Genomic DNA, 93,388 nt, shown 5'->3' with positions numbered 1-93,388 from the left:
CGCCCGGTTACATTCCGAACCCGGAAGCTAAGCCTTTCAGCGCCGATGGTACTGCAGGGGGGACCCTGTGGGAGAGTAGGACGCCGCCGAACAATTTTTAGCCTCGGTCCCGAGTATCGAAAGATACTCGGGACCGAGGCTTTTTTATTTGCCGTGACCGGGGATTTCGGCGGCGCTGGCGAGCTCCAGGTCGAGGGCCTCGCGGCGGATGCGCTGATCCACGTAAAGGAGCGCGGCGACACCCGCGCTGATCGGCAAGGTGATGGTCGAGGCGATGACCCCGCCGATTCCGATGACCACCAGAAACGTCCAGCTGACGGAGACGGACTCGCCGGACAGCCAGTCCATCGCATTGTCGCCGCCGACGGCCATGCCGAGGAGGCTGGTCGGGATCTCGACAACTGCGGAGACGACAAAGGCGATGAGAAGCGCGAGGAGCTGGATGCCGAACACGCGCCACCACGCGCCACGTACGAGCTTGGCGGAGCGGCGCATGGCCGCGCCGAGTCCCCGTTTCTCCAGCATCAGGGCGGGCGCGGCGAGGCTGTAGCGGATCCAGAGCCACAGGGCGGCTGCCGTCGCACTGAGTCCGCCCAGCAGGGCCAGTGCCGCGCCTTCGCTGTCGGCTCCGGCGGCGATGAGCAGAAGTCCCGGCGCCAGGCCGGCGGCGAAGGCCGCGGCCACGAGTGCGGGCAACAGGAGCAGCAGGCCACACAGCTGGAGGAGGCGCGGACGGGCGTCGCGCCACACCTCGCCGGGTGACACCGGCCGTCCCAGCACGGCCCGGCCGACCACGACCGTCAGCAAGGCTGTGGTGACGAGGGTGCCGAGGACTCCGGCCGCCAACGGGACCGCACTGCCCTGCAGGGCGTGGCCGAGGGTGTCCAGGGCCTCTCGCGCGGTCGGGTTCGGGTCGTTGTCGAGTGCGTCGAGCCCATTCGCGTCCCGGAACCACAGTCCGGTGGCGGCCGTGGTCACGGCCTGGGTGACGAGGGCGACGATGAAGGAGACGCCGAGCACCGGCCGCCAGTGGGCGCGCAGGGTGGAAACCGCCCCGTCGAGGATTTCGCCGACGCCCAGGGGCCGTAGCGGGATGACCCCGGGCCGGGGCGCGGGCGGCGGCTGTCTCCAGCCGGCCCCCCAATTTCCGTACGAGGCAGGCCCGGCTGGACCGCCCGGACCCGCTGGGCCCGTCGCAGGGCCTGTCGGCGGGGCGGGCGGCGACATGGGGGCGCCGCCGGAGTGGGCCGTCCAGTGCCCCGCGGGCGGTTGCCGCTCCGCCCACTTCGCGCCCCATAGGGATCGGTCCGTCGTGGGACCGTCCGCCGCAGGGCCTTCCGCCGCAGGGCCTTCCGCCACAGGGCCCTCCGCCGCAGGGCCTTCCGCCACAGGGCGGTCCGGCCCGGGCTGATCGGGCAGGACGGGGTCCGCGCTCGGTTTGTCCGGGCTCTGTGCGGCCTGGCCGGCCGGGGCGCCCGGCGGCTGGGGGTGTTGGTGCGGTTCGTCGGTAGGGGACGGCCCGGGCGGTGCCCAGCCCGGAGAGTCGTTCATCGTCGCTCCGTAAGGTCGGCCCCGTAAGGGCGGTCGTCGGGCTGTCGCGGGTGCGGCGGCGGCCGGTTGGCAGTCATCGTGCCATGGTGTGCCCGGCCGGACGGGGGCGTCGGGCGTGGCGGAACACTTCAATACTTGGGGCCACAGAGGGCAGACTGGACGAATGGCTGATCAGCGCTCAGTGGACCGGGACACCGCCGTATCGTCCGCCGCCCTCGCCCTGCGCTGGGAGGAACCGCCGGAAGGTCCCGTGCTGGTGCTCCTGGACCAGACGCGACTTCCCGCCGAAGAGGTCGAGTTGGTGTGCACCGATGTGCCGGTGCTGGTGGAGGCGATCCGCTCGCTCGCCGTCCGGGGCGCTCCGCTGCTCGGTATCGCCGGGGCCTACGGCGTGGCCCTCGCCGCGGTCCGCGGCTTCGATGTGGACGAGGCCGCAGAGTCGCTCGCGCACGCCCGGCCCACGGCCGTCAACCTCGCTTATGGAGTGCGCCGCGCCGCCGCCGCGTACCACGCGGCGGCCAAGGGCGGGGCGGACGCGGAGGGGGCCGCGGCCGCGGCCCTCGCCGAGGCCCGCGCGCTGCACCGGGAGGACGCCGAGGCCAGCGACCGGATGGCCGAGCACGGCCTGGCTCTCCTCGACGAGCTGCTGCCCGCAGGCGGCTACCGCATCCTGACCCACTGCAACACCGGCGCGCTGGTCTCCGGCGGCGGGGGCACCGCCCTGGCCGTGGCCGCGGCGGTGCACCGGGCCGGGCAGCTGCGGCGGCTGTGGGTGGACGAGACCCGCCCGCTGCTGCAGGGCGCGCGGCTGACCGCGTACGAGGCGGCCCGCGCGGGCATGGCGTACACGCTGCTCACCGACAACGCGGCGGGCTCGCTGTTCGCGGCGGGAGAGGTGGACGCGGTCCTGATCGGCGCGGACCGGATAGCCGCGGACGGTTCGGTGGCCAACAAGGTCGGCAGCTATCCGCTCGCGGTGCTGGCCAGCTACCACCATGTGCCGTTCGTCGTGGTGGCCCCGACCACCACGCTGGACCTGGCCACCGCGGACGGCGCGTCGATCGAGGTCGAGCAGCGTCCAGGACATGAAGTGACAGATATCACAGTCCCCTATGCTCCGGCCGCGGGGGCGCAAGCGGGCACTGGGATACCGGTCGCGCCGCTGGGTACACAGGCCTACAACCCGGCTTTCGACGTCACACCACCGGAGTTGGTGACGGCCATCGTCACCGAGGCCGGGGCCGTCTCGCCCGTCACCGCGGACGGGATCGCGGAGCTGTGCGCCAGGTCACGATCGGGTAATGGGATGATGTCGATATGAAGGGACGCGTCCTTGTCGTCGACGACGACACCGCACTGGCAGAGATGCTCGGCATCGTGCTGCGCGGCGAAGGCTTTGAACCGTCGTTCGTGTCGGACGGCGACAAGGCTCTCGCCGCTTTCCGCGAGACCAAGCCGGATCTGGTACTGCTCGACCTCATGCTCCCCGGGCGGGACGGCATCGAGGTGTGCCGGCTGATCCGGGCCGAGTCCGGGGTACCGATCGTCATGCTGACCGCCAAGAGCGACACGGTCGATGTGGTGGTCGGGCTGGAGTCCGGGGCGGATGACTACATCGTCAAGCCGTTCAAGCCGAAGGAGCTGGTGGCGCGGATCCGCGCGCGGCTGCGGCGGTCGGAGGAGCCGACGCCGGAGCAGCTGGCCATCGGCGATCTGGTGATCGACGTGGCCGGCCACTCGGTGAAGCGGGACGGCCAGTCGATAGCGCTGACGCCGCTGGAGTTCGATCTGCTGGTCGCGCTGGCGCGCAAGCCGTGGCAGGTCTTCACCCGTGAGGTGCTGCTCGAGCAGGTGTGGGGCTATCGGCATGCCGCCGACACCCGGCTGGTCAATGTGCATGTGCAGCGGCTGCGCTCGAAGGTCGAGAAGGACCCGGAGCGGCCGGAGATCGTGGTGACCGTGCGCGGCGTCGGCTACAAGGCCGGGCCCAGCTGAGATGCCGGAGGTCGGCTCGGCTCCGCCTGCCGGCAGGGAGGAGGGCGGAGCCCCGGAGGGTGCGCGTCCGGGGCGGCCCGTCGGCCCGACGGGTGACATTCCGCTGTTGCGGCGGTTGTGGAGCGGTGGGCATCTGCTGCCCGACGGGGCGTCGGGCGGGCCCGCGCATCCGTTGATCCGGTTGTTCGGGCGGTGGGTGCGCCGTCCGCTGCTGCCCGCTGCCCGGCTGTGGCGGCGTAATATCCAGCTGCGGGTGGTCGCGACCACCCTGCTGATGTCGCTCGGTGTGGTGCTGCTGCTCGGCCTGGTCGTCATCGGACAGGTGCGCAACGGGCTGCTGGACGCCAAGCGGCATGCGGCGCAGGGGCAGGCCACCGGTGGGTTCCAGGTCGCCGAGCAGATGGCGGACCGTACCAGCGGCAGCCGTAACGGGGACGGGTCCGGTGCCGGTGGCCGGGGCGGTCAGGACGCCGGCAGCTGGTTGAACGAGCTGGTGGCGCAGCTGGCCAGCGGCGGCAAGGGCGCGTACTCGGTGGTGGCACTCAGCTCCGCCTCGGGCGAGACGCCCCGCGTCGTCAGCCGTGGGGCGCGCGTCTCCGGCGACGTCAAGCAGGACAGCGTCCCGGCCGAGCTGCGTAAGAAGGTGGACGAGGGGCGCACCACGCCGTACGAGCAGTACGGCCGGATCCTGCACAACAGCTCCAAGGACTCCGAGGCCGCGCTGATCATCGGCAAGCGGCTCAACGACAACCGCGGCGATCCGTACCAGCTCTACTACCTCTTCCCGTTCACGCAGGAGGAGAAGTCGCTGAGCCTGGTGAAGGGGACGCTGGCGACGGCCGGGGTCTTCGTGGTGGTGCTGCTCGGCGCCATCGCCTGGGTGGTGGTCCGGCAGGTGGTCACGCCGGTGCGGATGGCCGCCGGGATCTCCGAGCGGCTGGCGGCCGGGCTGCTGCAGGAGCGGATGAAGGTCACCGGGGAGGACGACATCGCGCGCCTCGGCGAGTCGTTCAACAAGATGGCGCAGAACCTCCAGGTCAAGATTCAGCAGCTGGAGGAGCTGTCCCGGATGCAGCGCCGCTTTGTCTCGGACGTCTCCCACGAGTTGCGGACGCCGCTGACGACCGTACGGATGGCGGCGGACATCATCCATGACGCGCGCGAGGACTTCGACCCGGTCACGGCGCGCTCCGCCGAGCTGCTGTGGGGCCAGGTCGACCGGTTCGAGTCGCTGCTGTCGGACCTGCTGGAGATCAGCCGGTTCGACGCGGGCGCGGCCGCCCTGGAGGCCGAGCCGATCGATCTGCGCGATGTGGTGACCCGGGTGGTCGACGCGGCCGAGCCGCTCGCCGATGCCAAGGGCACCCGGATCGTGGTGCGGGGCGCCGAGCAGCCGGTGATGGCGGAGGCGGACGCCCGGCGGGTGGAGCGGGTTCTGCGCAATCTCGTGGTCAACGCCGTGGAGCACGGCGAGGGCCGGGATGTGATCGTGCGGCTGGCCGCGGCGGGCGGGGCGGTCGCGGTCGCGGTGCGCGACTACGGCGTCGGGCTCAAGCCGGGCGAGGCGACCCGCGTGTTCAACCGCTTCTGGCGGGCCGATCCGGCCCGTGCCCGTACGACGGGCGGCACGGGCCTCGGCCTGTCGATCGCGGTGGAGGACGCGCGGCTGCACGGCGGCTGGCTGCAGGCGTGGGGCGAGCCCGGGGGCGGTTCGCAGTTCCGGCTGACCCTGCCGCGTACGGCGGGTGACACGCTGCGCGGCTCGCCCATCCCGCTGGAGCCCGAGGACTCCCGGCGCAACCGGGCGTCGAGGCAGGGCGCGGAGGCTCAGGGCACTGGGACTCCAGGGGAGGCCTCGCGGGGCGTGGGCGCGGAGGCGGAAGGCGCGGGGGAGCGGCTGGCGGCCGTACCGGCGCAGCCGAAGTCCGCGCTGTCCGGCGCCGATCTGCCGCTGTGCCCCGGCGGCAAGGGCCTGCCCACGCCGACGGCCGACCCCACGGCGTTGCCGGGCAACGGCGCCCGCGTGGTGCCCCGGGCCGCCGCGCAGGGCGGCCCGCAGCGTTCGCCGGGCCCGCAGCGTCCGCGGCCGGGCGGGGCGGGATCGGCCGCGGGCACGGAGGCCGATACGGCACACACGACCTCGACCGAACGGGAGGGCCGCCCCCGTGGGCGCTGACCGCTACCGCCTCCGCCGTACGCGCCGGCTGCTGGGCGCGCCCGCGCTGCTCGCCTGCGGCGCGCTGCTGCTCTCCGGCTGCGCCTCGATGCCCGACAGCGGGGATGTGCGCCGGGTGGACTCCTCGCCGGGTACGGACGTCGATACGCAGGTGCAGGTGTACGGGGTGAGCCCGGGCAAGGGTGAGCAGCCCGCCGAGCTCGTCAACGGCTTCCTGGAGGCGACGACCAGCGGCGAGGAGGACCTGGCCACGGCCAAGGAGTACCTGGCCAAGGGCGCCTCCCGGCAGTGGGACCCCTTCGCCGCCACCACGGTGCTCGCACAGGCTCCGGAGGTGCGGGTGGAGGCCGATCCGGGGGACCGGGACAGCGACGGGAGGACCGTGGTGCTCTCCGGCAAGCGGATCGCCACGGTGGACGCCACACACGCGTACCGGCCCTCTGAGGGCGATTACGTGGAGCGCGTTCATCTGTCGAAGGTGGGGTCGGAGTGGCGGATCGACCGACTGCCGCGCGGCCTGGTGCTGGGCGAGCCCGACTTCCAGCGCATTTATCAGTCGGTCAACAAGTACTACTTCGCCGAGCTGGGTCCGGACGCCGGGAACTCGCGGGCCGGGCAGGGCGTCCTGGTCGCCGACCCGGTCTATCTGCGGCAGGGCGTCGACCCGGTCACCGCGGCCGTGAAGGCTCTCCTGGACGGGCCGACGAGCTGGCTGGACCCGGTGGTCAGCACCTCTTTCCCCTCCGGTACGAAACTGGGCGGCCGGGACGAGAAGCTGACGCCTGACGACTCGAACGCGCTGAAGGTGCGGCTGAGCGACCGCGCGGTGCACGTGGGTCAGGAGCGCTGCGCCCGTATGGCGGCCCAGCTGCTGTTCACGGTCCAGGGCCTGGAGCAGTCGGCATCGGAGGTGCGCAGCGTACGGCTGGAGCGGCAGGACGGCTCAGAGCTGTGCACGCTGTCGCGCGACGCCGCGCGCTCGTTCGCCCCGGAAGGGGTCAATGGCCGGGGGGACCATCAGTACTTCGTGGACGCCGACCACCGGGTGGTCAGGCTGTCCGACGACGCGCGGGATCCGCAGGCCGTGCCGGGGCCGTTCGGCGAGGACGGCATCGGTCTCGGGTCGGTGGCCGTGTCCCGGGACGAGCGGCTGGCCGCGGGGGTCACCAGGGACGGGCGCTCGCTGTACGTGACCGAGCTGAGGTCCGGCGTCGAGCTCGGCAAGGCGAGGCTGCGCAGCCAGGGCGGCAGCGCGGAGCACGGGCTGTCGGCGCCGAGCTGGGACGGCCTCGGCGGCCTGTGGGTGGCCGACCGCGATCCGCAGCGGCCCAAGCTGCTGCGGCTGCGCGAGGGCGAGGAGAAGGCGGATGAGGTCCAGCTGCCGGATCTGAGGGGCGGCGTGATCACGGCGCTGCGGATGTCCGCGGACGGCACCCGGATCGCGATGCTGGTCAAGCGCGCCGGGCATACGACACTGCAGCTCGGCCGCGTCGAGCGGTGGGGCGGTGAGGCCGCCCCCGAGCTGTCGGTACGGGGGCTGCACTCGGTCTCCCCGCGGCTGGAGGACGTGGACGCCGTCTCGTGGGCCGGGGGCAGCCGGCTGGTGGTCGCGGGCCGTGAGCCGGGCGGGGTGCAGCGGCTGCAGTACGTCGAGACGGACGGCTCGCCGGCGGATGTCCCGGCCGTGCCCGGGCCGAACGGGGTGGAGGCGGTCGCGGCTTTCGAGGGCCAGAACCGGGCGTTGATCGCCGAGACGACGAACGACGGGATCGTGCGGCTGCTGCCGAACACGGACTGGAAGACCGTGGCCAAGGAGGGGTCGCTTCCGGTGTATCCGGGATAGCGCTCCGCGCGAGCGATGGGGCGATCCGATGGGGCGATCCGATGGGCGCTCGTTCACCCGGATGGGCGTCGGCCACGCCGTGGTTGTCCCGTGGTTGTCCACAGGGTTGTCCACAGGGGTGGCGGGTCCGTGCGGGCGACGGGACATTGGGCCCATGCGGATGTGGTGTCGGGAGATCGCCGGGCTGGTGCTGCCGGCCGGCTGCGCGGGATGCGGCCGGGCGGGCGGCGCGCTGTGCGGGCGGTGCCGCGAGGTGCTGTGCGGGGCCGGGGCGCGGCCGGTGCGGCCCAGCCCGGCCCCGCCCGGGCTGCCGCCCGTCCATGCGGCGGCGGCCTACGAGGACGAGGCCAGGGCGGTGCTGCTCGCGCACAAGGAGCGGGGGGAGCTGCGGCTGGCGGCGGCGTTGGGCGAGGCGCTGGCGGGGGCGGTGGGCGCGGCTGGTGCCCGGTCCGGCGGCGAGCGGCCGCTGCTGCTGGTGCCGGTGCCCTCGGCGCGGCGGGCGGTCGCGGCGCGCGGCCATGATCCGGCCCGGCGCATCGCGCTGGCGGCGGCGGGGGTGCTGCGGCGCGGCGGGCGGCCCGCCCGGGTGCTGCCGGTCCTGCGGCAGCTGCGGGCGGTGACCGATCAGGCCGGGCTGGACGCGCGGCGTCGGCGGGAGAATCTCACCGGGGCGCTGGGCGCGGTGCCGCGCTGCGGGCGGCTGCTGGCCGAGGGCCCCGTGGTGCTGGTGGACGATCTGATGACCACGGGGGCGTCGCTCGCGGAGGCCGCGCGGGCGGTGCGGGCGGCGGGCGGCCTGGTCACCGGGGCGGCCGTCGTGGCTGCCGCGCCCCGCGCGTTCGCCATGGTGGCCGCGCGCTCGTTCACCAGGGTCGCTGCGCCGTCGCCAAGCGGAACTGAATACGAACGCGCATCGTTGCTGATGATAAGCGGACGTAAACACCTGATCGGAGGTACGTGCCAGTAGGGGGTGCCGACTTCGGGCCGAGCGAGCTATGTTCGGTTGTAAGGACGGGCGAGCGCTATGGCTCGCATTATCCGCTTGGTGTGCTTTGTGTGCCCTTTCGCTTTTATTGACAAGAAGGGGTGGCGATCCTGGCCATCGGGGAGGAGGGGGTGAAAGCCGCCAAGCAGCAAGCTCCGGAGAAATTCCGGAGCCCAGTGCACAACGGATGAGCTCCGACTTTGACGGAGCGACCCGGGAACGGAGTTCTGCGTGGACATCGTCGTCAAGGGCCGTAAAACAGAGGTGCCCGAGCGGTTCCGGAAGCACGTGGCCGAGAAGCTGAAGCTGGACAAGATCCAGAAGCTCGACGGCAAGGTGATCAGCCTCGACGTCGAGGTGTCCAAAGAGCACAACCCCCGGCAGGCCGACCGCTGTGACCGAGTGGAGATCACCCTCCGCTCCCGCGGTCCGGTGATCCGGGCGGAGGCCGCGGCTGCCGATCCGTACGCAGCGCTTGACCTGGCAGCCGGCAAGCTGGAGGCGCGCATGCGAAAGCAGCACGACAAGCGCCACACGCGCCGTGGCAATGGCCGCATCCCCGCCAGCGACGTGGCCGTGACGGTGCCGAACGCGGCCCGTATCAACGGCCATGGGGAAATCGCCGCCCAGCGCACGTCGGAAGCTGTCCCCACCACCAGGATGGGGCCGTTGGAGGTCCAGGGCGAAGGTCCCCTGGTGGTCCGGGAGAAGACCCACGCCGCCGCCCCCATGACGCTCGACCAGGCGCTCTACGAGATGGAGCTGGTCGGGCACGACTTCTATCTGTTCGTCGACTCCGACACCGGCCAGCCCAGCGTCGTCTACCGGCGCCATGGCTATGACTACGGCGTCATCCACCTCAAGCCCGAGGCGTTCGTCGGGGAGGAGCCCGGCGGCGCCGGTGGCGCCCTGGGAGGCTGATCGGGACGAGCGGGACCGTGCGGCAGGCTTACCGCACGGTCCCGCTGTGGTGCGTGGCGCACCTGGCGTATTGCCCCGGTGCATGGTCGCACCTGGCGTGATGCTCCTGAGCACCCATGCGCCCCCGGGGCACCACCGTGCGACCACGGCGGCACCACAGCGTCCTCCAGGCATGAAATCATGGCTCAGCGGCCAACCCTCGTATCGAGAAGACCGGTTGATGCCGCCGTATAGGACCATGCACAGCCAAGTGCGGACAGCAGGGGCCATGGCCTTCAGGGGGAGGAACGATGGCGGACAGCTTCGGGCCCGCGACCGACGGCGATGACCACAGCGTCGGACCGGACAGGGGCGAGCCGCGCGGTGAGCCGCGCAGGGAGCCGATCAGGGTCCTCGTGGTGGACGATCACGCGCTTTTCCGGCGCGGGCTGGAGATCGTCCTGGCCCAGGAGGAGGACATCCAGGTCGTCGGCGAGGCAGGGGACGGCGCCGAGGCGGTGGACAAGGCGGCCGATCTGTTGCCGGACATCGTGCTGATGGATGTGCGGATGCCCAAGCGGGGCGGGATCGAGGCGTGCACCTCCATCAAGGAGGTGGCGCCCAGCGCGAAGATCATCATGCTGACGATCAGCGACGAGGAGGCGGACCTCTACGACGCGATCAAGGCGGGCGCCACCGGCTATCTGCTCAAGGAGATCTCGACCGACGAGGTGTCCACCGCGATCCGGGCGGTCGCCGACGGGCAGTCGCAGATAAGCCCGTCGATGGCGTCCAAGCTCCTCACCGAGTTCAAGTCGATGATCCAGCGCACCGACGAGCGGCGGCTGGTGCCCGCGCCCCGGCTCACCGACCGGGAGCTGGAGGTGCTCAAGCTCGTGGCCACGGGCATGAACAACCGCGACATCGCCAAAGAGCTGTTCATCAGCGAGAACACCGTGAAGAACCACGTCCGCAACATTCTGGAGAAGCTGCAGCTGCACTCCCGGATGGAGGCCGTGGTCTACGCGATGCGGGAGAAGATCCTCGAGATCAGGTGAGCGGCCAGGACATGGCCCGGTGAGCGGTCGGGCGACGGTCAGCAGACGGCCGGCCGTCAGGCGACCGCCGCCGTGAGCGCGGCGGCGAGCTCCGGGTGGTCGGCGCGCTCGATCCGCACGGATTCGCACCCCACCCACCCGGCCGCCTCCAGCAGCGCCTGGGCCATCGGTGCCACGGCCTTGGGCCCCTCCAGCGATACCTGCCGGGCCACCAGGGTCTTCCCCTCGCGGGCCGGGTCGACGCGGCCGAGCAGCCGCCCGCCCGACAGCAGCGGCATGGCGAAATAGCCGTGGACCCGCTTGGGCTTGGGCACATACGCCTCCAGCCGGTGGGTGAAGCCGAAGATCCGCTCGGTGCGGGCGCGGTCCCATATGAGGGAGTCGAAGGGCGACAGCAGGGTCGTGCGATGGCGGCCGCGCACGGGGACGGCCAGTGCCTCCGGATCCGCCCAGGCCGCCTTGTCCCAGCCGGCCACCGTCACCGGCACCAGGCCCGAGTCCGCGATCACCGCGTCCACCTGCTCGGCCTTCAGCCGGTGGTAGTCGGCGAGGTCCGCGCGGGTGCCGACCCCCAGGGCCCGCCCGGCGAGCCCCACCAGCCGCCGCAGGCACTCCGCGTCGTCCAGGTCGTCATGGCGCAGGGCGTCCGGCACGGCGCGCTCCGCGAGGTCGTACACCCGCTTCCAGCCGCGCCGCTCGACACACACCACCTCGCCGTACATCAGCGCGCGCTCCACGGCGACCTTGGCCGCCGACCAGTCCCACCACGGGCCGCCGTTCTTCGCCCCGCCCAGCTCCGTCGCGGTCAGCGGGCCGTCCTCGCGCAGCCGCTTCACGACCGTCTCGTACACCCCGTCCGGCAGCTCGTGGTACCAGTGCGGGCGGGAGCGGTAGGCGCGGCGCCGGAAGGAGAAGTACGGCCACTCCTCGATCGGCAGCACACAGGCGGCGTGCGACCAGTACTCGAAGGCATGGGTCCCGGTCCAGTACGCCGACTCGACCGCAGCCCGGCCGACCGCGCCGAGCCGCGCGTACGGAATGAGCTCGTGGGAGCGGGCCAGCACCGAGATCGTGTCGAGCTGCACCGCCCCCAGATGCCGCAGCACCCCCCGCACCCCGGCCCGCCGGTCCGGTGCGCCGAGCAGCCCCTGGGCGCGCAGCGCGATCCGGCGCGCCTCGTCGGCGGACAGGGTGACCTCGGGCCGGGGGCCGGACGCGGACGCTGCAATCGTCATGCCGGACACCGTAGAGGGCGCCACTGACAGCGGGGGCGGGTGGCTGGGTCAGGCAAGGTCCGCCGCTGCCGTCCGACCGGAGGCGGGCGGGTTCTGCTCGGGCGCGGTCGGGTTCTGTTCGGACTCGGTCGGGTTCTTTTCGGGCGCGGGCAGGTACGGCGTCGTCGACGGCAGCCCCCAGTCCGAGGGCAGGACCGCGGCCCGCCAGGCGTCCCGCCGGGTCCCGTTGTGGATGATGCGCGCCCGGTCGATTCCCTCCATCCGGAACCCCGCTGCCAGGGCCACCGCCCGCGAGCCCTCGTTGCCGACCTGGGCGCACCACTCCAGCCGCTCCACCCCCAGCCCCGTGAAGGCCCACTCGACCACCGCCCGCGCCGCCTCGCCGGTGTACCCGCGCCGCCGGTGCTCCCGTACCGTCCAGTAGCCCAGCTCCGCCTGGCGCTCCTCGGTGCGCAGCCAGGCCAGGCGCACCAGGGCCATGGCGCCGACCAGGGCGTCGCCGTCCCGGGTCACCACGGCGAAGCGGTAGCCGATGTCGTCCCGCCATTCCTCCGGGCAGATCCGCCGGACGAATTCCTCGGCGTCCGCACGCCTGTACGGGGTGGGCATGGGCGTCCAGCGCTGGATGTCCGGATCCTGGCAGGCGGCGTGCACCGCGTCGGTGTCGGAGAGGGCGAAGGGGCGTAGCAGCAGGCGCTCGGTGGTGAGGGTGACAGGTTCCATGGCCCGAGTCTGAGCCGCCGCAGGGAGGGGCGCAGCTGTTTTGCCGGGTCAGGGGCACCTGGGGCGCGCCTCGTACGTTACTCGGAGAGGTGACACCGGTTCCTCGTAGTGACGGACCTCCCGGCGTGGTGGGGTCCTGTCTTACGATGGCCGTTGCGGCGGGGCCTGCGCCCCTTGATAATGCCGCGCCAGCGCACCCGACCGTGCCAGGCCCGACCGGCAAGGAGTCAGCCTACGTGTCCGTCCTCAACAAGCTCATGCGTGCAGGCGAAGGAAAGATCCTGCGCAAGCTGCACCGCATCGCGGACCAGGTCAATTCCATCGAAGAGGACTTCGTCAACCTCTCCGACGCCGAGCTCCGCGCCCTGACCGACGAGTACAAGGAGCGGTACGCCGACGGCGAGACCCTTGACGACCTGATGCCCGAGGCGTTCGCCACTGTGCGCGAGGCGGCCAAGCGGGTGCTCGGGCAGCGCCCCTACGACGTCCAGCTGATGGGCGGCGCGGCGCTGCACCTGGGATATGTGGCCGAGATGAAGACCGGTGAGGGCAAGACCCTCGTCGGCACGCTCCCCGCGTATCTGAACGCGCTGTCCGGCAAGGGCGTCCACCTGATCACGGTGAACGACTACCTGGCCGAGCGCGACTCGGAGTGGATGGGCCGGGTGCACAAGTTCCTCGGCCTCGAGGTCGGCTGCATCCTCGCCAATATGACGCCCACGCAGCGCCGTGAGCAGTACGCGTGCGACATCACCTACGGCACCAACAACGAGTTCGGCTTCGACTACCTGCGCGACAACATGGCGTGGTCGAAGGACGAGCTGGTGCAGCGCGGCCACAACTTCGCCATCGTCGACGAGGTCGACTCGATCCTCGTCGACGAGGCCCGCACACCGCTGATCATCTCCGGCCCGGCCGACCAGGCCACCAAGTGGTACGGCGACTTCGCCAAGCTGGTCACCCGCCTCACCAGGGGCGAGGCGGCCAACCCGCAGAAGGGCCTGGAGGAGACCGGGGACTACGAGGTCGACGAGAAGAAGCGCACCGTCGGCATCCACGAGTCCGGCGTCTCCAAGGTCGAGGACTGGCTGGGGATCGACAATCTGTACGAGTCGGTCAACACCCCGCTGGTCGGCTACCTGAACAACGCGATCAAGGCTAAGGAGCTCTTCAAGAACGACAAGGACTACGTCGTCATGGACGGCGAAGTCATGATCGTCGACGAGCACACCGGCCGTATCCTCGCCGGCCGCCGCTACAACGAGGGCATGCACCAGGCGATCGAGGCGAAGGAAGGGGTGGAGATCAAGGACGAGAATCAGACCCTCGCCACGATCACCCTGCAGAACTTCTTCCGCCTCTACAGCAACCTCTCCGGCATGACCGGTACGGCGATGACCGAGGCCGCCGAGTTCCACCAGATCTACAAGCTCGGCGTCGTCCCGATCCCGACCCACCGCCCCCTCGCCCGTCTCGACCAGTCCGACCTGATCTACCGCACCGAGGTGGCGAAGTTCGACGCGGTCGTCGAGGACATTGTCGAAAAGCACGAGAAGGGCCAGCCGGTCCTGGTCGGCACCACCTCCGTGGAGAAGTCCGAGTACCTCTCCCAGCAGCTCGCCAAGCGCGGCGTGCCGCACGAGGTGCTCAACGCCAAGCAGCACGACCGTGAGGCGTCGATCGTCGCCCAGGCCGGCCGCAAGGGCGCCGTCACCGTCGCCACGAACATGGCCGGCCGCGGCACCGACATCAAGCTCGGCGGCAACCCCGACGACCTCGCCGAGGCGGAGCTGCGCCAGCGCGGGCTGGACCCGGTGGAGCACGCCGAGGAGTGGGCCGCCGCGCTGCCCGCCGCGCTGGAGAAGGCCGAGGCCGCGGTCAAGGCCGAGTTCGAGGAGGTCAAGGAGCTCGGCGGGCTGTATGTGCTGGGCACCGAGCGCCACGAGTCCCGCCGTATCGACAACCAGCTGCGCGGCCGCTCCGGCCGCCAGGGCGACCCCGGCGAGTCCCGCTTCTACCTCTCGCTCGGCGACGACCTGATGCGGCTGTTCAAGGCGCAGATGGTCGAGCGCGTCATGGCCATGGCGAACGTTCCCGACGACGTCCCCATCGAGAACAAGATGGTCACCCGCGCGATCGCCTCCGCGCAGTCGCAGGTCGAGCAGCAGAACTTCGAGACCCGTAAGAACGTCCTGAAGTACGACGAGGTGCTCAACCGGCAGCGCGAGGTCATCTACGGCGAGCGCCGCCGCGTCCTGGAAGGCGAGGACCTGCACGAGCAGGTGCGCCACTTCATGGACGACACCATCGACGCCTACATCAACGCCGAGACCTCCGAAGGCTTCGCCGAGGAGTGGGACCTGGACCGGCTCTGGGGCGCCTTCAAACAGCTCTACCCGGTCAAGGTCACCATCGAGGAGCTGGAGGAGGCGGCCGGCGACCGCGCCGGGCTGACCGACGAGTTCATCGCCGAGGCGGTCAAGGACGACATCCACGAGCAGTACGACGCGCGCGAGGAGCAGCTGGGCTCCGACATCATGCGCGAGCTGGAGCGGCGCGTGGTGCTGTCCGTCCTGGACCGCAAGTGGCGCGAGCACCTCTACGAGATGGACTACCTCCAGGAGGGCATCGGCCTGCGCGCGATGGCCCAGAAGGACCCGCTGGTCGAGTACCAGCGCGAGGGCTTCGACATGTTCCAGGCGATGATGGACGGCATCAAGGAGGAGTCCGTCGGCTACCTGTTCAACCTGGAGGTCCAGGTCGAGCAGCAGGTCGAGGAGGTCCCGGTCGAGGAGGGCGAGAAGGAGGCCGTGGCGGCCGCCGAGGGCGCCCAGGACGCGGTCCCCGCGGCCGTGACGGCCGGGGGGGCGCCCCAAGGCAATGGCCGCCCCGAGATCCACGCCAAGGGCCTGGAGGCCCCGCAGCGCCCCGACCGGCTGCACTTCTCCGCCCCGACGGTGGACGGCGAGGGCGGCATCGTCGAAGGCGACTTCACCAACGGCGACACGCCCCCCGCGCCCCGCTCCGAGTCGGACGGCATGACGCGCGCGGAGCGGCGCAAGGCGAACAAGGGCGGTCGCCGCCGCAAGAAGTGACCCGATCGGCCCAGGGGCACGGCTTGGGCCGATACGGATCGCTGGGCTGATACGGCTGGGTTATACGGCTGAGGACGGGCCGGGACCCGCGCGGAGGCGCGGGTCCCGGCCCGTCGGCATGCGTGCGGGGCCGCCGCGCCGGCCCGCACGGCGGGCGGCGGGCTACGCGGGCGGGCTCCCGGCCGCGCCGCCGCTGCCTGCCGGTCCCCGATCGCGGGGGCCGGAAGGCGGCACGAGGCCGCTCCACGGCCTCAGAGCGGACCTGTGGGCCCCTGGGGTGCTGGGGTGCCCACAGGGGCCCTTACGGCGCGCGGGTGGCGCCCCACGGGCGGCCTGGGCCGGCTCCTGGGGCGGGTCTGCACGTCGCCGCTCCGTGGATCAGCCTGCGGCGGTCGGGCCGATGTCGACGGCGGCGCAGCGCCAGCGGGCGTCGAGGCCGAGCTCCAGGCGGAAGGCCAGCGCCCGCAGCCGGTCGCCGCAGGCGATCCGGGCGAACGCCTCGATGACCCCCTGCCGCGGCTGGTACTCGCCGCAGCGCTGTACGACGGGGGCGCTGTCGCGGGCTCCGGACGGCCGCAGCGGCGCCTGGGGCGCGAGCTCGACCAGCCGGTCGTACGCCGCCGGGAGGGTGTGGCCGAGCAGCGTGTGGACGGGGCGCTGGCCGCTCAGGGTGAGCAGCAGCTGGTTGGCGAACCAATAGCGCGGCAGCCGCTCGCGCTCCCTGCGCCGCGCGGCGACGGCCGCCGCGCGCGAGACGGACCCGGGCGCATGCGAGACGGGCCTGGAGCCTGTGGGCCGCCGCGAGTCACGACGCCGCGGCGGCCCGCTCAGCGCCGGCCCGCTCTGGGCCGGCGCGTTTCGCGTGGGCCCGTTCCACGCCGGCCGGTTCGTCGCCGGTCCGTTTCCGGCCGACCCGCTCCGCGCCAGTTCGTTCAGCGGCGGCCTGCTGCGCGTCGGCCCGTTCGGCAGCGATCCGCTCCGCGCCGGCCTGCTCTGCGCCGGCCCGCTCTGCGTTGGTCCGCTCTGCGTCGGCCCGTTCGGCGCAGGCCCGCTGCGTACCGGTCCGCTGCGCGTCTCGCTGCCGGGGTGGGCGTCCTGGGTGCTTGTGGTCGCCGGGGTGTGCGGCGTGTTGTTTTCCGTGGTGGCTCCGGTCGGGGCCGTTGTTCGGGGGGTCCTGTCCATGCGCCTCGCCGCTCTCCCGGGCCCGGTGAAGATACCGAGCAGTAGCTTGGGTCGGCAGTCTTCTATCGGCGCCCTTCCGGCTCCGGCAAGGAGTGACGGCCCACCCGTGGCCCGGTCTGCGGGGTTCACCTATCCGGGTGGCCCGCCATCCGAAGCCGGGCCCGGCTGCCGTCGCGTCCACCCTCCTTCGTGCCCTGGCGGGCAGCCCAGAACCCGCCCTGGCCAGGGCGGACCCGCTCCCGGCCCGGAGGGGGCGGCCGGGGCCCGTGGCCCGCCGGGCGGGGTGTCGTGGACCCGCGCGGGCGGGCGGGCCGTGGCAGGGATTACCCCCAATGGGGGACTGCGTGGGCCGAGTACCGTCCCCGGTCTGACGGGGGGCACCAGGGCCCCGAGTTGGGCCCGGGGGACGGGGTGGCGAACGTATGCTGGCTGGGAGCTACAGGAAACTTCAGGAACTCCAGGAAGCGGCAGCCATGCGTGTCTACGTCCCCCTGACCCTCCCCGGTCTCGCCGAGGCGAACAAGGCGGGGGAACTGGGCCCGGCCCCGCTGATCGCCTACGGGGTCACTCCGGCGCTGCGCGAGTGGTATGTCTCCGACGACATCGAGGAGCTGGAGTACGCCGCGCTGAGCCGCGCCGCGCAGGCGTCGCTGCGGCATCTGGCGGTGGACCGGCAGGCGCCCCGGCGGCGGGTCGTGGTGGCGGTGGACGTGCCCGACGCCGACGCGGTGGCGGACCCGGACCGCGGGCTCGATCACTCCTCGCTGGGGGAGGTGCGGATCGCGCTCCCCGTGCCGCTGGCCAAGGCGGCCGCGGTGCACGTCGACTCCGACGACGCCGAGCGGGACGTCGCCGCCGCGGCCGAGGCGCTGGGCGCGGCGGACGTCGGCGACGACGACGCGCAGTTCACGGTGGACGGCGCGGAGGATCACGAACTGCTCTGGTACGACGCCAAGGAGATTCCCGATCTCGTCGGGTGAGACAGGGCGAGGCAATCGGACGAGGTGGTCGGCGGCCCGGTCCCCGGCCCCCGCGCCGGGACCGTCCTCCCTGTCGGCCTCTTTGGGTACGGTCGTGAGATGGGGAAGAAGAACGTGACGCACATCGTCTGGGACTGGAACGGCACCCTTTTTCACGACAACGACGCCGTGATCTCGGCGACGAACGCCTCGTTCGCCGAGATCGGTCTCCCCCCGATCACCCTGGAGCGCTACCGCGAGCTTTACTGCGTCCCCGTGCCGCGCTTTTACGAGCGGCTGTTGGGGCGGCTGCCCACCGACGCCGAGTGGCAGGCCATGGACGAGGCGTTCCACCGTCACTACTGGCTCCTGGCCGAGGGCGCCGCGCTGGCGCTCGGGGCCAAGCAGCTGCTCGCCGACTGGCAGGCGGCGGGGCTCACCCAGTCGCTGTGCTCGCTGGCCGAGCACGAGCGGCTGATCCCCCTGGTGCGTACGCACGGCATCGAGCCGCACTTCATGCGTATGGACGGGCGCACCGGCCAGAGCGATACGGGCAAGGCGGAGCAGATGGTGCGCCATGTGGCCGCGTTGGAGGGCGTGCCGCCGGACCGCATCGTGGTGATCGGGGACGCGCTCGACGACGCCGTCGCGGCGCAGCACGCGGGTGCCCGTGCCGTGCTGTACACGGGGGGCTCGCACAGCCGGGCCAGCCTGCTCGCCGCGGGCGTGCCGGTCGTGGACACCCTGGAGGGGGCCGTCGCCGAGGCCGGCCAGCTGGTCGACTGACCAGCGTGACCGGCGCGCCCCAGTCGTACGGACCCCCAGCCGCCCGCTCGGATCAGCGCCTCACGCCACCGGCGCCTTCGCCCGTAGCACCGCCAGGAACTCCCGCATCCACGCCGGATGGTCCGGCCAGGCCCGCGAGGACACCAGCGTCCCGTCGACCACCACCTCCGCGTCCTGGAACGTTGCCCCCGCCGCCTGCATGTCCAGTTCCAGCGCCGGGTACGCGGTGACCCGCCGCCCGCCGAGTCCCCCGGCCGCCGCCGTCAGCAGCGGTCCGTGGCAGATCTGGGCCACCGGCTTGTCCGCGTCGAAGAAGGCCTTGAGGATCTTGCGCAGTTCGGGGTCGTTGCGCAGGTATTCGGGGGCTCGCCCGCCGGGGATCACCAGGGCGGCGTACTGCCCGGGGTCGACCTCGGAGAAGGCGAGGTCGGCGGGCCAGGTGTAGCCGGGTTTCTCGGTGTAGGTGTCGAAGCCCTCCTCGAAGTCGTGCACCACGAACCGCAGTGTCTTGCGGGTCGGGGCCGCCACATGGACCTCGTAGCCCTCCTCGCGCAGCCGCTGGAGTGGGTAGAGCACCTCCAGGGATTCGGGCGCGTCGCCGGTCACGAGCAGGATCTTCGCAGGCAAGCCGCCCACCTCCACGGGTCACGTCGACCGCCGGACGTCACGCCGGGCGCCAGATGTGACACATCAGACGCCGGATGCGCACGCCGGGCGCCACGCGCCGGGTGCGACACGCCGGCGACCGAACAAGCCTCTCCAAATCACCGTAAAGGCCACAGTGCATCGGTGGCCGAGCTTTGCCAAGAGGCCGCGCGGGACCTGCGTCGCTGTCCATTACGTCAAACTTCAGGGTCCGGTTTTGTACACGAACGGCTCATGACGCTCCCCTGGGGTGGGGCGATAGCCTTACTGCGTGATCAGCGCGATAGGCCGTGGGGGCGATGAGGCCCTCGCACCGATCCCGGACTTCCACCGGGCTCGGGCCGCCGCTGACCTGTGCCGCTTGGGGCGTCGGTCACTTCCGGCCGTGTTCGCCCCGGCCATCCCCCGCACGGGCATATCGTCGTTCCAGACCGGATATCCCGCGTCGCGACGTCATGCCACCGCTATCGATGTCACGCAACGGCGCGCGACAGGAGCCAGAGGACATGCAGACCAAGCTGGACGAAGCCAAGGCCGAGCTGCTCGCACGGGCCGCCCGGGTAGCTGAGAACAGTCCTGCCGGGGGACAGCAACCGGTACAGGGCCCAGGCCCCGAGACCCTGACCGCCTACCTTCAGCACTACTACCAGCACACGCCGCCGGAGGACCTCGCGGGCCGCGACCCGGTCGACGTCTTCGGCGCCGCGCTCTCCCACTACCGCCTGGCCGAGTCGCGCCCGCAGGGCACCGCGAACGTCCGGGTGCACACCCCGACCGTCGAGGAGCACGGCTGGACCTGCAGCCACTCCGTGGTCGAGGTGGTCACCGACGACATGCCGTTCCTGGTCGACTCCGTCACCAATGATCTGACGCGCCAGGGCCGCGGCATCCACGTGGTCATCCACCCGCAGGTCCTGGTCCGCCGCGACATCACCGGCAAGCTGATCGAGGTCCTGGACGTCTCCCCGGACGGCCGGCCCGAGAAGCTGCCGCATGACGCGATCATCGAGTCCTGGATCCATGTCGAGATCGACCGCGAGACCGACCGCGGCGACCTGAAGCAGATCACCGCCGATCTGCTGCGCGTGCTCTCCGATGTCCGTGAGGCCGTCGAGGACTGGGAGAAGATGCGTGAGACGGCGCTGCGCATCGCCGAGGGCCTGCCCGAGGAGCCCACGGCCGGCGAGGTGCGCCCCCATGAGATCGAGGAGGCCCGCGAGCTGCTGCGCTGGCTGGCCGACGATCACTTCACCTTCATCGGCTTCCGCGAGTACGAGCTGACGCAGGCGCCCACCGAGTCCGGTGGTGAGGAGGACGTGCTGAGCGCCGTGCCCGGCACCGGCCTCGGCGTTCTGCGCTCCGACCCGCACCACCGGGACACCGGTGAGAGCGCGCACGCCGGTCTGCCGGAGCCCGCCGACGGCACCGCGCGGCGCCCCGTCTCGCCGTCGTTCAACCGGCTGCCGGCCGACGCCCGCGCCAAGGCGCGCGAGCACACGCTGCTGGTCCTCACGAAGGCCAACAGCCGCGCCACCGTCCACCGCCCCTCGTACCTGGACTACATCGGCGTCAAGAAGTTCGACGCCAAGGGCAATGTGATCGGCGAGCGGCGCTTCCTCGGCCTGTTCTCCTCCGCCGCGTACACCGAGTCCGTGCGCCGGGTCCCGGTGATCCGCCGGAAGGTCGAAGAGGTCCTGGAGGGCGCCGGGTTCCAGCACAACAGCCACGACGGCCGGGATCTGCTGCAGATCCTGGAGACCTACCCGCGCGACGAGCTGTTCCAGACCCCGGTCGACCAGCTGCGGTCCATCGTGACCAGCGTGCTCTACCTGCAGGAGCGCCGCCGGCTGCGGCTGTTCCTGCGTCAGGACGAGTACGGGCGCTACTACTCCGCCCTGGTCTACCTGCCGCGTGACCGCTTCACCACCGAGGTGCGGCTGCGGCTGACCGACATCCTGCTGGAGGAGCTGAACGGCCGGGTGCCGGTCGACTTCACCGCCCTGCACACCGAATCGGTGCTCTCCCGGCTGCACTTCGTGGTCCGCGTCCAGTCCGGCACCGAGCTGCCGGATCTCACCGACGCCGATGTCGAGCGCATCGAGGCCCGGCTGGTGGAAGCCGCCCGCTCCTGGGCCGACGGCTTCGCCGAGGCGCTGACCTCCGAGGTCGGCGAGGAGCGCGCCGCCGAGCTGCTCCGTCGCTACCAGCACGCCTTCCCCGAGGGCTACAAGGCCGACCACTCGCCGCGCGGCGCGGTCGCCGACCTGCAGCACCTGGAGCGGCTGCAGGACAGCGAGCGGAACTTCGCGGTCAGCCTGTACGAGCCGGTGGGGGCGGCGCCCGCCGAGCGCCGCTTCAAGATCTACCGCGTCGGCGAGCAGGTCTCGCTCTCCGCGGTGCTCCCGGTGCTCACCCGGCTCGGCGTCGAGGTCGTCGACGAGCGCCCGTACGAGCTGCGCTGCTCGGACCGGACCAACGCCTGGATCTACGACTTCGGGCTGCGGCTGCCGCGCCACGACGGCGACGGCCTCGCCGACGACGCCCGCGAGCGCTTCCAGAACGCGTTCGCCGCGGTGTGGACCGGGCAGGCGGAGAACGACAACTTCAACGAGCTCGTGCTGGGCGCCGGGCTGACCTGGCGGCAGGCGATGGTGCTGCGCGCTTACGCGAAGTACCTGCGCCAGGCCGGGTCCACCTTCAGCCAGTCGTACATGGAGGACACCCTCCGGACGAATGTGCACACCACCCGGCTGCTGGTGAGCCTGTTCGAGGCGCGGATGTCGCCCGAGCGGCAGCGGGCGGGCACCGAGCTGACCGACGCCCTGCTGGAGGAGCTGGACGCGGCGCTGGACCAGGTGGCCTCACTGGACGAGGACCGCATCCTGCGCTCCTTCCTCACTCTCATCAAGGCCACCCTGCGCACCAACAACTTCCAGAAGGACCAGGACGGGCAGCCGCACGCGTACCTGTCCATGAAGCTGGACCCGCAGGCCATCCCGGATCTGCCCGCACCGCGCCCGGCGTACGAGATCTGGGTCTACTCCCCGCGGGTGGAGGGCGTGCACCTGCGCTTCGGCAAGGTCGCGCGTGGCGGTCTGCGCTGGTCCGACCGGCGTGAGGACTTCCGCACCGAGATCCTGGGCCTGGTCAAGGCGCAGATGGTGAAGAACACGGTCATCGTGCCGGTGGGTGCCAAGGGCGGCTTCGTCGGCAAGCGGCTGCCCGACCCGGCGGTCGACCGGGACGCCTGGCTGGCCGAGGGCATCGCCTCCTACAAGACCTTCATCTCCGGTCTGCTCGACATCACCGACAACAATGTCGGCGGCCAGGTCCAGCCGCCCAAGGACGTCGTCCGCCACGACGGCGACGACACCTACCTGGTCGTCGCCGCCGACAAGGGCACCGCGACCTTCTCCGACATCGCCAACGAGGTCGCCCAGTCGTACGGGTTCTGGCTCGGCGACGCCTTCGCCTCCGGCGGCTCGGCCGGCTACGACCACAAGGGCATGGGCATCACGGCCCGCGGCGCCTGGGAGTCCGTCAAGCGGCACTTCCGCGAGCTCGGCCACGACACCCAGACCGAGGACTTCACGGTGGTCGGCGTCGGCGACATGTCCGGCGATGTGTTCGGCAACGGCATGCTGCTCAGCGAGCACATCCGGCTGGTCGCCGCCTTCGACCACCGGCACATCTTCTTGGACCCCAACCCGGACAGCGCGGTCTCCTACGCCGAGCGCCGCCGCCTGTTCGAGCTGCCGCGCTCCTCGTGGGCCGACTACGACACCTCCCTGCTCTCGCAGGGCGGCGGCGTCCACCCGCGGACCGCCAAGGCCATCCCGATCACCCCGCAGGTGCGGAAGGCCCTCGGCATCGAGTCGCGGGTCGCCAAGATGACCCCGGCCGACCTGATGAAGGCGATCTTCAAGGCCCCGGTCGACCTGCTGTGGAACGGCGGCATCGGCACCTACGTCAAGGCCGCCACCGAGTCGCACGCCGACGTGGGCGACAAGGCGAACGACGCCATCCGGGTGGACGGCCAGGACCTGCGGGTCAAGGTCGTCGGCGAGGGCGGCAACCTGGGCCTGACCCAGCTGGGCCGGATCGAGTTCGCCCTGAACGGCGGGCGGATCAACACCGACGCGATCGACAACAGCGCCGGTGTGGACACCTCCGACCACGAGGTGAACATCAAGATCCTGCTCAATGAGCTGGTCCGCGAGGGCGATATGACGGTCAAGCAGCGCAACAAGCTGCTGGCCGCGATGACCGACGAGGTCGGCGCGCTGGTGCTGCGCAACAACTACGCCCAGAACGTCGCGCTCGCCAACTCCGTCGCCCAGGCCCCCAGCCTGCTCCACGCCCACCAGCGGGTGATGCGCCGGCTGGGGCGCGAGGGGCGGCTGGACCGCTCGCTGGAATTCCTGCCCAGCGACCGCCAGATCCGGGAGCGGCTGGCCGCCGGGCGCGGGCTGAGCCAGCCCGAACTGGCCGTGCTGCTCGCCTACATCAAGATCACGGTGGCCGAGGAGCTGATCGCCACCGACCTGCCGGACGACCCGTATCTGCAGCGGCTGCTGCACGCGTACTTCCCGCAAGCGCTGCGCCAGAAGTTCTCCGAGCACGTCGACGGCCACGCGCTGCGCCGGGAGATCGTCACCACGGTGCTGGTCAACGACACGGTCAACACCGCCGGTATGACCTTCCTGCACCGTATGCGCGAGGAGACCGGCGCCTCCACGGAAGAGGTGGTGCGCGCCCAGACCGCGGCCCGCACGATCTTCGAGCTGGGGGAGGTGTGGGACGAGGTCGAGGCCCTCGACAACGTCGTCGCGGCCGATGTCCAGACCCGGATGCGGCTGCACTCCCGGCGCCTGGTCGAGCGCGGCACCCGCTGGCTGCTCGGCAACCGCCCGCAGCCGCTGGAGCTGGCCGAGACCATCGAGTTCTTCGGCGAGCGCGTCGCGGCGGTCCGCTCCCAGCTGTCCAAGCTGCTGCGCGGCGCGGACGTGGAGTGGTACCAGAAGATCCATGACGAGCTGACCGCCGTCGGGGTGCCGGAGGACCTGGCCATGCGGGTGGCGGGCTTCTCCGCCGCCTTCCCGGTGCTGGACATCGTCGCCATCGCCGACCGGGTGGGCAAGGACTCGCTGGCCGTCGCCGAGGTGTACTACGACCTCGCCGACCGGCTGCGGATCAGCCAGCTGATGGACCGGATCATCGAACTGCCGCGCGCCGACCGGTGGCAGTCCATGGCCCGCGCCTCCATCCGCGAGGAGCTGTACGCGGCGCACGCCGCCCTCACCTCCGATGTGCTGTCGGTGGGCGACGGCGGTGCCACGCCGGAGCAGCGCTTCAAGGCCTGGGAGGAGAAGAACGCGTCGATCCTGCAGCGGGCGCGCACCACGCTGGACGAGATCCAGGGGTCGGAGACCTTCGACCTGGCGAATCTGTCCGTCGCCATGCGCACCATGCGCACGCTGCTGCGCACCCAGCGCTGACCGGTGCCGCCAGGCGCTGATCGGCACTGATACGCGTTGACCCATTTGCCGCGCCGCCCGGGGCCCGCCCCGGGCGGCGCGGCGCGTTCTGTGGCGCGCTCCCGTCAGCACTTGGCGATCTTTTCACCCCAACCATCCACCCATCGGGCCTATCCGGATACATCACCCTATAGTGGGCAGACGGTGAGCGCTGTTCTCTCCTGTCCGGAGGTGTTCCATGCCCCGATTCAGCATCGTCATCGCCGCTTATCGAGTGCAGGGTTTTCTGAGCAGCTGCCTGGACTCGGTGCTGACCCAGTCGTTCGATGACATCGAGGTGGTCGCGGTCGACGACTGCTCTCCGGACCACTGCGGCACGATCGTCGAGGAGTGCGCGGCGCGGGACAGCCGGGTCGTCCCCGTCCACCAGCCGGTGAACTCCGGGCCCGGCCACGCCCGCAACGCCGGAGTCGACCGGGCCACCGGCGACTATCTGCTCTTCCTGGACGGCGACGACACCCTCGCCCCCGGCACCCTGCGGGGCCTCGCCGACCGGCTGGCCCTCTGCGAGGACCCGGACATCCTCTACTTCAACCACGTCCGCACGTACTGGTGGGACCGCGCGGAACCCAGCCTCTTCGGCGGGCTGCTGGCCTCGGCCGGGACCGATGTCTTCTCCGTCCTGGAGCGCCCGGAATTCCTGCGGATATTCGCGATGTCGTCCAATCGCGTGTACAACCGCGCCTTCTACACCCGCCACGGCTTCGCGTTCAGCGAGGGCATCTACGAGGACGCCCTGCTCTCGTACAAGACGATGCTGCTGGCCGACCGCATAGCCTGCGTGGACCTGGTCGGCCTGGAGTACCGCCAGCGGCGCGTCGGCGCCAGCACCGGCAGCCCCGGCGAGAAACACTTCGCCATCTTCGAGCAGTACACGCGCCTCTTCGCGTTCCTCGACGGCCAGCCGCAGCTCGAACCGCTGCGCCCGATGCTCTTCGAACGGGCCGTCTCGCACTTCCTGTTCTGCCTGGGCCGCCGCTCCCGGGTAGCGGCGGAGGACCGGCCGCGCTTCTTCGAGCGGGCCGCCACGTGGTACAGCGGCCATGTACCCGACGGATTCACCCCGCCCGCCGACGCCCAGTGGCGCTTCGAGGCGCTGGCGCGCGGCTCCTTCGTCCGCTACCGGGAGCACGAGCTGTCGCAGCGGGCGGTGGCCGGGGCCCGCAAGCTCAAGCGGATGACCCGGCGGCCCCTGGCCGCACGGGCCAAGCGGAGCCTGTACCGGGTCCACCGGCGGCGGCCGGTCGACCCGAACCTGGCCGTGTACTCCGCGTACTGGGGCCGTGGAGTGCTGTGCAACCCGGGGGCGATCTACTACCAGGCCAAGGAGCTGGCCCCGCAGGTGCACGGCCTGTGGGTGGTGCGCAAGGGGGCGGTCGACTCGCTCCCGGAAGGCGTCGACTACGTCATCTCGGGCACCCGGGACTTCTATTGGGCGATGGCCCGCGCCAAGTACTTCATCAACAACGTCAATTTCCCCAATGACGTGGTCAAGCGGCCCGGAACCGTGCATCTGCAGACCTTCCACGGCACGCCGCTCAAGTGCATGGGTCTCGACCAGCAGCGCTATCCCGCCGCGGCGTCGGGGATGAGCTTCGGCAATCTCCTCAAGCGCGTCGACCGCTGGGACTACGCGCTCTCCTCCAACCGGCATTCGAGCGAGGTGTGGGAGCGCGTCTACCCCGCCTCGTACCGCCTGCTGGAGTACGGATATCCGCGCAACGACGTCTTCTTCTCGGCCACCGCCGAGGACGTCCGGCGCATCCGCGAAGAGCTGGAGATCCCCGACGGGGCCCTCGCGGTCCTCTACACCCCCACGATCCGCGACTACCAGAAGGGCTTCACGCCCCGTCTGGACCTCGAGCGCGTCAGCCGTGCCCTGGGCCCGGACGCGGTGCTGCTGGTGCGGGCCCACTACTCGTATCAGCCGCCGGCCGGGCTGCGGCAGCTCCAGAAGGCGGGGCTGGTCGTCGACGTCTCACGCCACCCGTCGGTGGAGCAGCTCTGCCTGGCCGCCGACGTGCTGATCACGGACTACTCGTCGATCATGTTCGACTACGCCAACCTGGACCGGCCCATCGTCGTCTACGCGGACGACTGGGACATCTACCAGGCCACCCGCGGCGTCTACTTCGACCTGCTCTCGGGGCGGCCGGGCGACACGCCGGGGCCCGTGGCCCGTACGGAGGACGAGCTGATCGCCGTCTTCCGCGAAGGCCGCTGGAGCGACGACGAGGCGACCGCGCTGCGCGCCGCCTTCCGGGCCCGCTTCTGCCGGTTCGACGACGGCCACGCGGCTGAGCGGGTGGTACGGACCCTCATGCTGGGCGAGGACGCAGCCGAGGCCACCGATGCCGCCGACGCCGCACAGCCGCCGCGACCGCCGGTGCCCCAGCGCGATGACTTCCCCGTCAAACGAGGCCTGATCACCGGCGTGCCGCCGCACGCGGCGCGGCCCACGCCGCTGGCTCCCGACCACAACGATCCCGCCGCTGACCCCACCGCTTGACCCCACCGCTTGATCCCGCCGCTTGATCCCGCCGCGTCAACGCCGGAACCAGCGAACCGACCGGCAGACCCCGGAGACCGGAGCCCCCATGCCCTCTGCGCCCCCTCCCCGCGTCAGCGTGATCGTCCCGGCCTACAACGCCATGCCGGAGCTGACCCGCGCCATCACCTCCGCGCTGGACCAGACGCTCGGCCTGGACCGGATGGAGATCATCGCGGTGAACGACGGCTCGACCGACGGCACCGGCGCGGAGCTGGAGCGCCTCGCCCAGGGGCGCTCCGCGCTCCGCGTCGTCCACCAGGAGAACTCCGGATGCGCGGGCGGCCCGCGCAACACCGGCCTGGACCTCGCGCGCGGCGACTTCGTCTTCTTCCTCGACTCCGACGACTACCTGGGGCCGGACGCGCTGCGCCGCATGGTCGCCATGGCCGACGAAAACGGCACCGACGTCGTCCTGGGCAAGATCGCCTCGGTCGGCGGGCGCGCCGTCCCCCGGGCCGTCTTCAGTCACAACCAGCCCCGCACCGACGTCTTCTCCTCGGTCGCCTATCTGACCCTGGGCCCGTGGAAGCTGTTCCGCCGCTCCCTCGTCGAACGGCTGCGGCTGCGCTTTCCGCTCTACCGCAACTGCGAGGACAAGCCGTTCACCGTGGCCGCCTACCTCAACGCCTCCGGTATCTCCGTGGTCGCCGACTACGACTGTTACTACGTCCGTTACCGCGAGGACCGCAGCAACCTCACCCTCACCGCCGGCGACCTCGTCCACCGCATGGACGGCATCGGGCTGTGCTTCGAGACCGTGGCCCGCTATCTCGAACCCGGCCCGCGCCGCGACCGCGTCATGCGCCGCCATGTCGCATGGGAGCTGTGCGGCCCGCTGCGCGGCCTGCTGCCCCGCGAGAGCGAGCGGGACGCGCGCGAGCGCTTCTATCCCCGGTTCCGGCACTGGGCGCGGACCTGGGCGAGCGACGCGATCTGCCGGCAGCTCGACGCGCCCGACCGGCTTCTGATCCATCTGCTGCGCGCCGACCGCTTCGAGGATGTGCTGACGGTCGCGCGGAACGCCAAGGAGGACGCGGGGCGTGGCCATGTCATCGACAAGGGCCGCGTCTACTGGGCGCACCCCTTCTTCCGTGACCCGGCCGCCGCCGTCCCCGACGACTGCTTCGACGTCACCGACCGACTGCCGGTCCACCACCGCCTCGACGCGGCGCGATGGCACGGCGGCGATGGCGGCGGGGTGCTCCGGCTGACCGGCCATGCCTATGTCGAGCATGTCGCCGCCCTCCAGCCGGGCACCGAAGTGGTCCTGCGCAAATACCAGTCCGACCGCCCGGAGGTCCGGGTGCCCACCACCCCCCGCACCGCCGCCGGCCTGCCCGGCGACGGTGCGTACGAGGACGCGGGCTTCACCGCCGACATCGACCCGGCCACCGCCGACGGCGGGGCACCGCTGGAGCGCGGCCTGTGGAACGTCTACCTGGACGTGCGGGCGCAGGACGTCAGCCGGACCGTACGGTTCGGCGGCACCCGCGAGGGCGACGAGGCCACCCACCCGAAGCCGCGGAGCGTCACGGTGGGTCCCGGCGGGCGGACCACCGTCGTCACGCCGTACTTCACCCCGTACGGCAACTTCTCCCTCGACGTCGGCCAGGTCGCTCACCACCTCGACCCCCCGTGCCAGGTCACCGAGGCGTCCTGGCACGGGAGCGGGAGTGGCGTCCTGGTCGTCAGCGGGCGGCTGACCCGCGAGGGGGCGGGGGAGAACGGCGGGAGGCTGCTGTTGCGCGCGGAGAACGGGAGCGGCGGGGTGCGCGAGACGCCGGTGCGGTACGGCGAGCCGTCAGGCGCCTTCACGGTCCGGCTGCCCATCAGAAGGCTGTCACGGGGCCTGTGGACGCTGAGCTTGGTGATGACGGGCGACGAGGACGGCCCCGAGCCGTGCCGCGCCACAGCCGTGCCCCGCTTCGGCCGGCTGGCCGGGACCCGTTGGTTCCGCTTCGGCCGCCCGTACTACGCCAAGCCGCTGTCCTGGGGGCCGGCCATGGCGCTCGCCTTCGAGGTGGCGCCGGTCAAGGTCGCCACGGGCGTGCGGCGGCGACTGCGCCGCCGCCCTCTTTTCTGACCCGGGACGGGCGGGACAGGTGAATCGCCAGGGCCAGGTAAGGGGCCAGCGCCAGCAGGGTGAGCAGGCAGGCCCCGGTGGCGGCCGTGAGCCCCGCCACCACCCACCGGGCGTCGCCGGTGGCCAGCGTTCCGGTGAGGCCGAGCAGGGCGGTCAGCTCGTACCCGAGCATCCGCTGTCCCGGCCATGCGATGAGCTCCCGCGGGGGTTGGGACGCGATTGGGAAGCGGCGCCGCCGACGGATCATCGTGCGCATCGCCGAGTGCACCGCCTGGCCGCCCAGCAGACACATGACCAGCGTGATCGCGGCGGTCAGGCCGGTGTGGCCCGCCAGGTCCAGCCGCGCGAGCAGCATCAGCAGCGCGACGCAGCGCAGTTCGAAGCGGAGGGTCTCGCCGACGTGCAGCCGGCTCAGCCGGTCCAACAGCCCGGGCTCGGTGCGGTGCAGAGACAGCTCGCACCCCGCGCCGAGCAGCCCGGCGGCGGCGAACGCCCAGCCGGCGCCGTACAGGGCGGCGAAGGGTATTGCCGCGAGGCAGCCGGTCATCACGAGGAAGGCCGCGAAGCCGAGGGTGCTGCGTATGCCGAGGCGCTCCATGATGCTGTGCCCTTCGCTGTGGATCAGTCGTACTGGCTGATCACTTTAGGCGAATGTCATGTTCTATACCTTTTATGTCCCTCTAGAGGGGTATGACGCTGCGGCATCGGGCTGCGGCATCGGTGCGACAGCACCGGCGTTACGGCCCCGACCCCCGGCGGGCCAGGGCCACCAGACTCGCCAGGCCCGCCCGGAGCCTGCGGGAGGCGTACCGCCGGTAGGCGGCCGGCCCGCGGGAGGGGCGGCGGCGCGGCGGCGGGTACGGGGCGTTCCAGCCGCCGGGGAAGGGTGAGCCGGCGGGCGTGAGGAGGTTCGTCGTCTCGTCGCACGCCAGGATCGCGATCAGCCACCGCCGTACGGCCCGGTGGAAGCCCGGGGTCAGTGGTTCCGGGGCGAGCAGCCAGTCGCGGGCCTGGCCGCTGACCGCGCGCAGGTAGCGGCGTTCGTCGTAGCGGAGCCAGGGCGCCTCGGGGGTGATGGGGTGCAGGCCGTACCCCCGCGCGACCAGCGGGGCCAGCGCCCGGCGCAGCGCGTCGTGGTCGGCGCTGGGCAGCAGCTCGCAGACGATCCAGGGGCGGTGGCGGTCGACGGTGCGCAGCGCGCCCTCCAGGACGGCCGCCTCGAAGGTCTCCACATCGATCTTGACGAGGTACGGGGCGGCGCCCCGCTCCGCCGTGAAGGCGTCGACCGTGGTGACCGGGACCCGCACCGAGCTGCTGTGCCTGCGGTGCGCGCTGTTCAGCGAGTTCGAGGACTCCGTCTTCTCGGACAGATACAGCTCGGCGGTCCCGGGCGCCGAGGAGACCGCGGACTCCACCACCTCGTACGACAGCCGGTTGCACTCGCGGATACGGCGGCACAGCCCGGCGGTGTCCGGCGTCGGCTCGAACGCGTACGTCCGCAGCCTGCCGCGCCCGTAGATCGCGCTGATCAGCGCCGAGTACAGCCCGATGTGCGCGCCGATGTCGTACACCGCGCTGCCCGCCGGCGCCCGCTGGGCCAGGGCCAGCAGCGTGGCCTGCGTGGTCGGCTCGTACCCGGCGAGCCCGGCCCGGCGCAACTGCCGCTGCACCGCCGTCTGTTTGCGGCTGAGCATGTTCAGCGCCCGCGGATAGGGGCCCTCGGCGGCGATGACGTCCGGATTCAGCGGGAGGGTGATGGCGAGGGGCATGGCTGACGGACCTCCTGACGGGCGATGGCCCGCTCCAGCGGGCTGGGGACCGGGAAGTAGGCGTCGAGGAAGGGGCGGAGCAGCGCCAGCTGGTCCGCGAGATCCCGCTCGCACGAGACCGTGTCGTTGAGGCAGAACGCCTGGCATTGCCGGGACCGCAGCAGCCGGGCCAGCCGGGCCGGGATACCGGGCCGGGCCAGGTCGAAGTAGTCGTAGCGCAGCGGCGCGGGGACGGCCCGGCCGGTCAGGAAGGCGTAGTAGTGGTGGAGCGCGGAGGGCAGGGAGATGTCCGAGGCGCTGCGCACCCGGCTGGCCATGGTGGCGCGGTACGGGCCGGGGAACTCGCGCTCGATCTCGGCGAGGACGCTTCTGCGCAGCGCGTGCGGCGTGTGCTTCAGCTTCTGGGTCACCGTCGCCCCGAACCGCCCCTCCAGCAGCGCCCGGTTGTTCTTCCCGGCCGCCGAGACCGGGACGTCGCCGGGGTGGGCCGGGCCGAGCGGGATCAGCGCGCGGGAGAGGAAGAACTTCGTCACGCCACTGGCCAGGAAGAAGTCCTGCGGGGTCACCGGCGAGCCGAGGAACACGTCGTCGTTGAAGTACAGGAAGTGCTCGGCCAGCCCGTCGATGTGGTGCAGCCGGGTCTCGATGGCCTGGGAGTTGAAGGTGGGCAGGACCCGTGGGTCGTCGAAGATGTCGCGGTGGTCGACGACGGTGATCCCGGGGTGCGAGCTCACCAGCCACGGCGGCACCTGGTCGTCGGTCACCAGGTAGATGTGGCGCACCCAGGGGGCGTACATGTGCAGGGAGCGCAGGGAGTAGCGCAGCTCGTCCCGGTTGGCGTAGCGGGCCTCGTTGGCCGCCTGCTCGTGGTAGGGCCCGGCCGCGTCGTCGGCGTCGGGCGTCCACTCGGCGCGGCGCCTGCGCCACGCGGGGTCGGCGCCGTCGACCCAGGTGTAGACGACGTCGATGGGGAAGCGGACCTCGTCGGGCAGGCGGGGGGTGAACTCGGGGCGGGTGCGCACCAGCGGCCCGGCCTGCCAGCCCTCGGCCGGGGCCAGCCGGGTGAACAGGTGGCCCGGGGCGTGCACGGCCGCGCAGGCGGCGGGCACGAAGGCGGTGGTGCGGTTGGGGCGCGGGGCGAGCAGCAGGTCCCCGCCCGCGCCCTCGTCCCCGACACCAACCGCGCCCTCGCCCCCGACCCCCTCATCGGCTGTGCCCCGCCGCCAGAACTCGATGTCGCAGCCGTGCGCCACGCCGAGCACCAGGCCGGCGCCGGCGCCCGCGCCGGGGCTCGCGCAGAAGCGGGTGAAGCGGACGACGGGGGCGGCGGACAGCCGCCGCCAGGCGCGGGCGGTCCGGCCGGGCCGCGGCACGGTCCCGGGGCGCTTGCCGCGCGTGGGCAGCGACACATAGCCCGCCTCCCGGGCGCACAGCTCGGTGAGCGCCGCGACCACCCGGGGCCGCTCCTCGGCGGGCACCCCGACGGCCGAGGAGACATTGCCGTACGCGCGGACCACGAAGTGGTCGATCCCCGCCTGCTCCAGCGCCTCGCACACCAGCCGCAGATTCTCGGCGCGCGCGTGCAGCGGGGTGGGCACGGTGGTGACCTGGGCGACCCGCGGGCCGTGCCGGTCGGCGACCACGATCCGGTCCGGCGCGGCCAGCAGCCCCGCCCGGCGCAGCCGTCGCCGCCCCCACCGCGCCCGCAGCGTGCCGGACGCCGCCGAGAGGCGGCCCAGGCCCCGCATGGCCGCCCGGCGCAGCCCGGCGCCGGTCACCGCGACGACGGCGCGGCGGATATGGAGCGGGACGCGGCGCCGGTAGCGGCGCACCACGGGCGGGACGTCGGCGTGCCAGGGCAGGTGAGGGGCGGGCGGTGCGGTACGGGGCATCCTTAAGTCCTGGTTCTCGCGTCGGCCCTGGTTCTTGCGTCAGGGAAGGCGGTGAGCGCGGTGAGGGCGGCGGGGGTGGTGAGGGCGCCGGGGGCGGCGGACACGGCCTGGGGCGGCCGGACGGGTCACGAGGGCACCTGGGCCGAGGCCTCGGCCGGTGCCGGTGCCGGTGCCGGGCGGCACGCGGCCGGGGCGGGGCGGCGGTCGGCGAGCGGGACGACGGGCGGCAGGGCCTCGGAGGCCGCGCCGAGGAAGATCCGCCGTACCACGCGCTCGGCGGCCCGCCCGTCGTCGTGCGGGCAAAAGCGCGCCCTGAAGGCGGCGCGCGGCGCGTCGTAGCGGGGGTCGCACCAGGCGGAGGTGGCGAAGACGTCGATCAGCTCGCCCTCGGAGCGGGAGACCGGGCCGGGCGGGGCGGCGGTGATGTCGAAGTAGGTGCCGCGGGCGGCGCGGTAGACGTCCCAGTCGTCGGCGTGGATGACGATCGGGCGGTCGAGGTTGGCGTAGTCGAACATGATCGACGAATAGTCGGTGAGCAGCGCGTCGGCGGCCAGGCACAGCTCCTCGACGCTGGCGTGCCCCGAGACGTCGATGACCCGCCCGCTGCCCGCCTCGTCCGGGCCGTGCGCCCCGTGAAAAGGTTCGCGCGCCCCGTAGAAGTAGTGCGGCCGCACCAGGAAGGTGAAGCCGGGGCCCAGCGCGCGGGCCACCCGCTCCAGGTCCAGGCGCGGCAGATAGCCGCGCTGGTAGTCGCGGTGCGTGGGCGCGTACAGCACGGCCGTGGTGCCCTCAGGGACGCCGAGCCGCTCCCGCAGCCGCGCCACGTCCTTGGGGGTGGCGCGGTGGAAGACGTCGTTGCGCGGGAAGCCGTACTCGAGCGTGGCGTAGCCGGAGGGGTAGACCCGCTCCCACACCAGGGTGGAGTGACGGTTGGCGGAGAGGCTGTAGTCCCAGCGGTCCACCCGCTCCAGCAGCTCGTTGAAGTCAATGGAGCGGGCCGCGGCCGGGCGGTCGAGCAGATCCAGGCCCATGTGCTTGAGCGGGGTGCCGTGGTGCGTCTGGAGGTGGATCTGCCCGGGCCGCTTGCGCAGCCGGGGCGTGAAGTTGACGTTGTTGACCAGATACGCGGCGCGCGCGAGCGCGGTCCAGTACGCGGGCGAGCCGGGGTGCAGGCGGCGCACGCCGGGCGGCAGGGTGTGCGCGTACTCGCGCGTGGTGACCCAGGCGGTGCGGATATGCGGCGCGATCTCGCGGACCTTCGCCTCGATCGCCGCCGGATTGCAGGCGTAGCCCTTGTGCCAGTACGCCGCGAACACCGCGAGCCTGCGGTCGAGCGGGCGCAGCCGCTGCAGCCGGTAGTGCGCCCGCAGCGCCACCGAGCGCAGCCGTACGTACGCGGCCGCCCCCAGCTCCCCCGCCCGCCGCCGCAACCGGTCGGCGCCGCGCAGGAACTGGAACACCCGGCGGGCCCCGATCCGCAGCAGCAGCCCCCGCCACCAGGCGCGCCCCGGCGGGCTGGTCGCGCCGCCGGGCCGGTACCGCCGGTGGTGCGCCCCGGCCCGGCGGAAGAACTCGGCACGCGCCCCGCGCGGCAGCCGCCCGGGCGCGGTGAACACCGCGGCGAGGTGGTCGAGCATCCGCTGGAACAGCGCGGGCCGCCAGTGCGCCAGGTCCGGACGGCTGTCCAGAAACCGGAAGACCCGGTCGTACTGGTCGAAGACGTCCAGGTGGCGGCGGCTCGGGGTGCGCAGGATGCCGCCGCGCCGCCGCTGCCGGTAGTGCACACACACCCGGTCCAGCACGGCGAGCGAACGGGCGGTCAGCAGCACGGGGTAGGTCCAGGGCGTGTCCTCGTAGTACCCCGGCGGGAAGGTGAACCCCTCCCGCTCCAGGAAGTCCCGCCGGTACGCCTTGTTCCACGCCACCATCAGCAGCCGCAGCAACTCGGGCCGGTCATCCAGCCGAAACGCCTCGGGCCCGCTCTGGCGCAGCAGCTCGGCCCGTACGTTCCGCACCGCCCGCCCCGTCCAGTACACCCGCGCGTAGTCGAACAGCAGCACCTCCGGCTCATCCGCCGCCGCCAACCGCTCGGCGACGGCCCGCAGCGCCCCGGGCGCGAGCGTGTCGTCCCCGTCGAGAAACAGCACGTAGTCCCCGGTGGCCTGCCCCATCCCGGCGTTACGGGCCGGCCCGAGCCCCACGTTGTCGCTCAGATGCACGGGCCGCACCCGCGGATCCCGCGCCGCGGCGTCGTCGATGATCGACCCGCAGGCGTCGGGCGAGCGGTCGTCGACCGCGATCAGCTCGAAGTCGGTGAAGTCCTGCGCGAGCACCGAGCGCAGGCAGTCATGGAGGTAGGGCTGGACCTGGTACGCGGGCACGATGACGCTGAACCGGGGCAAATCGCATCCCATCGGTTGAGGCGGTGCGGATGTGGTTTATCAGCATCATCGGAACGTACGCACAATGCGGGGCGACGCGTGCCGGGGAGGCGGGGAAAGCAACCCGTTCGGCGCAGGGCCGCGGCCCGGGGGGCCGGGGACCCCGCCACCCGGGCCGCGCGCCGCGACCCGCCGGCCGGCTCAGCCGGTGGTCAGGACCATGGCCCGGGGCGTGGGGCTTTCGGCGGTCGCGATGCTGCCCGCGACGGTGATCCCCTGCTTGGAGACGACGACCCCCGACGGCGTGCGTTCGGTGCCGGAGGCGGTCGGCAGCGCGAGGTTGCGCCAGCCGTAACCGGTCCACCGCATGCCGTAGGCGTCGCTCTCCGAAAGGACGTCGGCCGCGGCCGATCCCACGGCGACCGGGCCGCCGGGGGCCGCGGTCACCGAGCGCATCGTGCCCGCTTCGGCCGGGGTGGCGACCTGCTTCCACGCGTGGCCGTCCCAGTGCGCGAGCAGCGCGTGGCCCCGGTCGTCCTCGTCGAGCACCGCCCGGCCGGCCGCCCACACGTCGTTCGGGCCGTAGGCCGCGACGCTGTTGAACTCGCCGTTGATCCCCTTGTAGGAGGGGGTCGGCGTCTGTTTCCAGGACCGACCGTCGTAGTGCAGCAGGATCGGCTGGTCGTCGATCATGTCGGTGCCCACGGCCCACACGTCGTCGGGGGCGATCGCGGTCACCGCGTTCAGAACCCAGGACTGCGCGACGTCCGGCAGCGGCATGATGGTCCAGGACGTCCCGTCCCAGTGCTCGGCCAGGCCCTGGAAGGGGGAGTCGTTCGAACCCGGCTCCTGGAGCAGCTGGACCCAGCCGACCGCCCATACGTCGTCGGCCGACCGCCCCGACACGCCGAGCAGCCCGCCCCCGTCCAATTCGGTGTTCTCCGGCGCCGGTGCGGTGACGGCTTCCCAGGACGTGCCGTTCCAGTGTTCGGTGAGGATGCCGCCGAGGGCGGCACTGCCGTCGCCGACGATCCAGCCGTCCTGGGCTGACGTCGCGGTGATCGCGTTGGCCCGGCTGTTCACACGGGAGTCCAGCGGCGCCGTGGGGGTCTCGGTCCAGCCCCCGCTGCCGTCACGGGTCATCAGCAGTGGCGCCATCTTGCTCACCCTGCCCTCGTACGTGACGCGCACTCCGGCCGCCCAGGTGGTGTGGGAGTTCGGTCGGGCGACACCGAGCAGGCTGCTCTCGCCGTCCGCGAGCGTCTGCTGCCAGTCGGAGGCGGCCAGGGGCCGCTCGGCGGCGGACCCCGCGGCCGGGGCCGCGGCGGCGGGGACCGCCGCGCCCGCGGTGAGCAGCGCGGTGGTGAGTAGGGCGGTCAGCAATCGGGTGGGGGACACGACTGATCGGTCTCCTTGTGTGTGAGATGTGTTGTGGACGGGCCACGACTGCGGCCCGGGAGTGACGGCGCGGGTGGTGCCGGGGGAGGAGGGTCCGTCACCAGGCGTCGGTGGTCGCGGGGGCGATCGTGCGGAAGGTCGTCCGTTCGATGACGTCGCCCGGGTGGAGGGCGGGCCGGCCGGCGAGCCCGTCGAACCCCCAGGGGACCCCGCCGGTCACGGAATCCGGCCGCGGGGTGGAACTCGCCGGGACGGCGGGCAGCTCCCGCGCGGCGATGACCACGGTCTCCAGCAGCCGCCCGTCGGACGGATCGATGATGTAGCGGATGACGACTTTGCCCTCACCGCGCTCCACGGCCCTCCCCGTCCGTCCCGCGCTGTCGGCCGCCTTCTCGCGCAGCAGGCGGATGCCGGGCAGCCGCGCGGCCACCTGGTACAGCGCCGCGCGCAGCTTGGGCGAGGCCGGCGAGGTGAGGAGGTCGCCGACGATGGCGTACAGCTCATCGGCGGGCTCCTCGACGGGGTTGTGATAGGACCTCAGCAGCTTGTCCAGCGCCGCCGGGTCGGTGGGCAGCGCGTTGACCTCGTCCCAGGTGAGGCTGCGGGTGCCGACCGGGAAGAGCCCCGGGCCCGCCGACGGCCTGTCGCGCCGCTGGTCCGCCCTCTTCACCCGGAGGTGCGACAGGCGACCGGCGTGGTGCGCCAGCAGGGCCTGCTTCTCGGTGCGGGAACCGTCAGCGGTGGTGCGGTCGACGACGATCTTCCAGTAGGGGGCGTCGTTCCAGTCGGCCCGCTTCGCCGACTGAGCCTCGGCGACCTCACTCAGGAAGTCGTGCGCTGTACCGGCGGCGACCGTCGTAGTGGGGCGGCGCGCCGGATCGCGGCCGTCGACCGCGACGAGCGTCACCGCCGCGGCCACGGCGGCGGCCGCCACCGTGAGCAGCGTCCGCGAGGCCGTCCGGCGCCCGAACCATCCGGTCCCGGTGAACCGTGCGGATCGCGCGAAAGCGCGTACTCCGCCCTCTTCCGCGCGCTCGGCCTCGCGGATCGCCGCGCGCACCGCTTCGCGCGTGGCGTCCAGTACTTCCGGCCGCGGGGGCGGCACCCGGCCGGCGGTCACCAGCCGGTCCATGCCGGGCATGTCGTCGTGGGCATGGGGATCGTTCATGCGCATGCTCCGGGGCTGGTGACGGGGGTGGAGTCGGCGAGCGGATGTGACGGGTCGGCCGGGAGCGGGTGGGCCCGGCCATGGCCAGGCCCACCGGAGCGGCCGCCATCGAGCAGCTGCCGCATCCGGGCCCGCGCCCGGTGCAGCCGCGAGCGGGCGGTCCCCGCCGGGATCCCGGCGACCCGGGCGGCCTCGGCGGGGGTGAGCTGCTCCCAGGCGGTCAGCAGTAGCAGTTCCCGCTCCGGCTCGGGCAGCTCACGCAGGGCGGTGAGCATCGCGGGAAGCAGCGCGGCGGCGTCCAGGCGCGCGTCCGTCGCCTCCCACGCGCCGTCGCCCCGGTCCCCGCCGTCCACCGTGGCGTATTCGGCGGCGGCCGACGCCCTGGACGCCTCCCGCCGCCAGTGGGCCAGCACATGGTTGCGGGCGATGCCGAACAGCCAGCCCCGCACCGACCCGAGCCCCGGGTCGTACCCGGCCCGCTGCGCGAAGGCCGCCAGCCACACCTCTGCCAGCAGATCCTCGGCAGCCCGGCCGCACCGCCGCACCAGATAGGCGTGGAGGGCGACCGAGTGACGGTCCACCAACGGCTCGAACGCCGCGGGATTGCGTTTCGAGCGGGTCAGCAACGCCTCGTCGCAGTCCACGTACGCTCCTTGTCCGGGCCCTCTCGCGGGGCAGTCGGGGCTCTCAATGAACTCTTGTCGCGAGAGCCTCAACCGTTCGCACAAACGCCGCGGTGCCCGCCGGGCGGGGCGGCGATCGGCTGTTCGCTCGATCGCCGTCCGCCCGACGGGCACCGGTCGTCCGGGTACGGCCCTGTACGGGCCGGGGGTTACTTCACCGCGCCTGCCATCACCCCGGCGACGAACTGCCGCTGGAAGGCGAAGAAGACGGCCAGCGGGATCACCATCGAGATGAAGGCGCCCGGGCCCAGGATGTCGATGTTGTTGCCGAACTGCCGCACCTGCTGCTGCAGCGCCACCGTGATGGGTGGGTTGCCGCTGTCCGCGAAGATCAGCGCGACCAGCATGTCGTTCCACACCCACAGGAACTGGAAGATGCCGAGCGAGGCGATGGCCGGCCCGCCCAGCGGCATGACGACCCGTACGAACAGCCGCAGCTCGCCCGCCCCGTCCAGCCGCGCCGCCTCCAGCAGCTCGCGCGGGATCTCCGCGAAGAAGTTCCGCAGCAGGAAGATCGCGAAGGGCAGGCCGAAGGCGGTGTGGAAGAGCACCACGCCCGTCGTCGTCTGGAAGACGCCGATCTCGCCGAAGAGCTTGGCGACCGGGATCAGCGCGACCTGCACGGGGACGACGAGGAGGCCGACGACGACCAGGAACCACCAGTCGCGGCCGGGGAAGTCCATCCAGGCGAAGGCGTAGCCCGCCAGCGCGCCGAGCACCACCACCAGGACCGTGGCCGGGATGGTGATCGCGAGGGTGGTCCACAGCGAGTCGGTGATCTGCTGGTTGGACAGCAGATCGTCGTACGCGCTGAAGTTGAGCTGCCCCGGATCGGTGAAGACCTTCCACCAGCCCGAGACGGCCACCTCGGAGGGGTCGCGCAGCGAGGAGAGCAGCAGCCCGATCGTGGGCATCAGCCAGAACAGCCCGATCAGGACGAGGAAGACCTGCAGCGCCCCGCCGCCGGCCCGGGCCGCGATCCGCGCGGCAAGCGACTGCTTGGCTTGTACGACCGTGTCCGCGCTGGTCATCGGCGGCTCTCCCTTCGGATCCGGCGGATGTTGAAGTACATGACGGGCAACACGAACACCAGCAGGAACACGGCGATCGCGCTGCCGAGGCCCTGGTTGACATCGGTCCCGAAGGAGGACTGATACAGCTGGAGGGCGAGCACGTTGGCCTCGTCCTGGCTGGTCTGCGGCGCGATGATGTACACCAGGTCGAAGATCTTCAGGACGTTGATCATGAGGGTGACGAGGACCACCGAGAGCACCGGCGCCAGCAGCGGCACCGTCACCCGCCGGAAGACCTGCCACTCGCTGGCGCCGTCCATCCGCGCCGCTTCCAGCAGCTCGCGAGGAATGCCCGCGAGCCCCGCCGCGATCAGGACCATCGCGAAGCCGGCCCAGATCCATACGTACGAGCCAATGATCGCCGGGGTGACCAGCGACGGGCCGAGCCAGTCCACCCCGTTGTACGGCTGGCCGAAGTTCCAGGCGGGCAGCCGCAGCTCGGCGCCGTCCGCCTTGGCGGGCAGGGTGTACGTACCGTCGGCGCGGGACTTGGTCGTGGCGACGACCTTGCCGTCCTTGACCGCCTCGATCTTGACGTCGGCGAGCGCCTTCTCGCCCTTGTCGAGCACATTGTGTTTGCCGCGGTCGCCCCTGGTGAAGTCGAACCAGACCGTGCCGGTGACCTTCCCGGCCTCCGGCTCCGCGGCCTTCGCGTCCTGCGCGCCGCTCACGTCGTCGCGCTTGGCGGCGACCAGCGGCAGCGAGACGGGGGTCCCCGCCTTCGCCGTCGCGTCGGTGGTGAACGACCCGTTCGAGGACTCGGTCAGCCCGGCCTCGGGCCGTGGATGGGCGCCGGGGAAGGGCGGCGACTCCTCGAACGTGTCATGCACGCTCACCCAGATGGCGTTGGCGACGCCCCGGTCCGGGTCGGCCTCGTAGACCAGCCGGAAGATGATGCCCGCCGCCAGCATCGAGATCGCCATCGGCATGAAGACGACCAGTTTGAAGGCGGTGCCCCAGCGCACGCGCTCGGTGAGCACGGCGAAGATCAGGCCGAGGGCGGTGGCCACGGAGGGGGCGACGATGACCCAGACGATGTTGTTCTTGATCGCCGTCATCGTCGCGTCGTCGCTGAACATCTCGCGGTAGTTGTCCAGCCCGACGAAGCCGTCGCCCGACGCGTCGAAGAGACTGCGGTAGACGGAGAAGCCGATCGGGTAGACGACGAGCGCGCCGAGCAGCACCAGCGCGGGCAGCAGGAAGATCCCCGCCACCCACAGGCGGGTGCCCGTGATGCTTTTCTTCTTCTTGTTCTTTTCCTGGGCAGGCGCTACGCGGCCAGGTGCTGCCGCGCCGCCCGCTGTCGCGGTCGACATGATGTGGATCTCCCGGTCGCGTCGTCAGTTCCCGTACGCCTTGGCGGCATCGCGTTCCAGTTGGCGCTGAGTGCCCTCGACGTCCTTGGGGTTCTTCAGGAAGTCCTGGAGCGCTTTCCACTCACCCTGGGCCGGCTTGCCGCCGAACGAGGCCGGGGCCTGGTCGGACATGTCGAAGCGGAAGTTGTCGCCCGCGTCTGTCACCGCCTTGGCGATCTTGCGCAGCGGATCATTGGGGTAGACATTCAGGTCCAGCTTCTTGTTCGCCGAGATGAAGCCGCCCGCCTGGGCCCAGATGTGGGCGGCGTCGGGCGAGGCCAGGAAGGTCAGCAGCGCCTGTGAGGCCTCGCTGTTCTTCAGCGCCACGGCCACGTCGCCGCCGGTGACCACCGGGGGGGTGTCACCCACCGCCGGGAACGGGAAGACCTTCGCCTCCGAGCCCAGCTCCGCCCCCGCGTCGGAGACGTTGGCCGCGGCGAAGTCCCCTTCGAAGACCATCGCGGCGTCCGGCTGGGCGGCGTCGGCGAAGGCCTTGACGACCGAGTCCGGGAACGCCGTCTGCAGCGCGCCCGACCTGCCCCCCGCGAGCAGCCCCTTGGCGCCCCACAGCTCGGCCAGCGTGGTGAGCGCCCGCGTCACCGAGGGATCGGTCCACTTGATCTTGTGCTGGGCCAGCAGATCGTACTTCTCCGGCCCCGCCTGCGAGAGATAGACGTTCTCGAACCAGTCGGTGAGCGTCCAGCCGTCCGCGCCGCCGACCGAGACCGGGCCGGTGCCTGAGTCGGAGATCAGCTGCGCCTGGGCGAGGAAGTCCTTCCAGGTCTTCGCCTCCTTGGCACCCGCGTACTCGAAGGCGGAGGTGTTGTACCAGATCAGCGACTTGTTGCTGACCTTGAAGTAGACGCCGTACTGCTTGCCCTTGTACGCGCCGAGTTCCTGCCAGCCCTTCGAGAAGTTCTTGGCCAGCTGCGCCTTGGTGGCGGCGTTGACCGGCTTGGCCCAGCGCTTCTGCGCGAACTCGCGCAACACGCCGACCTGTCCGACCAGCGCCACGTCGGGCGGCTGGCCGCCCGCCATCTTCGAGCCGATGAAGCCCGCCATGTCGTCGCCGCTCGGCACGAACGACACCTTGGCGCCGGTGCGTTTCTCGAACTCCTTCAGCACCTTCGTGAAGTTCTTCTGTTCAGTGCCCGTCCACACGGCCGTGACCTGGAGCTGCTTGCCCTTGAGGTTGGGCAGCTTGACGGTCACGGGTGGTGGGCTGCCGCTGTCGGCCTCCCCGTCGTCGGTGCCGCAGCCTGCGGCGGTGAGCATCAGCGCCCCTGCGCAGCAGAGAGCCAGCGCGGCTCGCGCCGAACGCTTCGTGCGCTTCCTGCGCTTCATGCGAAGCGGTGTGAGCATCCCCGTTTTCCTCCCAAATCGGCCGTCCCCCGTTGCGGCCGTATCCCGTGCCGACAGTCCTACGCCCGGTCACCGTCCGTCGCAATACCGTTTTCTGTGGTAACTCTCCGATTGTGACCGTGCCGTGATGAACAGTCAGGAAGGAAAGGGGCAGGGCGGTCAGACCGGAGGATGGGACGATCGATTCCGAAAGTCGGACGGGTCGGATGGGGGAGGGCGTTCCGCGGTGGCGGCTTGGACGGTAGCGGGTCAGATGAGCGCGGGCGCGGTCGGCGCGCCCGCCGACTGCGCCGCGCGCTGCAGCGCGCTGGCGAGCAGGGCCAGGTCCGTGGGCCCGTTCCCCAGCTCCCGCACCGGGCGCCGGGCGGGCGGGTCACCCGTCCGCTCCCAGTCGACCGCCACGACCGTGGGCCGCTGCGTCGCCGTACGCGGTATGCGCCCGGTGACCCGGCCCGCCTGGAACGGCGTGGAGGGGCTGGACGCGCCGTCGCGCCGCTGGTGCAGCTGCCCGCGGCCGGGGGCGGGCGCGGGGCGCGCGGCCGCCTCCGCCGACCCGGAGCCGCCGCCTGATGCCGCGGGGCCGGTGGGCGCCGCGGGCGACTGGGGGTGGGCCTCCAGCGTGATCCACAGGCCGGCCCGCTCGGCCGCCGCCGTGTCCGCCGTACGGTCCGGGCGGCCGGACGCCGCGACCAGGTGCACCCCGAGGCGCGCGCCGTCGCGGGCGACCGCCTCCAGCGCCCGCACGACCGAACCGGCCGCCGGCCGGCCGGGGCTGCCCAGGGAGGGGGCGACCAGCGCGTCGAAGTCGTCGACGAGGACGACGAGCCGGGGCAGCGAGGCCGCTGGCGCCGCCTCCGCGTCCTCCCTGCCGGGCCTGCCGGGCCTGCCGGGCCTGCCGGGCTGAGTCCGCAGCCGCATGGTGCCGCCGGAGGCGGAGTCGAGGTCACCGGCCCGCCGCGGCGCGACCACCCGCGCGTCGCCGCTGTCGCCGCCGGCGCTCGTGTCCCCGGCCGAGCCGCCCGTCGGGCCGCCGCCCAGGCGCCGCGCGGGGGCGTCGCCGCCCGGGTACCCGCCCGCGCCGTGGCCCGGGGCGGCGCCCGAGCCGCCCGCCGCGTGCGCGCCTTCGCACGCGCCGCCGCCCGCGCTCCAGGCGGGCCCGGCGGGGTGGTGGGCGTGCCAGGTGACGAAGTCCTGGTCGCCCAGCAGCTCGGCGCGGTGCTTGAGCTCCGAGCTGAGCGCTTGGGCGAACTCCCGCATCCGTACCGGGTCCGAGGCCGCCAGATACGTCGAGACCTGCGGCAGATCCGTGCACACCCGCAGCCCCTCGCCGCGCTCCGCGCCGCCGCCGTCGACGAGCACGAGCCCGAGGCGGTCCGGGCGCTCGGCGGCCGCGAGGGAGGCGGCCAGCGACCGCAGCAGCTCCGTCTTGCCGGTGCCGGTCCCGCCGCCGATCAGCAGATGCGGGCCGTCGGCCACCAGGTCGACGGCGAGCGGGCCGCGCGGGCCCGCGCCCAGCACGGCCAGGGCCCGGCCGCCGGCCGGGACCTCGTCCGCGGCGGCCGCCCAGCGGGCCAGCAGCGAGGCGGGGGTGGCCCGCGCCAGTCCGAGCTCGTCCAGCAGCCGCGACGCCCGCGGCAGCGGAACGGCCGCCGGCCGGCCGGGGCCGCCGCCCTCCAGGGCGGAGTCGGCCGGGCGCAGGGGTGCCAGGGCCCGCGCGAACCGCTCGGCCCACGCCGCCGACACCGCGTCCACGGTCGCCGCCGCGCCCGCGGCCCCGTCGTGGCTGCCGCGGCGCACGATCTGCAGCCCCGTCGCCACGTCGCCGCTGAGCAGCGCCGCCATCCCGCACGCGGCGAACACCGGAGAGGCGGAACGGGCGGCCCCATAGCTCGCCGACAGCGGAGACATGGGGGACGCGGCGGGCGCCTCCACCAGGGACAGGAGATGGATCCCGGCGGCCGGGCCGCCCAGCGCCAGGGCCGCGAGCGTTTCGCGCAGCGCCGGGGGGCCGGGGTCGCCGTCCACGACCACCACGGTGTACGGGCCGGAGTGCCGGGCCGCTCCGGCGGCCACCGCCGCCGGGGACGCGGTCGCCCAGCCCGGGCCGGGCCGCCCGTCCTCCAGCCTGCGCACCAGCTCATTCGTCCGGGCCGTGGCCTGCTCCGGGTCGTAGGCCAGCAGCAGCCGGCAGTCCTGCCCGCGCAGCGGCTGCAGGTGCGGCAGCCAGCCGAACCATGACCACTGCGCGAGCCGCTCGGCGATGGCGCGCCGGTGGTCCGTGCTGATCAGGATGATCTCCAGGGCGGCGGGCGAGTGCAGCGCCGCCAGCTGTGCCACGACGGAGCGGGCGAGCCCGGCCAGGCGGGCGCGCGGGCCCGCCAGGCCCAGCGAACCGGCCTCCCGCAGATCGACGGTCACGGGTGCGGCGGGCAGCGGCCCGCCGCCCGCGGCGGGCCGGTCGGCCGACCCCAGCCGCACGCTCAGCATGTCCGGGTGCCCCGGGCCGCGCTCCCACAGGCGCGGGCCCGGCCCGAGCGCCGTCATCAGTACGGCGGCGGGATCCGGCCACCGCCGGTGCAGCGCGGCGGCCTCGGCGGCCGCCTGCCCCGCGGCGCCCCCGTCCGGCTCGTCTCCGCCCGCCTCGTCCCGCTCGCCCGCGCCGAGCCCCGAGGCGAGCCGCCGCGCCCAGGCCCCTATGCCGCCCCGCCGCCGCACCTGCGCCCCGGCGACGTCGTAGGCGCCCGGCTGCCCGTCACGCGCTCCGGCGCCCCAGTCGTCCTGGGCGGCGCCGCCCGGGTGGGCGTGGGGCACGCCCGTGTGCGAACGGCCCGCGCTGCCGCCCGTGGTCGGTCCGCCGCCCGTGGCTTGCCCGCCGGGCGCTCCCGCCCGCCGGGCGTCCTGGGCGCCGCCGACCGGCTGTGCGTACGGTGCCGCCGGGTGCGAGCGGTCCGGGGCGCCGCTCGCCGCTTGTCCGCCGGGCGCTCCCGCGCCCGGCCGCGCCGGATCGTCGGCCCGGTCGTGACCGGGAGCCGACTCCGCCCACGCCGCGCCTCCGCCGGTGGCGGCCCACGGCCCGTGGCTCATCCCGGCGGCGCCGAAGTGCGTCGGGCTCTCGTCGATCCCCGGCAGCGCGCGGTCGTCGGCACGCCATCCGCCCCCGGCGCCGCGGCCGGCCGGGCCGTGCCCTGCAGGGGTCCGGTCGCCCTCCGGCGCACGGTGGCCGGACCCGCCGCCGGGCGCGCCGCCTCCGCCCGCCGATGCCTGTCGGCCTCGGCCGTCGTGGCCGTGCCCAGGAGGACCCTGGCCGCGCGTCCGCCCGGCGGCCGAGCGGTCGCGGTCGTCGTCCGGCGTGGCGTACGGCTGGAAACCGTCCTGCGGCGTCGGTGGGTGGCCCGCGGCCTGGCTCGGCACGCCGCGACGCGGGCTGTCGCCGGAAGCCGATCGTGCGCCGGTGGCGGCCCACGGGTCACGTGTCGCCGCAGGGCCCTGCCCCGGCGCGTCGCGGTCTGCGCCCGCGCCCGTCGCGGGGTGGCCCGGCATGCCGCCGTGGGCGGCCGCCGCGCCCGGGGACGGCTGCCGGCCGGCGGGGAGCCAGTCGCCCTGGCCCCTCGTGGTGGTGGCCGGGCCGGGGCCGGGGGCGGCAGGTTGCGGGGTGACCTGCAGATGGCCCTCGCCGTCCGGGTGGGCCGGGAGGCGCTCGGGCGGGGCGGGGGAGGGGGACGGGGTGCGCAGGCGCAGGGCGGATTCGCCGATGCGCAGGAGGGCGCCCGGGGGCAGGGGGACGGCGCGGGGGCCGACGGGCGCGCCGTCGACCGCCGTGCCGTTCGTCGAGCCGAGGTCGGCGATGGTGACCCGGCCGTCGTCGGCGACCGTCACCGCGCAGTGCAGGCGGGAGACGTCGGGGTCGTCGAGGGGGACGTCCGCGTCGGCGGAGCGGCCGATGCGGACCTGGCCGCCGTGCAGCAGGTGGACGCCGCCCGCGTCGGGCCCGGCCACCACGTCGAGCCGGACGGTCGCGTCCGGCGCGGCGGCCTCCGGCAGCCCCGGGTAGCCGGGGTAGCGGTCGGGGTCGGCCGGAGCGTTCAGCGCGAGGACCGCGCCGTCCACCAGGGGCGGCTCGCCGAGCGCGCAGCGCTGCGCGTCGAGCCGCTCCGCCCCCGCGTACAGCACGGCGGCGCCGCTGCCGCCGCCCGTGTCGCAGCCGGCGGCGGCGAGGGCGGCGGCCAGGCCGCCGGTCACCGAAGCGAGGGCGGTGCCGACCGGGGCGGTGACCAGCACATCCACGGCGCAGGGTCCGGTATGAGCGTGGCCGGGCGCGGGACGGCTCGGGTGGGCGCTGCGCGGCCCGAGGACGGTCAGCCGAATCTGCATAGCCGTCAACGGTCCCTTCTGTCCGGGGGGCCGGGCAGGGGCGCCGTTTCCCCCCGCCGCCCCCAGGCGCGTCGGCACGTACAAGCTCCGTACGGGCGCACGGGCACGGGCGTACGGGCACGGCGCGCGCGGGTCCCCCCGGCTCCCCACCGCATCCGTGCTGCGTGCATCCTCGCACCTGCCACTGACATTCCGCCCGCCGACCGTCGCTTCATGATCTTGATTGGTCGACTGACTGGCCGAAACTGGCTGATTGTGACCGGGTCGGGTGTCCGTCGGGTGTCCTTTGCGGCGCCGGGTGGCGTGGATCCGTCCGACCCTTGGCAACCATCTGTCCGGATCGTGCGTCTTCCCCGCAAGCCACACCCTCCGCGGCTCGTACGGAGATCAGTACGGCATGTCGTACGGCCCCACTACAGTGGGGCCGACGCAGGCGATGCCGACGAGGTGAACCAGCCGTCGGCAGGACGCAGCCAACGCAGACAACAAGGACCACGACCAGGGAGCGCATGACGTGCGGCCGGTAGGCAGCAAGTACCTGCTCGAGGAGCCGCTCGGACGCGGAGCCACGGGCACCGTCTGGCGAGCCCGCCAGCGGGAGGCGGCGGGCTCCGAGGCCGCCGTGGCCGGGCAGCCCGGCGAGACCGTCGCGATCAAGGTCCTCAAGGAGGAGCTGGCGAACGACGCGGAGATCGTGATGCGCTTCCTGCGCGAGCGCTCCGTACTGCTCCGGCTCACCCACCCCAACATCGTCCGCACCCGCGACCTGGTCGTCGAGGGTGATCTGCTCGCCCTGGTCATGGACCTGGTCGACGGCCCGGACCTGCACGACTACGTGCGCCGTAACGGCCCGTTCACCCCCGTGGCCGCCGCCCTGCTGATGGCCCAGATCGCCGACGCGCTCGCCGCCAGCCACGCCGACGGCATCGTGCACCGCGACCTCAAACCCGCCAACGTGCTGCTGGCCGGCACGGGCGAGGGCGAGGAGATGCACCCGATGCTGACCGACTTCGGCATCGCGCGCCTCGCGGACTCGCCCGGCCTCACCCGCACCCATGAGTTCGTCGGCACGCCCGCCTATGTGGCGCCGGAGTCGGCCGAGGGCCGCCCGCAGACCTCGGCGGTGGACATCTACGGCGCCGGGATCATGCTGTACGAGCTGGTCACCGGCCGGCCGCCGTTCGCGGGCAACACCGCGCTCGAGGTGCTGCACCGGCACCTGAGCGAGGAGCCGCGCCGCCCCACCACCGTGCCCGAGCCGATGTGGACGGTCATAGAGCGCTGTCTGCGCAAGAGCCCGGAGGAGCGGCCCAGCGCCGAGAACCTGGCCCGCGGGCTGCGCGTGGTCGCCGCGGGCGTCGGGGTGCACGCCACGCCCGCGCAGGCCGAGGCCGCGCTCGGCGTCGGCGCGCTGCTCGCCCCGGACCCGGCGCCCGCCCCGGTGCCGGACGCCGACCCCGCGGGTTCCGCCGACCCGACCCAGGTGCTCCCCTCCAACGCGGCCGGCTCCTCCTCGTACGACCCCGCCGCGGCCACCAGCGTGCTGCCCCAGACCGGCGGCCCCGGCGGCGGTCCGGGCGCCGACCCCACCCAGGTGCTGCCCGCGGGCTCCGGCCCGGCCTCCGGCGCCGACCCGACCCGCGCGATGCCGCCCGTGCCGCCCGGCGGCCAGGGCCCGGGGCAGGACGACCCGCACCCCTGGCAGAATCAGATGCGCGCGGCGCGGGACCGCAACGAGCAGACGCAGGTCCAGTACCTCGACCCGAGTCAGGACCCGCTGCGCCGCCGCCCGCAGCGCCGGGCCGCCCCGCAGCAGCCCCAGCAGTACCAGCAGCCCCAGCAGTATCAGCCCCAGCAGCCCCAGCAGCCGCCGCGCCGGCAGCAGAGGCGCCAGCAGCAGCCGCCCCCGTACGCCCAGCAGCAGCCCCAGAACTACGCCCCGGCGCCGCACCACCCCCAGCAGCCGCAGCCCCAGCGCTACGCGCCGCCGCCGCCGCAGCCGCAGCAGCCCGAGCCGCGCCAGCCCCGGCAGCGCAGCTCCAGCCCGATGAAGATCCCCGGTATGGGGTGCCTCAAGGGCTGTCTGTTCGTGATCGTGATCCTGATCGTGGGCTCGTGGCTGATCTGGGAGCTGACCCCGCTCAAGGACTGGGTCGCCGAGGGCAAGAGCTACTGGGACGCGGTCACCGGCTGGATCACCGAGGTGAAGGACTGGATCTCCAAACTCGGCGGTCCCAGCTGACCCAGCCGCTTCACGACTCGGGGCCACGCGGCCAAGGGCCTCGCCAGTAAGGGGATTTGTCGACATCCGAAGGGTGTTTTCCGCGCAGAAGCGACAGTTGGCGCTGTCCGTGGCCCCCAACGCGCCGGTAGCCGCGTAGCTTTGTCGGCAACGTGCCCCTGTCGGAGGAGTCGGAGCAGTCTTGTCACGGAAGATCGGCAGCCGGTACACCGCCAACCAGGTCCTGGGCCGCGGCAGTGCGGGCACGGTGTGGCTCGGCGAGGGTCCCGAGGGCCCGGTCGCCATCAAGCTCTTGCACGAGGAGCTCTCCTCCGACCAGGAGCTCGTCGGCCGCTTCGTACAGGAGCGCACCGCGCTGCTGAGCCTGGACCACCCCCGGGTGGTCGGCGTACGCGACCTCGTCGTCGACGGAAACGACCTGGCCCTGGTCATGGACCTGGTGCGCGGCACGGACCTGCGCACCCGGCTCGACCGCGAGCGGCGGCTGGCCCCCGAGGCGGCGGTGGCCATCGCCGCGGACATCGCCGACGCCCTGGCCGCGGCCCACGCGGCCGGGATCGTGCACCGCGACGTCAAGCCGGAGAACGTCCTGCTGGACATGCAGGGCCCGCTGGGCCCGGGCGGTGCCCACCCGGCCCTGCTCACCGACTTCGGCGTGGCCCGCCTCGTGGACGCGCCGCGCCGGGTGCGCCCGCAGGGCACCGCCCAGGGGCGGGTCCAGAACCCGCGCAGCGTCATCGGCACCCCGGACTACCTCGCCCCCGAGATCGTCGAGGGGCTGCCGCCGCGGGCGAGCGTCGATGTATACGCCCTCGCCACAGTCCTCTACGAGCTCCTGGCGGGCTTCACCCCCTTCGGCGGCGGCCACCCCGGCGCGATCCTGCGCCGCCATGTGACGGAGACCGTCGCGCCCCTGCCCGGCATCCCCGACGAGCTGTGGCAGCTGCTGCTGCAGTGCCTCGCCAAGGCGCCCGCCTCCCGGCTGCGCGCCTCCGAGCTGGCGGCGCGGCTGCGCGAGCTGCTGCCGTCGCTGGCCGGCTACCCGCCACTGGACATCGACGAGCCCGACGAGCCCGGGGCCGAGCCGGAGGGCCGGTACGACGAGGCGCCGACCCCGCGCCGCGTCCCCGCCGCCGAGCAGCAGCCGCCGCGGCGCCGCGGCGCGGTGCCGCTGGTGCCCGGGGCGGTGCCCGACTCCAGCCGCGAGACGCACACCAGCATGCGGGTGCCCAGCGCGGACGAGCTCGCCGGGGGCCCGCACGGCACCGCGCGCGCCCCCCGGGTCAGCGGCCAGCGCCGCGCGGGCTCGGCCCGCAACCGGCCGGTCTCCGAGGCGGTGCGCCGCCGCCGGGTCAGGCTCGCGGTGGTCACGGGCGCGCTGCTGGCCGCGGTGGGGATCGGCGGCTGGCTCGCGTCGGGCGACGACGACGGCGGTGAGCCGCCGAAGGGCGGCGAGCACTCGTCCCCCGCGACCCCCGGCGCCCCCTGAGCCCCCTTTTAGCCGCATATCGGACGCAGCCTCGGCCCTTCGTACCTCAGGGCCTCCGCGCGCTCTCCCTTTCGCAGTGCACATCAGCGCCTCCGGCGCGGGCGGCCCCGCCCCTTCGGCTCACTCGCCGGTCGGCCTGCCAGCCGCCCGTGGGCCCGGTCGCCCGTCCGGCCGGTTACGCTGGTGCCGTGGCAGTCGTCGATGTATCCGAAGAGCTGAAGTCCCTCTCCTCGACCATGGGGTCGATCGAGGCCGTCCTGGACCTCGACAAGATGAGGGCCGACATCGCCGCGCTCGAGGAGCAGGCGGCGGCCCCCTCCCTCTGGGACGACCCGGAGAGCGCGCAGAAGATCACCAGCCGGCTCTCCTATCTGCAGGGGCAGCTGCGCAAGGCGGAGGAGCTCCGCGGCCGTATCGACGATCTCGAAGTGCTCTTCGAGCTCGCCGAAGCCGAGGACGACGCCGACACGCGCGCCGAGGCCGAGGCCGAGCTGGAGTCGGTGCGCAAGGCGGTTGACGAGATGGAGGTACGCACCCTCCTGTCCGGCGAGTACGACTCCCGCGAGGCGCTTGTCAACATCCGCGCCGAGGCCGGTGGCGTGGACGCCGCCGACTTCGCCGAGCAGCTGCAGCGGATGTATCTGCGCTGGGCCGAGCGCCATGGCTACAAGACCGAGGTGTACGACACCTCGTACGCGGAAGAGGCCGGCATCAAGTCGACCACCTTCGCCGTCCAGGTTCCGTACGCGTACGGCACCCTCTCCGTCGAGCAGGGCACCCACCGCCTGGTGCGCATCTCGCCGTTCGACAACCAGGGCCGCCGCCAGACGTCCTTCGCGGGCGTCGAGGTGCTGCCCGTCGTCGAGCAGACCGATCACATCGAGATCGACGAGTCCGAGCTGCGTGTCGACGTCTACCGCTCCTCGGGCCCCGGCGGCCAGGGCGTCAACACCACCGACTCCGCGGTGCGCTTGACCCACATCCCGACCGGCATCGTGGTCTCCTGCCAGAACGAGCGCTCGCAGATCCAGAACAAGGCGTCCGCGATGAACGTCCTCCAGGCCAAGCTGCTCGAGCGGCGCCGCCAGGAGGAGCAGGCCAAGATGGACGCGCTCAAGGGCGACGGCGGCAACTCGTGGGGCAACCAGATGCGTTCGTACGTCCTGCACCCGTACCAGATGGTCAAGGACCTGCGGACGGAGTTCGAGGTCGGCAACCCCCAGTCGGTGCTCGACGGCGAGCTGGACGGCTTCCTGGAGGCCGGGATCCGCTGGCGCAAGCAGCAGGAGCAGCAGAAGTAGGCATGCGGACGTGAGTGGCAGAAGCGAGGATCCCTTGCCTGCGGCTTGACGGCCCCGTGCCCTCCTCATGCCCACGGCTTGACGGCCGGTTGGTCACAGTCCTGTACCCATGCATCCGCCATCCACCTCCATAGCGGACATGTCGCGCGCAACGACCTTGACGGTCATATGAAAAATGGGAAAGCTGACGCGCGGCATGCGTATGACTGGGGCGCGTGTGAACGGGGGCTCGCGGACCGCCTTGTGTGGCCGGTCCCGCGGATCAGAACTCCCCGCAGACCGTTGCTCCGTGCATAGCTGCTCCATTGACGAGTACAGCTACTGGGGGTAGCAGGCAGATGACGAAGAAGACGCGGCTGCGCGTCGCGCGGATCGCGGCCAGCGCCGTGATCGCCGCGGGCGCGTCGCTGACGGCGGCGGGCGCCGCATCGGCCGTGGGTATCGATGTCGGTATCGGTGGCGTGGACGCTTCGGTCAAGGCGGACGACAAGGGCGTCGGCGTCGGCGTCGGCGTCGGCGCGACCGGGGACCCGACCGAGGACCCGACGTCGATCCCCGAGCCGACGGATGAACCGCCGACGACCAACCCGCCGACAACCAACCCGCCGACGACGAACCCGCCGACGGACGACCCGCCGACGACGAACCCGCCGACGGACGACCCGACCAAGCCGCCGACCGGCAAGCCGACGGGCAAGCCCACCGGCAAGCCGACCGCCGAGCCGACCGAGTCGCCCAGCACTGGCGGTGGCGGCGGCAGTGACGACTCCAACACCTGCACGGTGGAGGTCGACGGCACCGACTGCCAGGACAACACCGACACCGACAGCGCCGGCGCCGAGCCGGTCGAGCAGAGCAAGCCCAAGGAGGAGCTGGCCAAGCCCAAGGAGGAACTGGCCGAGACCGGTGCCTCCGAGACCACCTTCCTGCTGGTCGGCGCCGCGACGATGATCGCGGGCGGCATCGGCTTCCGCCTCATGCCGCGTCTGGTCAACCGCAACACCGCTGCCTGATCGCGCATCCGGCCGGACCGGGTGCGGCGCAGCGACGCGAAGGGGCCCGGAGTGCGGCGTCACTCCGGGCCCCTCGTACGTATGGGATGACACACAGCGCGCCTTCGGCCGTCACCGTGCGTGCGGCGCCCCCAGCGGGCTGTTCTGGCCGTCCGCGCCCCGATATGGGTCGCTACAGCCGATTACACGGTGGCGACCTGGTGGGCGAGCAGGGCGACGGCGATCAGCGCCACCAGCAGCGCTATCAGGGCGGCCGGCGTCAGCCCGCCGAAAGCGCCGTCCTGCTGCATACGCTCCCTGCTGGCCCGGCAGACCGGGCAACGGCCCTCGCTGACGGGGCTCGCGCAGTTGGCGCAGACAAGCCTGTCATACGTCATGCGCTCTTCTCCTCCCGCGCGGCGATGCCGCAGTAGACACGGGGCCAACGCTCTGGGAAATGTGTTGGTTCCCCCTCCACTGTGCCAGCTTCCGCCCGGTTCGGCGCGCCCCGCACGATTCCGTACCGCATCCGTACCGGTTCCGTAGCTGTTTCGGACGGCCCGGCGGGAGGGTTGTCAACCGTTTGCCCCCAATAGTGCCGTGAAGAAGCGCACCAAACCCCGAACGGCGACTGCGCGCTCGCGCGCGGTTCGCGTATGGTCACGCTCACCGACGGGGGCCGCTTCGCGGCCACCCGTACCCCTACCCAGGTCGACCGTGGTGCTTCAGTGATCCGATTCGACAACGTAACCAAGGCCTACCCCAAGCAGAACCGTCCCGCACTTCGGGATGTCTCGCTCGAGATCGAGAAGGGGGAGTTCGTCTTTTTGGTGGGCTCCTCGGGGTCGGGCAAATCCACCTTCCTCCGTCTGCTGCTGCGCGAGGAGCGCGCCAGTCATGGCGCGGTCCATGTGCTGGGCAAGGACCTGGCGCGGCTGTCCAACTGGAAGGTGCCGCAGATGCGCCGCCAGCTGGGCACGGTTTTCCAGGACTTCCGGCTGCTCCCCAACAAGACGGTGGGGGAGAACGTGGCCTTCGCGCTGGAGGTGATCGGCAAGCCGCGCACCGCCATCCGCAAGACCGTACCCGAAGTGCTCGACCTGGTGGGACTGGGCGGAAAGCAGGACCGTATGCCCGGTGAGCTCTCCGGCGGTGAGCAGCAGCGGGTCGCCATCGCCCGCGCGTTCGTCAACCGGCCGCTGCTGCTGATCGCCGACGAGCCGACCGGAAACCTGGACCCGCAGACCTCCGTCGGCATCATGAAGCTGCTGGACCGGATCAACCGGACCGGGACCACCGTGGTGATGGCCACCCACGACCAGCAGATCGTCGACCAGATGCGCAAGCGCGTGATCGAACTTGAAAAGGGCCGTCTCGTGCGCGACCAGTCCCGCGGCGTTTACGGCTACCAGCACTGAAAGGACGCCATGCGCGCCCAGTTCGTCCTGTCGGAGATCGGCGTCGGTCTCCGCCGCAATCTCACCATGACCTTCGCGGTGATCGTATCCGTCGCCCTTTCGCTCGCTCTGTTCGGCGGGTCCCTGCTCATGCGCGAGCAGGTGAGCACGATGAAGGGTTATTGGTACGACAAGGTCAACGTCTCCATTTTCCTGTGCAACAAGCAGGACAAGGAGACCTCGCCGAACTGCTCCAAGGGCGCCGTCACCGACGCGCAGAAGAGCGAGATCCGCGCCGAGCTCAAGCAGATGAGCATCGTCGAGAGCGTCCTGTTCGAGACCCCGGAAGAGGCGTACAAGCACTACAAGGAGGAGTTCGGCGACTCACCGCTGGCCGACTCGCTGACCCCGGACCAGATGCAGGAGTCCTTCCGGATCAAGCTCAAGGACCCGGAGAAGTACAAGGTCATCTCCACCGCCTTCGCCGGCCGCCCCGGGGTGCAGGAGGTCCAGGACCAGAAGGAAGTGGTCGACGACCTCTTCAAGCTCCTCAACGGCATGAACTACGCGGCGCTGGGGGTGATGTCGCTCATGCTGATCGTCGCGCTGATGCTGATCGTCAACACGGTCCGGGTGTCGGCGTTCTCCCGCCGCCGGGAGACCGGGATCATGCGGCTGGTCGGCGCGTCCAGCTTCTACATCCAGATGCCGTTCATCCTGGAGGCGGCCATCGCGGGCCTGCTGGGCGCGGGCTTCGCCTGTGTGCTGCTGGTGGGCGGCTACTACTTCCTGGTCAAGAACTGGCTGGCGGGCCAGATCAGGGTGATCAACTTCATCGGCGGCGACGCGGTGCTGGCCAAGCTTCCGCTGGTGCTGGCGATCGGGCTGCTGATGCCCGCCCTCGCGGCGTTCTTCGCGCTCCGCAAGTACCTCAAGGTGTGACATTCATCCAGGGCGCCGTACCTCACAACCGCCGGTACGGCGCCCCGTGTTGCCCTACACTCACCGGCATGTCGGGCCCGTGTTTGTTCGTCCGGCCCCGCCGCATTCGCCGTGGGGCCACCCTGACGGTGGTCTTCGTGAGCGTGCTGGCCACGGGAGCCGCCGTCGGCTCGTGGGGTGCCGAAGCCGAGGACGGCCGGGACCCGGCCGCCGCCCGGATACCGTCCCGCTCGGTGTCGAGCACCGTCGAGAGCGACGAGGTCAAGGCGGCCGCGGCCCAGGCCGAGGAGGACGGGAAATCCGGCTCCAAGGCCGCCCGGGAAGTGGTCAGCCGCAGCGGGGACCGATGGGGCGCGGTCTACAGCGCCCGCGAGTACGAGGGCTTCCGCCGCAATCTGGACGGCGAGTACGTGGGCGTGGGGATCTCCGCCCGGGTGGGGCCCGGCGGCCGGATCGCGGTGGACCGCGTCCAGCCCGGCAGCCCCGCCGCGAAGGCCGGCATCCGGGCCGGTGACCGGCTGCGCACCGTCGACGGCCGGCCGGCGACCGGCCGCCCGGTCACCGAGGTGGTGTCCTGGCTGCGCGGCGGCGCGGGCGAGGCCGTCGGCAGCCGGGTCGAGGTCGGGCTGCGGCGTGGTGAGCACCGCTGGCAGCAGACCCTGCGGCGGGCGAAGCTGGCCACCGAGCCGGTGACCGTCGACCGCCTCACCGACCAGCACCCCGCCGCCGTCCGGATCAAGATCGATGCCTTCACCAGGGGCGCGGGCGACCAGGTCCGCCGCGCGGTGCGGGCCATCCACGACGGCGAGGGCATCCTGCTCGACCTGCGCGGCAACTCCGGCGGCCTGGTCTCCGAGGCCGTCACCACCGCCTCCTCCTTCCTCGACGGCGGCCTGGTCGCCACGTACGACGTACGAGGGAAGCAGCGGGTGCTGGAGGCCCGGCGGGGCGGCGACACCGACTCCCCCCTCGTCGTCCTCGTCGACGGCGGCACCATGAGCGCCGCCGAGCTGCTCACCGGCGCGCTCCAGGACCGCCGCCGCGCCGTGGTCGTCGGCTCCCGGACCTTCGGCAAGGGGTCCGTCCAGATGCCCAGCGAGCTTCCCGACGGCTCGGTCGCCGAGCTCACCGTCGGCCACTACCGCACCCCCACCGGGCGCGGCGTCGACGGCAAGGGCATCACCCCCGACCTGTCCGTCCGCGGCGACGACGAGAAGAGCGCCGAAACGCGCGCGCGGACGGTATTGAGTGGCCTCGGGGGCGGGTCATAGTGCGAGAATGGCCACGCTATGGCTAAAGAGACGGGGCGCAAGCTGATCGCGCAGAACAAGAAGGCGCGGCACGACTACCACATCCTCGACACCTACGAGGCCGGTCTGGTGCTGACCGGTACCGAGGTCAAGTCGCTGCGGCAGGGTCGGGCCTCGCTGGTGGACGGCTTCGCACAGCTCGACGGCGGCGAGGCGTGGCTGCACAACGTGCACATTCCGGAGTACAGCCAGGGGACGTGGACCAACCACGCGGCGCGCCGCAAGCGGAAGCTGCTGCTCCACCGCGCGGAGATCGACAAGCTGCTCGGCAAGATCCAGGAGACCGGGCACACGCTGGTCCCGCTGGCGCTGTACTTCAAGGACGGCCGGGCCAAGGTCGAGGTCGCCCTGGCCAAGGGCAAGAAGGAGTACGACAAGCGGCAGACCCTGCGGGAGAAGCAGGACCGGCGGGAGTCCGATCGGGCCATCTCCGCGGCGCGGCGGCGGCAGCGGGCCTGACCGGCGGGAATACGCTGGCACTGTCATGCGTTGTTCCCGTACGATGAGGGCTGCACCCCCGGTAGAGGGGTGTGGCACCACCTTGATAACACCACATGGGGATGATCGGTTTCGACAGCGGCTGTCGAAGCAGGGGAAGCGAGCCGAGGAAGCGGCAATGATCTCGTAAACCATATGCCGAAACCAATAATCGCCAACACCAAGCGCGATTCCTTCGCCCTCGCTGCCTAAGTAGCGACTTGCGAAGTGTCAGCCCGGGGCTGTTCCCGACCCGGATCCTGGCATCAGCTAGGGGACTAAACCACTAGACCCGGTCACGGGGTCCAGTGGGAAATCAAACAGTGGCTGAGCCCGTCGGAGACTTGTCCGCGTGATCTCCGGGGCCGAGAAAATCACAGCGGACTGCGCTCGGAGAAGCCCTGGTTCCGCACCGTTGGACGCGGGTTCGATTCCCGCCATCTCCACTCATCCCATGTACGACGAGGGCCCCGCGGTCAGCAGACCGCGGGGCCCTCGTCGCGTTGGGGAGCCCGAGGGACGGGGGTCAGCCGGGTCATCAGGAGTACGACGCAGAGCTCGGCGAGGTCGTCGGGCTCGGTCGGTGCGGGCGGTTCGGGCCCGGACCGGGCCCGGCCGTCTCCGGGATCGGGGAGACCGACGCAGACCGGCCCGGCCGGGCTCGGGGCGCCGCTCCGGGGGCCGATCAGTACGCAGGGCCGTCCCAGGCCGCGCAGCAGCGGCAGCAGCGCGTCGTGGGGTTGGGCGGTCACGACGATGAAGCCGTCCGCCATGGCGCTCTCCGCGACCCGGCGCAGGTCCTCTTCGCCCTCCTCCTGGGTGAGCAGCAGGACGTCGTGGTCGTGGCGCCGGGCGGCGGTGACGACGTGGGCCGCGAACCGCATCGTGCGCGTGGCGTCGCCGCTCTCGCGCAGCGGGGTCACCAGCGCCAGCACCCGGGTGCGGCTGCTGGCCAGGGCGCGGGCCCCGGCGTGCGGACGGTAGCCGAGTTCGCGGATGCTGGCGTGGATCCGCCGCCGGGTGGTCTCGGAGATCGGCCGTTTGCCGCTGAGGGCGTAGCTGACGGTGCTGGGTGAGACCCCGGCGTGCTTGGCCACGTCCGTGATCCTGGCCATGGAGCCCCTCCTCGGCGGGGTCATGTGCGGGGTCATATGACGCGGTCACTTGACGGCGCCCACGGCGATGCCGCGGGCCAGCGTCCGCTGGAAGATCAGGAAGAACAGGAACGCGGGCAGGACCCCGAGCAGGGCGGCCGCGTTGGTCATGGTGGCGTCCATCAGCCGCTGGCCCTGGAGGACGCCGAGCGCCACCGAGACCGTCTGGTTGTCGTTGGAGATCAGCATGACCAGGGGCAGCAGGAACTCGTTCCAGGTCCAGATGAAGAAGAAGACCAGCAGCACCCCGATCGTGGGCCGGCTGACCGGCACCACGACCCGCCACAGCACCTGCCACTTGTTCGCGCCGTCGATCCTGGCCGCCTCGATGACCTCCTTGGGGAAGGCGCCGAGGACGGAGGAGAGCAGATAGGTGCCGAAGGCGGACTGGATCACGGTGAAGACCAGGATGACGCTGAGCCGGGTGTCGTACAGCCCCGCCTCCTTCAGCACGTAGTAGAGGGGGTAGACCAGCGCCTCCTGCGGCAGCATGTTCGCCAGCACGAAGAAGGCCAGCACCCAGGGGCGGCCCTTGATCCGGCCGATGCCGATCGCGTACGCGTTGAGTACCGACAGCACCACCGCGAGCACCGCCACCGAGCCGGAGATCACCACGGAGTTGATCAGCTTCTGTCCGAAGTCCACCCGCTCCCAGAAGTCCTTCAGCCCGTCGAGGTGCAGCCCGTCGGGCAGGCTGAGCGGTCCATTGGCGGAGTACTCGGCGGGCGACTTGACCGCGTTGAGCGCGACGATGACGAACGGCGCCACCATGAAGAGGGCCGCCACGACCAGCGCGGCCAGTACCGGGTATCGCGTGACGGCCTTCACCGGTCCTGGTCCTCCGCACGGGTCTGCAGGCTTAAGCCCACCAGGGCCAGCGCCAGGATGAGTACGGTCAGCACGGTCGACACCGCGGAGCCGTAGCCGACCTGCGTCTTCTCGAAGAAGTTCTGGAAGGAGAAGTACGAGGGCACATTGGTGGCTCCGCCGGGCCCGCCCTTGGTCAGTACGTAGACGGCGCCGAAGACCTTGAGCGCGGCGATCGTGCACCACAGCAGCACCACATAGATCTCCGGGCGGATCTGCGGCAGCGTCACATGCCACAGCCGCCGCCACCAGGAGGCCCCGTCCAGCTCGGCGGCCTCGTGCAGGGCCGGGTCGGCGCGCTGCATTCCGGCCATGAAGACCACCAGCGGAAAGCCGAGCTGGACCCACACCATCACGCCCATCACGCTGTAGAGCGCGAGGTCCGGGTCGCCCAGCCAGTCGTGCCGCAGCGAGCCGAGGCCGACCGCGTCCAGGAGTTCGTTGAGCGCGCCGTTGTCGGGGGCGAGGATCCAGCTCCAGACGATGCCGGCCACCGCGATCGGCAGCACCTGCGGCAGATAGAAGCAGGCGCGCAGCACGGTCGCGATACGGGTGCCGATGTGTTTGGCGATGTAGTCGAAGAGCGCGGCGGCCAGGACCAGGCCGATGGCGGTGGGGATCACCGCCATCGCCAGGACCATCGCGAGGCTGTGCCGGAAGGACTCCCAGAAGGCGGAGTCGTCGAGCAGCGTGCGGTAGTTGTCGAGCCCGGCCCAGGACGGGGTGCCGACCCCCTGCCAGTGGGTGAAGCTCAGCCCCGTGTTCATCAGGAACGGGACGACGATGACGACGAGGAAGGCGAGTGCGCCGGGTATGAGAAAGAGCGCGTACGGGTATGCGCGCGGCGGCCGTCCCGTGCCTTTCGTGGTTCCGGCTGTTTTCATGTCTTCGGCGCGCCCGACTCGTACGCCTTCTTCAGTGCGTCCAGATAGTCGTCGGGATCCGTGCTGTCGGTGATCAGCTTCTGTGTCTCGGAGACGAGGGTGTCGTAGAAGCCGGGGGCCGGCCAGTCCGGGTAGAAGGCGAGCCCGTCGTTCTTGGCGAGCGTGTCGAAGTTCTCGATCAGGCTCTTGGACTGCTGGTCGGTGATGGCCGAGGAATCGGCGGCCACGGGCACACCGCCCTTGTTGCCGAGTGCGTTCTGGATGCCCTTCTTCATCGTGATGTCGATGAAGTCGTAGGCGAGCTCCTTGTTCTTGGCGCCCTTGGGGACGACCCACAGATTGCCGCCGGAGCCGAGCGTCAGCTTGGAGCCGGGCCACAGGAAGGTGCCCCACTTGTCCTTCATCTCCGATTTGAAGCGGCCGAACCACCAGCTGCCGGAGAAGAACATCGGGTTCTTGCCCGAGATGAACGCCGTCCCCGCGTCCTCGGTCTTGGTGCCGCTGGAGCTCTTGGCGATATAGCCCTTCTTCACCCAGTCGGCGAAGGTCTCGGCGCCGTACGTCCACGCCGCGTCATGGAAGTCGGGCTTGCCTTTGTAGAGCTCGTACGAGTCCACCCAGGAGCGGTCCGCCTTGCTCAGCGCCAGCTGATAGAGGTACTGGTGGGCGGGGTATTCGGCGCCCGCGTTCGCCAGCGGGGTGATGCCTTTGGAGGTGAAGGTGTCCAGGGCGGCGGTGAATTCCTCGAAGGTGGAGGGGACCTTCACCTTGTACTTGTCGAAGAGGTCCTTGTTGTAGAAGACCATCGTGTACTCGGCGTAATTGGGCACCCCGTACCAATTGCCGGAGCCCATCACGCCCTGCGCGTCGTACCGGCTGGTGGTCTGGACCCCGGCGCTCAGCGACTTGTCCCAGCCGCGCTTGGTGACCTCGGGGGTGAGGTCGGTGAGCAGGCCCTGCTTGGCGGCCAGACCGGCCGTGGCGTTGCCCTTGTTGTATTCCAGGACGTCCGGGGCGTCGTTGGAGTTGAGGACCATCGAGGCCGTCTTCTGGATCTGTTCGAAGCCCTTCTCCTCGAACTTCACCGTGACGCCCGGGTGGCTCTTCTTGAACTCCTCGATCGCCTGTTTCCAGGCCGCGCCCATCGCTCCGTTCGGGGCCTCGTAGTGCCAGAGCTTGAGCGTCTTGCCGTCGCCGTCCCCGCTGTCCGAGCCGCACCCGGTGAGCGCCGCGGCTCCCACCATGGCGGCGGCCAGGAGGGCTGCCGTCCGTTTCCGTGCCTTCAACATCCGTTGCCTCCGGGAGGGGTGGAGGGTGCACGCACGATCGTCGAAGCGCTTCGATGGAGGAAGGTAGGTGGGGCGCCGGAGGTACGTCAATGGTGTGGACAAAATGGGCGGGTGGGTCTGGCGACATCACCAGTCGGGCCGCGGCGTCATCGTCCGACGCGGCGACGGTGGGCTCGTTGCCGGCAGGTCGCGCCGCAGTAACGTGCGGGGCGGCCAGTGGTCCGGGCATCGAGCCGGGCCCCGCACTCCTCGCACCCCGGCCGGGTTTCGTGACCCCCACCGGGTGCGTCACGAAACATACGATCTTTCGTGACTGGTGTGGGATCCCGTAGGCACTCCAGCGTCAGGTGCACCATCCGGGTGCCCTGGGCGCGGTCGCGATGGGCGGCCCGTATCGTCGCGCACCCGACAGCGAGCGCGGCGACGTCATCCGGGCCGATGTCGGTGCGGACCCCGCCGGCCTGCTGGGCCGCGCGGAGCAACTCGGCCAGCGCTTGGCGGAAGCGCCGCCCCGAGGCGGCAAGCATCGGCCGCGGCCAGCTCGCGTCGGATGCCACGACGTCACAGACGTGCTTGCGTCCGGACGACTTGTCGACGACCTCCAGAAGAAACCCGAAGAAAGCGGCCGTCGGGGGGGTCTGGGCGGCCCACCGTCGGGCCGCGGCGACCAGGTCGTCGATGTGCTGGACGAGTACGGCCTCGAGCAGGATCTCCTTGCTCGGGAAGTGCCGGTACACGGTGCCGGTGCCCACCCCCGCCTGCCGCGCGATCTCTCCGAGCGAGACGTCGAGGCCGTGATCGGTGAAGGCCCGCACGGCGGCGCGGAGCACCTTCGCGCGGTTACGGCGGGCATCGGCTCGGCCGGTGTCATCGAGGGCTGTGGTCATGTCACGTAATCCCTTGTCCGTCACGCTTAACCGGGTGGAGCATTCCACATCAGCCCCGGGCCCACGCTGACCGTGCCCACCGACATCCCCGGGGCGGAGGACGACATGACCACTCAGCCAGCACGCCCCGCCGCCACGCCCGGCGGGCGCCTCGATGACCGTCTGGTGGTCGTGACCGGCGCGACCGGTCGGCAGGGCGGCGCCACCGCGCGTCGTCTCCTGGCGGCCGGCAGACCGGTGCGTGCGCTTGTGCGTGACGCGACCGCTCCCGCCGCCACGGCGCTCAAGGCCGCCGGGGCCGACATCGTCCGTGCCGACTTCGACGCCCCGCCCACCCTGTCGGTGGCGCTGGAGGGAGCCGCGGCGCTGTTCGCCGTGCCGCCGGTGGCGTACGGACCGGCCGGCGCCGACGTGGAGCGGGAGTTCGCCCGCGGCCGGGCCCTGGCCGACGCCGCGTCCACCGCGGGAGTCGAGCACGTCGTGTTCACCGGCATCGCGTCCACGCCGGACCCTCTGGCGGCTTCCCTGGGCAAGAGGCGCATCGAGGACTACCTGCGTGAACGGATGCGGTCGGTGACCGTACTGCGCCCGGTGAGGTTCATGTCGAACTTCCTGGCATCGCCGGCGATTGGCCTGGACGGCATCGCGGGAGGCGTGCACCGGCACGTCTTCCCGCCGGACGAGCCTGTGCAGATCATCGCGCTGGAGGACATCGCGGAATTCGCCGTCATGGCCTTCGATCAGCCGGACCGGTTCGCCGGGCGGACCCTGGAGCTGGCCGGGGACGCCCCGACCCCGGCCGAGGCGGTCGCCGCGATCAGCGAAGCCACCGGCACCGCGGTGCGCTACGAGCAGCTCACCCACGATGAGGCTCTCGCACTCAATCCCGAGATCGCCCACGTCAGGGATCGGTGGATATCCGGCTCGCGCTGGCACGCCGACATCGAGGCACTGCGCGTCGTCCACCCCGGACTGCGTACCCTCACGGACTGGCTCGCGGAATCCGGCGCCGCCGCACTGCGCACCCGACTCCTCGGCGCGGCCTGGTAGGTGGCCTGGCTGGGCGAGGGGCGTCAGGCCCCGCCCAGTGACCGCCGCAGCCGCCCTGCGCCCCCCGCCGCCGCCAGCAGGGCCAGCGCAGCGGCCGTCGCGGGGGCCGCGTAGCCCGCCCCGGCGCCCAGGTGGTCGACGGTCCAGCCGCCCGCCGCCGCGCCCGCCGAGATGCCGACGAGGAGGCCGGTGTAGGCGGTGGTCATGCCCTCGTTGAGGCGGGTGGGCGGGGTCAGCCGGTGGACGAGGGTCATGCCGCTGATCATCGTCGGGGCGGTCGCCATGCCCGCGACGAACAGCAGGGGGGCCAGGGTCGTCAGCCCGGTCGCCGTCAGCAACGGGAGGACGGCCACGGCCATGGCCGCCACCCCCGCCAGAAAGCGCGCCGCCGCCGACCCGCGGACCGGCAGCGCGCCGAAGACAAGGCCCGCCGCGCAGGACCCGGCCGCCTGCAGGGCGAGGACCGCGCTGCTCGCCGAGGTGTGGCCGTACGACTCCACGGCCGCGACCGTCGCGACCTCCATCGAGCCGAAGACCGCGCCGGTCGCCAGGAAGGTGACGACCACCACGCGCAGGCCCGGCGAGCGCACCAGCGCCCCCTCAGCGGCGGCGGGCGCGGAGTGCGGGCGCCGGTGCGGCGGCGGCTCGGTGCGGCGCTGGGCCGCGAACAGCAGGGTGCCCGCGACGAGCAGCACCGCCGCCGTGGCCAGCCCCGCCTCCGGGAACACCGTCGTGCACAGCACCATCGCGAGCGCCGGGCCCGCCATGAAGCAGACCTCGTCGACGACCTGCTCGAAGGAGTTGGCGGTGTGCCGCGCCGCCGCGTCGTCGCGGTGGACGGACGCCCAGCGGGCGCGCGTCATCGAGCCGAGGCTGGGCACGCCCGAGGAGCCCGCCGCGCAGACGAACAGCGCCCATGCGGGCGCCCCGTAGTGGACGCACAGCAGCGTCGCCGTGGCCCCCAGCGCGAACACGGCGACCGCCGGAACCGCGACCCGCGCCTGGCCGTGGCGGTCCACCAGCCGGCCCAGCAGCGGCCCGGTCACGGCCGTCACCGCGAGGCCGGTGGCCGAGACGGCGCCCGCCAGGGCGTACGAGTCACGGACCGTGGAGATCATGACCACCATGCTGACCCCCAGCATCGCCCCCGCCACCCGCCCCGCGAGGGCGGCGAGTGTGAACGCGAGCGCCCCGGGCGCGGCGAACAGCCGCCGGTAGGGCGCGAGGAATGAGCGGTGGGGCGGGCGGGGGCCCGGGTCGCCGTCAAGGGTTATTTGCTGTGCGGGTGCGGGTGCGGGTGCGGGTGCGGGTGCGGGTGCGGCGCTCGGGGCACCGCCGCGCGCCGTGCCGTTCGGCGCACGGCAGACGGCCGTACGGCGGACGTTGGGCACCACTGGCCGCGAGGCGAGGAAGAGGATCACCCCTCCACGGTCGCGGGCGGGCCCGCGCCCGGTCCAACACCTGATACGCGGCCATTCACGCACCTGTGTTGTGAATCCCTCGCATGCTGTTGACTGCACCGCATGCCCCAGGACATCGAGCCGCGCCTGCTGCGCGCCTTCGCCGCCGTCGCCGACGAGCTGCACTTCACCCGCGCCGCCGCCCGGCTGTACGTCGCCCAGCAGGCGCTCAGCCGTGACATCCGGCGGCTGGAGCGCGAGCTGGGCGTCGAGCTGTTCGTACGGAGCACCCGGCAGGTGGCGCTGACCGCCGAGGGGGAGCGGCTGTTGCCTTACGCGCGGCGGGTGTTGGCGGCGCAGGAGGAGCTGGCCGCCGCGTTCGGGGGCGGCGGGGCGGGGGCGGGGCGGCCGCTGGTCGTCGACGTCAGCGCGCCGGTGTCCACCGGGAGCGAGGTGCTGGCCGAGGCGCGCGGGCGGATAGCGCCCGACGTGGAGTTCGTGGCGCACTTCCACAGCGGGCTGACCGGGGCCGCCGCCGAACTGCTCGCGGGACGGCTGGATGTGTCGTTCGGGCGGGTCGGCGGGCTCGACCCGGCCGTGCTCGCGCGCCTGGACCACCAGCTGGTCCGCTACGAGCGGATGGCCGTGGTGCTGCGCGAGGACCATCCGCTGGCCCGGCTCCCCGAGGTCCCTCTGGACGCGCTCGCGGGGGAGACGCTGTACGCGGCGGCGGGCAACGCCGCCACCGCCGAGTGGACGGACCTGGCCGCGCAGCTGTTCGCGGGGCGCGGCATCGTGATGGCCGAGCCGTTCCCACAGATCGAGGGCGTCGAGGAGTTCACCCGGGTGGTGGCCAAGCGGCGCTGGTCGGTGCTGGCGAGCACGGTGTTCATCGCCATGCCCGGCGCCGTGCTGCGGCCGCTGACCGGCCCCGTGCCGCTGTCGCCCGTCTGCATGGTCTGGCGGCGCGGGCTGCGCCACCCGGGCCTGGACGCCCTGCGGGCGGCCGCGGCGGCGCTCGGGCCGGTCGGGGGGTGGCTCGACGTCCCGCCCGGCAGCTGGCTGCCGAGCCCGGAGGCGGCGGAGACGACCAAGGTGACAGACAAGGTGACAGAGAGGCCTGAGGCGGCCGGGATGGCCGAGTCGGCCCTGGCCGACACCCTCACCGCGCCCCGCGCTCCCGGGTGAGAGCAAGGTTTCGTCCGCGTCACCTGCTGCCACAGCCCGGAAATCCGTACTTCCTACCGTCGTCGGCAGTGAAACCGCCTACCAGGGCGACACCAGAGAACTGTGGAGGCGTGATGACTGCCCCGACCACCGCCGCACGCAAGGGGGGCCGCTGGATAGAACAGTGGGACCCCGAGGACGAGACCTTCTGGAAGGAGAAGGGCGAGAAGATCGCCACCCGCAACCTCCTGTTCTCCATCCTCTCCGAGCACATCGGCTTCTCCATCTGGAGCCTGTGGTCGGTGATGGTCCTGTTCATGGGGCCGGAGTACGGGGTGGACCCGGCCGGGAAGTTCTTCCTGGTCGCGATGCCCACCCTGGTCGGCGGGGTGCTGCGCGTCCCCTACACCTTCGCCGTCGCCCGCTTCGGCGGGCGCAACTGGACGATCGTGAGCGCGGCGCTGCTGCTGGTGCCGACCATTGCCGCCGCCGTGGTGATGAAGCCCGGCACCTCGTACACCACCTTCATGGTGGTCGCGGCGCTCACCGGGGTCGGCGGCGGAAACTTCGCCTCCTCCATGACGAACATCAACTCCTTCTACCCGCTGCGGAAGAAGGGCTGGGCGCTCGGCCTCAACGCGGGCGGCGGCAACATCGGTGTGCCCGTCATCCAGCTGATCGGCCTGCTGGTCATCGGCACGGCCGGCGCGGCCCACCCGCGTGTGGTGCTCGGCGTCTACATCCCGCTGATCGTGGTCGCCGCGCTGCTCGCGGCGGTGTTCATGGACAACCTGGCGCCGGTGCGGAACGACGGCGGGGCCGTGAAGGAAGCGGCCCGGGACGCGCACACCTGGATCATGTCGCTGCTGTACATCGGCACCTTCGGGTCGTTCATCGGCTACAGCTTCGCCTTCGGCCTCGTCCTGCAGAACCAGTTCGACCGCACCCCGCTGCAGGCCGCCTCGTTCACCTTCATCGGCCCGCTGCTCGGCTCCCTCATCCGCCCCATCGGCGGCCGGCTCGCCGACACCTACGGCGGCGCGCGGATCACGCTGTGGAACTTCGCCGCCATGGCCGTCGCGGCCGTGGTGGTCGTCTACGCCTCCGCGCAGAAGTCCCTGTCCGTCTTCCTCGTCGGCTTCATCGCCCTGTTCGTCTTCAGCGGGCTCGGCAACGGCTCCACGTTCAAGATGATCCCCGGCATCTTCCAGGCCAAAGCGGTCGCGCGGGGCCTTGCGGGCGAGGAGGCCGCGGCGTACGGGCGGCGGCTGTCGGGGGCCGCGATGGGGCTGATCGGCGCGGTGGGCGCGCTGGGCGGGCTCGCCATCAACCTGGCCTTCCGGGAGTCCTTCCTGAACGCGCACAGCGGGACCCCGGCCTTCGTGTCCTTCCTGGCGTTCTACGCCCTGTGCTCCGTCGTGACCTGGGCCGTATACCTCCGCGGGGCCCGGTCGGCCGGTCGGCCCGCCACGGTGGAGGCGCATGAACCGCAGGGTGCGCGGCAACCCGCGTACGCGGACGTCTGAGCCGAGGAGGGGAGCAGCCCTGGTGGGACGGGGAGCGTACGGGCGCACAAGGCGCGCGCTCCCCGTCCGTACGCTCCGTTACACCCGGGAAACCTCCGCGAACCGTCACCGTCACCGGGCGGCCACAGGATGGCCGTCGAGATGAGGTCGCGGAGGGCGCCCATACGACAGCGGATCGGGACGAGAACCATGCACCGAGACCACAGCGCCGCGACCACGGCACCGGAGGAGCCCGGGACAGCCGGGCCCGCCACGCCCGAGCCCACGCCCGCCGCCATCGGGCCGCTCGCCGGGTTCACCGTCGGCGTCACCGCCGCCCGCCGCGCCGACGAGCTCGGCGCGCTGCTGCGGCGGCGGGGCGCGGCCGTCATGCACGCGCCCGCGTTGCGCATCGTGCCGCTCGCGGACGACGCGGAACTGCTCACCGCCACCAGACAGCTGCTCGACCACGCCCCCGACACGGTGATCGCGACCACCGCCATCGGCTTCCGGGGCTGGGTCGAGGCCGCCGACGGATGGGGCCTCGGGGACGCCCTGCTGGCCCGGCTGCGCGGCGCCCGGCTGCTGGCGCGCGGGCCCAAGGTGCGGGGCGCGATACGGGCCGCCGGGCTGACCGAGGAGTGGTACCCGGCGTCCGAGTCGCTGGCCGAGGTGCTCGACCGGCTGCTGGAGGAGGGGGTCGACGGCAGCCGTATCGCGGTGCAGCTGCACGGCGAGCCGCTGCCCGGCTTCGTCGAGTCGCTGCGCGCGGCGGGCGCGGAGGTGGTGGGCGTGCCGGTGTACCGGTGGATGCCGCCCGAGGACCTCGCCCCCCTGGACCGCCTCCTCGACGCGACCGTCGCCCGTGCCCTGGACGCCGTCACCTTCACCAGCGCCCCCGCCGCCGCGAGCCTGCTGGACCGGGCCGAGCGGCGCGGCATGCGTGAGGAGTTGCTGGACGCGCTGCGGCATGACGTGCTGCCCGCCTGCGTCGGGCCGGTCACCGCGCTGCCGCTCGAAGCCCATGACATCCCCACCAGCCAGCCCGAACGCTTCCGGCTCGGCCCGCTCGTCCAGCTTCTGACCCATGAACTGCCGGGCCGCGTGCGGCCGTTGCCGGTCGCCGGGCGCCGGCTGGAGATCCGCGGCCACGCGGTCCTGGTCGACGGCGAGCTGCGCGCCGTGCCGCCGGCGGGCATGGCCCTGCTGCGCGCTCTGGCCCGCCGCCCGGGCTGGGTCGTCGCCCGCGCCGACCTGCTGCGCTCCCTGCCGGGCGCGGGGCGCGACGAGCACGCGGTCGAGACGGCGATGGCCCGCCTCCGTACGGCCCTCGGCGCCCCGAAGCTCATCCAGACGGTCGTCAAGCGCGGCTACCGGCTGGCGCTGGATCCTGTCGCGGACACCAAGTACGCCGACGCATAACCGCCTGGCGGGCCCCGAACTCCCTTGCCGCCGTGGGGTGATGGGCGGGTCCGTGGGGGTTTCGGGCTCGGGCCGGGGCGGGCACTCTGGGATGGCGCGCATGCCCGTGTGACCGCTCGGCCCCGAAGGAGTGACAGGAACATGGCGGTGGCGTCGGCCTACGACCTGCGGTTCGACTCCGGGCGGCTCTGTCTGGACCTGGTGGCCACGGTCGGCGGGCGGCTGAGCGAGGCGCCGGTCGAGCGGCTGGACGGGGTGGAGCGGCTCAGGGCGTGGCTCGTCGGCGCCGGTCTGGTGCCCCGCGGCACCGCCCTCGACATCGTCGACGGCAGCTGGCTCGCCCGCTTCCGCGCCGCCCGGGACCTGCTCCACCGCATCGTGCACACCGAGGTCGAGGGCCGCGCCGCGGGCGCCGACCTGGAGCGGGTGAACGCCCTGGCCGCCACCGCCCCGCCCGCCGTGCGGGCCGTACGCACCGCCGATGGCACCCTCGTCCGCAGGCTCGCCGCCGGGCCCGACTGCGGCGCGCTGCTGGCGCAGGTGGCGCGGGACGCCGTGGAGTTGCTCACCGACCCGGTGGCGCGCGGGCAGCTGCGGCAGTGCGAGGGGGAGACCTGCTCGCTGGTCTACCTCGACACCTCGCGCGGGCGCCGCCGCCGCTGGTGCTCCAGCGAGGTCTGCGGCAACCGCGAGCGCGTGGCCCGGCACCGCCGCCGGGTCACCCGGGCCTGACTGATGCCGTGTCACCCCAGGTCGGCGTAGCGGGCGTGGGCCCGGTCAGACTGCTGTATAGCGCAATTGAGCATACGGCGCGGCGTTTTTGTTGAACATGGAAGTGTTACCGTACGTACCCCCTCGACCCCCCTCGACCACGCAGTAGGGATTACGCAAGGATGCTCCCGTGACCGAGAGGACGACACCGGACGACGCGCTCATGCGCGCGCTCTACGAAGAGCACGCGGGCCCGCTTCTCGCCTTCGTCCTGCGCCTGGTCGCGGGCGACCGGCACCGGGCGGAGGACGTGGTCCAGGAGACGCTCCTGCGGGCCTGGCGCAACGCCGACCAGCTGCGGAGCACCGGCGGATCGCTGCGCCCCTGGCTGGTGACCGTGGCCCGGCGCATCGTCATCGACGGTCACCGCGGCCGCCGGGCCCGCCCCCAGGAAGTGGACGCAACGCCGCTGCACGCCGTGCCCGCCGCCGACGAGATCGACCGGGCGCTGCGCATGATGACGATCTCCGACGCGCTCGCCGACCTCACCGACGCGCATAGGGAGGCGCTGGTCGAGACATACTTCAAGGGGCGTACGGTGAACGAGGCGGCTGAGGTGCTCCGCGTACCGCCTGGGACGGTCCGGTCCCGGGTCTTCTACGCGCTGCGTGCCCTGCGGCTCTCGCTGGAGGAACGGGGGGTTACGGCATGATGCCTGCAGCGGAGGACCAGCAGCACACCGCCGTCGGCGCTTACGCCCTCGGCGTCCTGGACGCGGCGGAAGCCGCCCGCTTCGAGGAGCACCTGCTCGGCTGCGACCGATGCGGCGCGGAGCTCGATCAGCTGATGGGCATTCCGCCGCTGCTGGCCGAGTTCGCCACCTCCGCCGACGGCCGGACCGTGCTGGACCCCGCCACCATCACCGCCCGCCCCGGGCCCGAGCTGCTCGGCCGGCTGATGGACGACGTCGCCACGAGCCGCCGCGGGGGCCGCAGGCGCCGCCTGTACCTGGTGGCCGCGGCCGCCGCCCTGATCATCGGCGGTCCGTTCGCCGGTGCCGCGCTGACCTCGGACGGCGGCGGCGACAGCGGCGGGGGCGGCGGCAAGGTGGTGGCCAGTCCCGCGAAGGCGGCGTTCGACCAGGGGCAGAAGACCGGCTCGGTCGACCCCGCCACCAAGGTCGACGCCACCGTCTCGCTGCAGGCGAAGGGCTGGGGCACCTCGGTGGCGCTCAAGCTCGGCAATGTGAAGGGCCCGAAGTCCTGCGACCTGGTCGCCGTCGGCAAGGACGGTCACGAGGAGACCATCACCACCTGGGCGGTGCCCAGCACCGGCTACGGCATCAAGGACGGCGACGCGTCCCGCTGGAGCAAGGAGCCGCTGTACGCCCTGGGCGGCGCGGCCATGAACCCCGACCAGATCGACCGCTTCGAGGTCCGCACGCTGGACGGCCAGCGGCTGGCGGTCGTGAAGGTCTAAGGGGAATCCTCAGCAGATCCTGGCACCCCCTGGTGTACGGTTGACGGCTGCCCTACGCACACAGAAGGGGGCTTGGGTGGCCGCGCACAACGCCACGCACGCGAACCGGAAGGCGAGACCGGACAGCCCCGGCGGAGCCGAGAAACGAGCCGCCGGGAAACGGGCCGCCGGGAACCGGAACGCCAGGGACCGGAACGGCGGGGACGGGATCCGCGAGCGGGAGATCCGGATCGAGCAGGCGCATCTGGACCAGGTGTACCGGCGCCTCGAGGAGAAGATCCACGAGGCGGAGTTCCTGATGAACGACGCCGCCAAGCGCGGCCAGGTCGGCACGCCCGGCGCGCTCGCCGAGCGGGACGCCCAGGTCTTCCGGGCCGGGGTGCACCTCAACCGGCTCAACAGCGAGTTCGAGGACTTCCTCTTCGGCCGCATCGACCTGCTGCTCGGCAAGGACGGGAAGCGCGGCCCGGACGGCGCGTACACCTCCGTCGAGCCCGCCGACGACGCGATCCGCCCCGGCGAGGACGGCGGCGACCGCGCGGAGATCGCCGAGACCCTGCACATCGGCCGCATCGGCGTTCTGGACGCCGACTACGCCCCGCTGGTCATCGACTGGCGCGCGCCCGCGGCCGCGCCCTTCTACCGCTCCACCCCCGTCACCCCCGGCCGGGTCGTGCGCCGCCGGGTCATCCGCAGCAAGGGGCGCCGGGTGCTCGGCGTCGAGGACGACCTGCTGCGCCCCGAGCTGACCGCGACCCTGGACGGGGCGGAGCTGCCGGTCGTCGGCGACGGCGCGCTGATGGCGGCGCTCGGCCAGGCCCGCGGCCACACCATGCGCGACATCGTCGCGTCCATCCAGGCCGAGCAGGACCTGGTGATCCGCGCGCCCGCCGCCTCCGTCACCGAGGTGGAGGGCGGCCCGGGCACCGGCAAGACCGCGGTCGCGCTGCACCGCGCCGCGTATCTGCTCTACCAGGACCGGCGGCGGTACGCGGGCGGGATCCTGGTCGTCAGCCCGACCCCGCTGCTGGTCGCCTACACCGAGGGCGTACTGCCCTCGCTCGGCGAGGAGGGGCAGGTCGCGATCCGCGCGGTCGGATCGCTGGTGGACGGCGCCGAGGCCACCACGTACGACGAGCCGGCCGTCGCCCGCGTCAAGGGCTCCTCACGGATGACGCGGGTGCTGCGCAAGGCCGCGCGCGGCGCCCTGGAGCTGCCCGCGGGCCCCGGCCGGGCGGCCGGGCCGCCGGAGCGGCTGCGCGTCGTGGCGTTCGGCGCGCGGATCGAGCTGGACGCCGACGAGCTGCGCGGGATCCGGCAGGCCGTGCTGGGCGGCACCGCGCCCGTCAACCTGCTGCGGCCGCGCGCCCGCCGGCTGCTGCTGGACGCGCTGTGGGCCAAGTCCGCCACGTCTGGGGGTACCCCCCGCTACACCGACGCCGAACTGGCCGCCGAGGCGCGCGAGGGGTTCGACGAGGACATCTCCACCGAGGACGACTTCCTCGGCTTCCTGGACGCCTGGTGGCCCGAGCTCACCCCGCGCGGCGTGCTGGCCGCGATGGCCGACGAGAAGCGGCTGACCCGCTGGTCCCGGCGGGTGCTGGGCCAGCGCGAGGCAAGCCGGCTGGCCCGCTCGCTGACCCGCCTGGGGGCGGACGGGAAGGGCCCGCTGTCGGTGCACGACGTGGCGCTGCTGGACGAGCTGCACACCGTCCTGGGCGCCCCGGCCCGGCCCGCCAGGTCCCGCGAGGTCGACCCGCTGGACCAGCTGACCGGGCTCGATGAGCTGACCACCTTCGCCGACCGCACCGCGCCCCGCCGCACCCGCGCGGACCGGCTGGAGCAGGAGCGCGTCGACTACGCCCATGTGATCGTCGACGAGGCGCAGGACCTGACCCCGATGCAGTGGCGGATGGTCGGGCGGCGCGGCCGCCACGCCACCTGGACGGTGGTCGGGGACCCGGCGCAGAGCTCCTGGTCGGACCCGGAGGAGGCGGCCGAGGCCCGCGCCGAGGCGCTGGGCAGCCGCCCGCGCCGCCGCTTCACGCTGACCGTGAACTACCGCAACCCGGCGGAGATCGCCGAACTCGCCGCGAAGGTCCTCGCCCTCGCGATGCCCGGCGCCCAGGCGCCCGAGGCGGTCCGCTCCACGGGCCTGGTGCCGCGCTTCGCCCCCATGGCGGACGGGGCGGCCGACGGGGCCGGCGGGGACCTGGGCGCGCGGGTGCGCGAGGAGGCGAAGCGCCTGCTGGACGAGGTGGACGGCACGGTCGGCGTTGTCGTCGCCATGCGGCGGCGGGCCGCGGCGCGCCGCTGGCTGGAGGGGCTCGGCGACCGTGCGGTGGCGCTGGGCAGCCTGGAGGCCAAGGGCCTGGAGTACGACGCGACGGTCGTGGTGTCGCCGGCCGAGATCGCCGACGAGTCCCCGGCGGGGCTGCGGGTGCTGTACGTGGCGCTGACGCGCGCGACACAGCGGCTGACCGTGGTGCCGGGGCAGCGGGACGACCCGGACGAGCACGGCGTCCCCGATCTGTTGAGGGACTGAGACCGGGCGCCGGGGCGGCGGTGGAACCGACCCGCGAAATCGACCCGCAAAATCAACCGTGGGGGAGGGAATCACTTCCGGGGATGGTTTGTTAGCCTTGCTGTGGCACCGGCTCGATCCAAGCCCCCGGGCCCAACCTTCGTCGCTTCGAGCGACCACTTGCCGCGAGGCGAGCATGGCGGGTCGGTGCCACCTGGACATGGTGAAGAGGTCCGCGTCAGCTGTTGAGGACGCGGGCCTCTTCTCGTTTCGTCTCGTTTCGTCGGAGTCCTCGCCGGGCTGAACAATATCTCCGAAACTCGAGCCCGGTTACCCGGTACCGGAAGGTAGGTGTAACCATCTGAAGACCACTGTCCGAGGGCAGACCGGCGAACCACCACCGCGCCCCGGGACAACCTGAAACAAGGGAAAGCAGAGGAAGTCGGCCATGGCAACGGCGCCCAGCGTCTCGTACTCGATGACGGTCCGGCTGGAGGTACCGGCGAGCGGCACGGCGGTCAGCCAGCTCACCACGGCCGTGGAATCCTCCGGCGGCTCGGTCACCGGCCTCGACGTGACCGCTTCCGGCCACGAGAAGCTCCGGATCGACGTCACCATCGCCGCGACCTCCACCGCGCACGCCGACGAGATCGTCGAGAAGCTGCGCGGCATCGAGGGGGTCTCGCTCGGCAAGGTCTCCGACCGTACGTTCCTGATGCACCTCGGCGGCAAGATCGAGATGTCGTCCAAGCACCCGATCCGCAACCGCGACGACCTGTCCATGGTCTACACCCCGGGCGTCGCCCGCGTCTGCCAGGCCATCGCCGAGAACCCCGAGGACGCCCGCCGCCTCACCATCAAGCGCAACAGCGTCGCGGTGGTCACCGACGGCTCCGCGGTCCTGGGCCTGGGCAACATCGGCCCCAAGGCCGCGCTGCCCGTCATGGAGGGCAAGGCGGCCCTCTTCAAGCGCTTCGCGGGCATCGACGCCTGGCCGCTCTGCCTGGACACCCAGGACAGCGATGAGATCGTCGCGATCGTCAAGGCCATCGCCCCCGGCTTCGCGGGCATCAACCTGGAGGACATCTCCGCCCCCCGCTGCTTCGAGATCGAGGCGCGGCTGCGCGAGGCGCTGGACATCCCGGTCTTCCACGACGACCAGCACGGCACCGCCATCGTGGTGCTCGCCGCCCTCACCAACGCGCTGCGCGTGGTCAACAAGAAGATCGGCGACGTGCGCGTGGTCATGTCCGGCGCGGGCGCGGCCGGCACCGCCATCCTCAAGCTGCTGATCGCCGCGGGTGTGCGGCACGCGGTCGTCGCGGACATCCACGGCGTCGTGCACGCCGGGCGCGCGGACCTGGCCGGCGCGAACGGCAACTCCGACATGACCGCGCTGCGCTGGATCGCCGAGAACACCAACCCCGAGGGCGTCACCGGCACCCTCAAGGAGGCCGTGCGCGGCGCCGACGTCTTCATCGGCGTCTCGGCCCCGAACGTCCTGTCCGGCGACGACGTGGCCGCCATGGCCGACGGCGCGATCGTCTTCGCACTGGCCAACCCCGACCCCGAGGTCGACCCGGCCATCGCCCGCCAGACCGCCGCGGTGGTCGCCACCGGCCGCTCCGACTTCCCGAACCAGATCAACAACGTGCTGGTCTTCCCGGGCGTCTTCCGTGGCCTGCTGGACGCGCAGTCGCGTACCGTGAACGACGACATGATGCTGGCCGCGGCCCGGGCACTCGCGGACGTCGTCCACGACGACGAGCTGAATGCCAACTACATCATCCCGAGCGTCTTCAACGACAAGGTGGCGGGCGCGGTCGCCGGCGCGGTGCGGGTCGCCGCCAAGGCTGTGACCGGTACCACGGGGGTCTAGGCGGGGCTCGGCGCGTCGTACGGCGCGTCGCGCGGCGTTCAGCCGATCGGGCCCCCATAGGGTGTCGGGCAGAAACGGCCGCCACGGCGCTTTTCGCGCGACTCACCAGGCCCCGGATTGGCTTTCCCGCCACAGGTGGGGGCAGGATGCGTTCCGGGCGCGAGGGTCTGAACAGTAGACCCGGGTCCGGGGACTGTCCGAGGGCCCTGGCAGCATCGGCTTCGATCTCACGCCTAATGGCAAGATGAACACGGGAGTACAACATGAACCGCAGTGAGCTGGTGGCCGCTCTGTCCGAGCGCGCCGAGGTGACCCGAAAGGACGCCGACGCCGTTCTGGCCGCCCTCGCCGAGGTGACCGGAGAGATCGTCGCCAAGGGCGACGAGAAGGTCACCATCCCCGGCTTCCTCACCTTCGAGCGCACCCACCGTGCCGCTCGCACCGCGCGCAACCCGCAGACCGGTGAGCCGATCGAGATCCCGGCCGGCTACAGCGTGAAGGTCTCCGCGGGCTCCAAGCTCAAGGAAGCCGCCAAGGGCAAGTAGGACCCCATACGAAAGGGGCGGCCACCTCATCGGAGGGTGGTCGCCCCTTTCGGCGTTCCTACGGCCTCTGAAGGCCGTTCCCGAGCCTTAGGAGGCCCCCTCGCCGCCCGGGAGCTCGACCTTGGCGCCCAGATCCCCCAGCTTGCTCATGCTGTGCCTGCCCGGGGGCAACCCCCGGACCCCCGGCCGGGGGCGGCGGCGGGGCTCAGGCAGTCTTTTCGCCGCCCGGGAGCTCGACCTTGGCGCCCAGATCCCCCAGCTTGCTCATGAAGTTCTCGTAGCCGCGGTTGATCAGGTCGATGCCGTGGACCCGGGACGTGCCCTGGGCCGCCAGGGCCGCGATGAGGTACGAGAAGCCGCCGCGCAGGTCGGGGATGACCAGGTCGGCGCCCTGCAGCTTGGTCGGGCCCGACACGACCGCCGAGTGCAGGAAGTTCCGCTGGCCGAAGCGGCAGGCGGAGCCGCCCAGGCACTCGCGGTAGAGCTGGATGTGCGCGCCCATCTGGTTGAGCGCGGAGGTGAAGCCCAGGCGCGACTCGTAGACCGTCTCGTGGACGATGGACAGCCCGGAGGCCTGGGTCAGGGCCACGACCAGGGGCTGCTGCCAGTCGGTCTGGAAGCCGGGGTGGACGTCGGTCTCCAGGGCGATGGCGTTGAGCTTGCCGCCCGGGTGCCAGAACCGTATGCCCTCGTCACCGATGTCGAAGGCGCCGCCGACCTTGCGGTAGGTGTTCAGGAAGGTCATCATCTCGCGCTGGCTGGCGCCGCGCACATAGATGCTGCCCTCGGTCGCGAGCGCCGCGCTCGCCCAGGAGGCGGCCTCCAGGCGGTCCGGGAGGGCGCGGTGGTTGTAGCCGCCGAGCTTGTCGACGCCGGTGATCCGGATCGTACGGTCCGTGTCCATGGAGATGATCGCGCCCATTTTCTGCAGGACGCAGATCAGGTCTTCGATCTCCGGCTCGACGGCCGCGTTGGAGAGTTCCGTCACACCCTCGGCGAGCACCGCGGTCAGCAGCACCTGCTCGGTGGAGCCGACCGACGGGTACGGCAGGCGGATCTTGGCGCCGCGCAGCCGGTGCGGGGCCTCCAGGTACTGGCCGTCCGCCCGCTTCTCGATCGTGGCGCCGAACTGGCGCAGCACGTCGAAGTGGAAGTCGATCGGCCGGCCGCCGATGTCGCAGCCGCCCAGGCCCGGGATGAAGGCGTGGCCGAGGCGGTGCAGCAGCGGGCCGCAGAAGAGGATCGGGATGCGTGAGGAGCCGGCGTGCGCGTCGATGTCCGCGACGTTCGCGCTCTCCACATGGGTCGGGTCCAGCACCAGCTCGCCGGCCTCGTCACCGGGGCGTACCGTGACGCCGTGCAGCTGCAGCAGCCCGCGCACCACCCGCACGTCGCGGATGTCGGGTACGTTGCGCAGCCGGCTCGGCCCGCTGCCGAGCAGCGCGGCGACCATGGCCTTCGGCACGAGGTTCTTCGCGCCTCGGACACGGATCTCGCCTTCGAGCGGGGTGCCGCCATGGACGAGCAGGACATCGTTCGAGCGGGTCATCTGGTCTCGCGTTCCTGGGACGGTCGGGGGGCAAGAGGCAAGAGTAATGGCCGCGGAGAGAGCCTCCATCTGACCGACGTACCCACCGAACGGACATGAATGTGTCACAACACGTTCGGTTCAAAGCAGAAAGCGTACGGTTACATGCGCCGTTCCTGCTGTCGTACGCCCCGACCTGCTCTCACATGGGACTCGTCTTCCACTCCCCCTCCGGGGCGAACATGCGGGATCATGTGTCCATGACCGAGGTGTCCTCGCTCACAGGACGGCTGCTTGTCGCGACACCGGCGCTGGCGGACCCGAACTTCGACCGTGCGGTGGTGCTCCTCCTCGACCACGACGAGGAGGGGTCGCTGGGCGTCGTGCTCAACCGCCCGACCCCGGTGGGGGTCGGCGACATCCTGGAGTCGTGGGCCGCGCTGGCCGGGGAGCCCGGAGTGGTGTTCCAGGGCGGCCCGGTATCGCTGGATTCCGCGCTGGGGGTCGCCGTGGTCCCCGGCGAGGCCGGGAGAGCCCCCGAGGCCGGGAGAGTCTCCGCGCCGGCCGAGGACGGCCCGCTCGGCTGGCGCCGGGTGCACGGCGCGATCGGGCTGGTCGACCTGGAAGCGCCGCCCGAACTGCTGGCCGCCGCCGTCGGCTCGCTGCGGATCTTCGCGGGCTACGCCGGATGGGGCCCCGGGCAGCTGGAGGACGAGCTCTCCGAGGGCGCGTGGTATGTCGTGGAGTCCGAGCCGGGCGATGTCTCCTCACCCGCCCCGGAGCGGCTGTGGCGGTCGGTGCTGCGCCGCCAGCGCAGCGAACTGGCGATGGTCGCCACGTATCCGGACGACCCTTCGCTCAACTAAGCCCCGCCTCCCCGATCTCTGCGGCGTCTTTGTGGTGTATCCGCGGCGTCTTCGCGGCGGCGACACCGGTCGGCGCCGCGGGAGGCGCTGATCCCTCGTTCGCTCGGGGCGTGAGTACCCTAGGGCTGTATGAGCACTCTTGAGCCCGAGCGCGGGGCAGGCACGGGGACCCTCGTTGAGCCGACACCTCAGGTGTCGCACGGTGACGGCGACCACGAGCGCTATGCCCATTACGTACAGAAGGACAAGATCATGGAGAGCGCGCTCTCCGGATCCCCGGTGGTCGCACTCTGCGGCAAGGTCTGGGTCCCGGGTCGCGACCCGAAGAAGTACCCGGTCTGCCCGATGTGCAAGGAGATCTTCGAGGGCATGGGCGCCGGCGGCGACAAGGGCAAGGACGGCGACGGCAAGAAGTAGCCCCTCCGCCCCGGCACCACCCGCCGGAGCCCCGCGCGCGGCACGCCCGGCCCGCGCCCCCGGACCAGGGGCGCAGGCCGGGCGTAGCACGCTGTGCGTGCCCACACGTCTCCCGCGTACGCACGACATACCGCCGTATTTGGCATATGCCGCGCACCTGACGGCGTACGGCCCCGGCGGCGCGGTGTACGCCGTTAGGGTCGCCCCTATGAGCGGGCGCGGGGAGAGCGGTGCCGAGCGGGCGGCCTACCTGGTGTTCGGGGCGCGAGAGATCGACGAACCAGGCGAGCCCGACGGGGAAGGGGCGGCCGGGTACCGCCAGTTCGAGAAGGACTGGGACGCCCAGCTGGAGCGGTGCGCGCGGCTGGCCGCCGAGCGCGGCTACCGCCCGGCGGGCAGCTGTGTCGTCTCGGCCGCCCAGCCCACCCTGCCCAGGCTGCTGGAGTGGGCCGACGAGCCGGGCTGCGAGATCGTGCTGATCGCGGGCCGCGACGTACTGGAGCGGATGCGGAGCTGCTGGCCGGACTGGGAGCAGGTGGTGGTCCGCCTGGCGGCGGCGGGGGCCCGGGTGGAGGCCGTGCCGGATCCCGAACCGTTCGGTCCGGCCGAGGAGTTGCCGGGCGCCTGAGCGCCGCGGACTGCTGCGGGCCGGGAAGCCGTGAAAGGGTGAGCTTCGCCATGAAGCCCCCTGCCATGGAGCCGCCCGCCATGAACCCAGCGGATCTGATCCCGGCGCCCCGCGTCGCGCGCGAGCTTCAGTCCGGCGCCCGCTACCCCGTGGACGCCGAGACCCTGCTGCACGCGGGCCCGGGCACCGAGGCCACCGCGCGCTGGCTGAGGGCCACCGTCGGCGCCGCGACCGGCCTGCCGCTCGGGCCCGGTGAAGAGATCCTGCTCCAGATCGCCCCCGAGACCGAGCGGAAGCTCGGCCCGGAGGGCTATCGCCTCACCATCGACGGCTACGGCGTGATCCGGATCGAGGGCGGCGGCCCGGCCGGGGTCTTCTGGGGCGCGCAGACCTTCCGCCAACTGCTCGGTCCCGACGCGTTCCGGCGCGCGCCGATCGCGAGCCGGGAGGAGTGGACGGTGCCTTGCGTGCTGATCGAGGACGCCCCGCGCTTCGCCTGGCGCGGCCTGATGCTGGACGTCGCGCGTCACTTCATGCCCAAGGGCGACGTCCTCGACTACGTCGACCTGATGGCCGCGCACAAGCTCAATGTGCTGCATCTGCACTTGACCGACGACCAGGGCTGGCGCCTGGAGATCCGCCGCTACCCCAGGCTCACCGAGGTCGGCGCCTGGCGCGAACGCACCAAATTCGGGCACCGCGACTCACCGCTGTGGGACGAGCGCCCGCACGGCGGCTACTACACCCAGGACGACATCCGCGAGATCGTCGCCTACGCCGCCGAGCGGCACATCACCGTCGTCCCGGAGATCGACGTCCCCGGGCACTCTCAGGCCGCCATCGCCGCGTACCCGGAACTGGGGAACGCCGACGCCGTCGACACCGCCTCCCTCGGAGTCTGGACCACCTGGGGCGTCAACCCGAACGTACTCTCACCCGCCGACACCACGCTGCGCTTCTACGAGAACGTCCTCGAGGAGGTCCTGGAGCTCTTCCCGGGCACCTTCGTCCACCTCGGCGGCGACGAGTGCCCCAAGGAGCAGTGGCGGGCCTCCCCGGCCGCCCAGGACCGCATCCGGGAGCTGGGCCTGGCCGACGAGGACGAGCTGCAGAACTGGTTCCTGGGCCACTTCGGCCGCTGGCTGGCCGAGCGCGGCCGCCGCCTGATCGGCTGGGACGAGATTCTGGAAGGCAGCGCGGTCAGCGGCCTGGGGGCCGACCTGCCCGAGGGCGCCGCCGTGTCGTCCTGGCGCGGCTACGCGGGCGGCATCGCGGCCGCCCGCGCCGGTCACGACGTCGTCATGTGTCCCAAACAGCACGTCTACTTCGACTACCGCCAGGCCGCCGGCGACGACGAGCCGGTCCCCATCGGCTACGTACGCACCCTGGAGGACGTCTACCGCTTCGAGCCGGTTCCGCCCGAGCTCACCGGCGCGGAGGCGGAGCGCGTGCTCGGCGCTCAGGCCAACGTCTGGACGGAGGTGCTGGAGGACCGGCGGCGCGTCGACTACCAGACCTTCCCCCGCCTCGCCGCCTTCGCCGAAGCCGTCTGGTCGCCGCTTCCGCCCCCGTCCGAGCGGGACTTCGCGGGCTTCCGGGAGCGCATGACGGCCCACTACGCGCGCCTTGACGCGCTCGGCGTGGACTACCGGCCCCCCGGCGGCCCGCGCCCCTGGCAGCGGCGCCCCGCCCCCGAAGGAATGGTGGGCGGCCTCGGACGTCCGATCGACGGGTCGCCCCCGATCGTGTGAGGCACGCCGGAAGGTGCGCCCTGAGGCGGGTCGCCCCTGGGACCGTGGTCCCCGGCTCAACCCCAAGTCGTACAAGGGTCCCTGAAACGTGGCAATCCACATCTGGCGGAGACGTCGTCTGAAACCCGTACCATCCCCCTGGTCGGGGACGGATCCATGCTTCACGGACCCTCGCGACGGCGGACTCGGAAGATGTGCCAGAGTTGCCACGTCCGGGCTGTCAGCACGTACCGTACGGCGCAACAGCCGGGACACCGGGGAAGGGGCAGCTGGGTTGACCACGCACGCACCGCAGGCGGCGCACACGGTGACGTTGCCGGGCACGCTCGACGAGGCCGTGGCGGCGCTGGCCGCCATGCCCGCCGCCGTACCCGTCGCGGGCGGCACCGATCTGATGGCCGCCGTCAACTCCGGGCTGCTGCGGCCCGCCGCTCTCGTCGGCCTCGGCCGGATCAGCGAGATCCGCGGCTGGCGCTACCTGGACGGCCACGCCCTGCTCGGCGCCGGACTCACCCACGCCCGCATGGGCCGCCCCGACTTCGCCGCGCTCATCCCGGCGCTGGCCGCCGCCGCGCGCGCCGCCGGGCCGCCGCAGATCCGCAACGCCGGCACGCTCGGCGGCAACATCGTCACCGCCGCCCCCACGGGCGACGCGCTGCCGGTGCTCGCCGCGCTGGAGGCCACGGTCGTCATCGCCGGGCCCGAAGGCTCGCGCCGTGAGATTCCGGTCAGCCATCTGCTGGCCGGTGTCGAGATGCTGGGGCCCGGCGAACTCGTCGGCTTCGTACGCGTGCCGATCCTGCACGCCCCCCAGGCGTTCCTCAAGGCCACCGGGCGCACCGGCCCGGGCCGGGCCACGGCCTCGGTCGCCGTCGTCCTGGACCCGGCGCGGCGGGGCGTGCGCTGCGCGGTCGGCGCGGTCGCGCCCATGCCGCTGCGTCCGCTGGAGGCCGAGCGCTGGGTCGCCTCGCTCATCGACTGGGACGGCGACCGGGGGCGCCTGGACCCGCAGGTGACCGTGGCCTTCGGCGAGTACGTCGCCGCCGCCTGCATTCCCGACCCGGCTCCGCCGGCGGACGGCTCCGAGCCGGTGCCCCTGCCGCCCGCCGCCATCCATCTGAGGCGTACGGTGTCAGCCTTGGCCCGCCGAGCATTGGGGAGGGCACTCGCGTGAGTGACGAACAGCAGCCGCACCGGCCGGAACCCGGGAGCGGGTGGCAGCCGATGCCGCACGGCCCCGAGTACGACGCGGAGGCCACCGGCTTCCTGCAGCTGCCGCCCGACCACTCGCACCAGGACCCGGCCGCCCACACGGGCGGATGGGACCCGCTCGCGGCCCCCGGCACCGGCTATACCCCGCCGCCCGTGACGGGCGGGCCCGGCGCGCCCTCGCAGGGCGGCCAGTGGCAGCCGACGGCCCACGGGCCCGGCGCGCCCGCCGACCCTTCCGGGACCGGGCACTGGGCCGTGCCGATGGCTTCCGGCGCCGACGACTCCGGGCAGTGGGTCCAGCCCGGCCCGGGCGGCGACCCGGCGGGCGGATCCGGCGACTCGGGCGAGTACGCGTACGGGGAACACCAGGACCCGCACGGCTCGCATGACCCGCACGGCCCGCACACGACCGCGCAGTGGCACCTGCCCGGCGCGGGGCAACACCCGGGGCAGCCGGGGCAGCCCGGCCAGACCGCCCAGTGGTCGATCCCGTTCGCCGCCGACGAGGGCGTCGACGAGACCGGCGTCTACCAGGTGAACGACCCGGCGGCCGCGGCCCAGTGGCAGGTGCCCGAGTCGCCCGGCGGCCAGTGGACCGTCCCGGCCGCGGGTGACGAGGGCGTCGACGAGACCGGCGCATACCCAATCGACGACCGCACCGGCCCGGCGACGCGTCCGTACGGCGCGCATGACACCGCGCAGTGGACGATGCCCTTCGCGGACGGCGCGCCGGAGCAGCAGGGCCCGCACCAGGACCAGCGCCCGCACCACGACCAGCGGCAGGGTCGGCCGGAGCAGCCGGGCCAGCCCGGTCAGCAGCACGGCCAGCCCGGTCAGTGGTCGATTCCGGTCGCCGGTGACGACGCCGCCGCCGAGGACTCCGGCGAGTACGTGCTCGGCGACCACGCCGTCCGTGGCGGCCCCGCGGCCCCGACGCAGACAGGCAGGGGCCCCGCACGGCGGCGCCTGAGGCTCCCCGGGGGCGCCGACGTGCCCGTCGAGCACTCCGGCGTGCCCACCCCGCCGCACGGCAGCGCCGCGTCCGGCGCGCTGTCCACTCCGGCGGCGGGCACCGAGGTGCCCGAGGTGGACGACTGGCCCGAAGAGTTGACGCACGGCGGCCAGGGCGGCCCGGCCGGGGCCGACGGTCACGCGGGCCAGGCGACCCCGCCGCACGGCGTGGCGCCCGTGGGCGCCCGGGGCGGGTTCATGGACGACGGCTACGACGGCCATGACGGCCCGGTCGGGGCCGAGGGTCACGCGGCCCAGGCGACCCCGCCGCACGGTGTCGTGGCCGAGGCCGAGGGGCTCGTCCCTGAGGCGCTTGAGGCGGCTGAGGTTCCCCAGGCCCCGCAGGCGCCCACCGACCCCGTACAGGCCGGGGAATCGGCCGAGTTGGCGCTGGACGGCCACGGCGCGTCCCTCCCCGGAGCCGGAGTCGAAACCGACCCGTCGGTCGAGGACGTCGAAGGCGCCGCGGACGCCGAGCCCGCCGACGGCGAGGAGCAGCCCACCGCCGCGGCCGATCTGGCGGACACAGCGGACGCCGACGCCCAAGCGGACCCCGACACGGCCCTCGACACGGACCCCGACACGGCCCTCGACACGGCCCCCCAGGCCGACAGCGAGCACCCCAGCGCCTCCTACGTCCTGCACGTCAACGGCACCGACCGCCCCGTCACCGACGCCTGGATCGGCGAGTCGCTGCTGTACGTGCTGCGCGAGCGCCTGGGCCTGGCCGGGGCCAAGGACGGCTGCTCGCAGGGCGAGTGCGGGGCCTGCTCCGTCCAGGTCGACGGGCGGCTGGTCGCCTCGTGCCTGGTGCCCGCCGCGACCGCCGCGGGCTGTGAGGTCCGTACGATCGAGGGCCTGGCCGTGGACGGGCAGCCCTCGGACGTGCAGCGCGCGCTGGCCGCCTGCGGGGCGGTGCAGTGCGGGTTCTGCGTGCCGGGGATGGCCATGACCGTGCACGACCTGCTGGAGGGCAACCACTCCCCGACCGACCTGCAGACCCGGCAGGCGATCAGCGGCAACCTGTGCCGCTGCTCCGGCTACCGCGGGGTGGTGGGCGCGGTCCGCGAGGTCGTCGCGGGCCGGGAGGCGGCGGCCGCGGCCGCCGCGGAGGAGGACGCGGCGCCGGACGGCGGGCAGGACGCCGCCGCCCGCATTCCGCACCAGGCGGGCCCGCCGGGCATGAACGGCACCGGCGACGGGGGCTTCGACGGCAGCGGCACGGGCAGCGGGAGGGCGACGGCATGACTGGAATCGCGGACGGCACCGGCGCCGCCACCGCAACCCCCGCCGCCGGAGTCCCCCTCACGCCCAAGGAGCCGCCGACCATCGGCCTCGGGATGTCGCTGCAGCCCGCGGACTCGGCGGCCAAGACCTCCGGCACCTTCCCGTACGCCGCCGACCTGTGGGCCGAGGGGCTGCTGTGGGCCGCCGTGCTGCGCTCCCCGCACCCGCACGCCCGCATCGTCTCCATCGACACCGCGTCCGCCGCCCAGATGCCGGGCGTACGGGCCGTGGTGACCCACGCCGACGTGCCCGGCGACGCCGCGCACGGCCGCCGCGTCGCCGACCGCCCCGTCTTCGCCAAGGACCTGGTCCGCCACCACGGCGAGCCGATCGCCGCGGTCGCCGCCGACCACCCCGACACCGCCCGGCTGGCCGCCGCGGCCATCGCCGTCGAGTACGAGGTCCTGGAGCCGGTCACCGACCCCGAGCAGGCGTTCGCCGCCGAGCCGCTGCACCCCGACGGCAATCTGGTCCGCCACATCCCGCTGCGCTTCGGCGACCCGGACGTGGTCGGCGAGGTCATCGCGGAGGGCCTGTACCGGATCGGCCGTCAGGACCCGGCGCCCATCGGCGCCGAGGCGGGCCTGGCCGTGCCCCGCCCCGACGGCGGCGTGGAGATCTATACGGCCTCCACCGACCCGCACGCCGACCGCGACCTGGCCGCCGCCTGCTTCGGCCTGGAGCCGGAGCGGGTCAAGGTCGTGGTCACGGGCGTGCCGGGCGCCATGGGCGAGCGCGAGGACCCCGGCATGCAGCTGCCGCTCGGGCTGCTCGCGCTGCGCACCGGCCACCCGGTCAAGCTGGCCGCGACCCGCGAGGAGTCCTTCCTCGGCCACGCCCACCGCCACCCGACGCTGCTGCGCTACCGCCACCACGCCGACGCCGAGGGCAAGCTGGTGAAGGTCGAGGCGCAGATCCTGCTGGACGCGGGCGCGTACGCCGACTCCTCCGCGGACGCGCTGGCCGCCGCGGTGTCCTTCGCCTGCGGCCCGTACGTCGTGCCGCACGCGTTCATCGAGGGCTGGGCGGTGCGCACCAACAACCCGCCCTCCGGCCATGTCCGCGGCGAGGGCGCGATGCAGGTGTGCGCCGCGTACGAGGGCCAGATGGACAAGCTGGCGGCCAAGCTGGGCCTCGACCCCGCCGAGATCCGGCTGCGCAACGCCATGGCGACCGGCGATCTGCTGCCCACCGGCCAGACCGTCACCTGTCCGGCCCCGGTCGCCGAACTGCTGCGCGCCGTGCGGGACGCCCCGCTGCCGCCGCTCCCCAAGGACGACCCCGAGGAGGAGTGGCTGCTGCCCGGCGGTCCCGAGGGCGCGGGCGAGCCGGGCGCGGTGCGGCGCGGCGTCGGCTACGCCCTGGGCATGGTGCACATGCTCGGCGCCGAGGGGGCCGACGAGGTCTCCACGGCCACGGTCAAGGTCGTCGGCTCGGTGGCCACCGTCATCTGCGCGGCCGTCGAGACCGGCCAGGGCTTCACCACCCTGGCCCGCCAGATCGTCCAGGACGTCCTCGGCATCGAGGAGGTGCATGTCGCGCCGGTCGACACGGACCAGCCCCCGGCCGGCCCGGCGTCGCGCGGCCGCCACACCTGGGTGTCGGGCGGGGCGGTCGAGCGGGCCGCGAAGATGGTCCGCACCCAGCTGCTGCAGCCGCTCGCGCACAAGTTCGGCATGTCGACGGAGCTGTTGACCATCGCCGACGGCAAGATCACCTCGTACGACGGGGTGCTCAGCACCACCGTCGACGAGGCCCTGGAGGGCAAGGAGCTGTGGGCCACCGCGCAGTGCCGCCCGCACCCCACCGAGCCGCTGGACGAGACGGGCCAGGGCGACGCGTTCGTCGGCCTCGCCTTCTGCGCGATCCGCGCCGTGGTCGACGTCGACATCGAGATCGGCGCGGTGCGGGTGGTGGACATGACGGTCGCCCAGGACGTGGGCCGGGTGCTCAACCCCCGCCAGCTGGCGGCCCGGATCGAGGCGGGCGTCGCCCAGGGCATCGGCGCGGCTCTCACCGAGAACCTGCGCACCTCCCGCGGCGTGGTCCGCCACCCGGACCTCACCGGCTACACCCTGCCGACCGCCGTGGACGTCCCCGACATCCGCATCGCCAAACTCGTCGAGGAACGGGACGTGGTCGCCCCCTTCGGCGCCAAGGCCGCCAGCGCGGTGCCGGTGGTCACCACCCCGGCGGCGGTGGCCGCCGCGGTCCGCTCGGCGTCCGGCCGCCCGGTCAACAGGCTGCCGATCCGGCCCCAGTCGGCGGTCGTCAACAGAACCTGATCACGGCCGAGGGGGATCTGAGGGGATCTGAGGGGGGCTGTTGAGCGCGCGCATCCTGGTCGCCGAAGACGACGAGAAACAGGCGCGGCTGATCCGGATCTATCTGGAGCGGGAGGGGAACGCCGTCCAGATCGTCCACGACGGCCGCTCGGCGATCGACCGGGCCAGGGCCTCCCGCCCCGACCTCATCGTGCTCGACGTGATGATGCCGCAGGTCGACGGCCTGGACGTGTGCCGCATCCTGCGCACCGAGTCCCAGGTCCCGATCCTGCTGCTGACCGCGCGCTCCACTGAGGAGGACATGCTCCTCGGACTCGACCTCGGCGCCGACGACTACATGACCAAGCCGTACAGCCCCCGGGAGCTGACCGCCCGCGTCCGGGCCCTGCTGCGGCGGTCCCGGGCCGCCGCGGGGGAGCCGACGGTCATCCGGGCCGGGGCGCTGGAGATCGACACCGCGCGCTTCGAGGTGCGGCTGGCGGGCGAGGTGATCGGGCTGACCGGCAAGGAATTCGCCGTCCTGGCCCTGCTGGCGGGCGAGCCGGGGCGTGCCTTCACCCGGGCGCAGATCATCGACCGGGTCTTCGGCTTCGAGCAGAACGTATTGGAGCGCACCGTGGACGCGCATGTGATGAACCTGCGCCGCAAGCTGGAGCGCGGGCCTGGTGCGCCCCGCATGGTGGAGACCGTCTACGGGCGTGGTTATCGGCTGGCGGATGCGAGCCCGAGCCCGAGCCCGGACCCGGCCCCGGGCTCAGCTCGATGAGCTTCCGGCTGCGGGCGCTCGCCCTGGTCATGCTGCTCGTGGTCGCCGCGACCGTGGCCACCGCCTGGCTGACGCTGCGCCAGGCATCGCGGCAGGCGAACGAGACCGCCGCCGCGGACCGCGCCGACATCAACCGCGTCACGAGCGAGTTGCGCCAGTACGGCCTGCGGCACGGCACCTGGGACGGCGTCGGGTCCGCCGTGCGCGAGCTGTCCGCCGACACCGGGCAGCGCATACGGGTCACCATCGCGACCGGCTCCGGAGCGCCGCTGGCCGACTCGGACGTCCTGATGGGCCGTGAGCCCCGCAGGACCGGCCCGGGCGCGCCGCTCCTGGTGGACCCGCGCCCCGGGCTGCGACTGCCCGACGGGCTGGTTCCGGTGGCGGCGTTCAAGTTCACCATCACCGAGATCTCCAAATACCGCTCCGGGACGGCGTACGCGGCGTGTCTGACCCGCAACGGCTTCGAGGTGACGGTCGGGCGGGACGACCATGGCGTGCCGACGTACTCGGCGGGCCGGAAGACGGGAAGCGGCGGCACATCGGCGTCGCGCGGATCCTGTCAGCGGCCTGAGCCGACACCGGCGCAGTTCACCCGGTACGACAAGGCCGCGAGGCCCTGTGTGTCGGCCACGGACGAGGGGATCATCCCCTGCCTCCAGCGGATCTTCGCCGAGCAGATCAGCGACGCCGCCCCGGCGCCGCTCGAAGTCCGCCTCGGCGCCCTCGACGAGCCGCCGTCCGCCCTCGCCGCCGCGCCCGCGGTCACGGTGGCCGTGGCCGTCGCGGTGGCGGCCATCCTCGGCGCGCTGCTGCTCAGCCGGACGGTGCTCCGCCCCGTCAGCGCCCTGACCGCGGCCTCCCACGGCCTCGGTGAGGGCGACCTGGCCCGGCGGGTGCCCGTGACCGGCCGGGACGAGATCGCCGAACTCGGCCGGTCCTTCAACCGCATGGCCGAATCGCTGCAGGCCAGCGAGGAGCGTCAGCGCAGGCTCGTCGGCGATGTCGCGCACGAGCTGCGCACCCCGCTGGCCAACCTGCGGGGCTATCTGGAGGCACTGCGCGACGGCGTCGTCGACCCGGAACCCGAGCTGCTGGACTCGCTCCACGAGGAGGTCCTGCTCCAGCAGCGGATCGTCGACGACCTTCAGGACCTGGCGCTCGCCGAGGCGGGCGCGCTCACCTACCACCGCGAGGACATCCGCCTGGGCGATCTGCTGGAGACCTGCCGCACCGCCCACCGGGCCCAGGCCGAGCGCGCCGGCGTCGCCCTCACCGTCGAGACGCCGGGCGGCGACCCCGTGTACGCGCACGCCGACGCGGACCGGCTGCGGCAGGCCGTCGGCAATCTGGTGAGCAACGCCGTACGGGCCACCGCGCCCGGCGGCACCGTCCGGCTGTCCCTGGCGCGCCGCGGCGCGGGGGCCGTCGTACAGGTGAGCGACACCGGGCACGGCATCCCCGCCGAACACCTGCCGCACGTCTTCGACCGCTTCTGGCGGGCCGACGCCGCGCGGGGGAGGGCCACCGGCGGCAGCGGGCTCGGACTGTCCATCGCCCGTCAGATCGTGAAGGACCATCAGGGCACGATCGGGGTGGAGAGCGCGGTCGGGGTCGGCACCACGTTCACCCTCGCGCTCCCCACGGCCGCCGCCCCCGCCGTCCCCATCGACCCCGCCCTCTGACCCGGCCGGCTCGGGGCCCGGCGGCGGCGCCGGCGACCGGCCGGCTCGGAACGCGGCAGCCGCGCTGGTGACCGGGCCCGCTCAGGACCCGGCGAGGGCCTGGGTCGGGGCCAGCCGCCCGGCCCGTATCGCCGGGTACAGCCCGGCCAGCGCCCCGATGGCGAGCGTCACCCCCACCCCGGCCGCGGTGGCCCACAACGGCACCTCGGTGGGCCAGCCCCGCACCCCCGCGTACACGGCGGTGATGCCCGTGCCCAGCACCGCCCCGGCCGCCCCGCCCAGCGCGCACAGCAGCAGCGACTCGGTGACGAACTGCCCCCGGATCTGCCCGCTGGTGGCGCCCAGCGCCCTGCGCAGCCCGATCTCCGGGCGGCGCTCCAGCACGGAGATGACCATGGTGTTGCCCACCCCCACGCCCCCCACGAGCAGCGCCACCCCGCCGAGCCCCAGGAGCAGCCCGGTCAGCGCCGACTCGGCCGCCTCGCGCGCGGCCAGCGCGTCCGAGGGCCGCGAGACCACCACCTGATCCGGGTGCTCGGGGTTCGCGGTCGCCGCGAGCACCTCGCGTACGGCCGTCACCCGGCTGTCCTCCGTACGGACGTACACGGTCGACGGGTGGCCGTCGAAGCCCAGATACCGCTGGGCCGCGGGCCAGCCGACCAGCGCCGCCTGATCGAGCTCGGGCGCCAGCGGCACCGGATCCGCGATGCCCACCAGGGAGAACCAGGTGCCGCCCAGCCACAGCCGGGTGCCCGGGGTGTGCACATCCAGCCGCCGGGCCGCATTCCGGCCGAGCACCATCCCCGGGTACTCGGCGGTGGCCGAGTCCAGCCATCTGCCCGTACGGACCTTCCCGCCCACCGCGGCCAGCAGCCGCGGCTCGGCCGCCAGCACCTCGATGCTGCCGGTGCGCCCGCTGGGGATGTACTCGTTCCGGTACACCTTGGCGTCCTCGACCGCGCCCGTCGCGGCGACCTGCCGCACCGGCCCGATGCGCCGGATCATCGCCGGGGCCTCCTCGGGCAGCCGGGCGCTCTCCCCCTGCGTGGACTGGCCGCCCTGACCGGGGACGACGCGCAGGAGGTTGGTGCCCAACCGGTCGATCCTGCGGTCCACCTCCGCCCGCCCGGACATGGAGATCCCGACCACCGAGAGCATCGCGGCCACGCCGATCGCGATGCCCAGCGCGGACAGGAGCACGCGCAGCGGGCGGGTACGCAGCCCGGTGCCGCCCAGGCGGACGAAGTCCGCGGGCCGCAGCCGGGCGGGCCGCAGCCGCCGACTTCCTCCCTCCCGCCGACTCATGGCCGCCTCCCGGAGGAGGCCGCGTCCGCCGCGGCTGACGGCGCTGGCGGGGCTGCCGCGTCTGTCGGGTGGGGTGGGGGCGCCGGGGTTGGCGCGCTCGCCAGGGGTGCCGCGCTCGCCGAGTGGGCGGAGCTCGCCAGTCGTGCCGCGCCCGCCCCGTCTGCCCCGCTGTCGGCGACGATCCGCCCGTCGCGGATCTCCACCCGCCGGTCCAGCGCCGCGGCCAGCTCACGGTCGTGGGTGATCACCACCACCGTCGTACCGGCCGCGTGCAGCTCCCGCAGCAGCTCCAGCACCGCCGCGCCCGAGGCCGAGTCGAGATTGCCGGTCGGCTCGTCGGCCAGCAGCAGCGCGGGCTCCCCGACCACCGCCCGGGCCACAGCGGCCCGCTGGCGCTCGCCGCCCGACAGCTGATGGGGCAGATGGCCGGACCGGTGGCCCAGCCCCACCCGGGCCAGCGCCTCCGAGGCCCTGCGCCGGCGCTCCCGCAAGGGCACGCCCGCGTACAGCAGCCCGTCGGCCACCGTGTCCAGGACCGGCACCCCGACCGCCAGATGGAACTGCTGGAACACAAAGCCGATCCGCTGCGCCCGCAGCGCGGAGAGCTCCCGGTCGGACAGCCGGGCCACGTCGTGGCCGTCGACCGTGACCCGCCCGGCGCTCGGCCGGTCGAGCGTGCCCATCAGGTGCAGCAGGCTTGACTTGCCGGAGCCTGACGGGCCGACGACGGCGACCAACTCCCCGGAGCGGATCAGCAGATTCGTGTCACGGACCGCCTCGACCCCGCCGGGATAGGTCTTCGTGACCGCCTCGAAGGTGACGACGGGTCTCATTCGGGGATCCTCACCTTCATGCCCTCGCGTACGGCGGACCCGCTGACCTCGACCTTGCCGTTCGCGAACAGACCGGTCTCGACGGCGACGAACCGACTGCCCTTCTTCTCGCCGTCGCCGTCGGCGAGTTCGAGCCCGTGGCCGCCCTCGGCGAGTGCCACCAGCGCGGCCACGGGCACGGTCAGCACGTTCTCGCGCTTGCGCCCGACGTAGCGGATGGTCACGGGTGAACTGTCCAGCTTCCCCAAGGCCTTCTGGTCGCTGATACGGATCAGCACCGGAACAGTGGCGTTCTTGGCCGAGCCCCCGCCCCCGCCCGCGTCGCCGCCCCCGTCGCCGCCCTCGGCCCCGGCCCCCGCACCCTGCGAGGGGGAGGCGTCCTGGCCGATCTCGGCCACGCGCCCCTTGACCGAATGCCCGTCCGGCAGCTCGACGGTCAGCTGACGGCCCCGCTCCGCCCAGCCGGTGTCCCCGGCCGACGCCTCGACGGTCACCATCCGGGACGTGCTGGTGTAGCTCAGCACGTCCCCCGTGGCCTGGCCCCCCACCCGCGCGCTGGTGCGCGCGACCCGGATCGGGCCGGGTACGTACGCCACGTCCCCGATGCCCACCTTGCCGGTCCTGGGCCTGCCCAGGTCCCGCTGCCAGCGCTTGACGGCGTCGGCGGTCAGCTGCGAGTACGTGTCGTCCACGGTGAAGCCGGAGTAGCCGAGCGCGGCCAGGTTGGACTCGAACTGCCGGACGTCCAGGCCCCGGAAGGGCCGGTCCGCGTCCCGGCCGACCGCCAGCTCCCGGTACATCGGCAGATCCCCGTAAAGCAGCACGACGGGCCGCTCGTCCACCCGCAACAGCGTCTCGCCGCGCGCCACGGTCTTCTCCGGCGTCGGCAGCCAGGTGATGGTGCCCTCCGCCCGCACCTGGAAGGGCACCTCGGCCCCGTGGTCCAGCGTCCCGTCGACCTCCGTCTCGTCGACCAGCGTGGCCCGCGTGACCCGCACCGTGCCGCCGTCGCGCCCGGAGCCCGACCCGCCGGAGCCCGAACCGTCCCCGCCGCCGAGCCCCAGCGCGCCCACCACCGCCACGGCGGTGACGAGCACGGCCCCGGCCCCCACGAGTAGGGACCTGCGCCCGGCGCCCATCAGCCCTTGCCCTTGCCGGGGTTGGCCGGGCGCCCGATGATGTGCGCACAGGTGCGGGTGGCCCGCTTGGCGCCCGCCGACGTCTGGTCCCACATCTTCTCGTCGAAGTAGCCCTCGTCGTCGGTGTCCGGAAAGTCCGGGGCCCCGCTCTCCTGCATGCACTTCGCGTAGCGCTTCTTGGTCGCTATCTCCTTGGCGGACAGCTCCGGGCGGGTCTCCTTCTCCAACTCCTCGGGCAACGGGAGCGAGTATTCCGCGCACTTCTCCTGTGCCTGGCGGAACGTGGGGTCCGCCTTCAACTCCCGCGCATCGCCGAACTCGATGCGCCCCTTCGCATCCGGGTCGGGGACGTCGACCCCCTTGTCCCGCAGGCACTCGGCGTATTTGCGCTGCCCCTCGACGTACCGCGCGACCTCGCCTTCGCCGCCCTTCGCCGCACCGGACGCGCGCTTGCCGCCCTGGGCCGAGGCCACCTCGTCCCCGTCCCCGCCGCCCCCACCACACCCGGTCAGCCCCAGTGCCACCACCGACACCACCACGGCCGGCCACACCCGGGCCGCGAACCGCCGACGCGCACATGCCTTCATGGATACAGATCCCTCACCACTCGTGACCGCCCGGACGCTGGTGCGGCCGGGCGGGCTTGAACGTATGAGGGGCCCTATGAAGAACCTATGAAGAAGCCATCAAGAACCGACGCGGGAGCCGCCACCGCCGCGCCGCACTGGCTTTATCGAGCAGTAGTGGGTTCTGGCACAGATCTTGGGGAGCGGTCACAGAGCGTCATCCCGGTGTTCGATTGCGCGTGTCGGTTCGCGTGAGACCGCGTACGCCCTGCCGTCTGACATGCAGGAGTGACGCTCCGTCAGGTCTGGGACGATCTCTACCTTTGATCTTGCGCAGTGCGCCGGCCTGAAGGACTCTGCTGGCAAAGGCGTAATTCGGGCGCTCAGGCCGCGAGGATGAGGGCTTCGAGGTGGGAGGTGCGGGTTCCGCCGAGAGGGGT

General features: G+C 72.7%; 67 protein-coding genes, 1 rRNA gene, 1 other RNA gene and 1 pseudogene. 42 read left to right on the top strand and 28 right to left on the bottom strand.

All coding sequences use genetic code 11. The annotated features are described in order from the left end of the window. Window positions 1–92 (top strand): 5S ribosomal RNA (rrf, locus tag PV419_RS46310); the annotation flags it as partial. Window positions 93–144: 52 nt separating this feature from the next. On the opposite strand, the gene PV419_RS46305 is transcribed toward rrf, so the two are convergent. After that, window positions 145–1,020 (bottom strand): glycerophosphoryl diester phosphodiesterase membrane domain-containing protein, encoded by an 876-nt coding sequence (locus PV419_RS46305; protein WP_319699481.1) that lies wholly within the window; start codon window positions 1,018–1,020, stop codon window positions 145–147. A gap of 694 nt (window positions 1,021–1,714) precedes the next feature. Between PV419_RS46305 and mtnA the strand changes: the two genes are divergently transcribed. From mtnA to PV419_RS46270, 7 genes are all read left to right on the top strand, one after another. Beyond that, window positions 1,715–2,872, top strand: a complete 1,158-nt coding sequence (gene mtnA, locus PV419_RS46300) for an S-methyl-5-thioribose-1-phosphate isomerase (protein WP_319699479.1) — start codon at window positions 1,715–1,717, stop codon at window positions 2,870–2,872. After that, window positions 2,869–3,546 carry a two-component system response regulator MtrA gene (mtrA, locus tag PV419_RS46295; RefSeq protein WP_042155333.1) on the top strand — a complete coding sequence of 226 codons (678 nt, stop codon included), beginning with the start codon at window positions 2,869–2,871 and terminating at the stop codon, window positions 3,544–3,546. Before mtnA ends, mtrA begins: the two co-directional genes overlap by 4 nt. A 1-nt stretch (window position 3,547) precedes the next feature. Beyond that, on the top strand, window positions 3,548–5,722 hold the full coding sequence (mtrB, locus tag PV419_RS46290) for an MtrAB system histidine kinase MtrB (RefSeq protein WP_415925522.1): 2,175 nt from the start codon (window positions 3,548–3,550) through the stop codon (window positions 5,720–5,722). After that, window positions 5,712–7,565, top strand: a complete 1,854-nt coding sequence (locus PV419_RS46285) for an LpqB family beta-propeller domain-containing protein (RefSeq protein WP_319699475.1) — start codon at window positions 5,712–5,714, stop codon at window positions 7,563–7,565. The genes mtrB and PV419_RS46285 overlap by 11 nt, the downstream gene beginning before the upstream one ends. 154 nt (window positions 7,566–7,719) lie before the next feature. Next, the gene (locus PV419_RS46280; RefSeq protein ID WP_319699473.1) at window positions 7,720–8,532 is read left to right on the top strand and encodes a ComF family protein; all 813 of its coding nucleotides are present in this window, start codon (window positions 7,720–7,722) and stop codon (window positions 8,530–8,532) included. 249 nt (window positions 8,533–8,781) lie between these two features. Then, window positions 8,782–9,471, top strand: coding sequence for a ribosome hibernation-promoting factor, HPF/YfiA family (hpf, locus tag PV419_RS46275; protein ID WP_319699471.1), 690 nt, complete (start codon window positions 8,782–8,784; stop codon window positions 9,469–9,471). Between the two features lie 290 nt (window positions 9,472–9,761). Beyond that, entirely contained in the window at window positions 9,762–10,508 is a 747-nt protein-coding gene (locus PV419_RS46270) for a response regulator transcription factor (RefSeq protein ID WP_319699469.1), read from the top strand. Window positions 10,509–10,564: 56 nt separating this feature from the next. On the opposite strand, the gene PV419_RS46265 is transcribed toward PV419_RS46270, so the two are convergent. Beyond that, on the bottom strand, window positions 10,565–11,743 hold the full coding sequence (locus PV419_RS46265) for a winged helix-turn-helix domain-containing protein (protein ID WP_319699467.1): 1,179 nt from the start codon (window positions 11,741–11,743) through the stop codon (window positions 10,565–10,567). 48 nt (window positions 11,744–11,791) lie between these two features. Continuing rightward, complete coding sequence (locus PV419_RS46260; RefSeq protein WP_319699465.1) at window positions 11,792–12,466, bottom strand: GNAT family N-acetyltransferase; 675 nt, start codon at window positions 12,464–12,466, stop codon at window positions 11,792–11,794. Between the two features lie 236 nt (window positions 12,467–12,702). Between PV419_RS46260 and secA the strand changes: the two genes are divergently transcribed. Further along, a complete protein-coding gene (gene secA / locus PV419_RS46255; RefSeq protein ID WP_319699463.1) occupies window positions 12,703–15,561 on the top strand; it encodes a preprotein translocase subunit SecA in 2,859 nt (952 codons plus the stop codon). A gap of 378 nt (window positions 15,562–15,939) precedes the next feature. On the opposite strand, the gene PV419_RS46250 is transcribed toward secA, so the two are convergent. Beyond that, window positions 15,940–16,743, bottom strand: a complete 804-nt coding sequence (locus tag PV419_RS46250; RefSeq protein WP_319699462.1) for an Rv3235 family protein — start codon at window positions 16,741–16,743, stop codon at window positions 15,940–15,942. 473 nt (window positions 16,744–17,216) lie between these two features. On the opposite strand from PV419_RS46250, the gene PV419_RS46245 reads away from it, so the two are divergent. Both PV419_RS46245 and PV419_RS46240 read left to right on the top strand, forming a co-directional pair. Next, window positions 17,217–17,723, top strand: coding sequence for a DUF6912 family protein (locus tag PV419_RS46245; protein ID WP_319699460.1), 507 nt, complete (start codon window positions 17,217–17,219; stop codon window positions 17,721–17,723). A gap of 99 nt (window positions 17,724–17,822) precedes the next feature. Beyond that, a complete protein-coding gene (locus PV419_RS46240; protein ID WP_319699458.1) occupies window positions 17,823–18,488 on the top strand; it encodes an HAD family hydrolase in 666 nt (221 codons plus the stop codon). Window positions 18,489–18,548: 60 nt separating this feature from the next. Here the strand turns inward: PV419_RS46240 and PV419_RS46235 are convergent, their stop codons facing one another. After that, the gene (locus tag PV419_RS46235; protein WP_319699457.1) at window positions 18,549–19,115 is read right to left on the bottom strand and encodes a DJ-1/PfpI family protein; all 567 of its coding nucleotides are present in this window, start codon (window positions 19,113–19,115) and stop codon (window positions 18,549–18,551) included. Between the two features lie 524 nt (window positions 19,116–19,639). Between PV419_RS46235 and PV419_RS46230 the strand changes: the two genes are divergently transcribed. The 3 genes from PV419_RS46230 (at window position 19,640) to PV419_RS46220 (ending at window position 29,304) form a co-directional block, all read left to right on the top strand. After that, the gene (locus tag PV419_RS46230) at window positions 19,640–24,631 is read left to right on the top strand and encodes an NAD-glutamate dehydrogenase (protein ID WP_319699456.1); all 4,992 of its coding nucleotides are present in this window, start codon (window positions 19,640–19,642) and stop codon (window positions 24,629–24,631) included. Between the two features lie 217 nt (window positions 24,632–24,848). Further along, window positions 24,849–27,179, top strand: coding sequence for a CDP-glycerol glycerophosphotransferase family protein (locus PV419_RS46225; protein WP_319699455.1), 2,331 nt, complete (start codon window positions 24,849–24,851; stop codon window positions 27,177–27,179). An 88-nt stretch (window positions 27,180–27,267) separates the two neighbouring features. Beyond that, entirely contained in the window at window positions 27,268–29,304 is a 2,037-nt protein-coding gene (locus PV419_RS46220; protein ID WP_319699453.1) for a glycosyltransferase family 2 protein, read from the top strand. Here PV419_RS46220 and PV419_RS46215 read toward each other — a convergent pair. The 11 genes from PV419_RS46215 to PV419_RS46165 form a co-directional block, all read right to left on the bottom strand. Next, window positions 29,252–29,902, bottom strand: coding sequence for a hypothetical protein (locus PV419_RS46215; RefSeq protein WP_319699451.1), 651 nt, complete (start codon window positions 29,900–29,902; stop codon window positions 29,252–29,254). The two genes, PV419_RS46220 and PV419_RS46215, sit on opposite strands and share 53 nt — an antisense overlap. Window positions 29,903–30,041: 139 nt before the next feature. Continuing rightward, complete coding sequence (locus PV419_RS46210; RefSeq protein WP_319699449.1) at window positions 30,042–31,073, bottom strand: FkbM family methyltransferase; 1,032 nt, start codon at window positions 31,071–31,073, stop codon at window positions 30,042–30,044. Beyond that, complete coding sequence (locus tag PV419_RS46205) at window positions 31,046–32,965, bottom strand: stealth family protein (RefSeq protein ID WP_319699447.1); 1,920 nt, start codon at window positions 32,963–32,965, stop codon at window positions 31,046–31,048. Before PV419_RS46205 ends, PV419_RS46210 begins: the two co-directional genes overlap by 28 nt. A 125-nt stretch (window positions 32,966–33,090) precedes the next feature. Beyond that, window positions 33,091–35,367: a bifunctional glycosyltransferase family 2 protein/CDP-glycerol:glycerophosphate glycerophosphotransferase gene (locus PV419_RS46200; protein ID WP_319699446.1), complete on the bottom strand. Its 2,277-nt coding sequence runs from the start codon at window positions 35,365–35,367 to the stop codon at window positions 33,091–33,093. A 180-nt stretch (window positions 35,368–35,547) separates the two neighbouring features. Beyond that, complete coding sequence (locus tag PV419_RS46195) at window positions 35,548–36,744, bottom strand: hypothetical protein (RefSeq protein ID WP_319699444.1); 1,197 nt, start codon at window positions 36,742–36,744, stop codon at window positions 35,548–35,550. A gap of 97 nt (window positions 36,745–36,841) precedes the next feature. Further along, entirely contained in the window at window positions 36,842–37,912 is a 1,071-nt protein-coding gene (locus PV419_RS46190) for a hypothetical protein (protein ID WP_319699443.1), read from the bottom strand. Continuing rightward, entirely contained in the window at window positions 37,909–38,556 is a 648-nt protein-coding gene (locus PV419_RS46185) for a sigma-70 family RNA polymerase sigma factor (RefSeq protein WP_319699441.1), read from the bottom strand. The genes PV419_RS46190 and PV419_RS46185 overlap by 4 nt, the downstream gene beginning before the upstream one ends. Window positions 38,557–38,744: 188 nt before the next feature. Then, a complete protein-coding gene (locus PV419_RS46180) occupies window positions 38,745–39,626 on the bottom strand; it encodes a carbohydrate ABC transporter permease (protein ID WP_319699439.1) in 882 nt (293 codons plus the stop codon). Then, on the bottom strand, window positions 39,623–40,984 hold the full coding sequence (locus PV419_RS46175) for a sugar ABC transporter permease (protein ID WP_319699438.1): 1,362 nt from the start codon (window positions 40,982–40,984) through the stop codon (window positions 39,623–39,625). Before PV419_RS46175 ends, PV419_RS46180 begins: the two co-directional genes overlap by 4 nt. A 24-nt stretch (window positions 40,985–41,008) precedes the next feature. Further along, entirely contained in the window at window positions 41,009–42,367 is a 1,359-nt protein-coding gene (locus PV419_RS46170) for an ABC transporter substrate-binding protein (protein WP_319699436.1), read from the bottom strand. Window positions 42,368–42,634: 267 nt separating this feature from the next. Next, window positions 42,635–46,756, bottom strand: a complete 4,122-nt coding sequence (locus tag PV419_RS46165) for an FHA domain-containing protein (protein WP_319699435.1) — start codon at window positions 46,754–46,756, stop codon at window positions 42,635–42,637. A 514-nt stretch (window positions 46,757–47,270) separates the two neighbouring features. Here PV419_RS46165 and PV419_RS46160 point away from each other — a divergent pair. The 4 genes from PV419_RS46160 to PV419_RS46145 all read left to right on the top strand — a co-directional run bounded on the left by PV419_RS46160 (window position 47,271) and on the right by PV419_RS46145 (window position 52,801). Continuing rightward, window positions 47,271–48,998, top strand: coding sequence for a serine/threonine-protein kinase (locus PV419_RS46160; protein WP_319699434.1), 1,728 nt, complete (start codon window positions 47,271–47,273; stop codon window positions 48,996–48,998). Between the two features lie 181 nt (window positions 48,999–49,179). Next, the gene (locus tag PV419_RS46155) at window positions 49,180–50,487 is read left to right on the top strand and encodes a serine/threonine-protein kinase (RefSeq protein WP_319699432.1); all 1,308 of its coding nucleotides are present in this window, start codon (window positions 49,180–49,182) and stop codon (window positions 50,485–50,487) included. 188 nt (window positions 50,488–50,675) lie between these two features. Next, window positions 50,676–51,788 (top strand): peptide chain release factor 2, encoded by a 1,113-nt coding sequence (gene prfB / locus PV419_RS46150; protein WP_319699430.1) that lies wholly within the window; start codon window positions 50,676–50,678, stop codon window positions 51,786–51,788. A gap of 338 nt (window positions 51,789–52,126) precedes the next feature. Beyond that, on the top strand, window positions 52,127–52,801 hold the full coding sequence (locus PV419_RS46145; protein WP_319699428.1) for a hypothetical protein: 675 nt from the start codon (window positions 52,127–52,129) through the stop codon (window positions 52,799–52,801). Between the two features lie 182 nt (window positions 52,802–52,983). On the opposite strand, the gene PV419_RS46140 is transcribed toward PV419_RS46145, so the two are convergent. Next, the gene (locus PV419_RS46140; RefSeq protein WP_319699426.1) at window positions 52,984–53,178 is read right to left on the bottom strand and encodes a hypothetical protein; all 195 of its coding nucleotides are present in this window, start codon (window positions 53,176–53,178) and stop codon (window positions 52,984–52,986) included. A gap of 330 nt (window positions 53,179–53,508) precedes the next feature. Here PV419_RS46140 and ftsE point away from each other — a divergent pair, with 330 nt between their 5' ends. The 5 genes from ftsE to ssrA all read left to right on the top strand — a co-directional run bounded on the left by ftsE (window position 53,509) and on the right by ssrA (window position 57,355). Further along, a complete protein-coding gene (gene ftsE, locus PV419_RS46135) occupies window positions 53,509–54,198 on the top strand; it encodes a cell division ATP-binding protein FtsE (RefSeq protein WP_319699487.1) in 690 nt (229 codons plus the stop codon). A gap of 9 nt (window positions 54,199–54,207) precedes the next feature. After that, complete coding sequence (ftsX, locus tag PV419_RS46130) at window positions 54,208–55,119, top strand: permease-like cell division protein FtsX (protein ID WP_319699424.1); 912 nt, start codon at window positions 54,208–54,210, stop codon at window positions 55,117–55,119. 68 nt (window positions 55,120–55,187) lie between these two features. Beyond that, window positions 55,188–56,390 carry a S41 family peptidase gene (locus PV419_RS46125; protein ID WP_319699422.1) on the top strand — a complete coding sequence of 401 codons (1,203 nt, stop codon included), beginning with the start codon at window positions 55,188–55,190 and terminating at the stop codon, window positions 56,388–56,390. Between the two features lie 18 nt (window positions 56,391–56,408). Beyond that, window positions 56,409–56,888 (top strand): SsrA-binding protein SmpB, encoded by a 480-nt coding sequence (smpB, locus tag PV419_RS46120; protein ID WP_319699420.1) that lies wholly within the window; start codon window positions 56,409–56,411, stop codon window positions 56,886–56,888. A gap of 97 nt (window positions 56,889–56,985) precedes the next feature. Continuing rightward, window positions 56,986–57,355, top strand: a transfer-messenger RNA (tmRNA) gene (gene ssrA / locus PV419_RS46115). Window positions 57,356–57,538: 183 nt separating this feature from the next. Here ssrA and PV419_RS46110 read toward each other — a convergent pair. From PV419_RS46110 to PV419_RS46090, 5 genes and pseudogenes are all read right to left on the bottom strand, one after another. After that, a pseudogene (locus PV419_RS46110) lies at window positions 57,539–58,021 on the bottom strand (LacI family DNA-binding transcriptional regulator); the annotation flags it as partial. Between the two features lie 45 nt (window positions 58,022–58,066). Next, complete coding sequence (locus tag PV419_RS46105) at window positions 58,067–58,831, bottom strand: carbohydrate ABC transporter permease (RefSeq protein WP_319699485.1); 765 nt, start codon at window positions 58,829–58,831, stop codon at window positions 58,067–58,069. A 53-nt stretch (window positions 58,832–58,884) separates the two neighbouring features. Then, on the bottom strand, window positions 58,885–59,811 hold the full coding sequence (locus PV419_RS46100; RefSeq protein WP_319699418.1) for a sugar ABC transporter permease: 927 nt from the start codon (window positions 59,809–59,811) through the stop codon (window positions 58,885–58,887). Next, window positions 59,808–61,100, bottom strand: coding sequence for an extracellular solute-binding protein (locus tag PV419_RS46095; protein ID WP_319699416.1), 1,293 nt, complete (start codon window positions 61,098–61,100; stop codon window positions 59,808–59,810). Before PV419_RS46095 ends, PV419_RS46100 begins: the two co-directional genes overlap by 4 nt. A gap of 146 nt (window positions 61,101–61,246) precedes the next feature. Then, window positions 61,247–61,987 carry a helix-turn-helix domain-containing protein gene (locus PV419_RS46090; protein WP_319699415.1) on the bottom strand — a complete coding sequence of 247 codons (741 nt, stop codon included), beginning with the start codon at window positions 61,985–61,987 and terminating at the stop codon, window positions 61,247–61,249. A gap of 105 nt (window positions 61,988–62,092) precedes the next feature. Here PV419_RS46090 and PV419_RS46085 point away from each other — a divergent pair, with 105 nt between their 5' ends. Next, window positions 62,093–63,037 carry an NmrA family NAD(P)-binding protein gene (locus PV419_RS46085; protein WP_319699413.1) on the top strand — a complete coding sequence of 315 codons (945 nt, stop codon included), beginning with the start codon at window positions 62,093–62,095 and terminating at the stop codon, window positions 63,035–63,037. Between the two features lie 23 nt (window positions 63,038–63,060). On the opposite strand, the gene PV419_RS46080 is transcribed toward PV419_RS46085, so the two are convergent. After that, window positions 63,061–64,458, bottom strand: coding sequence for an MFS transporter (locus PV419_RS46080; protein ID WP_319699412.1), 1,398 nt, complete (start codon window positions 64,456–64,458; stop codon window positions 63,061–63,063). 102 nt (window positions 64,459–64,560) lie between these two features. Between PV419_RS46080 and PV419_RS46075 the strand changes: the two genes are divergently transcribed. The 9 genes from PV419_RS46075 to PV419_RS46035 all read left to right on the top strand — a co-directional run bounded on the left by PV419_RS46075 (window position 64,561) and on the right by PV419_RS46035 (window position 75,669). Continuing rightward, window positions 64,561–65,625, top strand: a complete 1,065-nt coding sequence (locus tag PV419_RS46075) for a LysR family transcriptional regulator (protein WP_319699411.1) — start codon at window positions 64,561–64,563, stop codon at window positions 65,623–65,625. Between the two features lie 113 nt (window positions 65,626–65,738). After that, window positions 65,739–67,130, top strand: a complete 1,392-nt coding sequence (locus tag PV419_RS46070; RefSeq protein ID WP_319699409.1) for a nitrate/nitrite transporter — start codon at window positions 65,739–65,741, stop codon at window positions 67,128–67,130. 189 nt (window positions 67,131–67,319) lie between these two features. Further along, window positions 67,320–68,531, top strand: a complete 1,212-nt coding sequence (locus tag PV419_RS46065; RefSeq protein WP_319699407.1) for a uroporphyrinogen-III synthase — start codon at window positions 67,320–67,322, stop codon at window positions 68,529–68,531. Window positions 68,532–68,672: 141 nt separating this feature from the next. Then, window positions 68,673–69,263: a CGNR zinc finger domain-containing protein gene (locus tag PV419_RS46060; protein WP_319699406.1), complete on the top strand. Its 591-nt coding sequence runs from the start codon at window positions 68,673–68,675 to the stop codon at window positions 69,261–69,263. Between the two features lie 202 nt (window positions 69,264–69,465). After that, window positions 69,466–69,954 (top strand): sigma-70 family RNA polymerase sigma factor, encoded by a 489-nt coding sequence (locus tag PV419_RS46055; RefSeq protein WP_415925523.1) that lies wholly within the window; start codon window positions 69,466–69,468, stop codon window positions 69,952–69,954. Then, a complete protein-coding gene (locus tag PV419_RS46050) occupies window positions 69,951–70,721 on the top strand; it encodes a zf-HC2 domain-containing protein (protein ID WP_319699403.1) in 771 nt (256 codons plus the stop codon). The genes PV419_RS46055 and PV419_RS46050 overlap by 4 nt, the downstream gene beginning before the upstream one ends. A gap of 208 nt (window positions 70,722–70,929) precedes the next feature. After that, window positions 70,930–73,266, top strand: coding sequence for a HelD family protein (locus PV419_RS46045; RefSeq protein WP_319699483.1), 2,337 nt, complete (start codon window positions 70,930–70,932; stop codon window positions 73,264–73,266). 427 nt (window positions 73,267–73,693) lie between these two features. Then, a complete protein-coding gene (locus PV419_RS46040; protein WP_319699401.1) occupies window positions 73,694–75,124 on the top strand; it encodes an NAD-dependent malic enzyme in 1,431 nt (476 codons plus the stop codon). Between the two features lie 263 nt (window positions 75,125–75,387). Beyond that, the gene (locus tag PV419_RS46035) at window positions 75,388–75,669 is read left to right on the top strand and encodes an HU family DNA-binding protein (RefSeq protein WP_014179130.1); all 282 of its coding nucleotides are present in this window, start codon (window positions 75,388–75,390) and stop codon (window positions 75,667–75,669) included. Window positions 75,670–75,874: 205 nt separating this feature from the next. On the opposite strand, the gene murA is transcribed toward PV419_RS46035, so the two are convergent. Then, a complete protein-coding gene (gene murA, locus PV419_RS46030) occupies window positions 75,875–77,218 on the bottom strand; it encodes a UDP-N-acetylglucosamine 1-carboxyvinyltransferase (RefSeq protein WP_319699398.1) in 1,344 nt (447 codons plus the stop codon). 239 nt (window positions 77,219–77,457) lie between these two features. Between murA and PV419_RS46025 the strand changes: the two genes are divergently transcribed. From PV419_RS46025 to PV419_RS45985, 9 genes are all read left to right on the top strand, one after another. Continuing rightward, window positions 77,458–78,063, top strand: coding sequence for a YqgE/AlgH family protein (locus PV419_RS46025; RefSeq protein WP_319699397.1), 606 nt, complete (start codon window positions 77,458–77,460; stop codon window positions 78,061–78,063). Between the two features lie 129 nt (window positions 78,064–78,192). Next, on the top strand, window positions 78,193–78,480 hold the full coding sequence (locus PV419_RS46020) for a DUF3039 domain-containing protein (RefSeq protein ID WP_075200572.1): 288 nt from the start codon (window positions 78,193–78,195) through the stop codon (window positions 78,478–78,480). A 97-nt stretch (window positions 78,481–78,577) separates the two neighbouring features. Beyond that, complete coding sequence (locus PV419_RS46015) at window positions 78,578–79,108, top strand: hypothetical protein (protein WP_319699393.1); 531 nt, start codon at window positions 78,578–78,580, stop codon at window positions 79,106–79,108. 80 nt (window positions 79,109–79,188) lie between these two features. Continuing rightward, on the top strand, window positions 79,189–80,859 hold the full coding sequence (locus PV419_RS46010) for a beta-N-acetylhexosaminidase (RefSeq protein ID WP_319699392.1): 1,671 nt from the start codon (window positions 79,189–79,191) through the stop codon (window positions 80,857–80,859). Between the two features lie 274 nt (window positions 80,860–81,133). Further along, entirely contained in the window at window positions 81,134–82,033 is a 900-nt protein-coding gene (locus PV419_RS46005; protein WP_319699390.1) for an FAD binding domain-containing protein, read from the top strand. Then, window positions 82,030–84,330 (top strand): 2Fe-2S iron-sulfur cluster-binding protein, encoded by a 2,301-nt coding sequence (locus PV419_RS46000; RefSeq protein ID WP_319699388.1) that lies wholly within the window; start codon window positions 82,030–82,032, stop codon window positions 84,328–84,330. The genes PV419_RS46005 and PV419_RS46000 overlap by 4 nt, the downstream gene beginning before the upstream one ends. Then, window positions 84,327–86,654, top strand: coding sequence for a xanthine dehydrogenase family protein molybdopterin-binding subunit (locus PV419_RS45995; protein ID WP_319699386.1), 2,328 nt, complete (start codon window positions 84,327–84,329; stop codon window positions 86,652–86,654). Before PV419_RS46000 ends, PV419_RS45995 begins: the two co-directional genes overlap by 4 nt. Window positions 86,655–86,694: 40 nt before the next feature. Next, complete coding sequence (locus tag PV419_RS45990) at window positions 86,695–87,420, top strand: response regulator transcription factor (RefSeq protein ID WP_319699384.1); 726 nt, start codon at window positions 86,695–86,697, stop codon at window positions 87,418–87,420. Further along, window positions 87,417–89,105: a sensor histidine kinase gene (locus PV419_RS45985; RefSeq protein WP_319699382.1), complete on the top strand. Its 1,689-nt coding sequence runs from the start codon at window positions 87,417–87,419 to the stop codon at window positions 89,103–89,105. The genes PV419_RS45990 and PV419_RS45985 overlap by 4 nt, the downstream gene beginning before the upstream one ends. 81 nt (window positions 89,106–89,186) lie before the next feature. Here the strand turns inward: PV419_RS45985 and PV419_RS45980 are convergent, their stop codons facing one another. From PV419_RS45980 to PV419_RS45965, 4 genes are read right to left on the bottom strand one after another with little or no spacing between them, the layout of a single operon-like run. Further along, window positions 89,187–90,410, bottom strand: coding sequence for an ABC transporter permease (locus tag PV419_RS45980; protein WP_319699381.1), 1,224 nt, complete (start codon window positions 90,408–90,410; stop codon window positions 89,187–89,189). Then, window positions 90,407–91,243: an ABC transporter ATP-binding protein gene (locus tag PV419_RS45975; RefSeq protein ID WP_319699380.1), complete on the bottom strand. Its 837-nt coding sequence runs from the start codon at window positions 91,241–91,243 to the stop codon at window positions 90,407–90,409. The genes PV419_RS45980 and PV419_RS45975 overlap by 4 nt, the downstream gene beginning before the upstream one ends. Beyond that, window positions 91,240–92,355 (bottom strand): peptidoglycan-binding domain-containing protein, encoded by a 1,116-nt coding sequence (locus PV419_RS45970; protein ID WP_319699378.1) that lies wholly within the window; start codon window positions 92,353–92,355, stop codon window positions 91,240–91,242. The genes PV419_RS45975 and PV419_RS45970 overlap by 4 nt, the downstream gene beginning before the upstream one ends. A gap of 26 nt (window positions 92,356–92,381) precedes the next feature. Next, on the bottom strand, window positions 92,382–92,969 hold the full coding sequence (locus tag PV419_RS45965; protein WP_319699376.1) for a hypothetical protein: 588 nt from the start codon (window positions 92,967–92,969) through the stop codon (window positions 92,382–92,384). Between the last annotated feature and the right edge of the window lie 419 nt (window positions 92,970–93,388).

The sequence above is a fragment of the Streptomyces sp. ME19-01-6 genome, assembly GCF_033793745.1.
GTDB lineage: Bacteria > Actinomycetota > Actinomycetes > Streptomycetales > Streptomycetaceae > Streptomyces.
Note: the sequence above shows the minus strand (reverse complement) of the source record. Positions and strands in the feature narration are given on the sequence as shown.

What these genes read in the sequence shown, in the direction of transcription:
- mtnA (WP_319699479.1), top strand. Translation starts at nt 1,715, where the DNA reads ATGGCTGATCAGCGCTCAGTGGACCGGGACACCGCCGTATCGTCCGCC.
- mtrA (WP_042155333.1), top strand. Translation starts at nt 2,869, where the DNA reads ATGAAGGGACGCGTCCTTGTCGTCGACGACGACACCGCACTGGCAGAG.
- mtrB (WP_415925522.1), top strand. Translation starts at nt 3,548, where the DNA reads ATGCCGGAGGTCGGCTCGGCTCCGCCTGCCGGCAGGGAGGAGGGCGGA.
- PV419_RS46280 (WP_319699473.1), top strand. Translation starts at nt 7,720, where the DNA reads ATGCGGATGTGGTGTCGGGAGATCGCCGGGCTGGTGCTGCCGGCCGGC.
- PV419_RS46270 (WP_319699469.1), top strand. Translation starts at nt 9,762, where the DNA reads ATGGCGGACAGCTTCGGGCCCGCGACCGACGGCGATGACCACAGCGTC.
- PV419_RS46265 (WP_319699467.1), bottom strand. Translation starts at nt 11,743, where the DNA reads ATGACGATTGCAGCGTCCGCGTCCGGCCCCCGGCCCGAGGTCACCCTG.
- PV419_RS46260 (WP_319699465.1), bottom strand. Translation starts at nt 12,466, where the DNA reads ATGGAACCTGTCACCCTCACCACCGAGCGCCTGCTGCTACGCCCCTTC.
- PV419_RS46250 (WP_319699462.1), bottom strand. Translation starts at nt 16,743, where the DNA reads ATGGACAGGACCCCCCGAACAACGGCCCCGACCGGAGCCACCACGGAA.
- PV419_RS46245 (WP_319699460.1), top strand. Translation starts at nt 17,217, where the DNA reads ATGCGTGTCTACGTCCCCCTGACCCTCCCCGGTCTCGCCGAGGCGAAC.
- PV419_RS46240 (WP_319699458.1), top strand. Translation starts at nt 17,823, where the DNA reads ATGGGGAAGAAGAACGTGACGCACATCGTCTGGGACTGGAACGGCACC.
- PV419_RS46230 (WP_319699456.1), top strand. Translation starts at nt 19,640, where the DNA reads ATGCAGACCAAGCTGGACGAAGCCAAGGCCGAGCTGCTCGCACGGGCC.
- PV419_RS46225 (WP_319699455.1), top strand. Translation starts at nt 24,849, where the DNA reads ATGCCCCGATTCAGCATCGTCATCGCCGCTTATCGAGTGCAGGGTTTT.
- PV419_RS46220 (WP_319699453.1), top strand. Translation starts at nt 27,268, where the DNA reads ATGCCCTCTGCGCCCCCTCCCCGCGTCAGCGTGATCGTCCCGGCCTAC.
- PV419_RS46215 (WP_319699451.1), bottom strand. Translation starts at nt 29,902, where the DNA reads ATGGAGCGCCTCGGCATACGCAGCACCCTCGGCTTCGCGGCCTTCCTC.
- PV419_RS46210 (WP_319699449.1), bottom strand. Translation starts at nt 31,073, where the DNA reads ATGCCCCTCGCCATCACCCTCCCGCTGAATCCGGACGTCATCGCCGCC.
- PV419_RS46205 (WP_319699447.1), bottom strand. Translation starts at nt 32,965, where the DNA reads ATGCCCCGTACCGCACCGCCCGCCCCTCACCTGCCCTGGCACGCCGAC.
- PV419_RS46190 (WP_319699443.1), bottom strand. Translation starts at nt 37,912, where the DNA reads ATGAACGATCCCCATGCCCACGACGACATGCCCGGCATGGACCGGCTG.
- PV419_RS46180 (WP_319699439.1), bottom strand. Translation starts at nt 39,626, where the DNA reads ATGACCAGCGCGGACACGGTCGTACAAGCCAAGCAGTCGCTTGCCGCG.
- PV419_RS46175 (WP_319699438.1), bottom strand. Translation starts at nt 40,984, where the DNA reads ATGTCGACCGCGACAGCGGGCGGCGCGGCAGCACCTGGCCGCGTAGCG.
- PV419_RS46170 (WP_319699436.1), bottom strand. Translation starts at nt 42,367, where the DNA reads ATGAAGCGCAGGAAGCGCACGAAGCGTTCGGCGCGAGCCGCGCTGGCT.
- PV419_RS46165 (WP_319699435.1), bottom strand. Translation starts at nt 46,756, where the DNA reads ATGCAGATTCGGCTGACCGTCCTCGGGCCGCGCAGCGCCCACCCGAGC.
- PV419_RS46145 (WP_319699428.1), top strand. Translation starts at nt 52,127, where the DNA reads ATGACGAAGAAGACGCGGCTGCGCGTCGCGCGGATCGCGGCCAGCGCC.
- PV419_RS46140 (WP_319699426.1), bottom strand. Translation starts at nt 53,178, where the DNA reads ATGACGTATGACAGGCTTGTCTGCGCCAACTGCGCGAGCCCCGTCAGC.
- ftsX (WP_319699424.1), top strand. Translation starts at nt 54,208, where the DNA reads ATGCGCGCCCAGTTCGTCCTGTCGGAGATCGGCGTCGGTCTCCGCCGC.
- PV419_RS46125 (WP_319699422.1), top strand. Translation starts at nt 55,188, where the DNA reads ATGTCGGGCCCGTGTTTGTTCGTCCGGCCCCGCCGCATTCGCCGTGGG.
- smpB (WP_319699420.1), top strand. Translation starts at nt 56,409, where the DNA reads ATGGCTAAAGAGACGGGGCGCAAGCTGATCGCGCAGAACAAGAAGGCG.
- PV419_RS46105 (WP_319699485.1), bottom strand. Translation starts at nt 58,831, where the DNA reads ATGGTGGCGCCGTTCGTCATCGTCGCGCTCAACGCGGTCAAGTCGCCC.
- PV419_RS46100 (WP_319699418.1), bottom strand. Translation starts at nt 59,811, where the DNA reads ATGAAAACAGCCGGAACCACGAAAGGCACGGGACGGCCGCCGCGCGCA.
- PV419_RS46095 (WP_319699416.1), bottom strand. Translation starts at nt 61,100, where the DNA reads ATGTTGAAGGCACGGAAACGGACGGCAGCCCTCCTGGCCGCCGCCATG.
- PV419_RS46090 (WP_319699415.1), bottom strand. Translation starts at nt 61,987, where the DNA reads ATGACCACAGCCCTCGATGACACCGGCCGAGCCGATGCCCGCCGTAAC.
- PV419_RS46085 (WP_319699413.1), top strand. Translation starts at nt 62,093, where the DNA reads ATGACCACTCAGCCAGCACGCCCCGCCGCCACGCCCGGCGGGCGCCTC.
- PV419_RS46075 (WP_319699411.1), top strand. Translation starts at nt 64,561, where the DNA reads ATGCCCCAGGACATCGAGCCGCGCCTGCTGCGCGCCTTCGCCGCCGTC.
- PV419_RS46070 (WP_319699409.1), top strand. Translation starts at nt 65,739, where the DNA reads ATGACTGCCCCGACCACCGCCGCACGCAAGGGGGGCCGCTGGATAGAA.
- PV419_RS46065 (WP_319699407.1), top strand. Translation starts at nt 67,320, where the DNA reads ATGCACCGAGACCACAGCGCCGCGACCACGGCACCGGAGGAGCCCGGG.
- PV419_RS46060 (WP_319699406.1), top strand. Translation starts at nt 68,673, where the DNA reads ATGGCGGTGGCGTCGGCCTACGACCTGCGGTTCGACTCCGGGCGGCTC.
- PV419_RS46055 (WP_415925523.1), top strand. Translation starts at nt 69,466, where the DNA reads ATGCGCGCGCTCTACGAAGAGCACGCGGGCCCGCTTCTCGCCTTCGTC.
- PV419_RS46050 (WP_319699403.1), top strand. Translation starts at nt 69,951, where the DNA reads ATGATGCCTGCAGCGGAGGACCAGCAGCACACCGCCGTCGGCGCTTAC.
- PV419_RS46040 (WP_319699401.1), top strand. Translation starts at nt 73,694, where the DNA reads ATGGCAACGGCGCCCAGCGTCTCGTACTCGATGACGGTCCGGCTGGAG.
- PV419_RS46035 (WP_014179130.1), top strand. Translation starts at nt 75,388, where the DNA reads ATGAACCGCAGTGAGCTGGTGGCCGCTCTGTCCGAGCGCGCCGAGGTG.
- murA (WP_319699398.1), bottom strand. Translation starts at nt 77,218, where the DNA reads ATGACCCGCTCGAACGATGTCCTGCTCGTCCATGGCGGCACCCCGCTC.
- PV419_RS46025 (WP_319699397.1), top strand. Translation starts at nt 77,458, where the DNA reads ATGACCGAGGTGTCCTCGCTCACAGGACGGCTGCTTGTCGCGACACCG.
- PV419_RS46020 (WP_075200572.1), top strand. Translation starts at nt 78,193, where the DNA reads ATGAGCACTCTTGAGCCCGAGCGCGGGGCAGGCACGGGGACCCTCGTT.
- PV419_RS46010 (WP_319699392.1), top strand. Translation starts at nt 79,189, where the DNA reads ATGAACCCAGCGGATCTGATCCCGGCGCCCCGCGTCGCGCGCGAGCTT.
- PV419_RS45995 (WP_319699386.1), top strand. Translation starts at nt 84,327, where the DNA reads ATGACTGGAATCGCGGACGGCACCGGCGCCGCCACCGCAACCCCCGCC.
- PV419_RS45985 (WP_319699382.1), top strand. Translation starts at nt 87,417, where the DNA reads ATGAGCTTCCGGCTGCGGGCGCTCGCCCTGGTCATGCTGCTCGTGGTC.
- PV419_RS45980 (WP_319699381.1), bottom strand. Translation starts at nt 90,410, where the DNA reads ATGAGTCGGCGGGAGGGAGGAAGTCGGCGGCTGCGGCCCGCCCGGCTG.
- PV419_RS45975 (WP_319699380.1), bottom strand. Translation starts at nt 91,243, where the DNA reads ATGAGACCCGTCGTCACCTTCGAGGCGGTCACGAAGACCTATCCCGGC.
- PV419_RS45965 (WP_319699376.1), bottom strand. Translation starts at nt 92,969, where the DNA reads ATGAAGGCATGTGCGCGTCGGCGGTTCGCGGCCCGGGTGTGGCCGGCC.